This is a genomic window from Streptoverticillium reticulum (assembly GCF_047456005.1).
In the GTDB taxonomy this organism is placed as follows: Bacteria; Actinomycetota; Actinomycetes; order Streptomycetales; family Streptomycetaceae; genus Streptomyces; species Streptomyces reticulum.
In genome coordinates this window covers 1,142,145-1,254,522 of sequence record NZ_CP179755.1, presented here as the reverse complement: position 1 = coordinate 1,254,522, position 112,378 = coordinate 1,142,145, and the positions used below count along the sequence as shown (strand labels likewise).

The 112,378-nt window shown below is 71.9% G+C and carries 104 protein-coding genes, 1 tRNA gene, 4 pseudogenes, 1 CRISPR repeat array and 1 riboswitch (2 of these 111 only partly in view); of the genes and pseudogenes, 48 read left to right on the top strand and 61 right to left on the bottom strand.

What is annotated here, in order from left to right:
* From ACMATS_RS05700 to ACMATS_RS05690, 3 genes are all read right to left on the bottom strand, one after another.
* Positions 1-213, bottom strand: the 5' portion of a protein-coding gene (locus ACMATS_RS05700; RefSeq protein ID WP_390778512.1) for a family 2B encapsulin nanocompartment shell protein. Its footprint begins 1,197 nt before the window's first position; the window shows 213 of its 1,410 coding nt (coding positions 1-213); its start codon is at positions 211-213; its stop codon lies off the left edge, out of view.
* Between the two features lie 103 nt (positions 214-316).
* Positions 317-1,729, bottom strand: coding sequence for a family 2B encapsulin nanocompartment shell protein (locus ACMATS_RS05695; protein WP_390778513.1), 1,413 nt, complete (start codon positions 1,727-1,729; stop codon positions 317-319).
* A 155-nt stretch (positions 1,730-1,884) separates the two neighbouring features.
* On the bottom strand, positions 1,885-3,120 hold the full coding sequence (locus tag ACMATS_RS05690) for a phosphodiester glycosidase family protein (RefSeq protein ID WP_414167107.1): 1,236 nt from the start codon (positions 3,118-3,120) through the stop codon (positions 1,885-1,887).
* Between the two features lie 198 nt (positions 3,121-3,318).
* Here ACMATS_RS05690 and ACMATS_RS05685 point away from each other — a divergent pair, with 198 nt between their 5' ends.
* A complete protein-coding gene (locus tag ACMATS_RS05685) occupies positions 3,319-4,182 on the top strand; it encodes a phosphatidylinositol-specific phospholipase C/glycerophosphodiester phosphodiesterase family protein (protein ID WP_414167106.1) in 864 nt (287 codons plus the stop codon).
* Positions 4,183-4,372: 190 nt separating this feature from the next.
* Complete coding sequence (locus tag ACMATS_RS05680) at positions 4,373-4,768, top strand: hypothetical protein (RefSeq protein ID WP_414167105.1); 396 nt, start codon at positions 4,373-4,375, stop codon at positions 4,766-4,768.
* Between the two features lie 24 nt (positions 4,769-4,792).
* Here the strand turns inward: ACMATS_RS05680 and ACMATS_RS05675 are convergent, their stop codons facing one another.
* From ACMATS_RS05675 to ACMATS_RS05665, 3 genes are all read right to left on the bottom strand, one after another.
* Positions 4,793-5,662 (bottom strand): YceI family protein, encoded by an 870-nt coding sequence (locus ACMATS_RS05675; protein WP_414167104.1) that lies wholly within the window; start codon positions 5,660-5,662, stop codon positions 4,793-4,795.
* Between the two features lie 178 nt (positions 5,663-5,840).
* The gene (locus tag ACMATS_RS05670; protein WP_414167103.1) at positions 5,841-7,100 is read right to left on the bottom strand and encodes an SWF or SNF family helicase; all 1,260 of its coding nucleotides are present in this window, start codon (positions 7,098-7,100) and stop codon (positions 5,841-5,843) included.
* Complete coding sequence (locus ACMATS_RS05665; RefSeq protein WP_414167102.1) at positions 7,097-9,973, bottom strand: SNF2-related protein; 2,877 nt, start codon at positions 9,971-9,973, stop codon at positions 7,097-7,099. The genes ACMATS_RS05670 and ACMATS_RS05665 overlap by 4 nt, the downstream gene beginning before the upstream one ends.
* A gap of 213 nt (positions 9,974-10,186) precedes the next feature.
* Here ACMATS_RS05665 and ACMATS_RS05660 point away from each other — a divergent pair, with 213 nt between their 5' ends.
* Entirely contained in the window at positions 10,187-10,369 is a 183-nt protein-coding gene (locus ACMATS_RS05660) for a hypothetical protein (RefSeq protein ID WP_336413732.1), read from the top strand.
* Positions 10,370-10,409: 40 nt separating this feature from the next.
* Here the strand turns inward: ACMATS_RS05660 and ACMATS_RS05655 are convergent, their stop codons facing one another.
* The 3 genes from ACMATS_RS05655 to ACMATS_RS05645 are packed head-to-tail and all read right to left on the bottom strand — an operon-like array spanning position 10,410 to position 13,611.
* Positions 10,410-11,432, bottom strand: coding sequence for a TolB-like translocation protein (locus ACMATS_RS05655; RefSeq protein ID WP_414167101.1), 1,023 nt, complete (start codon positions 11,430-11,432; stop codon positions 10,410-10,412).
* Positions 11,429-12,712: an MFS transporter gene (locus ACMATS_RS05650; protein WP_414167100.1), complete on the bottom strand. Its 1,284-nt coding sequence runs from the start codon at positions 12,710-12,712 to the stop codon at positions 11,429-11,431. The genes ACMATS_RS05655 and ACMATS_RS05650 overlap by 4 nt, the downstream gene beginning before the upstream one ends.
* 2 nt (positions 12,713-12,714) lie before the next feature.
* Complete coding sequence (locus ACMATS_RS05645; protein ID WP_414167099.1) at positions 12,715-13,611, bottom strand: alkaline phosphatase family protein; 897 nt, start codon at positions 13,609-13,611, stop codon at positions 12,715-12,717.
* Between the two features lie 201 nt (positions 13,612-13,812).
* Here ACMATS_RS05645 and ACMATS_RS05640 point away from each other — a divergent pair, with 201 nt between their 5' ends.
* Positions 13,813-14,352 carry an MOSC domain-containing protein gene (locus ACMATS_RS05640; protein ID WP_414167098.1) on the top strand — a complete coding sequence of 180 codons (540 nt, stop codon included), beginning with the start codon at positions 13,813-13,815 and terminating at the stop codon, positions 14,350-14,352.
* A gap of 50 nt (positions 14,353-14,402) precedes the next feature.
* Here the strand turns inward: ACMATS_RS05640 and ACMATS_RS05635 are convergent, their stop codons facing one another.
* On the bottom strand, positions 14,403-14,705 hold the full coding sequence (locus tag ACMATS_RS05635; RefSeq protein WP_390778523.1) for a hypothetical protein: 303 nt from the start codon (positions 14,703-14,705) through the stop codon (positions 14,403-14,405).
* A gap of 247 nt (positions 14,706-14,952) precedes the next feature.
* Here ACMATS_RS05635 and ACMATS_RS05630 point away from each other — a divergent pair, with 247 nt between their 5' ends.
* Both ACMATS_RS05630 and ACMATS_RS05625 read left to right on the top strand, forming a co-directional pair.
* Positions 14,953-15,375: a roadblock/LC7 domain-containing protein gene (locus ACMATS_RS05630; protein ID WP_391149057.1), complete on the top strand. Its 423-nt coding sequence runs from the start codon at positions 14,953-14,955 to the stop codon at positions 15,373-15,375.
* 111 nt (positions 15,376-15,486) lie between these two features.
* A complete protein-coding gene (locus tag ACMATS_RS05625) occupies positions 15,487-16,398 on the top strand; it encodes a DUF6397 family protein (RefSeq protein ID WP_414167097.1) in 912 nt (303 codons plus the stop codon).
* Here ACMATS_RS05625 and ACMATS_RS05620 read toward each other — a convergent pair.
* Positions 16,376-18,889, bottom strand: a complete 2,514-nt coding sequence (locus tag ACMATS_RS05620) for a DEAD/DEAH box helicase (protein WP_390778526.1) — start codon at positions 18,887-18,889, stop codon at positions 16,376-16,378. The genes ACMATS_RS05625 and ACMATS_RS05620 overlap by 23 nt on opposite strands.
* 131 nt (positions 18,890-19,020) lie before the next feature.
* Between ACMATS_RS05620 and ACMATS_RS05615 the strand changes: the two genes are divergently transcribed.
* Positions 19,021-19,812, top strand: coding sequence for a metal-dependent hydrolase (locus ACMATS_RS05615; protein WP_414167096.1), 792 nt, complete (start codon positions 19,021-19,023; stop codon positions 19,810-19,812).
* A gap of 16 nt (positions 19,813-19,828) precedes the next feature.
* Here ACMATS_RS05615 and ACMATS_RS05610 read toward each other — a convergent pair whose 3' ends face one another.
* Positions 19,829-21,610 carry an ABC transporter ATP-binding protein gene (locus ACMATS_RS05610; RefSeq protein ID WP_414167095.1) on the bottom strand — a complete coding sequence of 594 codons (1,782 nt, stop codon included), beginning with the start codon at positions 21,608-21,610 and terminating at the stop codon, positions 19,829-19,831.
* Complete coding sequence (locus tag ACMATS_RS05605; RefSeq protein WP_414167094.1) at positions 21,607-23,424, bottom strand: ABC transporter transmembrane domain-containing protein; 1,818 nt, start codon at positions 23,422-23,424, stop codon at positions 21,607-21,609. Before ACMATS_RS05605 ends, ACMATS_RS05610 begins: the two co-directional genes overlap by 4 nt.
* Before the next feature lie 150 nt (positions 23,425-23,574).
* Between ACMATS_RS05605 and ACMATS_RS05600 the strand changes: the two genes are divergently transcribed.
* Positions 23,575-25,191 (top strand): peptide-N4-asparagine amidase, encoded by a 1,617-nt coding sequence (locus ACMATS_RS05600; RefSeq protein WP_414167093.1) that lies wholly within the window; start codon positions 23,575-23,577, stop codon positions 25,189-25,191.
* A 31-nt stretch (positions 25,192-25,222) separates the two neighbouring features.
* Here the strand turns inward: ACMATS_RS05600 and ACMATS_RS05595 are convergent, their stop codons facing one another.
* The 5 genes from ACMATS_RS05595 to ACMATS_RS05575 all read right to left on the bottom strand — a co-directional run bounded on the left by ACMATS_RS05595 (position 25,223) and on the right by ACMATS_RS05575 (position 32,601).
* On the bottom strand, positions 25,223-26,374 hold the full coding sequence (locus ACMATS_RS05595) for a CaiB/BaiF CoA transferase family protein (protein WP_414167092.1): 1,152 nt from the start codon (positions 26,372-26,374) through the stop codon (positions 25,223-25,225).
* Positions 26,375-26,459: 85 nt separating this feature from the next.
* Positions 26,460-29,588 (bottom strand): glycoside hydrolase family 2 TIM barrel-domain containing protein, encoded by a 3,129-nt coding sequence (locus ACMATS_RS05590; RefSeq protein WP_414167091.1) that lies wholly within the window; start codon positions 29,586-29,588, stop codon positions 26,460-26,462.
* 96 nt (positions 29,589-29,684) lie between these two features.
* Positions 29,685-30,374, bottom strand: a complete 690-nt coding sequence (locus ACMATS_RS05585) for a LutC/YkgG family protein (RefSeq protein ID WP_414167090.1) — start codon at positions 30,372-30,374, stop codon at positions 29,685-29,687.
* The gene (locus ACMATS_RS05580) at positions 30,371-31,840 is read right to left on the bottom strand and encodes a lactate utilization protein B (RefSeq protein WP_414167089.1); all 1,470 of its coding nucleotides are present in this window, start codon (positions 31,838-31,840) and stop codon (positions 30,371-30,373) included. Before ACMATS_RS05580 ends, ACMATS_RS05585 begins: the two co-directional genes overlap by 4 nt.
* Positions 31,837-32,601 carry a (Fe-S)-binding protein gene (locus ACMATS_RS05575; RefSeq protein ID WP_414167088.1) on the bottom strand — a complete coding sequence of 255 codons (765 nt, stop codon included), beginning with the start codon at positions 32,599-32,601 and terminating at the stop codon, positions 31,837-31,839. The genes ACMATS_RS05580 and ACMATS_RS05575 overlap by 4 nt, the downstream gene beginning before the upstream one ends.
* A 113-nt stretch (positions 32,602-32,714) precedes the next feature.
* On the opposite strand from ACMATS_RS05575, the gene ACMATS_RS05570 reads away from it, so the two are divergent.
* On the top strand, positions 32,715-33,137 hold the full coding sequence (locus ACMATS_RS05570; protein ID WP_414167087.1) for a YjbQ family protein: 423 nt from the start codon (positions 32,715-32,717) through the stop codon (positions 33,135-33,137).
* A gap of 19 nt (positions 33,138-33,156) precedes the next feature.
* Here ACMATS_RS05570 and ACMATS_RS05565 read toward each other — a convergent pair whose 3' ends face one another.
* From ACMATS_RS05565 to ACMATS_RS05555, 3 genes are all read right to left on the bottom strand, one after another.
* Positions 33,157-34,083 (bottom strand): D-alanyl-D-alanine carboxypeptidase family protein, encoded by a 927-nt coding sequence (locus ACMATS_RS05565; protein ID WP_414167086.1) that lies wholly within the window; start codon positions 34,081-34,083, stop codon positions 33,157-33,159.
* Between the two features lie 90 nt (positions 34,084-34,173).
* Positions 34,174-34,860 carry an HAD family hydrolase gene (locus ACMATS_RS05560; protein WP_414167085.1) on the bottom strand — a complete coding sequence of 229 codons (687 nt, stop codon included), beginning with the start codon at positions 34,858-34,860 and terminating at the stop codon, positions 34,174-34,176.
* A 48-nt stretch (positions 34,861-34,908) separates the two neighbouring features.
* The gene (locus ACMATS_RS05555) at positions 34,909-35,394 is read right to left on the bottom strand and encodes an Lrp/AsnC family transcriptional regulator (RefSeq protein ID WP_390778539.1); all 486 of its coding nucleotides are present in this window, start codon (positions 35,392-35,394) and stop codon (positions 34,909-34,911) included.
* A gap of 319 nt (positions 35,395-35,713) precedes the next feature.
* Between ACMATS_RS05555 and ACMATS_RS05550 the strand changes: the two genes are divergently transcribed.
* Positions 35,714-37,222, top strand: a complete 1,509-nt coding sequence (locus ACMATS_RS05550) for an FUSC family protein (RefSeq protein WP_414167084.1) — start codon at positions 35,714-35,716, stop codon at positions 37,220-37,222.
* Between the two features lie 39 nt (positions 37,223-37,261).
* Here the strand turns inward: ACMATS_RS05550 and ACMATS_RS05545 are convergent, their stop codons facing one another.
* On the bottom strand, positions 37,262-38,044 hold the full coding sequence (locus ACMATS_RS05545) for an AfsR/SARP family transcriptional regulator (RefSeq protein WP_414170660.1): 783 nt from the start codon (positions 38,042-38,044) through the stop codon (positions 37,262-37,264).
* Between the two features lie 189 nt (positions 38,045-38,233).
* On the opposite strand from ACMATS_RS05545, the gene ACMATS_RS05540 reads away from it, so the two are divergent.
* Positions 38,234-39,289 carry a lactonase family protein gene (locus ACMATS_RS05540; RefSeq protein WP_414167083.1) on the top strand — a complete coding sequence of 352 codons (1,056 nt, stop codon included), beginning with the start codon at positions 38,234-38,236 and terminating at the stop codon, positions 39,287-39,289.
* A gap of 114 nt (positions 39,290-39,403) precedes the next feature.
* On the opposite strand, the gene ACMATS_RS05535 is transcribed toward ACMATS_RS05540, so the two are convergent.
* The 4 genes from ACMATS_RS05535 to ACMATS_RS05520 all read right to left on the bottom strand — a co-directional run bounded on the left by ACMATS_RS05535 (position 39,404) and on the right by ACMATS_RS05520 (position 43,523).
* A complete protein-coding gene (locus tag ACMATS_RS05535; protein ID WP_390778563.1) occupies positions 39,404-40,360 on the bottom strand; it encodes a sirohydrochlorin chelatase in 957 nt (318 codons plus the stop codon).
* A gap of 138 nt (positions 40,361-40,498) precedes the next feature.
* Positions 40,499-41,539, bottom strand: coding sequence for an N-acetylglucosamine kinase (locus tag ACMATS_RS05530; RefSeq protein ID WP_414167082.1), 1,041 nt, complete (start codon positions 41,537-41,539; stop codon positions 40,499-40,501).
* A 15-nt stretch (positions 41,540-41,554) separates the two neighbouring features.
* Positions 41,555-42,232: a uracil-DNA glycosylase gene (locus tag ACMATS_RS05525; protein WP_390778565.1), complete on the bottom strand. Its 678-nt coding sequence runs from the start codon at positions 42,230-42,232 to the stop codon at positions 41,555-41,557.
* 196 nt (positions 42,233-42,428) lie between these two features.
* Positions 42,429-43,523 carry an NADH:flavin oxidoreductase/NADH oxidase gene (locus ACMATS_RS05520; RefSeq protein WP_414167081.1) on the bottom strand — a complete coding sequence of 365 codons (1,095 nt, stop codon included), beginning with the start codon at positions 43,521-43,523 and terminating at the stop codon, positions 42,429-42,431.
* Positions 43,524-43,683: 160 nt separating this feature from the next.
* Here ACMATS_RS05520 and ACMATS_RS05515 point away from each other — a divergent pair, with 160 nt between their 5' ends.
* Complete coding sequence (locus ACMATS_RS05515; RefSeq protein WP_390778567.1) at positions 43,684-44,034, top strand: ArsR/SmtB family transcription factor; 351 nt, start codon at positions 43,684-43,686, stop codon at positions 44,032-44,034.
* Positions 44,035-44,056: 22 nt separating this feature from the next.
* On the opposite strand, the gene ACMATS_RS05510 is transcribed toward ACMATS_RS05515, so the two are convergent.
* The 4 genes from ACMATS_RS05510 to ACMATS_RS05495 all read right to left on the bottom strand — a co-directional run bounded on the left by ACMATS_RS05510 (position 44,057) and on the right by ACMATS_RS05495 (position 47,292).
* On the bottom strand, positions 44,057-45,406 hold the full coding sequence (locus ACMATS_RS05510) for an FAD-dependent oxidoreductase (protein WP_414167080.1): 1,350 nt from the start codon (positions 45,404-45,406) through the stop codon (positions 44,057-44,059).
* A gap of 71 nt (positions 45,407-45,477) precedes the next feature.
* Positions 45,478-46,095: a TetR/AcrR family transcriptional regulator gene (locus ACMATS_RS05505; protein ID WP_391149120.1), complete on the bottom strand. Its 618-nt coding sequence runs from the start codon at positions 46,093-46,095 to the stop codon at positions 45,478-45,480.
* A 170-nt stretch (positions 46,096-46,265) separates the two neighbouring features.
* Positions 46,266-46,448 (bottom strand): hypothetical protein, encoded by a 183-nt coding sequence (locus ACMATS_RS05500; protein ID WP_390778570.1) that lies wholly within the window; start codon positions 46,446-46,448, stop codon positions 46,266-46,268.
* Positions 46,449-46,581: 133 nt separating this feature from the next.
* Positions 46,582-47,292, bottom strand: coding sequence for a TVP38/TMEM64 family protein (locus ACMATS_RS05495; RefSeq protein ID WP_391149123.1), 711 nt, complete (start codon positions 47,290-47,292; stop codon positions 46,582-46,584).
* 153 nt (positions 47,293-47,445) lie between these two features.
* Between ACMATS_RS05495 and ACMATS_RS05490 the strand changes: the two genes are divergently transcribed.
* A complete protein-coding gene (locus ACMATS_RS05490; RefSeq protein ID WP_414167079.1) occupies positions 47,446-47,664 on the top strand; it encodes a hypothetical protein in 219 nt (72 codons plus the stop codon).
* Between the two features lie 22 nt (positions 47,665-47,686).
* Complete coding sequence (locus ACMATS_RS05485) at positions 47,687-48,532, top strand: spermidine synthase (RefSeq protein ID WP_390778573.1); 846 nt, start codon at positions 47,687-47,689, stop codon at positions 48,530-48,532.
* Positions 48,533-48,585: 53 nt separating this feature from the next.
* Here ACMATS_RS05485 and ACMATS_RS05480 read toward each other — a convergent pair whose 3' ends face one another.
* On the bottom strand, positions 48,586-49,542 hold the full coding sequence (locus ACMATS_RS05480; protein WP_414167078.1) for a hypothetical protein: 957 nt from the start codon (positions 49,540-49,542) through the stop codon (positions 48,586-48,588).
* A gap of 84 nt (positions 49,543-49,626) precedes the next feature.
* Here ACMATS_RS05480 and ACMATS_RS05475 point away from each other — a divergent pair, with 84 nt between their 5' ends.
* The 4 genes from ACMATS_RS05475 (at position 49,627) to ACMATS_RS05460 (ending at position 52,403) form a co-directional block, all read left to right on the top strand.
* The gene (locus ACMATS_RS05475; RefSeq protein WP_390778575.1) at positions 49,627-50,100 is read left to right on the top strand and encodes a DUF4442 domain-containing protein; all 474 of its coding nucleotides are present in this window, start codon (positions 49,627-49,629) and stop codon (positions 50,098-50,100) included.
* Between the two features lie 119 nt (positions 50,101-50,219).
* On the top strand, positions 50,220-50,876 hold the full coding sequence (locus tag ACMATS_RS05470) for a DedA family protein (RefSeq protein WP_391149127.1): 657 nt from the start codon (positions 50,220-50,222) through the stop codon (positions 50,874-50,876).
* Between the two features lie 10 nt (positions 50,877-50,886).
* Entirely contained in the window at positions 50,887-51,417 is a 531-nt protein-coding gene (locus tag ACMATS_RS05465; RefSeq protein WP_391149130.1) for a gamma carbonic anhydrase family protein, read from the top strand.
* Positions 51,418-51,680: 263 nt separating this feature from the next.
* Positions 51,681-52,403, top strand: a complete 723-nt coding sequence (locus ACMATS_RS05460) for an acyltransferase (protein ID WP_390778578.1) — start codon at positions 51,681-51,683, stop codon at positions 52,401-52,403.
* 15 nt (positions 52,404-52,418) lie between these two features.
* Here the strand turns inward: ACMATS_RS05460 and ACMATS_RS05455 are convergent, their stop codons facing one another.
* Positions 52,419-53,285: an EamA family transporter gene (locus ACMATS_RS05455; RefSeq protein WP_390778579.1), complete on the bottom strand. Its 867-nt coding sequence runs from the start codon at positions 53,283-53,285 to the stop codon at positions 52,419-52,421.
* 103 nt (positions 53,286-53,388) lie between these two features.
* Between ACMATS_RS05455 and ACMATS_RS05450 the strand changes: the two genes are divergently transcribed.
* On the top strand, positions 53,389-53,967 hold the full coding sequence (locus ACMATS_RS05450; protein WP_390778580.1) for a helix-turn-helix domain-containing protein: 579 nt from the start codon (positions 53,389-53,391) through the stop codon (positions 53,965-53,967).
* Between the two features lie 19 nt (positions 53,968-53,986).
* A complete protein-coding gene (locus tag ACMATS_RS05445) occupies positions 53,987-54,541 on the top strand; it encodes a YbaK/EbsC family protein (RefSeq protein WP_391149134.1) in 555 nt (184 codons plus the stop codon).
* A gap of 6 nt (positions 54,542-54,547) precedes the next feature.
* Here ACMATS_RS05445 and ACMATS_RS05440 read toward each other — a convergent pair whose 3' ends face one another.
* A complete protein-coding gene (locus tag ACMATS_RS05440) occupies positions 54,548-54,955 on the bottom strand; it encodes a CoA-binding protein (protein WP_390778582.1) in 408 nt (135 codons plus the stop codon).
* 58 nt (positions 54,956-55,013) lie between these two features.
* On the opposite strand from ACMATS_RS05440, the gene ACMATS_RS05435 reads away from it, so the two are divergent.
* From ACMATS_RS05435 to ACMATS_RS05425, 3 genes are read left to right on the top strand one after another with little or no spacing between them, the layout of a single operon-like run.
* Positions 55,014-55,640, top strand: a complete 627-nt coding sequence (locus tag ACMATS_RS05435) for a YigZ family protein (RefSeq protein ID WP_414167077.1) — start codon at positions 55,014-55,016, stop codon at positions 55,638-55,640.
* Between the two features lie 60 nt (positions 55,641-55,700).
* Positions 55,701-56,867 (top strand): exonuclease SbcCD subunit D, encoded by a 1,167-nt coding sequence (locus ACMATS_RS05430; RefSeq protein ID WP_414167076.1) that lies wholly within the window; start codon positions 55,701-55,703, stop codon positions 56,865-56,867.
* Positions 56,864-59,941, top strand: a complete 3,078-nt coding sequence (locus ACMATS_RS05425; RefSeq protein ID WP_414167075.1) for an AAA family ATPase — start codon at positions 56,864-56,866, stop codon at positions 59,939-59,941. Before ACMATS_RS05430 ends, ACMATS_RS05425 begins: the two co-directional genes overlap by 4 nt.
* A gap of 105 nt (positions 59,942-60,046) precedes the next feature.
* On the opposite strand, the gene ACMATS_RS05420 is transcribed toward ACMATS_RS05425, so the two are convergent.
* From ACMATS_RS05420 to ACMATS_RS05405, 4 genes are all read right to left on the bottom strand, one after another.
* Positions 60,047-61,732, bottom strand: a complete 1,686-nt coding sequence (locus ACMATS_RS05420; protein WP_414167074.1) for a DUF885 domain-containing protein — start codon at positions 61,730-61,732, stop codon at positions 60,047-60,049.
* Between the two features lie 32 nt (positions 61,733-61,764).
* A complete protein-coding gene (locus ACMATS_RS05415) occupies positions 61,765-63,141 on the bottom strand; it encodes an N-acetyltransferase family protein (protein ID WP_414167073.1) in 1,377 nt (458 codons plus the stop codon).
* 110 nt (positions 63,142-63,251) lie between these two features.
* Positions 63,252-64,637, bottom strand: a complete 1,386-nt coding sequence (locus tag ACMATS_RS05410; protein ID WP_414167072.1) for a dihydrolipoyl dehydrogenase family protein — start codon at positions 64,635-64,637, stop codon at positions 63,252-63,254.
* 103 nt (positions 64,638-64,740) lie between these two features.
* Positions 64,741-65,571: an alpha/beta fold hydrolase gene (locus tag ACMATS_RS05405; protein WP_390778589.1), complete on the bottom strand. Its 831-nt coding sequence runs from the start codon at positions 65,569-65,571 to the stop codon at positions 64,741-64,743.
* Between the two features lie 127 nt (positions 65,572-65,698).
* Between ACMATS_RS05405 and sigJ the strand changes: the two genes are divergently transcribed.
* Together sigJ and ACMATS_RS05395 are read left to right on the top strand one after the other, a co-directional pair.
* Entirely contained in the window at positions 65,699-66,622 is a 924-nt protein-coding gene (sigJ, locus tag ACMATS_RS05400) for an RNA polymerase sigma-70 factor (RefSeq protein ID WP_390778590.1), read from the top strand.
* A 260-nt stretch (positions 66,623-66,882) separates the two neighbouring features.
* Positions 66,883-67,632 (top strand): GntR family transcriptional regulator, encoded by a 750-nt coding sequence (locus ACMATS_RS05395; RefSeq protein ID WP_390778591.1) that lies wholly within the window; start codon positions 66,883-66,885, stop codon positions 67,630-67,632.
* A 212-nt stretch (positions 67,633-67,844) separates the two neighbouring features.
* Here the strand turns inward: ACMATS_RS05395 and ACMATS_RS05390 are convergent, their stop codons facing one another.
* The 11 genes from ACMATS_RS05390 to bioB all read right to left on the bottom strand — a co-directional run bounded on the left by ACMATS_RS05390 (position 67,845) and on the right by bioB (position 79,595).
* A complete protein-coding gene (locus ACMATS_RS05390; protein WP_414167071.1) occupies positions 67,845-68,993 on the bottom strand; it encodes an ROK family transcriptional regulator in 1,149 nt (382 codons plus the stop codon).
* Between the two features lie 89 nt (positions 68,994-69,082).
* The gene (gene mug, locus ACMATS_RS05385; protein ID WP_336413652.1) at positions 69,083-69,622 is read right to left on the bottom strand and encodes a G/U mismatch-specific DNA glycosylase; all 540 of its coding nucleotides are present in this window, start codon (positions 69,620-69,622) and stop codon (positions 69,083-69,085) included.
* A 3-nt stretch (positions 69,623-69,625) separates the two neighbouring features.
* The gene (gene purB / locus ACMATS_RS05380; RefSeq protein WP_414167070.1) at positions 69,626-71,059 is read right to left on the bottom strand and encodes an adenylosuccinate lyase; all 1,434 of its coding nucleotides are present in this window, start codon (positions 71,057-71,059) and stop codon (positions 69,626-69,628) included.
* Between the two features lie 207 nt (positions 71,060-71,266).
* Positions 71,267-72,034 carry an SGNH/GDSL hydrolase family protein gene (locus tag ACMATS_RS05375; protein WP_414167069.1) on the bottom strand — a complete coding sequence of 256 codons (768 nt, stop codon included), beginning with the start codon at positions 72,032-72,034 and terminating at the stop codon, positions 71,267-71,269.
* Positions 72,035-72,069: 35 nt separating this feature from the next.
* Positions 72,070-73,083: a hemolysin family protein gene (locus ACMATS_RS05370; protein ID WP_414167068.1), complete on the bottom strand. Its 1,014-nt coding sequence runs from the start codon at positions 73,081-73,083 to the stop codon at positions 72,070-72,072.
* On the bottom strand, positions 73,080-74,405 hold the full coding sequence (locus ACMATS_RS05365; RefSeq protein WP_414167067.1) for a hemolysin family protein: 1,326 nt from the start codon (positions 74,403-74,405) through the stop codon (positions 73,080-73,082). Before ACMATS_RS05365 ends, ACMATS_RS05370 begins: the two co-directional genes overlap by 4 nt.
* Positions 74,406-74,533: 128 nt before the next feature.
* Positions 74,534-75,412, bottom strand: a complete 879-nt coding sequence (locus ACMATS_RS05360) for an LLM class F420-dependent oxidoreductase (RefSeq protein ID WP_414167066.1) — start codon at positions 75,410-75,412, stop codon at positions 74,534-74,536.
* A 100-nt stretch (positions 75,413-75,512) separates the two neighbouring features.
* On the bottom strand, positions 75,513-76,199 hold the full coding sequence (locus tag ACMATS_RS05355) for a class I SAM-dependent methyltransferase (protein WP_390778598.1): 687 nt from the start codon (positions 76,197-76,199) through the stop codon (positions 75,513-75,515).
* Positions 76,200-76,318: 119 nt separating this feature from the next.
* A complete protein-coding gene (gene bioD, locus ACMATS_RS05350; protein ID WP_414167065.1) occupies positions 76,319-77,029 on the bottom strand; it encodes a dethiobiotin synthase in 711 nt (236 codons plus the stop codon).
* 90 nt (positions 77,030-77,119) lie between these two features.
* The gene (locus ACMATS_RS05345; RefSeq protein WP_414167064.1) at positions 77,120-78,424 is read right to left on the bottom strand and encodes an adenosylmethionine--8-amino-7-oxononanoate transaminase; all 1,305 of its coding nucleotides are present in this window, start codon (positions 78,422-78,424) and stop codon (positions 77,120-77,122) included.
* The gene (gene bioB / locus ACMATS_RS05340) at positions 78,417-79,595 is read right to left on the bottom strand and encodes a biotin synthase BioB (RefSeq protein WP_390778601.1); all 1,179 of its coding nucleotides are present in this window, start codon (positions 79,593-79,595) and stop codon (positions 78,417-78,419) included. Before bioB ends, ACMATS_RS05345 begins: the two co-directional genes overlap by 8 nt.
* Before the next feature lie 157 nt (positions 79,596-79,752).
* Here bioB and ACMATS_RS05335 point away from each other — a divergent pair, with 157 nt between their 5' ends.
* Entirely contained in the window at positions 79,753-80,913 is a 1,161-nt protein-coding gene (locus ACMATS_RS05335) for an 8-amino-7-oxononanoate synthase (RefSeq protein WP_414167063.1), read from the top strand.
* Between the two features lie 15 nt (positions 80,914-80,928).
* Here ACMATS_RS05335 and ACMATS_RS05330 read toward each other — a convergent pair whose 3' ends face one another.
* Complete coding sequence (locus ACMATS_RS05330; protein ID WP_390778603.1) at positions 80,929-81,180, bottom strand: DUF397 domain-containing protein; 252 nt, start codon at positions 81,178-81,180, stop codon at positions 80,929-80,931.
* Between the two features lie 10 nt (positions 81,181-81,190).
* Positions 81,191-82,069, bottom strand: a complete 879-nt coding sequence (locus ACMATS_RS05325) for a helix-turn-helix domain-containing protein (protein WP_414167062.1) — start codon at positions 82,067-82,069, stop codon at positions 81,191-81,193.
* Between the two features lie 279 nt (positions 82,070-82,348).
* Here ACMATS_RS05325 and ACMATS_RS05320 point away from each other — a divergent pair, with 279 nt between their 5' ends.
* Positions 82,349-82,777 carry an ATP-binding protein gene (locus ACMATS_RS05320; RefSeq protein WP_390778605.1) on the top strand — a complete coding sequence of 143 codons (429 nt, stop codon included), beginning with the start codon at positions 82,349-82,351 and terminating at the stop codon, positions 82,775-82,777.
* 79 nt (positions 82,778-82,856) lie between these two features.
* Here the strand turns inward: ACMATS_RS05320 and ACMATS_RS05315 are convergent, their stop codons facing one another.
* The 4 genes from ACMATS_RS05315 to ACMATS_RS05300 form a co-directional block, all read right to left on the bottom strand.
* Complete coding sequence (locus ACMATS_RS05315; RefSeq protein ID WP_336413639.1) at positions 82,857-83,330, bottom strand: C40 family peptidase; 474 nt, start codon at positions 83,328-83,330, stop codon at positions 82,857-82,859.
* A 3-nt stretch (positions 83,331-83,333) separates the two neighbouring features.
* Positions 83,334-83,523, bottom strand: a riboswitch (cyclic di-AMP (ydaO/yuaA leader).
* 281 nt (positions 83,524-83,804) lie between these two features.
* The gene (locus ACMATS_RS05310; protein WP_390778606.1) at positions 83,805-84,116 is read right to left on the bottom strand and encodes a hypothetical protein; all 312 of its coding nucleotides are present in this window, start codon (positions 84,114-84,116) and stop codon (positions 83,805-83,807) included.
* Between the two features lie 5 nt (positions 84,117-84,121).
* Positions 84,122-84,760 (bottom strand): ATP-dependent Clp protease proteolytic subunit, encoded by a 639-nt coding sequence (locus tag ACMATS_RS05305; RefSeq protein ID WP_390778607.1) that lies wholly within the window; start codon positions 84,758-84,760, stop codon positions 84,122-84,124.
* A 99-nt stretch (positions 84,761-84,859) separates the two neighbouring features.
* Positions 84,860-85,066, bottom strand: a complete 207-nt coding sequence (locus ACMATS_RS05300; RefSeq protein WP_414167061.1) for a hypothetical protein — start codon at positions 85,064-85,066, stop codon at positions 84,860-84,862.
* A gap of 96 nt (positions 85,067-85,162) precedes the next feature.
* Between ACMATS_RS05300 and ACMATS_RS05295 the strand changes: the two genes are divergently transcribed.
* Together ACMATS_RS05295 and ACMATS_RS05290 are read left to right on the top strand one after the other, a co-directional pair.
* On the top strand, positions 85,163-85,411 hold the full coding sequence (locus tag ACMATS_RS05295; RefSeq protein ID WP_414167060.1) for a hypothetical protein: 249 nt from the start codon (positions 85,163-85,165) through the stop codon (positions 85,409-85,411).
* A 593-nt stretch (positions 85,412-86,004) separates the two neighbouring features.
* Positions 86,005-86,136, top strand: a pseudogene (locus ACMATS_RS05290) (coenzyme F420-0:L-glutamate ligase); the annotation flags it as partial.
* On the opposite strand, the gene ACMATS_RS05285 reads toward ACMATS_RS05290, so the two are convergent.
* The 5 genes and pseudogenes from ACMATS_RS05285 to ACMATS_RS05265 all read right to left on the bottom strand — a co-directional run.
* On the bottom strand, positions 86,111-86,452 hold the full coding sequence (locus tag ACMATS_RS05285) for a helix-turn-helix domain-containing protein (RefSeq protein ID WP_414167059.1): 342 nt from the start codon (positions 86,450-86,452) through the stop codon (positions 86,111-86,113). The pseudogene ACMATS_RS05290 and the gene ACMATS_RS05285 sit on opposite strands and share 26 nt — an antisense overlap.
* 54 nt (positions 86,453-86,506) lie before the next feature.
* A complete protein-coding gene (locus tag ACMATS_RS05280) occupies positions 86,507-88,294 on the bottom strand; it encodes an RICIN domain-containing protein (RefSeq protein WP_414167058.1) in 1,788 nt (595 codons plus the stop codon).
* A 397-nt stretch (positions 88,295-88,691) separates the two neighbouring features.
* Positions 88,692-88,765 (bottom strand) — tRNA-Met (locus tag ACMATS_RS05275).
* Between the two features lie 159 nt (positions 88,766-88,924).
* A pseudogene (locus ACMATS_RS05270) lies at positions 88,925-89,245 on the bottom strand (terminase, large subunit); the annotation flags it as partial.
* Between the two features lie 33 nt (positions 89,246-89,278).
* Positions 89,279-89,761 (bottom strand): annotated as a pseudogene (locus tag ACMATS_RS05265) (transposase); the annotation flags it as partial.
* A gap of 30 nt (positions 89,762-89,791) precedes the next feature.
* On the opposite strand from ACMATS_RS05265, the pseudogene ACMATS_RS05260 reads away from it, so the two are divergent.
* From ACMATS_RS05260 to ACMATS_RS05250, 3 genes and pseudogenes are all read left to right on the top strand, one after another.
* Positions 89,792-89,977, top strand: a pseudogene (locus ACMATS_RS05260) (transposase family protein); the annotation flags it as partial.
* 44 nt (positions 89,978-90,021) lie between these two features.
* Positions 90,022-90,384, top strand: coding sequence for a transposase (locus ACMATS_RS05255; protein WP_414167057.1), 363 nt, complete (start codon positions 90,022-90,024; stop codon positions 90,382-90,384).
* Entirely contained in the window at positions 90,381-90,506 is a 126-nt protein-coding gene (locus tag ACMATS_RS05250) for a hypothetical protein (protein WP_414167056.1), read from the top strand. The genes ACMATS_RS05255 and ACMATS_RS05250 overlap by 4 nt, the downstream gene beginning before the upstream one ends.
* A 528-nt stretch (positions 90,507-91,034) precedes the next feature.
* Here ACMATS_RS05250 and ACMATS_RS05245 read toward each other — a convergent pair.
* Together ACMATS_RS05245 and ACMATS_RS05240 are read right to left on the bottom strand one after the other, a co-directional pair.
* Positions 91,035-91,232, bottom strand: a complete 198-nt coding sequence (locus tag ACMATS_RS05245; protein WP_414167055.1) for a hypothetical protein — start codon at positions 91,230-91,232, stop codon at positions 91,035-91,037.
* A 498-nt stretch (positions 91,233-91,730) separates the two neighbouring features.
* Positions 91,731-92,309 carry a Uma2 family endonuclease gene (locus tag ACMATS_RS05240; protein ID WP_414167054.1) on the bottom strand — a complete coding sequence of 193 codons (579 nt, stop codon included), beginning with the start codon at positions 92,307-92,309 and terminating at the stop codon, positions 91,731-91,733.
* 644 nt (positions 92,310-92,953) lie between these two features.
* On the opposite strand from ACMATS_RS05240, the gene ACMATS_RS05235 reads away from it, so the two are divergent.
* The 16 genes from ACMATS_RS05235 to cas7e all read left to right on the top strand — a co-directional run.
* Complete coding sequence (locus ACMATS_RS05235) at positions 92,954-93,268, top strand: type II toxin-antitoxin system Phd/YefM family antitoxin (RefSeq protein ID WP_390778608.1); 315 nt, start codon at positions 92,954-92,956, stop codon at positions 93,266-93,268.
* A gap of 127 nt (positions 93,269-93,395) precedes the next feature.
* Complete coding sequence (locus tag ACMATS_RS05230; RefSeq protein ID WP_414167053.1) at positions 93,396-93,698, top strand: urease subunit gamma; 303 nt, start codon at positions 93,396-93,398, stop codon at positions 93,696-93,698.
* A gap of 14 nt (positions 93,699-93,712) precedes the next feature.
* A complete protein-coding gene (locus tag ACMATS_RS05225) occupies positions 93,713-94,024 on the top strand; it encodes an urease subunit beta (RefSeq protein ID WP_414167052.1) in 312 nt (103 codons plus the stop codon).
* Between the two features lie 16 nt (positions 94,025-94,040).
* Positions 94,041-95,762 carry an urease subunit alpha gene (locus ACMATS_RS05220; RefSeq protein ID WP_414170659.1) on the top strand — a complete coding sequence of 574 codons (1,722 nt, stop codon included), beginning with the start codon at positions 94,041-94,043 and terminating at the stop codon, positions 95,760-95,762.
* On the top strand, positions 95,762-96,496 hold the full coding sequence (locus ACMATS_RS05215) for an urease accessory protein UreF (protein WP_414167051.1): 735 nt from the start codon (positions 95,762-95,764) through the stop codon (positions 96,494-96,496). The genes ACMATS_RS05220 and ACMATS_RS05215 overlap by 1 nt, the downstream gene beginning before the upstream one ends.
* Before the next feature lie 20 nt (positions 96,497-96,516).
* A complete protein-coding gene (ureG, locus tag ACMATS_RS05210; protein ID WP_390778612.1) occupies positions 96,517-97,209 on the top strand; it encodes an urease accessory protein UreG in 693 nt (230 codons plus the stop codon).
* Positions 97,206-98,000, top strand: coding sequence for an urease accessory protein UreD (locus tag ACMATS_RS05205; RefSeq protein ID WP_414167050.1), 795 nt, complete (start codon positions 97,206-97,208; stop codon positions 97,998-98,000). The genes ureG and ACMATS_RS05205 overlap by 4 nt, the downstream gene beginning before the upstream one ends.
* 176 nt (positions 98,001-98,176) lie before the next feature.
* Positions 98,177-99,778, top strand: a complete 1,602-nt coding sequence (locus tag ACMATS_RS05200) for an alpha/beta hydrolase (RefSeq protein WP_390778614.1) — start codon at positions 98,177-98,179, stop codon at positions 99,776-99,778.
* 1,231 nt (positions 99,779-101,009) lie between these two features.
* On the top strand, positions 101,010-102,860 hold the full coding sequence (locus ACMATS_RS05195) for an RICIN domain-containing protein (protein ID WP_414167049.1): 1,851 nt from the start codon (positions 101,010-101,012) through the stop codon (positions 102,858-102,860).
* Positions 102,861-102,999: 139 nt separating this feature from the next.
* Positions 103,000-103,524 (top strand): hypothetical protein, encoded by a 525-nt coding sequence (locus tag ACMATS_RS05190; protein WP_414167048.1) that lies wholly within the window; start codon positions 103,000-103,002, stop codon positions 103,522-103,524.
* Between the two features lie 135 nt (positions 103,525-103,659).
* On the top strand, positions 103,660-105,270 hold the full coding sequence (locus ACMATS_RS05185; protein ID WP_414167047.1) for a restriction endonuclease fold toxin-2 domain-containing protein: 1,611 nt from the start codon (positions 103,660-103,662) through the stop codon (positions 105,268-105,270).
* A gap of 14 nt (positions 105,271-105,284) precedes the next feature.
* Complete coding sequence (locus ACMATS_RS05180; RefSeq protein WP_414167046.1) at positions 105,285-105,743, top strand: hypothetical protein; 459 nt, start codon at positions 105,285-105,287, stop codon at positions 105,741-105,743.
* Between the two features lie 65 nt (positions 105,744-105,808).
* A CRISPR array of direct repeats spans positions 105,809-106,137; the repeat unit is 24 nt; unit sequence CACCTCCGCCTGCGCGGAGCTCAC.
* Positions 106,138-106,353: 216 nt separating this feature from the next.
* Positions 106,354-109,194 (top strand): CRISPR-associated helicase Cas3', encoded by a 2,841-nt coding sequence (gene cas3 / locus ACMATS_RS05175; protein WP_414167045.1) that lies wholly within the window; start codon positions 106,354-106,356, stop codon positions 109,192-109,194.
* A 200-nt stretch (positions 109,195-109,394) separates the two neighbouring features.
* Positions 109,395-110,915 carry a type I-E CRISPR-associated protein Cse1/CasA gene (casA, locus tag ACMATS_RS05170; protein ID WP_414167044.1) on the top strand — a complete coding sequence of 507 codons (1,521 nt, stop codon included), beginning with the start codon at positions 109,395-109,397 and terminating at the stop codon, positions 110,913-110,915.
* A gap of 86 nt (positions 110,916-111,001) precedes the next feature.
* On the top strand, positions 111,002-111,742 hold the full coding sequence (gene casB / locus ACMATS_RS05165; RefSeq protein ID WP_414167043.1) for a type I-E CRISPR-associated protein Cse2/CasB: 741 nt from the start codon (positions 111,002-111,004) through the stop codon (positions 111,740-111,742).
* Positions 111,743-111,799: 57 nt separating this feature from the next.
* Positions 111,800-112,378, top strand: the beginning of a protein-coding gene (gene cas7e / locus ACMATS_RS05160; RefSeq protein WP_414167042.1) for a type I-E CRISPR-associated protein Cas7/Cse4/CasC. Its footprint extends 600 nt past the window's final position; the window shows 579 of its 1,179 coding nt (coding positions 1-579); its start codon is at positions 111,800-111,802; its stop codon lies off the right edge, out of view.

Sequence of the window (112,378 nt, the reverse complement as noted above, 5' to 3'; positions counted from 1 at the left end):
GACGGTGTAGGTGAGGCGCCGGTTGACACGGTAGGTACCGGCCGAGACCTGCACCCAGGGCAGCACACGGAGCAGCCACCGGGAGGAGATCCCCTGCATCTGGGGAACGGACTTGGTGGTCGTCGCGAGCTGGCGTGCCGCTGTCGTGCCCAGGCTCAGCTGCGGCCGGTCCGCCGCCTGCTCGGTGGGCTCGGGCTCCACTGACGTGGTCATGAGTGGTGATCACCTAACTGTGCGATGCGTGGGGTGACGTGACATGACGTACGGGGCGTACGGCAGTGCGGGGTGGCACTGTGTGTGCGGTCTGCGTCCGGGCTCAGTGCCCGATTTCCACGTTCTCGAGAATTCCGAGGGCGTCGGGGACCAGGACGGCGGCGGAATAGTAGGCGCTCACCAGATAGGACATGATGGCCTGTTCGCTGATTCCCATGAATCGCACGGAGAGGCTCGGCTGGTATTCGTCGGGAATTCCCGTCCGGTGCAGGCCGATCACGCCCTGGGACTGCTCCCCGGTCCGCATCAGCAGAATGGAGCTGACGCCTTCCTCGGTGACCGGGATCTTGTTGCACGGGAAGATGGGAACCCCTCGCCACGCGGGCACCGCGTGCCCGTTGACGTCGACGCTGTCCGGATAGACACCGGCCCGGTTGAACTCGCGGGCCATGGCTGCGATCGCGCGCGGGTGGGCCAGCAGGAACGCGGGGTCCTTCCAGACCGTAGCCAGCAGCTCGTCGAGGTCGTCGGGGGTGGGCGGTCCGCTGCGGGTGTGGATGCGCTGCCTGAGGTCGGCGTTGTGGAGGAGGCCGAACTCGCGGTTGTTGACCATCTCGTGTTCCTGGCGTTCGCGCAGGGCCTCGATGGTGAGCCGGAGTTGCTGTTCCAGCTGGTTCATGGGCTCGTTGTAGAGGTCGGCGACGCGGGTGTGGACCCGCAGCACCGTCTGCGCCACGCTCAGCCCGTACTCGCGGGGAGCGCGTTCGTAGTCCGCGAAGACCCCGGGCAGCGCGGGCTCGCCGACATGGCCGGACGCGACGTCGATGGCCGACTCGCCGTGCTCGTTCCGCGGGCGCGAGGCGGCTTCGCGGAACGCCGCGATGTGGGCGCGCAGTTCGGGCGAGCGCTCCGTCAGCTCGCGGAACTCCTGGATCGGCAGGGCCAGGACGGTGCAGGCCGTGACGGCCTTCACGGTGAAGTCCCAGGTGCCGGCCTCCGGGGCGGCGAGCGCCTGGTCGCCGAAGTAGTCGCCGTCGGCGAGCACGCCGAGCGCGGCCGGATCCCCGTACCGGCCCTCGCGTGCCTTGCTGAGCTTGCCGTGCGCCACCAGCACCACCTGGTCGGCCGGCTGCCCGGACTCGACCAGCACCTCGCCGGGCCGGAACTCCCGCTGTGCGAACCGGCCCGCCAGCTCCTCCAGCACGCCCGCCTCGGAGAAGCCGCGCAGCAGCGGCAGTTCGCCCAGCTCCGCCGGGATGACGCTCACGTCGGCTCCGGTGGAGACGAACTCCACACGCCCGTCGCCCAGTGTGTGCGTCAGCCGTCGGTTGACCCGGTACGTGCCGCCGGAGACCTGCGCCCAGGGCAGCAGCCGCAGCAGCCACCGCGAGGTGATCCCCTGCATCTGCGGCACGGACTTGGTCGTGGTCGCCAGATTCCGGGCCGCCTCGGTGCCGAGGCTCAGCCTGCCCGGAGGATTTCCGGCGTCGGTGCCGGACTCCACAGACGTCGTCATATTCGAATGCCCACCCATTCGTCGCGTTCATCGCGTTCGTCGCGGAATTGCGCATCACGGAGCCGCGAAGGAATTCGCGCTCGCCGCCCCTTCCGAAGCTAGCAGCGCACTTGTATGGGTGCAGTCACTCAAAAGGATGGGATTGACGGAGGATGTCAAGGTCGTACAAAAATCCCTACGCCATTGGCCACCGGCCGTTCGATGCCACCCGACGGATGGTTGCGCACGGTGGCGTGCGCGCCGTGCGTGCGCGTCACGAGCGTGCTCGAGCCGCCCCCGTCCAGGTTGAAGGCGTCCGTGGCCCCCAGCTTCCGCATGGCGCGGGCCAGTTCGGCGACGGTGAGCCCGGAGCGGTAGTCGGCGGAGCCGTCCAGCGCCAGCAGGTACAGGCGCCGTCCCCGGTCCGCCAGGCCCGCGGCCGTGCGCACGGTGGAGGTCTCGTTGTCCAGGCCGGACAGGAGCCGGCCGGCGCGCAGGATCGGGAAGCCGCCCAGCGCGCACCGGAACGGACCGTACCGGCGCGGCTGGAGCCACTCGTCGACGCGCACGCGCTCGCCGCGCGCCAGCTTCCGCAGCGCTCGCGCCCCGCCCTCGCGCCCCACCAGCACCACCGAGCCGGACGCGATCGCCCCGTGCCCCGGCCTCCGGGCCGCCGAGGCCACCCGGCCGCCCTTCACGGTCAGTTCCCAGGTCTCGGAACTGCACGGCGCGCCGCGGTCGGTGTCCGTGCCGCACGTCGCCCGGAGCCGTGAGGCCCGGCCCCAGGCGGGGGTGTAGACCCCGATGCCGTCCACCGGCAGGGCGTACTGGTTGAAGCCGCTCAGCGCGAGCGAGCCGTCGCCGGTCCGCACCGCGCCCCGCAGTCGGAGCCGGTCCATGCGGCCCACACGGTCCGTGCCCACGCCGAAGACGTCCTCCGTGGTCACGCCGGACGGCATCGCCGGGCCGAAGCGCTGGCCGTCCGGCACCGCGGCCTTGAGGTCGGCCCCGCCCGCGACGGCGGGACCCACCGGGGCGCCCGTCGCCTCCACGCCGGGGTGCTGCGCCTCCGCGATGTTGAAGAAGTCCCCGTTGACCGCGCCCACCGCGCCCCGGCGGTCGGCCAGTTCGGAGATCCGTCCCCGCGCCCCGACCACGCCCGGGTACAGCAGGTCCACCGACACCCGCTGCTCGCGCAGGTCGGCCGTCAGCAGATGCCCGAACGCCGCCCCGTGCGAGCCTTTCAGCGAGAACTCCCGGTAACTCACGCCCGGCCCGAGCGTGGTGCGGTCGCCGAGGCGCAGCCCGGCGCTCTCCTCCGTGCCGGCCCAGGCCGTACCGCCGCCGATCAGCGAGACCCAAGCCGTCAGTACCGTCAGTGCCGCGCGTACGCGGCGTCCACGTCTGCTCACTGTCTCCCCAGAGGTCCCGTCAACTCTGCCATGGCACAGGCGACTTCACCATGCCCCGAAAGAACGACAGGGAACGGGCCGCTGACGGCCTCGGCAACTCTCGGAACGGTCCCTGTCCCTCGGCCCCGCGGGCCCGGATACTCACTGACGTCGGTATGCGCAGCCCGCGGATATCCGCCCGCCGGACAGGGAGGCACCATGGCCCTTCGCACGCGCCGAGCAGCCCTCGTCGTCCTCGGAGCCGCCGTCGCGGGCTCGTTCGCGGCTCCCGCCTCCGCCGACGCCCGGCAGGAGGACCCCGCCGGGCGCGGCAGGCCCCCGCTGCTCCACGCGCACGCGCACAACGACTACGAGCACCCGCACCCGCTCACCGGCGCGCTCTCGCACGGCTTCAACAGCGTCGAGGCGGACATCTGGCTGGTGGACGGCGCGCTCCTCGTCGCGCACGACACCTCCGAGCTGGATCCCGCCCGCACGCTGGAAGCGCTCTACCTGGACCCGCTGCTGCGCCGGGTGAGAGCCAACGGCGGCCGGGTCTACCGGGGTTACGACCTCACCCTGCAACTGCTCATCGACATCAAGACGCCCGGTGGTCCCACCTACCGGGAGCTGTCCCGGCACCTGCTCCGCTACCGGTCGATGCTCAGCTCCTGCACCGACGGCCGGGTCCGCCGGGGCGCGGTGACCGCCGTCGTCTCCGGCGACCGCGGCGCGCGGGCCCCGATGGAGGCGGAACGCGTGCGCCACGCCTTCTACGACGCCAGGCTGAGCGACCTCGGCAGCGGCGTGCCCGCATCCTTCGCCCCGCTCGTCAGCGACAACTGGGGGCAGTTCTTCACCTGGCAGGGCACGGGCCCGATGCCCGAGCGGGAGCGTGCCGAACTCCGGCGGATCGTCACCACGGCCCACGCGGCCCGGCAGCAGGTGAGGTTCTGGGCCACCCCCGACCGGCCGGGCCCCGCCCGCGACGCCCTCTGGCACGAGCTGCTCGCCGCCGGCACCGACTATCTCAACACGGACGACCTGGCAGGCCTGGAGGCGTTCCTCCGCGCAGCGCACTGAGCAGTACCGCGACATCCGGTGCGCCCTCCTCGTCCGTCCCGGGCAGGATGAATCGTACTGTTAAAAGATCATCCTTCGGGGAGCGCCACGCAGGATCCCGTTTCGACGGAATGTCATGCTCCGTGGCGGAACGTGTGGCAGTACCGTCACCGGACGGTGACGGGGCGCCGGGCAAGAGGACGCTGGACCCATGGCCACTCCTCCCGACCCTTCCTACGGTCCGCCGCACCACCGCCACCCGCCCCCGGGGCCGCCTCCCGGCGGTTTCGGTCCCGCCGGGTCGTCCTGGCAGCCGGACCCGCCGCCGGGCGGCGGGCGGCGCATCGCGCTGATGGCCGCGGTCCTCGTGGCGCTCGCGGCGATCGGGGTGGGAGCGGTGTTCGCGCTGGCCGGCAAGGACGGCGGCAAGACCGGTACCGGGGACCGGCCCTCGGGCACGGGTCCGGCGTCCTCCTCCGCACCGGGTTCCGCTTCCCCGTCGTTCGTGCTGCCGTCGCAGTGGCCGAGCGGTCTTCCCACCTCGCTGCCGTCGGGCTTCCCGACGAGCCTGCCGACCGATCTGCCGACTCAGCTGTTCGGGTCCTGAGGGCTGCGGTCCTCCGTCACGCCCTCACTCCGCCGGTACGGCCTGGACGTCGAGTTCGACTCTGATGGTCGCGCCGATCATCGCGATGCCGCGGGAGAGCATGGAGCGCCAGTCGAGGGTGAAGTCCTCGCGGTGCAGCTCGGTCGAGGCCGAGCATGCGACCCGGGTCTCGCCCATGATGCCGGTGCCGATGCCGAGGTACCGGCTGTCGAGGGTGACGTTGCGGCTGACGCCGTGCAGGTTGAGGACGCCCTGTACGGACCAGCGGGAGCCTCCGCGGTGCACGAAGCGCTCGCTGGTGAACTGCATGTACGGGTGGTTGACGACGTCCAGGAAGTCCCGGGAGCGCAGGTGCTCGTCGCGCTGGGCGACCCCGGTGTCGATGCTGGCGGTCTCGACGACGACGTCGAGCCGGGAGTTCTCGATGCGGTCGGCGATCCAGAGGGTGCCCTCGAAACGGTTGAACCGGCCGTGCACCTCGGCCAGTCCGATGTGCCGGGTGACGAACCGTACGGCCGTGTGGTCCGGATCGATGCGCCAGGGGCCCGGTGCGGGAGTGGCGGGCAGGGGGGCCGGTTCCATGGCCACCGGGTCGAGAGCGGCGCGCGCCCCTTCCGTCGCCCGGACGGAGCGGCGCACGGGCTGGAACCCCTCGGCGGTCACCGCGATGCTGTAGTCGCCGGGTGCGACCGTTGCGGCGAACCTGCCGTGCGGGTCGGTCTGTCCGTGCACGACCTCCTGGCCGTTCGGGTCCCGGACGGCGACCTCGGCTCTGTGCATCGGCAGTTGCACCGGATCGAGGACGAGGCAGTCGAGTGCCCCCGCGCCGGGCGGAATCGGGGCGGTCTCCCGGGAAGGGGAACTCCGGTGACGGCGCAGCAGCGCGAGAACCATCCCAAAGGGCCTTTCTGTGATCAGAAGGTGTTCAGGGCAACTATCTCCACATTCTGTCACTAGCGGGATGAAAATGCTTCATCACCTCAGAAAGCCTACTCTTTGGTGATTCCGGCCTTCGATTCGGGTGTCGGGCGGCAGGCCGTCGCGGGCCACGGCCCGCGACGGCCTGCCGGCGTCAACCCTCCGCGAGCGTGCCCGCGAGCACCGCCGCCGGATCCCGGCCGCCCGGCCCGGCCGGCTCCCAGAGGCTGCCCTCCCTGCGGTACGGCCACCAGCGGCCGTCCCGTCCGTAGCGGAGCTGAACGTCTGTGCCCGCGGCCGTCCAGCGATTGCCGGCGCCGTGCAGCCGGGGCGGCTGTCCGTCCCCCTCCCAGGCGGCCGCCAGCCTGTCGTGGGCCTGCGCGAGGACACCCGGCTCCGGCGTCCACTCCTCCTCGAGCACGCTCAGCGCCGCCGGTCCACCGAACCTCCAGGCGCGTACCGACCGTTCCAGCCCGGCGTGTTCACCACCGCAGACCGCCGCCAGCCGGTCGGTCACGACGCCGGGCGCGCCGTTCGCGGCGAGGCGCACGGCGTCCTCCCGGACCGTGAGCGGAGCCGGCACGGGCGTCCGATCGTGACCGGGGGACAGCGCTTCGGCCAGCAACAGCCGGGCCCGGCGGGCGGCGTCCGCCGCGAGGAACTCCAGGGCGGCGACGTCCAGTCCGGGAGGTGCAGGGCGGTCGCCCGAGAGCGCAGGCGCACGTCCTGATGCGTCCACCAGTGGCGGGGGCGCGGGCAGCGTTGCCGTGCGCCTGTGCCGCGCGAACACCTCCCGCGCAGGAACTCCCGCAGGCACCTTCGCCGCGGGGCCGGCGGTGCGCGCCGCGCTGCGCGCCTGCAGCTCGTCCAGCACCTCGCGTTCGCCGTGCCCGCGCAACAGGAGCAGGACGAAGGGGTCCTGGTCGAGCAGCCGTGCCACCTGGTGGCACAGCGCAGCAGTGTGCGCGCAGTGGTCCCACGCCCCGCAGGTGCACTCCGGTTCCAGATCGCCGATCCCCGGCAGCAGGTCCACGCCTGCCGCGGCTGCGTCCTCGGCCAAGTGCGGCGGCAGGTCCCGGTCCAGCAGCGCGGCCAGATGCTCTGCGCGGCCGGCGACGAGATCCATGAAGCGGTCCCAGTCGTCCTGCGCGAGCTGCTGCACCATCACGTCCGCCCGGTACGGCGAACCGTCGCGGTCGCGCACGAGCGCGGTGACGCGCCCCGGCCGCACGGACACCGCACCCACGGCACCGGCCCGGGCGTGCCGACGGCCCGCCCTGACCTGTTCGCCGTCCAGGGCCGTGTCCTCCAGCGCCTGCAGCCAGGCGCGGCCCCACCGGCTCGTTGCGAACGCCCCTCCGCGCACGGGCGGAAGGGCCTCGAAGGTGCGCCCGGTATCGAGGTCGTGCGTCATCGTCCCGTCCCCCTCAGTTCCACCAGTTCCGTCAGTTCGGCGTCGGTCAGCTCGGTCAGGGCCGCCTCGCCGGTGCCCAGCACCGCGTCCGCCAGGGCCTGTTTGCGGGTGAGCAGCTCCGCGATCCGGTCCTCGATCGTCCCCTCGGCGATCAGGCGGTGCACCTGGACGGGGCGGGTCTGGCCGATGCGGTGGGCGCGGTCGGTGGCCTGGGCCTCGACGGCCGGGTTCCACCAGCGGTCGACGTGCACGACATGTTCGGCACGCGTCAGGTTCAGCCCTGTCCCCGCGGCCTTCAACGACAGCAGGAAGACCGGGACATCGCCGTCCTGGAAGCGGCGCACCATCTCCTCCCGCTGCGCCACGGGCGTACCGCCGTGCAGCAGTTGCGTGGGAACACCGCGAGCAGCCAGGTGACGTTCCAGGAGCCGCGCCATCTGAACGTACTGGGTGAACACGAGCACGCTCGCACCCTCGGCCAGGATGGTGTCCAGCAGCTCGTCCAGCAGCTCGACTTTGCCCGAACGCCCGGAAATCCGCGCGCCGTTCCCCTCCTTCAGGTACTGCGCCGGGTGGTTGCAGATCTGCTTCAGGCCCGTGAGGAGCTTCACGATCAGTCCGCGCCGCTGGAGGCCGTCCGCCTCCGCCACCTCGGCGAGCAGCTCCCGTACCACGGCCTCGTAGAGCCCCGCCTGTTCCGCCGTGAGGGCGACCGCCCGGTCCGTCTCGGTCTTCGGCGGCAGTTCGGGCGCGATGCCCGGGTCGGACTTGCGGCGGCGCAGCAGGAAGGGCCGGACCAGTGCGGCAAGGCGCTCGGCCACGGCCGGGTCGGTGCCGGACTCGACGGCCTGTGCGTAACGCCGTCGGAACGTGCCGAGCGGGCCGAGGAGTCCGGGCGTCGTCCAGTCGAGAATGGCCCACAGTTCGGTCAGATTGTTCTCCACCGGAGTGCCGGACAACGCGACGCGTGCCCCTGCGCCGATGGAGCGCAGCCGGCGGGCGGTGGAGGAGTGCGGGTTCTTCACGTGCTGTGCCTCGTCCGCGACGACCATGCCCCAGCCGGTCTCCGCGAGCCGTTGCGCGTCCAGCCGCATGGTGCCGTAGGTGGTGAGGACGAACTCCCCGTCCGCCAGGCCTTCCAGGGAGCGGGACGTGCCGTGGAAGCGGCGGACCGGGGTGCCGGGGGCGAAACGTTCGATCTCCCGTTGCCAGTTGCCCATGAGCGAGGCGGGACAGACGACCAGAGTGGGGCCCTTGCCCTCCGGCAGGGCCTGCCGGTGCAGGTGAAGTGCGATCAGGGTGATGGTCTTGCCGAGACCCATGTCGTCGGCCAGGCAGCAGCCGAGCCCGAGTGACGTCATCCGGTTCAGCCAGTCCAGGCCGCGCAGTTGGTAGTCGCGCAGCGTGGCGGCCAGAGCGGCGGGCTGGGTGACGGGGCCGTGCCCGGCTTCGGGGTCGGCGATGCGGTCGCGCAGTGCGGCCAGCCAGCCGGTGGCCCGGACTTCGACGGTCTCCTCGCCCTCGGCATCGTCCCCTGCGACGACGCGCCCGGTGAGGGCGGCGCCGAGGGCCTCGACCGGTGTGACTTTGCGGTCCTGGTGCGCGAGAGCGCGGCGTACGACTTCCGGGTCCACGAGCACCCACTGGTCACGCAACCGGACGGCAGGGCGGCGCGCTTCGGCGAGCCGGCCGAGTTCGTCGCGGGTCAGTTCCTGGTCGCCAAGTGCGAAGCGCCAGCCGAAGGCGAGCAGTGCATCGGCGGAGAAGAGAGGCGGTGCGGACGGCCGTTCGTCCGGCTGCCCGCTGCTGTCGTCAGGCGGGCCGACGACCGCGCGTGCGGTCAGCTTGCGGACGAGCTCCTTCGGCCAGTGCACCTCGACGCCTGCGGCGTCCAGGGCGGCGGAGGCGGGGCCGAGCAGTTCGCCGAGTTCCTCGTCGGCGAGCTCGACGGAGTCCGGGACCTCGGAGGAGAGCAGGGGCGAGAGCGCAGGCCAGGCGTGGACGGCGCGCCGCAGGGCGAGCAGCGCGTTCGTCCGGGCGCCGCGGCCGAGCGAGCCCGTGACGGGAGACGTGCCGGACCACACCTCGGCGGCATCCGCGACGAGTGCAGGGTCGGCGAGGCTGTGCACCTGGAGCACGGCCTGGAAGCGCGGTGGGCGGCTGCCGCTGTCGGCCTCGGCCGTTCCGAGGACGTCGATGCGCAGCGAGAGCCGCACCCCTGCGTCGTGCCCGGCCGCGACCTCGGCCGCCCAGGCGCGGTGCTCGGGCACGTGCTGGGGTTCCCGGGCGGCGAAGGCGGGTCCGGCGGCCGCGAGGGAGGCGGCGGGGGAGCGGGGCAGGCCGTCGGCCACAGCGTCCAGGAAGGAGTGCACGAGCGCTTCCGGGGCGGGCAGCAGCAGGGGACCGCCGCCGGGCAGCGGCACGGCGTGCGCGGCGGGCGGCATGGCGGCGGCCAGTTCGCGGATGCGCCGCAGGTCGTCTGCGGAGAGCGGCCCGGCCCGCCAGGCGTCGTGGTCGGAGGCGCTCAGGCCGGGCAACAGTCGGCCACGGGCGGCCAGTTGCAGCGCGAGCACCGCAGCGGCTCCCCAGAAGGCGGCGGCCTCGTCCGCCTGCGCGGCCCGGGCGCGCGTCAGTACGGGCAGTGCGTCCCGCACAGGCAGCACGGTGGCACGTACGGTCGCGGTGGTGACGTCCGGCCCGTCGGCGACGGCGACCGTCAGTTCTTCGGCGGCTTCCGGTGCCGTGGGCGGTTCGCCGCCCGGCAGCCAGAAGGCGACCCGCCCGGTGCGGGCGGGGTCTCCGGGAAGGAAGACCGCTGAGCAGCGGACGAGCCGGGAGATGTCGGAGGGTGATGCGGCAGGGAGCGGGCTCACGGAGCGACGTACTCCTCAAATTTGACTAGCAGGCTTGGCAGCGCCCGAGAGTACAGGAAGGCCGCCGTCGGTGACGGTCTCCCGGGTGTGAACCACGCCACAGGGCAGACGTACGCTGGCACTGGACTCGACGGGGCATACGGCGAGGAACCGGGCGTGGCCGCCGCGCGTTCTGACGGACAGAGCGGCAGTTGTCGCGAAGGAGGCACGGACATGAGCAACAGGGCCAAGGTCGCCGTCGGTGGCGTGGCGGTGGGAGTGATCCTGCTGTGGCTGCTGCCGTTCTGGATGGCGGTGCTGGTGATGGTCGGCGTGCCGGCCGCCGCGTATCTCCTGCTGGACCCCTCGCAGCGCAAGAGGCTGCGCCGGGTGTCCCGCAAGGAGCTGGGGCGTTAGGGCGTGTCCTGGAGATGCCGGGGAAACGCCCGGACGGCGGTCACGCCCGGCCGGTGAAGGCCGGTGCGAGCGCTGCGGGCAGCGCCCGGCGGGAGCGGCCCGAACCGTCCGCCGGTACGGTCCACAGATCGGAGCCGTAATTGCCGGGCAGGGAATAGAGCAGCGTGTGGTCGTCCTGCCAGACGGCCTGGTCGTCGACGTTCCGCTGTTCGGCGGTGGCGGTCTCGTGCATGGTGCGCAGATCCAGGACGTACAGCCGCCAGGGCGCATCGGAGGATGCGCCCTGGACGCGCTTCTTGTAGGCCACGCGCGTCCCGTCGGGTGACAGGGAAGGGCACTCCACGTTCGTGTGCAGGGTGCGCAGCGTGCGGGTGCGGCGGTCCCCGCTCACCAGGTACGTGCGGCCGACGGTGGCGACGGTGGCGTAGAAGCGGTCGTCGTCGGCGAACGTGACGCCCCAGACGTTGAGGTCCGGTGCCTTGTGCGGGCGGTCGTCCACCAGGAGGCGGTAGTCCTCCAGGTTGCGGTCCAGCGTGCCGGTGCGCAGGTCGAGGACCGAGGTGCGGGTGGAAAAGGCGGTGCCCGCGTAGGAGTCGCCGCTGACGAAGACGGTCCAGGCCACCGCACGCCCGTCGGGAGCCACCCGCGCCCGGGTGGGGATGCCCGCCAGGTCGTAGTGGTGCAGCTCGTGCAGCCGTGCGTCGAGCACGACTGCACGGTAGGCGTCGCGCAGCTTGCCGTGCACGGCCTGGAGGCAGATGCCGGTTCCCGACGCCGTGTGGAATCGCAGGCACTTGACGCCGGAGGCGGTGCGCGGTCCGTCGGGTCTGCCGGCGGGCACCGAGACGATCTCGTCGCGGTGCGGCCCCCAGGCCATGTTGCGGAAGACCTCGCGTCCGGGCGTGTCCAGGCCGACCTGACCGGTGTGCACCGGAGGGCCGCCCGCCTGCGTACGGTCCTTCTCCGCGGCCCGGCCGGCGGCGTGCAGGGTGGCGCCTATGGCGACGCCGCCCAGGAGCAACACGGCGGCGAACAGGATGACAAGGCGCTTCGTGCGGTTCAACGGGCGGACTCCGGCGGGGTGTCGGGGGACGGGGTGCGCAGCAGCAGTGCGCTCACGGCGGCCGAGACGGCGAGCCCTGCGGAGGCTGCTCCCAGGGCGGTGCGGTCGCCCCAGGCCGTCCATGCCGCTCCGAAGGCGATGGAGCACACGAAGCGGGCGGCGGCCTGACCGGTCTGCACCACGGCCAGCCCGCTGCCGCGGACCGCCTCCGGTACGGCGTCGGCGGTCGCCGCGGCGAGCACGCCGTCGGTGGCCGCGTAGAAGCTGCCGTGCAACGCGAGCACCGGACAGACGAGAGCGACCGAACCGCCGACCGGCGCGACGAGGACCCCGTATGCCGCCAACAGCGCGAGATGGCCGCAGAGGAACAGCCGCCTCCGGCCGAAACGGTCGGCGATCGCGCCGAACGGCACGGCCAGCAGGAGGAATGCTCCTGCCGTGCCCAACGGCAGCAGCGGGAACCAGGACTCGGACAGGTCCAGTCGGCGCTGCAGGGTCAGATAGAGGAACGAATCGCTGACCGTGGTCAGACCCAGCAGCACGGCGCAGCACGTCAGCCGGCGCACCTCGGGCCGTCGCAACAGCTCGCGCAGCGACACCGGTTCGGCTGTCGTGCGCCGGGCAGGGGGCGTGGTACCGGTGCGTCCGGGGACGAACAGCAGCAGTACCAGGACGCCCAGTGCCGCCACGCAGCCGCTGACGGTGAAGACGGCGTCGTAGCCCTCCGCCGCGGCCCGGAGCACGAGGAAGGCGAGCAGCGGACCAAGGAGCGCGCCGGCCGTGTCCATGGCGCGGTGCACACCGAACGCCCGCCCACGCCCGGCGGGTTCGCTCGCCATCGAGATCATGGCGTCGCGCGGTGCGGTGCGCAGGCCCTTCCCCGTGCGGTCTGCGGCGAGGACCGCTCCGATCAGCGGCACGCCGTGCGCGACGAGCAACAGGGGCTTGCAGAGGGCGGAAAGGCCGTAGCCGATGACCGCCACGGTCTTGTGGCCGCCCTCCCGGCGGTCGGAGAGGCGTCCGCCCGCGAAGCGGACGAGTGCGCTGACTCCGTTGTAGACGCCGTCCAACAGGCCGAAGCCGAGGGGAGAAAGGCCCAGTCCGGCGACGAGGTAGAGCGGCAGGACGGCGGTGACCATCTCGGAGGAGACGTCGGTGATCAGGCTGACGGTGCCGAGGGCGAGCACCGTGCCGGGCACGACGACGGCCCGCCGGACGGGGCCCGTGCCCCGTCCGGCGGTGCCCGCTGCAGGAGTGGTGCGGCTGTCCGCGAGGTACACGGTCAGCTGTTCCAGATGCCGGCGATGTCCTTGGCGCCGGCGGAGCTTCCGGCGTACGGCAGGCCGTACATGCTCTCCAGCGTGTGCAGCACGTCGTAGTGGTTGTACGTGTCGTCGGCCGACGATCCCGCCTTGACGGGCTGCCCGTAGAGGACCGTGGGGATGCGGTTGCCGCTGAGCCGGTTGTCCTCGTCGAAGGTGAGAAGGAGCAGGCTGTTGTGGCTCTGGGCCCAGTCGGCGTAGCTCTTGAGGTTGTTCTTGAGCCAGGTGTCACCGGTGGCCACGGAGCAGTCGTGCATGTCGCTGCACAGGTTCGGTATGACGAAGGAGACCGCCGGCAGAGTGCTGTAGTCGCCGGGGAACTTGTCGAAGGTGTGCGCGCTGCTGGTGGGCACGTTGCCGAAGCCGAACCAGGGGTTGTGCTTCTGGGCGTACTTGCCGCTGCGGCAGGTGGTGGAACCCTCCGACGGAAGGGACTCGTTGTAGCTCGCCCAGGTCTTTCCCGCATCGAGCAGCTCCGAGGCGAGGTTGGGCGCCTGGAGGGCCCCGGGGTCGACGCAGCTGTCGTCGGTGATGCCCTGGGTGTCCCCGGAGAACAGCGCGTAGTAGTTCGGCTGGCTCGGGTGGGTCTCGGCGTACGAGGCGGTCAGGTTGGCGCCCCCGGAGGCCAGTGCGTTGATGTACGGGGCGCCGGAGCTGCCGAGGACCTGGTCGTAGGCGTGGTTCTCGAAGACGACCACCACCACGTGGTCCGGGGTGGGCAGGGCCGCGGCGGCGGAGGAGTCGGCGGCCCACAGGCCGAGGGAGGTGGCGGCGAGCCCGAACGCCGCGGCCAGGGCGCCGAGTCGGCGTCGGCGGAGGGGGCGCGGGCTCTGCGGATGTCTGGCGTCGGCGGGCACGAGGTCCTCCGTACTGGGGGAATCGGTGGGGGTGTGCGGGTGCGGTGGCAGCGTAGGGCCGCCGGTAGTGGCATGTACACGACCTGGAAGTGACGGGTTCGGGAACACGGGCCGAGCGCAGCGCGACGAACGCGCTGTCGGTGCGGGGAGTTAGGGTCGAAGGGTCGGTGTCGCAGGCGACCGAGGGGAGGCCGGGCCGTTATGGGCAAGGTGACGGCGGTGTGCAGCAGCGGTGAGCACGAGTTCAGCAAGCCGGTGCGGGACCGGATCAGACTGCTGGAAGGGCTGGGAGTCGAGGGCGATGCGCACTTGGGGGTGACGGTGCAGCACCGCTCGCGCGTTGCACAGGACCCGGCGCAGCCCAACCTCCGTCAGGTGCACCTCATTCAGCAGGAACTGTTCGACGAGGTGGCCGCGGCAGGTTTCACGGTCGGGCCCGGTCAGCTGGGGGAGAACGTCACCACCCGCGGGATCGACCTGCTGGGTCTTCCCCACGGCGCCCGCCTGCGGCTGGGTTCGCAGGCGGTCGTCGAGATCACCGGCCTGCGCAACCCGTGCCTGCAGATCGAGGGGTTCCGCCGGGGCCTGCTCAAGGAGGTCGTGGGGCGCGCGGAGGACGGTTCCGTCGTGCGCAAGGCCGGTGTAATGGGCGTCGTCCTGGCGGGCGGCGAGGTCCGCCCCGGGGATCCCGTGCAGGTGGAGCTGCCCGACGGGCCGCAGCTTCCCCTGGAGCGCGTCTAGGCCGACGGCGGCCCGGTGCGCCCTGTGGCGGGAGCGCAGCGGGCCGGCCGTCATGCGGCGGGCAGACCGAGCAGGGAGCGCGCCACGGTCAGCGGCGCCTCGTCCTGCTCGCGGGCGAGGGCTATGACCGCACGGCAGGCCAGCTCGTTGACCCCGAACGTGAGGGCCTCGGGCGAGACCCACCGCGCCGCCTCCGCGCTGCGCTCGCCGTCGTTCTCGGCGCACGCCGCCACGTACAGGGCCGCCGCCTCGAACAGATTGCGCTGCGGGGCCGCGGAGGGCCGTGGGGCCCGGACCGACGGCTGCCCGGATTCCCCAAGACGCTTGCGGAATTTGTGGAGCACAGTGATCACCTGCCCCGTGAAGCAAAGCCTGCGGTTGTTCAAGTGTTCCCGGAGTCCGGCGAATTGAACCGCCGGGAAACCCGGTGCCGACCGTGCGGTGAAAACCGGGGTTGTCGTGGCGTGTCCGCATTCCGTTCCGGTCGGCGAACAGGTGCGTACCGAAGGGCCCGGCGGGTTGCCGGGAGGGCTCGGGTGAGCAAGGCTTGCACGGCAGTTGCGGGGGAATCGGGGAACTGCGGGGACGGGGAGGCGGGGTATGACCGAGGGCAAGGAACTCGAGGGGCTGCTGGACGACCTGGCCCAGCGCGTCGAGTCGATACGGTACGCGCTGGTGTTGTCCAACGACGGCCTGGTGACGGGGGCGAGCGCGGGCCTGGAGCGGGAGGACGCCGAGCACCTGGCCGCGGTCGCCTCGGGGCTGCAGAGCCTCGCCAGAGGGGCAGGCAGGCAGTTCCGGGCGGGACGCGTACGTCAGACGGTGATCGAATTCGACGAGGGGGTCCTGTTCGTGACCGCCGCGGGCGAGGGCAGCTGTCTCTGTGTCCTGGGCGGCGCCGAGACCGACATCGGCCGGGTCGCGTACGAGATGACGCTCCTCGTCCATCGCATCGGCGAGCACCCGGGCGGCGCCGCGCGACAGCAGAACCCCCCGGGCCGACGGGCCCGCGAAGGCCGCTGACCTCGTACTCCGCGGCGGGACACCGGAGTTATCCACAGGCCTGGGCCGATGTCGTCACCCTGCGCTATCGTCGTGACTGTCGGTAGTCGATCGATGGCGGGGGAGGATGTCATGACGGTACGTCAGGAGCAGGGGGTCCCGTTCGCGCGGGCGGCCCGGGAGCTGGGGCTCACACCCCGGGACTTCGAACTGGCCGTGCAGCTGGGGGAGGTGCGGACCCTCGTGTGCGGTCCCGGCGGGCGGCGCCGGGTGCCGCAGGAGGAGATCGAGCGCCATCGGGCCGCCGGGGGCTTCCCCGAGGCCCTGCGTTCCCGGCTGTGGGTGGTCGGCACCGCCGAGGGCGCCGAGCTGATGGGCATCAGCCCCTCCCGCTTCGGACGCCTCGCCCGCGGCGGCCACTTCGCGCCGGTGAGGTTCTATGTGAACCGGTACCGGGCCGTGGTCTGGCACTATCTCGCCTCGGACCTCGCGGAGTTCGCCGACCGCCGTCCCGAACTGCTCACCGGCCGCAGCCCCTTCCCGCTGCGCGCGGCGCCGGAGGAGCGCACGGACCGGCGTCCGCGCAGCTGGCGGGCCCGCCGCGTCGAGCAGCTCACCGGCCGGGCCGAGGACGCCTGGCAGCGCGCGGCCGCCCTCGCGGCCGTGCTCGATCCGGTCCAGCTGGCCGATGCGGTGCCGGATCCGGACGAGCGCGCCCACCTGCGTCTGCTGCGCCCCGTCCTCGTCTCCGCCCGCCCGGTGGCCCCGGCCGCCCGTGAAGTGATCGATGCGCTGGTGGTGGCGGAGGATCCGGACGAGATCGAGTGGTACCGGCACTGCCTTTGGGCCGCTCTGCAGGAGGCCCGGGCGGACCGGTGCCCGCCGCGCAGGGAGGAGAGCCCGCCCCGGATCGTCCCGGACACCCTGGTACCGGACACTCCGCCGGTGACGCCGGAGCCCGCCCGGCCGCACGGACTGCGCCGACTGCTGTCGTGGCGGGGCGCCCGGCGGGCCGAAGCGGCTACAGCTGGCCGACGTTCATGACCCGCACCACGGCGCGGCCCTCCTCGTCGGAGGCGGCGAGGTCCACCTCGGCGGAGATGCCCCAGTCGTGGTCGCCGTTCGGGTCGGCGAAGGTCTGCCGGACCCGCCACAGCCCGTCCTCCGGACGCTCCTCGATGCTGAGCAGCTTGGGACCGCGGGCGTCGGGGCCGGTCCCCAGCTCCTCGTACTCGTCCCAGTAGGCGTCCATCGCCTCGCCCCAGCGGTCCTCGTCCCAGCCCGCGTCGGCATCCATCTCACCGAGCTCGGCGACCTTGTCGAGAGCGGCCAGCTCGACCCGGCGGAACATCGCGTTGCGCACCAGCACCCGGAAGGCGCGGGCGTTGGCCGTGACCGGCTTGACCTGGTCGGCGCGGTCCTGCGCCTCCTCCGCCGACTCCTCCTCGGGGTTGGCCAGTTGCTCCCATTCGTCCAGCAGGCTCGAGTCGACCTGGCGGACCATCTCGCCCAGCCAGGCGATCAGATCCTCGAAGTCGTCGGACTTCAGGTCGTCCGGCACGGTGTGGTCCAGAGCCTTGTAGGCGCTCGCCAGGTACCGCAGCACGATGCCCTCGGTCCGCGCAAGATCGTAGAAGGAGGTGAACTCCGTGAACGTCATGGCCCGCTCGTACATGTCGCGGATGACGGACTTCGGGGACAGCGGGTGATCGCCGACCCAGGGGTGGCTCTTGCGGTAGACGTCGTAGGCGTGGGACAGCAACTCCTCCAGCGGCTTGGGGTAGCTGATGTCGGCGAGGCGCTCCATGCGCTCCTCGTACTCGATGCCTTCGGCCTTCATCGCCGCGACGGCCTCGCCACGCGCCTTGTTCTGCTGTGCCACCAGGATCTGCCGCGGGTCGTCCAGCGTCGACTCCACGACCGAGACCATGTCGAGGGCGTAGGAGGGCGACTCCGGGTCGAGGAGTTCGAAGGAGGCCAGGGCGAATGTCGACAGCGGCTGGTTGAGCGCGAAGTCCGACTGCAGGTCCACGGTCAGCCGCACGATGCGGCCCTCGGCGTCCGGCTCGTCGAGCCGCTCGACCACACCGCCGTCCAGCAGCGAGCGGTAGATCGCGATCGCCCGGCGGATGTGCCGCAGCTGGTTCCTGCGGGGCTCGTGGTTGTCCTCCAGCATCCGGCGCATCGCCTCGAAGGCGTTGCCCGGACGCGCGATGACCGCCAGGAGCATCGCGTGGGTGACCCGGAAGCGGGAGGTGAGCTGCTCCGGCTCGGAGGCGATGAGCTTCTCGAAGGTGTTCTCGGTCCAGTTGACGAAGCCCTCGGGAGCCTTCTTGCGGACCACCTTGCGGCGCTTCTTGGGGTCGTCGCCGGCCTTGGCGAGCGCCTTCTCGTTCTCGACGACGTGGTCGGGCGCCTGGGCCACGACAAAGCCGGCCGTGTCGAAGCCGGCCCGGCCGGCCCGGCCTGCGATCTGATGGAACTCCCGGGCGCGCAGCGTGCGCACCCGCTGGCCGTCGTACTTGGTCAGCGCGGTGAACAGCACCGTGCGGATCGGCACGTTGACGCCGACGCCGAGGGTGTCCGTACCGCAGATGACCTTGAGCAGCCCGGCCTGTGCCAGCCGTTCCACCAGCCGCCGGTACTTCGGCAGCATCCCCGCGTGGTGCACGCCGATGCCGTGCCGCACGAAGCGCGAGAGGTTCCTGCCGAACTTGGTGGTGAACCGGAAGTTGCCGATGAGCTTGGCGATCTCGTCCTTCTCCTCGCGCGAGCACATGTTGATGCTCATGAGCGCCTGCGCCCGCTCGACGGCGGCGGCCTGGGTGAAGTGGACGATGTAGACGGGGGCCTGCTGCGTCTGCAGGAGCTCGGTCAGCGTCTCGGTGAGCGGCGTCGCGCGGTACTCGTACGACAGCGGGACGGGCCGGGTCGCGGAGCGTACGACCGAGGTGGGCCGGCCGGTGCGCCGGGTGAGGTCCTCCTCGAAGCGGGAGACGTCACCGAGGGTGGCGGACATCAGGACGAACTGCGCCTGCGGAAGCTCCAGGATCGGGATCTGCCACGCCCAGCCCCGGTCCGGCTCCGCATAGAAGTGGAACTCGTCCATCACGACCTGGCCGATGTCGGCGTCCTTGCCGTCCCGCAGGGCGATGGAGGCGAGGACCTCGGCCGTGCAGCAGATGACCGGCGCATCGGCATTGACCGAGGCGTCGCCGGTGAGCATCCCGACGTTCTCCGTGCCGAAGATCTTGCACAGGTCGAAGAACTTCTCCGACACCAGCGCCTTGATGGGCGCCGTGTAGAAGGTGACCTGGTCGTTGGCGAGCGCCGTGAAGTGCGCACCGGCGGCCACCAGGCTCTTGCCGGAGCCGGTCGGCGTGGAAAGGATCACGTTGGCCCCGGAGACCACCTCGATCAGCGCCTCCTCCTGAGCGGGGTAGAGCGTGATGCCCCGCTCCTCGGCCCAGGTCGAGAACGCTTCGAAAAGGGCGTCGGGGTCGGCATGGCTCGGCATCTGATCGATAAGGGTCACGTCTCCATACTGCCTGGTCCGGGGCCGGATCAGGGAACCGGGCGGTGGTGGGCGACCTGCGGGCGGTTACGCTGAGTACCCGATCCGGCGTCAGAAAGAGGACTCCGGGCAGCAAAGGGGTGGAATCGAGCATGATGGGACCGGCGCACTCGTTGTCCGGAGCGGCCGCCTGGCTGGGGGCGGGTGCCGCCGCCGCGGCGGCGGGCCACGCGATGCCCTGGCCGGTGCTCGTCGTCGGGGCGCTGATCTGTGCCGGGGCGGCGCTCGCCCCGGACCTCGACCACAAGTCGGCGACCATATCGCGGGCGTTCGGTCCGATATCGCGGAACCTGTGCGAGATCATCGACCGCCTCTCCCACGCCGTCTACAAGGCGACCCGGATGAAGGGCGACCCCCGGCGCAACGGGGGCCACCGCACTCTCACCCACACCGCGCTGTGGGCCCTGCTGATCGGCGCCGGCGCCTCCGCGCTGGCCGTGACCGGCGGACGCTGGGCCGTGCTCGGCATCCTCTTCGTCCACGTGGTGCTCGCGGTCGAGGGCCTGCTGTGGCGGGTGGCCAGGATGTCCAGCGACATCCTGGTCTGGCTCCTGGGCGCGGCGGGCGCCTGGATCCTCGCCGAGGTGCTCAACCGCCCGGGCAACGGATCCGACTGGCTGTTCTCCGGGTCCGGCGAGGAGTACATGTGGCTCGGCCTGCCCATCGTCCTCGGCGCCCTGGTGCACGACATCGGCGACGCGCTCACCGTCTCCGGCTGCCCGATCCTGTGGCCCCTGCCCATCGGCCGCAAGCGCTGGTACCCGGTCGGCCCGCCGAAGGCCATGCGCTTCCGCGCCGGCAGCTGGGTGGAGCTGAAGGTGCTCATGCCCTCCTTCATGCTGCTCGGCGCCCTCGGCGGGCTCGGGGCACTGGAGATCGTCTGACCGGCGGTACCGCCTGCTACCGGTGCCAGGACCGCCACAGCGCCGCGTACGGGCCGTCCGCCGCGACCAGTTCGTCGTGACTGCCCATCTCGCTGATCCGCCCCTCCTCCGCCACCACGATCACGTCCGCGTCGTGGGCGGTGTGCAGCCGGTGCGCGATGGCCACGACCGTGCGGCCCTCCAGCACCTTCGCCAGCGAGCGCTCCAGATGCCGGGCCGCGCGCGGGTCGAGCAGCGAGGTCGCCTCGTCCAGCACCAGCGTGTGCGGATCGGCGAGCACCAGCCGGGCCAGCGCGATCTGCTGGGCCTGTGCCGGGGTCAGCGCCAGGCCGCCCGAACCGACCTCGGTGTCCAGCCCGGCCTCCAGGCCGCGGGCCCAGCCCTCGGCGTCCACCGCGCCGAGAGCCACCCACAGCTCGCCGTCCCCCGCGTCCGTACGGGCGAGCAGCAGGTTGTCGCGCAACGAGCCCACGAAGACGTGGTGCTCCTGGTTGACCAGCGCCACATGGCGGCGCACCCGCTCGGCCGGCATCCGCGCCAGCTCCGCGCCCCCGAGCGTCACCGCACCGGCCCGCGGCGCGTACACCCCGGCCAGCAGCCGGCCCAGCGTCGACTTGCCCGCGCCCGACGGGCCGACGAGCGCCACCCGGGTGCCCGGACTGACGTCCAGGGACACCCCGTGGAGCACATCGCCGCCGGGCAGGTAGCCGAAGCGCACCTCTTCCGCCCGCACCTCGCGCCCGGCCGGGTCCGCGCGCTCGTCCACGGCACCGGACTCGATCTCATGGATGCCCACCAGCCGGGCCAGCGAGACCTGGGCGATCTGGAGCTCGTCGTACCAGCGCAGGATCAGCCCCACGGGCTCGGTGAGCATCTGCGCGAAGAGCGCACCGGTCGTCAGCTCGCCCACCGAGATCCAGCCCTGCAGCACGAAGACGCCCCCGAGCACCAGGACCGCACCGAGCAGCAGGACGTGCGTCACATTGATCACGGGATAGAGGACCGAACGGAGCCACAGCGTGTAGCGCTCCCACTGCGTCCATTCGCGGATCCGGCGGTCGGAGAGGGACACACGGCGCTCGCCCAGCCGGTGCGCCTCGACGGTCCGCCCGGCGTCCACGGTCTCCGTCAGCGACGCCGCGACGGCGGCGTACCCCGCCGCTTCGGAGCGGTAGGCACTCGGTGCCCGGCGGAAGTACCAGCGCCCGCCGATCACCACGACCGGGATCGCCACCAGCACGCTCAGCGCCAGGGGCGGAGCCGTGAGCGTCAGAGCACCCAGCAGCAGCCCTGCCCAGACGAAGCCGATGGCCAGTTGCGGAACGGCCTCGCGCATGGCGTTGGCCAGCCGGTCGATGTCCGTGGTGATGCGCGACAACAGGTCGCCCGTCCCGGCCCGTTCCAGCACGCCGGGCGGCAGGGCCACCGACCGCACGAGAAAGTCCTCGCGCAGGTCGGCGAGCATCTGCTCGCCGAGCACCGCACCGCGCAGTCGCACCGCGCGGACGAAAACCGTCTGAACGGCCAGGGCGACCGCAAACAGCGAAACCGTACGGCCCAGATGAAGGTCCTGTGCACCGGACGACAAGTCCTCGACGAGCCTGCCCAGCAGCCACGGTCCGACCATCGAGGCGATCACGGAGACCGCATTCGCGCCGACCAGCAGGGCGAAGTCTCTGCGGTGCCTGCGCAGCAGACGCCTCACATAGCTCCGCACCGTCGACGGCCTGCCGACCGGCAGGGTCGTCGCCGACTCCGGGGCCGCCGGGTCGTAGGCCGGTGGTGCCACGCCGATCATGCCGACTCCTCGATCTGCTCGCCCGTCGCGGGTGTCCTCGACTCCACGAGCTCCCTGTCCGATTCCTCATCCGTCTGCCGGGTGACGACCGCGTGGTACACCGGGTCGCAGCGCAACAGTTCACTGTGGGCGCCCACCGCCGCCACCCGGCCGTCATGGACGAAGACCACACGGTCCGCACGGTCGAGCAGCAGGGGGCTGGAGGTGAACACCACCGTCGTACGACCGTGGCGCAGCCTGCGCACCCCCTCGGCGACCCGCGCCTCGGTGTGCGAGTCGACCGCCGACGTCGGCTCGTCCAGCACCAGCACCTCGGGATCGGTCACCAACGACCGTGCCAGGGCCAGCCGCTGGCGCTGCCCGCCGGACAGCGAGCGGCCGCGTTCGGTGATCCGCGCACCCATCGGGTCGGCCGTGTCCGCGCCGGACGCGCGGGCCAGGGAGTCCAGCGCGTCTCCGCACTCGGCCGCCTCCAGTGCGGCTCCCGCCGGCACCGCGCCGGAGCAGGGCACGTCCAGCAGCTCCGCCAGCGTCCCGGACAGCAGGACGGGGTCCTTGTCCTGGACGAGCACTGCGGTGCGCGCCGCATCCAGCGGCACACTGTCCAGCGCCACACCGCCCAGCAGCACCGACGGCACTCCCGCCCCGGCTTCCGCGGCATGCCCGCCCAGCCGATCGGCGAGCAGGCCCGCGGCATCCGGATCGCCGCACACCACGGCCGTCATCTCCCCTGCAGGGGCGAGCAGTCCGGTCACCGGGTCGTACAAGTCGCCCGTCAGAGCGGCCTCGTGCCCCTCAGCCTGCTCCGCAGGGGACGCAGAGCGGTGCAGGGCCAGCACCCGGGCCGCGCGCTGCGCCGAGGGCCGGGAGAAGGAGTACGCCATGGCGATCTCCTCGAACTGCCGGAGCGGGAACAGCAGGAACGTGACCATGCCGTACACCGTCACCAGCTCGCCGACACCGATCCGGCCGTCCCGGGCCAGGCTGACCCCGTACCAGACCACGGCGATCAGCAGCAGCCCCGGCAGGAGCACCTGCACCGCAGCGATCAGCGCCCACATGCGGGCGCTGCGCACGGCCGCCCTGCGCACGTCCTGCGACGCACGACGGTAGCGGGAGAGGAACAGCTCCTCACCGCCGATGCCTCGCAGCACCCGCAGGCCGGCCACGGTGTCCGACGCCAGCTCCGTGGCCCGTCCGGCCTTGTCGCGCTGCGCGTCGGCACGCCGCGTCGCAGGCGGCAGCAGAGGCAGCACCGCCAGTGCCAGGACGGGCACGCCCAGGGCGACCACGGCCCCCAGGGCGGGCTGGTAGACCACCAGGGCCACACACACCGCCACCGTGGTGAACGCCGCGGAGGCGAAGCGCGACAGGGCTTCCACGAACCAGCCGATCTTCTCGACGTCGCCCGTGGACACGGCCACGACCTCGCCCGCCGCGACGCGACGGGTCAGCGTGGCGCCCAACTCCGCCGTCTTGCGGGCCAGAAGCTGCTGTATCCGCGCCGCAGCGGTGATCCAGTTGGTGACGGCCACCCGGTGCAGCATCGTGTCACCCAGAGTGGTGAGCGCGCCGAAGAGCGCCATCAGGCCGCCCGCGAGCGCCAGTCGGGCACCGGAGCGGTCCACGACGGCCTGCACGGCCAGGCCCACGGCCAACGGGAAGAGGGCGACGGACGACATGTGCAGGACGCCCCACAGCAGGGCTTTCACCTGGCCGCCCAGCTGGTTCCGGCCCAGCCAGAGCAGCAGGCGCGGGCCCGATCGGACGTCCGGTCGGCCGGGATCGGCATACGGAAGATCGCGAATGTGCATGGCAACCCGGATTCGGCAGGGGAGTGGGAGGGAGCCGTGCAAGGCTCGCGTCACCGGGATGGCGAATTCAACTGGTTTTTCCGCACGCACTGCGGATCAGGCCAACGGGGCACTGGTGCACGGCAGTACGAAGCGCTTCACTCCTGCCCCATGAGACGAATACTGCTCACTCTGTGCGCCGCTGCTGCGGGCCTGGTGCTGGGCGCGGGCCCGGCCGCGGCCGCAGAGCCGCCCACCGAGTTCGGCACCCACTGGCACGACCCGGTCACCGCGGCCCCGCCCGTGTCCGTCCCGGACACCCCCTCCTGCCAAGTGACCGTCGCCGACACCGAGTTCCGTGACTACACGCCCTACAAGGGCACCTACACACCGCCCGCCAAGTGCGGCCACCGCTGGAACAAGGTCGTCCTGAGGCTCGAAGGATCCGTGGCCGGGCGGCAGTACGACCGGCTCGGCTACCTGCACATCGGCGGTGTGGAGGTCCTGCGCGCCTCGACCCCCGAACCCTCGCCCCAGGGCATCACCTGGAAGGCGGAGAAGGACGTCACACGGTACGCCGCCACGCTGCGCGAACAGCAGCCCGTCGAGATGCTCATCGGCAACACCGTGGACGGGACCTACACCGGCGTCATCAAGGTCAAGGCGACCTTGACCTTCTTCACGGCACAGGGCCGGGCGAAGGAGGCGGACACCCCCGACAAGGTCCTCACGCTGCAGGACGCCCGCACCGACGGCGCGGTGTACGAGGGGCAGCTCACCACGCCGCGCAACAGCGAGCGCATCGTGGCCGAGGTGTACGCCACCGGATCGGGCGGCGGCTGCGAGGAGTTCTGGTACCTGGCGGTGCCGGACACCGCGCCGTACTCGTGCAGGACCAAGGACGGCCCGTACCGCGAGGTGCAGGTCACGGTCGACGGCAAGCTCGCGGGAATCGCGGCACCGTTCCCGACCGTGTGGACGGGCGGATGGTCCAACCCCTTCCTGTGGTACGTGATTCCGGGTCCGCGCGCCTTCGACGTGCGCCCGGTGGAGTACGACCTCACCCCGTTCGCCGGACAGCTGAACGACGGACGTCCCCACCGGATCGCCGTGTCGGTCACCGGCGTGCCCGCCGGACAGAGCGGCTGGAGCACCCCCACCAACATCCTGGTCTGGCAGGACGCGAAGGCCGCGCACGTGACCGGCGCACTGCTCACGAGCCGGGCGGGTGACCCCGTCAACACGACGTCCTACGAGCCGGGCGACGAACGCCGGTTGACAGCAGAGGGCGGACACTCGCTCACGGTCGCGGGATACCTCGACACCTCGCACGGACGGGTCACCACGACCGTCACCCGCAGGCTCACCGCAAGCTCCGCACACCGCTGGAACGCGGACGAATCGACGGACGCGCTGCAGGCACGCTGGAACGACGACGAGACGGTGACCGTCCACGGCCACGGTCCTGCGACAGTCACCAGCAACCGGCGCACCTACACCATGGACGGCGCGACGACCGTGGACAGCGGCAACCGGCTCCGCACGACGATGACCATGGGCGACCGCGCGGACACCGCCACCCTGCGGGGCGGACGGCGCACCGACTGGTCACGGCTGGACGACACCTACACGGGCGACGCCGCGTACAACCAGAACGTGCCCCGTGAACAGCGGCATGCCACAGGCGTCTCGCGCGAGCGCTACCGCCTTCTCGGACCGGGTGCCTGCTACGACCGGACCCTGGCCACGGCCCAGGGAGAGCTGACGGAGGACAGCAACGGCTGCTGAGCCGTGCTCCCGGGCGGAGTTCGCCGCGGCCTCACGGCTCCGGCGTCCCGGCGAACTCCGCGCGGATCGCAGCCGTGTGCTCGCCGAGCGCCGGCACCGGCCCCATCACCGCTTCCCGCCCGGCGACCTGGACGGGCGGCAGCAGGCCGCGCAGCGGACCGGCAGGCGAACCGAAGTCGCGCCACCGGTCGCGCGCCGCCAGCTGCGGATGGTCGGCCAGTTCGGCGACCGTCCGCAGCCGGGCGTTGGCGATCCCCGCCCGGTCGAGCAGGGCGACGACGCCGTCCGCCGTGTGCGCGGCGAAACATTCCTCCACGAGTGCCGTCAGTTCCCCGTCGTGCGCGTGACGCAACGGGTTGTCGGCGAAGCGAGGGTCGCGGACCAACGCCGGTCGGCGCAGCACCTGTTCACACAGGGCGCCCCACTCCCGGTCGCTCTGCACACTGAGAAAGACCTGTGCTCCGTCCCCGCACCGGTAATGGCCGTAGGGGGAGATGGAGGGATGTCGGGCGGCACTGCGCGTGATGGGCGTGCCGCCGTACTCCTGGGTGAAATACGGATGGCCCATCCACTCCGCGAGCGCATCGAGGAGGGAGACGGCGAGCGCTGATCCCCGTCCGGTGCGCTCGCGTTCGTAGAGGGCCGTCAGGATGCCCGAGTAGGCGTACACCGCTCCCGCGATGTCGGCCACGGAAATGCCGGACCGGGCGGGCGAGTCCGCGGTGCCGGTGATCGAGACCAGCCCCGCTTCGCACTGGACCAGCAGGTCGTAGGCCTTCTTGTCGCGGTACGGGCCGTCCGGGCCGTAGCCGGAGACGTCGCAGGTGATCAGCCGCGGGTGCCGTGCGCGCAGCCTCTCGCTGTCGAGCCCGAGCCGGTCGGCCGCGCCCGGGGCCAGGTTCTGTATGAACACGTCGGCACGGGCGAGGAGACGGTCGAGCAGCGCGCGGTCGGTCGGCTCCTTGAGGTCCAGGACGACGCTCTCCTTGCCGCGGTTGACCCACACGAAGTAGGCGGAGAGGCCCTTCACGCTGGAGTCGTACTCACGGGCGAAGTCGCCGCGCCCCGGACGCTCGATCTTGATGACGCGTGCGCCGAGGTCGGCGAGCTGGCGGGTCGCGAAGGGCGCTGCCACGGCCTGTTCGAGAGCGACGACCGTGATGCCGTGCAGGGGCGGTTCCAACGGGGCTCCTCCCGGTCGGCCATCAGTCTGCACGATCATATGACCGGGCCTGTGGACAACTCGGCACACGGCGAAGGCGTTTCTCCTACGGTGAAGGTCGGGAAGCGGCCGGCCGGGTGGGCCGCAGGAGGTAGGCGTAGCTGTAGTCACGGTCGGCGTGCAGCAGGTAGGCCTCCAACGGCGGTGCCCCCCACGAGTCGTTGCCGCCCACGCCCGTCTGGCGGTGGTTGACACCCAGGACGGTCCCGTCCCCGCGTTTCAGCTCGTGGGGATGGCGTGGGCCCTCGAGATCGAAGGGAGACCAGGGCAGTGCACTGATCTCCAGCAATCGACGGGTGTCGCCGCGCGCGGCGGCGGAGTCGGCCAGGATGCACAGTCCCGAGCCGTCCCGCGCCGTGAGCGAGGCACTGCGCACATCGACGGCGTTGCCCGCCTGCTGCGGGCGCGCGTACGGCATGAGGGAGGAGTCCGTGGTGTCCAGGGAAAGACGATGGCGGCCGACGAAGGCGCTGGTCCGCCGGTCCTGATAGTTCTCGTGCGGTCCGCACCCGTACCAGCCGAGGTCCGTGAGATCTCCCGGAACCGTCAGCAGCGCGCCCACCAGCGGAAGATCGGGGAGGCCGGCTCCGGGCGCGAGGGTGTGCTGCACGTGCAGATCACCGTCGCCGTGCACGGTGAAGACGGTGCTCCAGCGGGAGACCGCCGGAGCAGTGGGCAGGTCGGCCATGACGGTGATCACCACTTCGGCGGGTGAGGAGCGGTCGACCTCGATCCCCGTCACGGTCCGCCGGGCACCGGCGTCCCGCCAGGTGCGCGAGGTGATCTGGGCGCCGCGGCCGATGTCGTTGTCGGTCGGGCCGCGCCAGAAGTTGGGGACGGGCCCGTCCGTCAGCAGAGTCCGGTCATGACAACGGAAGGTGGTGAACGAGCCGGTGAGGACGTCCAGTACGAGTTCGAGAGGGGACCCGGTGACGGTGACGGCATGCGCGGTCCGGGCGACCCGGAGCGCGGGCCTGCGCGAGGCACGGCACTCCGGGGGCGGAGCACCGTGCCAGGGGAGCGCGAGCTGTTCGGCGGCGACGACATGACCCGCCTCGGCCCATCGCGTGCCCTCGCGCAGCACGCAGCACACGTTCAGCCAGTATTCGGCGCCCGGTTCCGGCTTCTCCGGTGGTTCCAGCGGCAGGGTCACGGTCACGGTCCGTCCGGGTGGGGCCTCCGGTGCGGGGGCGGTTCCCCGCTGCACGGGGGCGCCGTCGCAGGTGACCTCCCACCGGAGGTCGTAGGCCTCCAGCCCGGTGAACAGCTGCCGGTTGGCGACCCTCACCGTGCCCGCTCCCACGCCCGTGGCCGGCGCCGCAGCGGTGAACTGCACCGGCTGGTACACCTTCTTGACCTCGTGGAGCGCAGGATGAGGGGTGCGGTCCGCGGCCACGAGACCGTTGCAGCAGAAGTTGCCGTCGGAGAGGGAGCCGTCGCCCCAGTCCCCGCCGTAGGAGAGGTAGGTGCGGCCGGGGTCGCCCGGCACCGGGAGGCGCACGGCCTGGTCGGCGAAGTCCCAGATGAAGCCGCCGTGCAGCGTGGGATGGGCCTCGATGACGTCCCAGTACTCCCGGAGGTTTCCGGTGCTGTTGCCCATCGAGTGCGCGTACTCGCACAGGATGTACGGCTTGGGGTTGCCGGACAACCCGTAGGCGGCCACCTCTGCCGGCCCGGCGTACATCTGCGATTCGACGTCGGCGACGGCGTTCATGCCCTCGTAGTGCACCGGCCGGGAGGGATCGCGGCGGTGCACCCAGTCGGCCATGGTCCGGAAGACACCACCCTGGCCTGCTTCGTTGCCCAGCGACCACATCACCACGCTGGGATGGTTCTTGTCGCGCTCGACCAGGCTGCGCACGCGGTCGAGGCAGGCGGCCGTCCACTCGGGCAGGTCCGCAGGCAGGCTGTCTCGCACCTCGTGCGTCTCCAGGTTGGCCTCGTCGATCACATAGAGGCCGTATTCGTCGCACAGCTCAAGCCAGCGCGGGTGGTTGGGGTAGTGGGAGGTGCGGACGGCGTTGATGTTGTGCTGCTTCATGATGCGGATGTCCTCGACCATCCGCTGCTCGGTGACCGCTTGCCCGCGGTCGGGGTCGGTCTCGTGCCGGTTGACGCCCCGGAAGACCAGAGGCCGGCCGTTGACGGTCAGTTCTCCCGGGCCGCAGCGGACGGTGCGGAAGCCGACTCGTGTGCGCTGCACATCGACGATGTGCCCCTGAGAATCGGCCAGTTCGAACGTGAGGAGGTACAGGGCGGGATCCTCGGCCGACCACAGGGCGGGCCGGGTCACCCGGGCGCCGAGCTCCACGGTCGCCTCTGCCGAGCCGTCGAAGCGGACCGTGCCGGTGAGGGCGAGCACCGGGGTGCCCCCTGCGTCGTGAAGGATCGCCTGCATCCGGTGGGGGCCGGGCCGGAGGTCCTGGCGGGAGCGCACGGTCGCGGTCACGGTCAGCTCGGCGTTCTGGCAGTCGGCGTCCAACTCCGTGCACACGAACAGGTCGTGGACGTGGACCGGGGATACCGCATAGAGGTACACGTCGCGGAAGATGCCGGACAGGTCGATCAGGTCCTGGTCCTCGAGCCAGCTCCCGCTGGACCAGCGGTAGACCTCCACGGCGAGGGTGTTGAGGGGCTCGTCCGCTCCCGTGCGCACATAAGGGGTGAGGTCGAACTCGGCGGGCGCATAGCTGTCCTCGCTGTAGCCCACAAGCCGGCCGTTGACCCACACGCAGAACGCGGACTTGACCCCTTGGAAGGAGAGGAGGACGTGCCGTCCCGCCCAGGCGTGGGGGACGGTGAAGGTATGGCGATAGGAGCCGACCGGATTGAAGCCGGTGGGCACCTGCGGAGGGTCGGGCTGCTCGTATCCGCTCCAGGGATAGCGGACGTTGAAGTAGACCGGCTCCGGGTACCCCTGCAGTTCCCAGTTGCCGGGCACGGTGATCCGGTCCCAGCCGGAGTCGTCGAAGCCGTCGGTGAAGAAGTCCGCGGGCCGCTCGTCGGGGTTCCGGGACCAGGCGAAGCGCCAGTCGCCGTTGAGCGAACGGTAGTAGGGGGAGGCCTCCGGCCGGTCGCCGAGGGCGGAGCCGAGGTCTGCGAACGGGACGAGAGGGGTACGGGCAGGCTCCCGGTTCACCTGGAAGATCTCGGGAGCGGAGAGCCACTCGCACATGGGCAGACTCCGGGGCGCACGAGAGGAAACAGGAGGCACCAGGGTCGAACAGAACCGATAAAGGTCACAACCCCCACGCGGATACGGACTCACGCGTCACGGCTTGTTCACCGCGTGTTGTTCACCGCGTGGACGGTCCTCGTGCACGAGGACCACGTCCAGCGCGCGCGGGCCGTGCACGCCCTCCACCCGGTCGAGCTCGATGTCGCTGGTCGCGGAGGGGCCCGAGATCCAGGTCAGGGGGCGTGCGGGGGTCAGGCGCCCGAGGGCCTGCGGTACCGAGTCCACGATCTGGTCGGCCGTTCTCACCACGCACACGTGATGGTCGGGGACGAGCGTGAGGCGACGGCGCCCCTGGCCGGGGCCGGCGTCGAGGACCACGGTTCCGGTCTCGGCGATCGCCAGGGCGCACCCGGTGACCACGCTGTCCACGGCATCCAGCTCCCGTGCCGTGAGACCGGCGGAGTCGGGCACCTGTTCCACGGCCGCCTGTGCGAGCCACTCGGCGGGCAGCCCGGCCGGGACGGCCACACGCCGTGTTCCGTGCCGGCCGAGCAACTCCGCGAGCAGCGCGGGCAGCCCGGCCGCGTCCACGCGGTGCACGACGGCACGGTAGTCGGTGAGGTTCTCCGCGAGCAGGTCCACGGACTCGGCGGGGGTGCGCGTCCCATGGGTGCGCAGGTAGTCGCGCGGGACGGGGTGGTCCTGCGGGCGCTCGTGGGCCGGTACGTCGGCGAGGGCCCGGCGCACCCGGGCCAGGATCCGGTCCCTGCTGGTGCCGCTCATGCCGTGCCTCCGCAGGTGCGCGACCACCAGTCGCGGAACGGTTCCGCGGGCAGCGGGGGCAGTTCGCGGGTGTCGGACCAGGCACGGCCTGGTCCCGGCAGCCGCCCCGGGTGGAGTTGGCGGGTGCGGGCCGCGAGGCGCTGGGCGCGGCGCAGTGCCCCGGGGTGGTCGAACGTCCAGCCGGCGGCGTGCATCATCGCGCGCTCGGCGAGGTGCCTCTTCGCCGGCTTGACGACGGTCCGGACGCCACGCGTCGTGACCTCGCCGCCCTGGACGACGCGTTCGCGCAGGTGCACCAGCACTTCGGGGATGTCGATGGCGACCGGGCACACGTCGTAGCAGGCGCCGCACAGGGAGGAGGCGAAGGGGAGGGACTCCTCCAGAGGGGAGGCGAGGCCGCGGAGTTGAGGGGTGAGGACGGCGCCGATGGGGCCCGGGTAGGGGGAGCCGTAGGCGTGGCCGCCTGCGCGCTCGTACACGGGGCAGACGTTGAGACAGGCCGAGCAGCGGATGCACCGCAGCACCTGCCTGCCGGTCCGGTCGGCGAGGGCGTCGGTGCGGCCGTTGTCGAGCAGGACCAGATGGAAGGAGTCCGGGCCGTCGCCGTCGGTGGTGCCCGTCCACATCGAGGTGTACGGGTTCATGCGCTCGGCGGTGGCGGAGCGGGGCAGGAGCTGGAGGTAGATCTCCAGGTCCTGCCAGGTGGGGACGGTCTTCTCGATGCCGACGACGGAGATGAGGGTCTCCGGCAGGGTGAGGCACATCCGCCCGTTGCCCTCGGACTCGACGACGACGAGGGTGCCGGTCTCGGCGACCATGAAGTTGGCGCCGGAGACGGCGACCTTGGCGCGGAGGAACTTCTCGCGCAGGTGCAGCCGGGCAGCCTCGGCGAGGTCCGCGGGCCGGTCGGTCAGCCCGGCCGGTGCCGGGCGGCCCCAGTCGGTCATCCGGGTGCGGAAGATGTCACGGATCTCGCCGCGGCTGCGGTGGATCGCAGGGACGAGGATGTGGGAGGGGAGGTCGTCACCGAGTTGCACGATGAGTTCGGCGAGGTCGGTCTCGTACGCCCGGATGCCGGCCTGTTCCAGTGCGGAGTTGAGGCCGGTCTCCTGCGTGGCCATGGACTTGACCTTGACGACCTCGGTCTCGCCGGTGGCCCGGACGAGGTCGGTGACGATGCGGTTCGCCTCGTCGGCGTCGGCTGCCCAGTGGACGGTGCCGCCGGCCCGGGTGACGCTCTCCTCCAGCTGGAGGAGGTAGCGGTCGAGGTGGCGCAGGGTCCGGTCCTTGACGGCGGCTCCGGCCGCGCGCAGCCGGTCCCAGTCGTCCAGTTCGGCGACGGCGGCCGCCCGTTTGGCGCGGATGGTGTGGGTGGCGCGGCGGAGGTTGGCCCGCAGGGCGTCGTCGCCGGTGGAGACCGCGGCGGCCTCCGGGAAGGCGGGCATGCCCAGGTAGGTGCGGCTCACAGGAGGTTTCCGTCCGTGGAGGCCAGGATCTCCGCGATGTGCACGGGGCGCACGGGGGAGCCCTGGCGGGCGAGGATGCCGCCGATGTGCATCAGGCAGGAGTTGTCGGCGGTGCACAGCACCTGCGCGGCCGTCCCCGCCACGGCGCGGGCCTTGTCCGTGCCCATCGCGGCGGACACGGCCGGGTTCTTGACGGCGAAGGTGCCGCCGAACCCGCAGCACTCCTCCGCGCCCGGCAGCTCCCGCAGTTCGAGGCCCTCGACCGCCTCCAGCAGCCGGCGGGGGCGGTCGCCGAGGCCCAGGACACGCAGTCCGTGACAGGTGGGGTGATAGGTGACGGTGTGGGGGAAGCGGGCGCCGACGTCGGTCACTCCCAGGACGTCGACCAGGAACTCGGTCAGCTCGTGGGTCTTGGGCACCACGGCCGCCGCCGCCTCGGCCAGCGCCTCGGCCCGGCCGGGCGGGCGCTCCTCGGCCGTGGCACGAGCGGCGATCCGGGGGTAGTTGTCGCGGACCATGGCGGCGCAGGAGCCGGAGGGCGTCACGATGACGTCGTGGTTGCGGAAGGCCCGGGCGAGGCCGAGCACGAGGGACTCGGTGCGGTGCCGGTAGCCCGTGTTGTAAAGGGGTTGCCCGCAGCAGGTCTGGGCCATGGGGAAGTCGACCCGGACACCGAGCCGTTCCAGCAGCGTGACCACCGCGCGCCCGGTGCGGGGGAAGAGAGTGTCGTTGACGCAGGTGACGAACAGTCCCACGCGCATGGCAGCCCCGGCACCTCCATGATCGTCCGTCGCTTCATACTGCCGCAGCCGACGCGGTCTGTGAAGCACCCCTCCCGCCCGGCGTACCCCGGGGCGGAAGGAACAATGGCCCCATGACCGACACATTCCGCACCCACGTCCTGGACGTCACCACCGGCCGTTCCGAGACCGTGTACGACCTGACGGGCGACTGCGAGGCCTTCCTGCGCGAGGCGGCGGCCGGCCGGGACGGGCTGCTCAACGTCTTCGTGCCGCACGCGACGGCGGGCGTCGCCGTCCTGGAGACGGGCGCAGGCAGCGACGACGACCTGCTCGCAGCCCTGCACGACCTGCTCCCCGCCGACGACCGCTGGCGCCACCGGCACGGCAGCCCGGGCCACGGCCGCGACCACGTACTGCCCGCACTGGTACCGCCCCACGCGACGCTGCCGGTCGTCGGCGGCCGACTGGCGCTGGGGACCTGGCAGTCCGTGTGCCTGGTGGACACCAACCGGGACAACCCGGACCGCCAGGTGCGACTGTCCTTCCTCGGCTGAGAGCGCCGGGGCCGGCTCGTCAGTCCTTCTGCGCCGACGGCGGCAGCTGGCGCAGCTTCACCGGAGTCTTCGTGCCGAAGGCCCAGTTCAGCATCTTCACCGCATCCGGGTAGCGGTTGACGGGGTCGTTGAGGATGACGCCCACGACCGTGCGCTTGCCGCGCTGGGCGGCGAAGACCAGGCAGGGGCCGGCGGCGGTGCCGGTTCCCGTCTTGATGCCGATGGCGCCCCTGTAGGACCCGAGCAGCTTGTTCGTGTTGTCCCAGTAGTAGGTGCGGTTGACGTTCGCCGCCTTCTGCTGGGTGGTGGTCGTCCTGACCACCGTGCCGAACGTGGCGCTCGTCAGCGCGTGCCGGGCGAGCTTCGCGGAGTCGCGGGCGGTGGTGTAGTTGTTCCCGGCCTGCGATATGCCGTCGAACGAGTCGTACTTGGTGTTCTTCATGCCCAGGTCGGCGGCCTTCCGGTTCATCTTCGCGATGAACGAGGCCGTCCTGGCCGCCTCGGTGCCGCCGGTGCCGAAGGTGTCGGCGAGGGCGTTCGCGGCGTCGCAGCCGGACGGGAGGAGGAGGGCGTACATCATCTGACGGACGGTCAGTTTGTCGCCCGTGCGCAGGTCCGCCGTGCTCGCCCCGGTGCGCTCCACGTAGTCGCGGTAGGACTGCTTGACGGTGATCTGCCGGTTCAGGTCGAGGCCGGGGCTGTCCAGGACGGTCATCGCGGTCATGACCTTGGTGGTGCTGGCCATCTGCCGCCTGGTGTCGGCGTCCTTGCCCCACAGCTCCCGATCGGTGCCGCCGTCGAGCAGGAACGCGCCCTTGGCGGCTATGCCCGACTGGCCGCTCTGCGCTTCCGCGGCCGTCGCCGGGAGGGCCACCGCTGCGGCCACGGCCGAGGCGACTGCGGCAACAGTCCACCGGCGGGCCGGTCTTCTCCCAGTTCGCTCCATGTGGCTACCTTTTCCTCGCGTGTTGGGATGAGTGAGATGGGTGAGCAGATAATCGCACCCACCGTCGCGCGAGGAGAACCCAGGACCGCCTCAGTCGCCTGCGGCCACCCATGCGTAGGCCTGCTCTGCGTCGAACTCCTCCTGCCCGCCTGCGAATACCAGCCCTGCGGTGGTGAATCCCGCGTCCTGCGGCATCCCGGCGGCGTAGGGCACGGCGATGCAGCGCATTCCGGCCCGGTGCGCCGCCTCCGCGCCCGGTGCGGCGTCCTCCACCACGATGCACCTTCCGGGCGCGACCCCCAGCCGGCGCGCGGCCTCCAGGAAGACGTCCGGTTCGGGCTTGCCGTGCGGCACTTCCTCCGCGGAGACGGCGACGGGGAAGAAGACGGACAGCCCGGTGGCGGACAGCACTGCCCCGATCGTCCTGAGCGAGGAGCCGGACGCCACCGCGAGCGGGATCCCCGCCGCGTGCAGCCGCTCCACGAACTTGCGCATTTCGGGGAACACTTCGGTCCCGGCCGCGGCCAGTTCCCGGTAGAAGCGGTTCTGCAGGGCGAGCAACTCGGCGGCGGGCGCCTCGATGCGGTACGCGCTCCGCAGCGTCTCCAGTGTTTCGAGGGTGCCGATGCCGATGAAACGGCAGTGGTCCTCCCAGGTGAAGTCGTGCACGCCGTAGTGGGCGAGCGTTCTCCGCCCTGCCGCGTAGTAGTTCGGCTCGCTGTCCACGAGCGTTCCGTCGAGATCGAAAATGACCGCAAGCCTTTGGGACGTGACCATGCGCCCAGGATGCCAAGCCGGGAGGCCGCGCCCGCGGAACCCCCCGGCTCAGGAAGTCTTCTGCGCCGCCGCCCGCCCCACGGCCTCCACCAGGGGCACCATCCGGTACGGCACCCGCTCGCGCAGCACCATCTCGGTTCGCGTGCGCACCACGCCCGGCAGCCGGACCATCAGCTGGATCACGTCCTCCAGGTGGGCCGCATCGCGCGCGACCACGCGCGTCATCACATCGCCGCCGCCGGTGATCGAGAACGCCTCGATGATCTCCGGGATTCCGGCCAGGGCATCGGCCACCGTGTCCAGATGGCCCTGGGTGACCTCGATGTGGACGAAGGACAGCACGGGATGGCCCAGCGCGGCAGGGGACAGCCGGGGGCCGGTCCCCGTGATCACCCCGTCGCGCTCCAGACGGTCGAGCCGCGCCTGCAGGGTGCCGCGCGCGATGCCGAGCACGCGCGCGTACTCGCGCACACTCGTCCGGGGCTGCTCCAGCAGCAGCTTCAGGATCCTGGCGTCCAGCGCGTCAACGGCCACGGGCGGGCCTCCTTCTGGTCGGCGGTCCAGCGCCGCGACTGTACCAATGGCCCAGCCATCCGGCGCCTCCCGGCACCCGATGGCTACAGGATCATCCCACCGCCATGGGTCCGGGGCCGGGGATCCACCGCCTCAGCCCCGCACTGGTCGGCCACTGGCCTCGTACCGGCCCGCATCCCGGCCGGAATACTGGGCCAATGGCACAGAATATTTCGCATCTCTTGAGCCAACAGGAGGTCGGATGTTGTGATGGAGATGTCGATGGCGCTGCGGGTCTCCGCGGCGCCTTTTTCATGCCGGTATGCAGGGAGCGAAATCTGTGCTGAAGCGGGCGTTCGTGGCTCCGGACCCGGGGAGGCTGCGGCTGCGGAGTGCTGCCCGGGCCGTCCTCGGTGTCGGTCTGGCGGTGTCGGTCTGCGGTCTGGCCGGCCATTCCCTCGTCGCGGCCGTCATCGGCGGGCTCGCCGCGCTCCTCGCGCTCTTCACGGTCACCGACACGACCGTCCGCGGACAGGCGGTCACCACCGCCCTGCTGCCCGCAGTCGGCTTCCCCGTGCTCGCCCTGGCGACGATGCTGCACGGCCAGCCCCTGGCACGGGACGCGGCTTTCCTCGCCGTCATGGGAACGGGCGTCTACGCCCGGCGCTGGGGACCGCGCGGCCATGCGCTCGGGGTGTTCGCGTTCATGACCTTCTTCGCGACACAGTTCCTGCACGCCGTGCCCGCGCAGCTGCCCGAGCTCTGCACGGCCGTCACCTGCTCCCTCCTGATCTCCTCGACCGTCCGCTTCGGCCTGTGGTGCTACGAGCGCCGGCTGCCGCCCGCCGCCGCGCCCGCCCCGCCCGGCGGATCCGGGCTCGCCCGCACGACCACCCGCCAGGCGGTCCAGGCCGCGCTCGGTGGCGCGTTCGCCCTCATGGCCGGGCAGCTGCTGTCCGACCAGCGCTGGTACTGGGCCGTCGGCGCCACGTGGTGGATCTTCGTGAACACCGCCTCCCGCGGCGAGACCCTCGTACGGGGCTTCCGGCGGATCCTCGGCACCGTGCTCGGCATCGCCGCCGGAGGCCTCGTCGCCATCCCGCTGCACGGAGCGCCGGTGCCCTCGGCGGTCCTCATCGCCGTGTGCGTCTTCGGGATCTTCTACTCCGCCCCCGTCTCCTACACGTGGATGATGTTCGCGGTGACGCTGATGGCCGGACTGCTCTACGGGCTCCTCGGCGTCCTGAACCCCGCCCTGCTCGTCCTCCGGCTGACCGAGACCGGGGCCGGGGCGCTCGGCGCCGCCCTGGCCGTGCTGCTCGTCCTGCCCGTGACCACGCACGCCACCACCGACGCCTGGATCCGGCGCGCGCTGCACTGCGTGCACGCCTGCGCCGCCGAGGCCGCGGCGCGCCTCGCCGGCTCCACCATCGCGGACCCGGCGGCCCGGGTCGCCGAACTGGAGCTGCTGCTCGGCCGGGTACGGCTCTCGCTCGCACCTCTGGTCCACCCCTTCAGCCCGCTGCGCGCCCGCAAGGAGAAGGCGCGGCGCGTACTCGCCCTCCTCGACGACTGCGCCCGCGAGGTCCGGGGTCTGGCGGCCGTCGCTGCGGACCCGGTGGCCTCGCACGACGAGCGCCTCACCGCTGCCTGCCTGCGTGTGGAGGCAGCCGTGGAGGCGCTGACCACGCCGGGGACGGAGCGCGGCACGGCTGCTGCGGCGGCAGTTGCGGAACGCGCGGAGGCGGCGCCCGCCGCGCTCGTCCACCTGCACGGCCTGGAGAGGGCCCTCCAGGAACTGGCCGCGCCCCTGCACAGCACCCGGCCCTCGCCTCTGGTCGGAGCCTGACACGCGCCGGGGCCGGGAGGCGGTCCCGGCCCTCCGGCCCTACGCGCCCACAGCCGCGGCCTCACGGAACGACAGGGACGCCGCGGGCTCCGGCGCAGGGAAGTCCCGAGAGAGACCGGCGCCGCCCCGGGCCACCGGCCTCGGACCCGACGGCCCCCGGCGTGCCGGGCCGTCCAGGCCGTCGCCACCGGTGCCGGAGAGGATGAGCCGCTGCATGTGCTGAAGGGCCGGAGAGGGGTCGAGCCCGAGTTCGTCCCGGAGGATCGTCCGGAGCTCCTGATACGCGCGCAGGGCGTCCGCCCGGCGGTCGCACCGGTACAGGGCGGTGATGAGCTGGCCGTGCAGCCACTCGTCCATGGGGTGCCGGGCGACGAGGCTCCTGAGCTCCGCGGCCACGGAGCGGTGCCGGCCCAGTTGCATGTCGGCGCCGATCCGCTGCTGCAGGGCCCGCATGTACACCTCCGCGAGGTGCTGGACATGCCGGGAGAGGACGGGCCCGCACGTGACGTCGGCGAGGACGTCCCCGTCCCACGTCTGCAGCGTGTGGGACAGGAGGCGCGACCCTTCCGTGAGGTCCCCCGCCTTCAGCAGTGCCTCTCCCTGCCGGGTGAGCCGCTGGAAGACCTCGGCGTCGACCTGTTCCGGCGCGGCGTGCAGCACATAGCCGGTGGACCAGGTGCCGATCAGGTCCGGCGGGACGGCGCCTCCGGTCGCCTGCCCGAGCATCTTCCGGAGGTGGTAGACGTGGGTGCGCACGGTCGACAGCGCGGTCTTCGGCGGCTGCCTTCCCCACAGTTCGTCGACCAGAGACCCGTGGGACAGTGCCGGCTCTTCACCGCGCTCGCGGAACGCTACGGCCGCGATCTCGGGGGGCAGCTGCCCCCCGACGCGCCGGACCGGGTGGCTGTCGCGGTCCGCCCGACGAGCGTCGCGTATCAGTGACGCTCAGGCTGTCGGCGCCTCCGTGTAGCGTCGGTGACCACGGGGACCGACGCGGGGAGGGACGGCGCAATGGCCGACAACGGACGGTGCGGACAGCGGGCGTACATCGGCTCGTTCACCGAGGCGGGCGGCCACGGCATCACCGTTGCCGAAGTCGACCCCGATTCGGGGGCGTTGACGCCCGTGCACACCACCGATGCCGTCGCGAACCCGTCGTTCCTGGCGCTGTCCCCCCGCGGTGACGTGCTCTATGCCGTGAGCGAGACCGACGAGGGCACCGTCGCGGCGTTCTCCCTGGCCGACCCGGCCGGACCCCGGCTCCTCGGACCGGCCGTGCCCGTGGGCGGCGCCGGGCCCACCCACCTCGCCGTCGCCGGCGGGCAGCTGTTCACGGCCAACTACGGCTCGGGCAGCGTCAGTGCGCTGCCCCTCCGCCCGGACGGTTCCCTCGCGGCTCCCGCGGCCGTGCTGCCGCACAAGGGCGGCGGGCCGGTGGCCGAGCGGCAGGAGGGGCCGCATGCCCACGCCGTCGTGCCCGACCCTTCCGGTGCCTGGCTGCTCGCCGCGGACCTCGGCACGGACGCGGTGTACGTCTACGCGCTCGACCCCACGACCGGCGTCCCCACCCCGCACCGGGAGGCCGCGCTGCGCCCGGGGAGCGGGCCCCGGCAGCTGGTCTTCCACCCGCGCGGCCGGCGGGTCTACGTGGTCGGCGAGCTCGACTCGACGGTGACCGTGTGCCGGTGGGACGCGGCCGCAGGGGTGCTCTCGGCGGACGGTTCCGGAGCCGCCGCGGCGCCCCCGGGCGTCAGCGCGCCCAACTACCCCTCGACCGCCGTCGTCTCGCAGGACGGCCGGTTCCTGTGGGTGGCCAACCGCGGCCACGACAGCATCGCCGTCTTCGCGCTCGACCCGGACGGCGGTACGCCCGCGCTGCACGCCACCGTGGGCTGCGGCGGCCACTGGCCCCGCCACCTGGCCGCACATCCCGGCGGCCGGCTGCTGTACGCCGCCAACGAGCGCTCCGGCGACGTCAGCTGGTTCATCGTGGACCCGGACACGGGCATACCCGTGCAGGCGGGAGCGGTCGCGACACCGGCCGCCTCGTGCGTGGTCTTCGCCTGAGCACCGGCTGACGTGACCGGCCGACGCGCGGCCGTTCTCCGGACGGTCCGGGAAACGGCCCGAGGCCTCCCCTCGGCGGGGAGGCCTCGGATGGGCGGTGGTCGCCTGCGGTGGTCAGCGGAGCGGCATGCCGCCCGGTCCCGCGGCCGACGGCATCGAGATGCCCAGCACCTCCGTGTACTTGGCCAGGGCGAGCCTGCCGATCGCGGGGTACGCGCCCAGGGCCTCGGCGGTGGCGCAGCCGGCCTCCTTGGCCGCCATGGCCGGCAGCGCCTCGTCGGCCTCGGGGCCGATCAGGCAGGGCGCCAGCGCGAGGTTCCGGGAGCCGGAGGCGCGCAGCTGGTCGGCGGCCCGGGCCACGGCGCCGTCCTCGTCCAGCGCGGCGGCCAGCACGGGCACCGCGAGGCGCGCGGAGAGCAGCATGCCGGTGATGCCCGCGGCCTGCGCCGCCTCCTCGCCGCCGATCGTCGCGAGGACGATGCCGTCCGCGGCGGTGGTGACGGTGAAGAGCCGGGCCCGGTCGGCGCGCGCCAGACCGGCCTCGGAGAGCCGCACGTGCAGGGCCTCGGCGAGCAGCGGGTGCGGGCCGAGGGCGTCGGTGAGCTCGCAGGCGGCGCCGCTGCTCATGACCGCCTGGCGTATCCGGCGCAGCACCGCGCTGTCCGGCCCCGCGAGCAGCGGGATCACCACGGCGTCGGGCGCCTGCGCCCAGGCGTCGGCGACGGGCTCGCCGGCCTCCGCCGCGGCCGCCTGCTGGGCGCGTGCGGTGCGCTGGGCGGCGGCGTGGCCGAGGACGGAGTCCAGGGCCGGGTAGCCCGGCTCGTCGGCCACGGCCGCGTGGTCCACGTAGCCGATGCGGGCGTCGAGCCCGGGGAGCTCCGACCGGGCGATGCTGAGGATCTCCTCGGCGAGGCGGCGCATGGCGGTGTCGGGCGTCCCGGGCACGGCGAGCACCAGCGGGGGCGCACCTGTCGGAGCGGCCACGGGCTCGGGCCGCCGGTGCCGCCCGGGCTGGCGGGGGCGGGGCATTCGTACTGGCAGGCCGGACGTGGGCCCTGTGGGGGAGCTCATGCGCCCGCATGTTAGCCGTTCATCGGACTCGGTCGTTCGGGCGGGGGTAACTGAACAGGGTCGTGCAAGGTATGTCTGGATTCAATCGCCACTCAATCCCCGCTCGATCGCCGGTTCATCCGGTGCACACGGATGCGTTCAGCAAACGACGTGGAGTAGCGACCCATCGGCAGGCAGTAACAGAGTGTCCGTCAGCAGCGCGGCTGCCACGCACAATGCACCGTCGAGCGGGCCGCCCGCGGCGGTCGTCAGCCGGGCGCCGGGCAGTTGCTCGTGCAATTCCCGGCGTACCGGGGCGAGCAGTGGTTCACCGATGCCGAACAGCCCGCCGGTGAGCGCCACTTCGCACACCGCGGGCTCCACCGCGGGCTCCGTCGCGGGATGTTCCGGCACGCGGGGACAGACCGCCGCGGCGGCCTCGGCGATGTGCCGTGCGGCGGACCGCAGGATGCCCGCGGAGACCTCGTCGGCCGCGGCGCACCGGGCGACTTCGGGGGCGAAGGAGGCGAGCACGGCCGGACGGTCGGCGCGCGGATAGAGTTTCCCGGGCAGCCCTGCTGCCGGCCCGAAGACGGCTTCGAGCCGTTCCAGCAGCGCGGCCGAACCGCCCGCGCGTCCGTCGTGTGCGCGCAGCGCCGCCTCCAGCCCGGCGCGCCCGATCCAGGCGCCGCTCCCGCAGTCGCCCAGCAGGTGCCCCCACCCGTCGGCGCGCCGCCAGCCGCCTTCGGGGGACAGGTCGGTGCCGAGCGCCACGATGCCGGTGCCCGCGGCGACCACGGCGCCCGGACGCTGCCCCAGCGCCCCGGCGTAGGCGGTCACGGCATCGGAGGCAAGGGCGAGGCGGCGCATGCCCAGTGCCTCCCGCAGCGCGCCGGGAAGGACGGCGCGGAGGTCGTCCCCGAGCGTCGACATCCCGGAGGCGCCCACGCACACGGCCCCGCAGCGCTCGGCTTCCGCCGCCCGCAGCAGTTCACGGGCAGCGGGCAGCACCCGGTCGAGCAGGCTGCGTGCGTCGATGCCCCTGGCGCCGGTGACGGCGGGCTCCGGAGACGCGCGGATCCAGGGGGCCCCGGCCGGGGCCGGGCCGCCCCCGTCGGCGGAGGCCAGGGCGACGCGGACGCCCGAGCCGCCCGAGTCGACCCCGAGGACGAGGTTCTGCTGCGCTGCGGAGCTGCTCATGACAGATGTTCTGCCCTAGGGGAGCTGCCAGTTCACCGGAGCCGCGCCCTGGCCCGTCAGGAGGTCGTTCACGCGGCTGAACGGCCGGGAGCCGAAGAAGCCGCGGTCGGCGGACATGGGGGAGGGGTGCGCGGACTCGACGCAGGGCACGCCGCCCAGCAGCGGGCGCAGGTTGCGGGCGTCGCGCCCCCACAGCACGGCCACCATCGGCCTGCCCCGGGAGACGAGCGCCCGGATCGCCTGCTCGGTGACCTCTTCCCAGCCCTTGCCGCGGTGTGCGGCGGGCTTGCGCGGGGCGGTGGTCAGCGCCCTGTTGAGCAGCAGCACGCCCTGCTGCGTCCACGGCGTGAGGTCGCCGTTGGACGGGCGGGGGAGGCCCAGGTCCGCGTTGAGCTCGCGGAATATGTTCTCCAGGCTGCCCGGCAGGGGCCGGACGTCCGGGGCGACGGAGAAGCTCAGCCCCACGGCGTGGCCGGGCGTGGGATACGGGTCCTGGCCGACGATCAGGACCCGCACCTCGTCGAACGGCTGCTGGAACGCGCGCAGGACGTTCGCGCCCGACGGCAGATAGGTGCGTCCCGCCGCGATCTCGGCGCGCAGAAAGTCGCCCATCGCGGCGACCCGCCCGGCCACCGGCTCAAGTGCCTTGGCCCAGCCCGGTTCGACGATCTCGTTCAACGGCCGTGCAGCCACAGCTGCTGCCCCTCCCTGCCCGCGTGGATCTGAACAATTGCGCATTCCTGCGCAGAGCTCAGGATCGTACGCGAGCGGGAGGCGCGGCTCATATCGTCCGCAGCGGGATCCGGGCGCGGCGGCGGGCCGACACGCCCGGCTGATTCATTCGAAAGGGTGATCAGGAGGGTGGTGGGAAGGGTGGTGGGAAGGGTGGTCAGTGGGCCCTGGCGTACTGGTCGGGTGCGCGCAGGTCACCGCCGAGCGCCCCGGCGGCCCGCTGTGCCCAGAACGGGTCGCGCAGCAGCTCGCGGCCCAGGAGCACCGCGTCGGCCGCGCCCCCGGCGACGATCTTCTCGGCCTGCTGCGGGTCGGTGATCAGCCCGGCCACGGCGACCGGCATCCCGGTCTCGTCCTTCACCCGCTGTGCGAACGGCACCTGGTAGCCCGGGCCGACGGGAATGCGCGCGGCGGGGGCGAGGCCGCCGGTGGAGACGTCGAGGAGGTCCACGCCGTGGGCGCGCAGCTCACGGGCGAAACGCACGGTGTCGTCGCCGGTCCAGCCCTCGCGGTCGTCCTCGGGGTTCTCCGTGAGCCAGTCGGTCGCGGAGATGCGGAAGAACACCGGCAGTTCGTCGGGCCACACCGCGCGGACGGCGTCCACGACCTCCAGCGCGAAGCGCGTGCGGTTCTCGAAGGAGCCGCCGTACGCGTCGGTGCGGTGGTTGCTGTGCGGCGAGAGGAACTCGTTGATGAGGTAGCCGTGGGCGCCGTGCACCTCGACGACCTCGAACCCGGCGGCCAGGGCGCGCTGCGCCGCGGCGGCGAACTGCCCCACGATCTCCTTGATCTGATCAACCGTCAGCTCGTCGGGCACGGGGTGGTCGTCCTGGAACGGCAGCGGGCTGGGGGCGACCGGGGTCCACCCCTCCTCCGGTCCCACGGGTTCGCCGCCGCGCCAGGGGGCATCGGTGGCCGCCTTGCGTCCGGCGTGCGCTATCTGGATGCCGGGGACGGTGCCCTGCCGCTTCAGGAACGCCGTGATGCGCCGCAGCGCCTCGGTCTGGGTGTCGTTCCACAGGCCCAGGTCCCCGGGGCTGATCCGGCCCTCGGGGCTGACGGCGGTGGCCTCGACGAGGATCAGGCCGGTGCCGCCGGTGGCGCGCGCGGCGTAGTGGGCGAAGTGCCAGTCGTGCGCCACGCCCGCGCCGGGGCCGGTCGGTTCGGCCGAGTACTGGCACATCGGCGCCATCCAGGCGCGGTGGGGGAAGGTCAGCGACCGGAGGGTCAGGGGCTGGAACAGTGCGCTCACGGGCAGGCTCCGTTTCGGGTCTCGCCTGCGGGGCAGGCGGGCTTCGTCCTGGCTCGTACGATAACCATCGTAGTACGGCAGGTGTCAAACTACGAGGGCTCTCGTACAATGAAGCCTCGGAACCCCCGGCATCCGCCGTCGCACCTCGAGGAGAGCAGCCGTGCAGAACCCGACCAGCCGCCCCCTCGAGCACCCCGACCGCGACACGATCCGGCTGGAGGGCGTGCTGCACGCCCTGTCCGACCCGCTGCGCCTGGGGATCGTGCGCGCACTGGCCGCGGGCGACTGCGAGCAGTCCTGTTCGGTGTTCGACCTGCCGGTCAGCAAGTCCACCACCACGCACCACTTCCGCGTGCTCCGGGAGAACGGGGTGATCCGGCAGATCTACCGGGGCACCGCGAAGATGAACTCCCTGCGCCGGGACGACCTGGACGCGCTCTTCCCCGGCCTCCTCGACAGCGTCCTCACCGCCGCCGCCCGGCAGGCGGGCCGGCTCGCCGCATTCGGCTGACGCACCGTCACCGGCGGTCGGGTCAGCGGCCGTTCCGTGCCGCGGCGAGCAGGCCGGCCCAGTCCGGGATCTTCACCGTCCCGCGGCCCAGCCGCTGCCCGAGCGCCGCCTCCGCCGCCTCGATCCCCAGCCAGCCCGGCCACTCCACCGGCTCCTGCCCCGCAGCCCGCAGCGCCGCCTGCGCATCGCCCGACGGCCGGCGGGCCAGCAGCGCCTCGGCGTCGGCCAGCAGGGACGCGACCGTCTCCTTGGCGCAGGGCCGGTTGGTGCCGATCACTCCCGTCGGACCGCGCTTGATCCAGCCCGCGACGTACTCGCCCGGCGCGGGCGCCCCGTCCCGCAGCACCCGGCCTTGCACGTGCGGCACCGTCCCGTTCCGCGCGTCGAAGGGCAGGCCCGGGACCGGCACCCCCCGGTATCCCACGGACCGGAGCACGAGCTGCGCCCCGATCTCCTCGAAGCGCCCGGTCCCCGCGACGCCGCCGTGCCCGTCCGGCTCGGTCCGCTCGAAGCGCACCGCCTCCACCGCGCCGTCCCCGAGCAGGGCGACGGGACGCAGGAAGAACCGCAGCCGGATCCGGCGCTCGTGCTCCTGCTCCGGCTGCCCGGCCCAGCCCCGGAGGACCTCCACGTTGCGCCGGACCGCCGACGGCAGCGCGGACGGATCGGCCCACGCCGGGTCCAGCGCCGCCTCCTCGCCGCGCACGAGGGCCTGCACCCCCGTCAGCCCGCCCAGCTCGCGCAGCTCCTTGGTGGTGAACTTCGCCTGCGCGGGACCGCGCCGGCCCACCACGTGGACGTCCGCCACCCTGCTCTCGGCCAGGGCCGCCAGCGCCGCGTCCGGCACGTCCGTGGGCCGCAGCTCGTCGGCGCCGCGCGCCAGCAGCCGGGCCACGTCCACGGCCACGTTCCCGACGCCGATCACCACGGCCGACCGGGCGCCCAGGACGAACCCGCCGGGCGCGGCGTCCGGATGCGCGCTGTACCAGGAGACGAACTCCGTGGCCGAGAAGCTCCCCGGCAGGTCCTCGCCGGGGATCCCCAGCCGGCGGTCGGCCGCCGCGCCCACGCAGTAGACCACCGCGTGGTAGAGCTCCAGCAGCCGCCGCGGCGCCAGCGCCCCGGGCTCCTCGCCCACCCGCACGTTGCCCAGGAACGTGACGCCGGGGTGCTCCAGGGCCGTCCGGAGCGTGTTCTGCAGCGACTTGATCTTCTCGTGGTCGGGCGCGACCCCGTAGCGCACCAGCCCGTACGGGCACGGCAGCCGGTCCAGCACGTCCACGGTCACCCCGGGGACGGACTGCTGCTGCACCAGGGCCTGGGCGGTGAAGACACCGCTGGGCCCCGAACCGACGACTGCGACGCGAAGCACGGAAGGTCTCCTTCCAGCAGGTGCGTCCAGGATCCCACCGGGAGCGGGATCACGTCAGGGGCACACCGGCCTCAGCCGCCCACGGCGTGCGGCTTCTCCCCGGGGGGAGCGCCGAGCTCCCAGGCGAGCCCGTACCGCTGGAACAGCTCGGCCCGCAGCAGCTCCGCGGGCATCGGCGCCCCCGGCAGCAGCACCCCCACCACCGCTCCCATCAGCAGGGCGCGCAGGATCCGGTAGTCGGACTCCGGGTCCGCGGAGCCGTACCCCGCCACGGTCTCGCGCAGCAGGGACGCCAGCCGCTGCTGCTCCGGGCACTGGATGAACCCCTCGGCCTGGAGGAGACCCGCCATATGGGTGCGCATCAGCAGCGGCCGCTCCCGGGCGAGCCCCAGGATCACGTCGATGGCCCGGGCCAGCAGCTCGCGCCCGTCCTCGGTGCGCGGCTCGCGCTCCAGTCCGGCCGACAGCTCCCGGTGCATCAGCCGGTGCACCGCGGACTGCAGCAACTGCCGCTTGCCCGGGAAGTAGTACGAGACCAGGCCGCGCGCCGCACCGGCCCGGTCGGCGATGTCCGCCAGCGTCGTCGCCTCGTAGCCGCGCTCGGCGACCAGCTCGACGGTCGCCTGCAAGAGCCGGTCGCGAGAACGGCGGCGCAACTCCTCGTTGACCGCTGCGCTCCGCGGGGACATGCGAATAACTCCTGCGTTGACTGGCTCCGGGCCAATATACTCAGCGGATGACCGGTTGTCCTTGCCGGGGGCGGGGAAGGACCGGAAGGGCTGTCGGTTTCGGGTGGCGCGGGGGACCACCCGAAACCGGTGGCCCCGTCTCTGCTCGTGCCGTTGTTTCCGGCGACGTCTCAGCACGCCGCCCGGCAGCGCTGCCGCCGCTGCTCCGCGGCATGCCACTCGGCCAGCAACTCCTCGTAGACCTTGCGCTCGGCCCTGGTCAGGGCACGGCCTCCGCGCGCCGTGAGGAAGGCGCGGATCGAGCGGTTGATCTCCTCGGGGGACCGCTGGGCGGGGGTCGGAGTGGGCGGCATGAGCTCAGGCTACGAGCGGGAGGCGGCGGAAGGCGGTCGCTGCGGCCGACTTCGCGGAATGCTCATCAAATGGTCATGAAGCCGGAACGGGCCCGGGATCCGGACGTTCCGATTCCGGAGGTGGCCCCGGGAATCACGGCGCGACGGCGCCCTTGGCCGGCCTCCTGCGCCAGGCCACCGCGACCGCCGCCAGGCCCGTCACCGCGAGGAAGGCCATGGCGGCCAGGAAGGCCGGTGAGGTGGGTGCCGCCGCATGGCTGCCCGCGACGACATAGGCGGCGGTCGTCGGGATGCTGCCGGCGGCGGTCGCCAGGAGGAAGGGCAGCCAGCCCATCCGGGACACCGACGCGCAGTAGTTCGCGGCGGCGAACGGGACCCCGGGAAGGAGCCGCAGGACCAGCATCGAACGGAAGCCGTGCAGGCTCAGCTGCCGGTCCGCCGCCGTCAGCCAGCGGCCGCGCAGCAGGGGGCGCAGGGCGTCCTGGCCCAGCAGGCGCCCCAGGCCGAAGGACACGGCGGAGCCCAGCACGGTGCCCGCCACCGCGGCGGCGGTGCCGGCCGGTCCGCCGAAGAGGGCGCCCGCGGCGATGTTGAGCACCGGGCGCGGCACGAACGCCGCGGTGCACAGCCCGTACCCGGCCGCGAACAGCACGACCGCCGGGCCGCCGCCGGACATCCGCTCCGGCCACCCCTCGGTGAGCAGCCGCTCGGGGCGGCACGCGAGCACGGTCGCCACGGCGGCCGAGAGCAGGACGGCGAGCAGCCCGAGGCGGAACCACGGGGACAGCAGCGCACGGGTGCAGCGCTCGGCGGGGCCGGGGGACGGCGCGGCGGGATCGGACATCGAAGGAGCGTAACCGACACCCGTGCAGGGGCGGACCGAAGTCGGTGAACGGCATGCACCCGCACCCGGTGCCCGGTATAAGCCGCTGCGTACAAGCATCTCCCCCGCTGATATCCACGTGCCCCCGCGCGGGCACCGGCCTACAGTGCAGACATGGAAGAGCGGTGGGGAGGAGCGCTCGAAAGGGCCGACCAGATGGCGCTGTTCGTCGCGGCGGAGCGCCGGGCGAGGCTTGCGCTGCGGCAGGGACATCTGGAGAAGGTGCTCACCTCTCAACAGCTCAAGGCCGTCGTCCGGCACATGGTGCAGACGTGGCTGGACGGTTTCGCGGCCGGCGCGGCGGCGCACCGGGGCGGGGGCGAGCAGCCCTGACGTCCTGACGGACAATGGGGGAGTGGACGAACCGATACCCGTGACCCGCGATGTGGACTGGGGCACCGCCAAGCTGATGCCCGACGTGGACCGGGCGCGGGCCTGGCTGCTGACCGTGAACGGGGCGCCCCAGTCGTACGTCGACCTGGACGACCCCGCGCACCTCGAGTTCGAGTACGCGCAGCGCATCGCGCACGTCCTGGACACGGCGGCCGAGCCGGGCCTGCCGCTCGACGTGCTGCACCTGGGCGGCGGTGCCCTCACCCTGCCCCGCTACGCCGCCGCCACCCGCCCGGGCTCCCGGCAGCGGGTCGTCGAGGCCGACCGCGGGCTGATCGCCCTGGTCGGCGAGCACCTTCCGCTGCCGGACGGGGCCGGGATCGAGGTGCTCGCGGCGGACGCCCGCGAGGCCCTGGAGGCCTCGCCCGGCGCGTCCGCGGACGTCGTCGTCGCGGATGTCTTCGGCGGGTCGCGGGTGCCCGCGCACCTCACCTCGGTCGAGTACGCGCACGCCGCCGCGCGCGTCCTGCGTCCGGAGGGCCGCTACGTGGCCAACCTCGCCGACGGTGCGCCGTTCACCTTCCTGCGGGGCCAAGTGGCCACCTTCGCGGCCGTCTTCGCGCACGTGTGCCTGATCGCGGAGGCCCCGATGCTGCGCGGGCGCCGCTTCGGCAACGCCGTTCTCGTCGCGTCGCACGCCGAACTGCCGCTGGCCGCCCTGGCCCGCCGGGCCGCGGCCGACGCCTTCCCCGCGCGGGTCGAACACGGCGCCGCGCTGGCCCGGTTCGCCGCCGGGGCGGCGGCCGTGCACGACGCGGAGGCGGTGCAGTCGCCCGAACCGCCGGGCGGCTCGTTCAGCGTGGGCTGAGACGGCCCCGGCGGTCGGGCGTGCGGTCCGGGCGTGCGGTCAGGAAGATGCGGTCAGGAGGACTTGAGCGGGCGGAGCGTGCTCATGATCTTCTTGACGGTGTCGTCGGAGACCTCGCCGTCGATCCCGGTGTCGGCGTAGAGCACCCACGTCGCGAGGTCGCCGTTGGTGTCCTTGTAGGTCACCGTGAAGGTCTTGCCGTCCGTCATGCACTTGTCGGTCTTCTTCACGTCGGTCACCTTGGCCGAGGCCGTGGAGCCGGTGATGCCGTGATCGTTCTTGAAGGGCGTGGCCTTGGCGGTCTCCAGGTGGCCCGACTGCTTGCGGTCGAACGCGGCGATCGCCCAGTTGCCGGCCTCGGTCTCGGCGGCGTCCTCCATGCTCTTGGCGCCCTGAGCGCCCTTGGTGCCGGCGCCGCCCCGCGAGTCGTTCTTCGCGCACTGGTCGGGCTTGTAGTACGCGGTCCCGCTCATCGTGACCAGCGGCTGGCCCTTGTCGTCGGCGAAGCTGGTGGACATGTCCGGCGGGTTGACCGTCCAGTCCGGGGGGATGTCGAAGGCGTCGTGCCGCTTGCTGTTGACGACGATCTTCCACCCGTCGATCACCGGCTTGATCTCACCGCCGGCCCGCGGGTTGTCCTCGGGGGCGCTCGGGGCGCCGGTGCTCTGGTTCTGCGTCTGCGCCGACGCCGGGGCGGAGGGGGCGGAGTCGTTCTTCGCCGCGTCCTCCTTCTTCTCGTCGTCGCCCAGGAGGACCAGGCCCGTCACCGCGGCCGCCGCGACCACGGCCAGGGCCGCCGAGATCGCGATCCACGTGGTGCGCTTGCCGCTGTTCTTCTGCGGCGGCTGCGGTCCGGGTGCGGCCGGAGCCGTCCACTGCCCGGCGGGCGGCTGCTGGTACGGATTCGGCTGCTGGTACGGATTGGGTTGCTGCGGGTAACCCGGCTGCTGGTACGGGTTGGGTCCCTGCGGGTTCTGCTCGCCCCCGGGCGGCTGCTGTCCTGGCCACATGGCCGATAACCATAGAGGGCGGCATCCACGGCCGTGATCGATGGGCCTTCCCCACGATTGCTACCGGCTGGTAACTTGCCCTTCATGTCAGAGACCCTGCCCTCGATCGGCGACATGCTCACGGCCACCGTGCCCATGGCCCGCACCCTCAACCTCGTCTTCGAGGAGACCACCCCGGAGCGCGCCGTCGTCCGGCTGCCCGACCAGCCCGACTACCACAACCACGTCGGGGGGCCGCACGCCGGCGCGATGTTCACCCTCGCCGAGTCCGCCAGCGGCGCCATCGTCCTCGCGGCCTTCGGCGACCAGCTCTCGCGGGCCGTGCCGCTGGCCGTGCGTGCCGAGATCGGCTACAAGAAGCTCGCCATGGGCCCGGTCACCGCGACCGCCGAACTCGGCCGCCCGGCCGCCGAGGTCGTCGCCGAGCTGGACGCGGGGCAGCGCCCGGAGTTCCCGGTCCGGATCTCGATCACCCGCGAGGACGGTGCCGAGACGGGCGAGATGACCGTGGTCTGGACGCTCCGCCCGAACGCTCCGGAGAAGGCCCCGGAGAAGTAGGCCTCTCCTCCCGTCAACCAACGGGCTCCTGGAAGAGTCTTTACCTCCAGTAGGCTTCCCGGCGTACGTCCGCTCGGCGCACGCCGGGAAGCAGTTCGTCAACCGGGGAGGAACCGGCGTTGCACATCCAGGAGTGGCTCGAATCCGTACCGGCGATCGCCGTCTACCTCCTGGTGGGCGGGGTCATCGGGCTGGAGAGCCTGGGCATCCCGCTCCCCGGTGAGATCGTCCTCGTCAGTGCCACGCTGCTGGCCGCCTCCCAGGACCACATCAACCCGTACGTCCTGGGCGCCTGCGCCGTCGCCGGTGCCATCATCGGCGACTCCATCGGTTACCTGATCGGCCGCAAGGGCGGCAAGCCGCTGCTCGACTGGCTCGGCCGGAAGTTCCCCAAGCACTTCGGCCCGCACCACGTGGCCACGGCCGAGAAGGCCTTCACGAAGTGGGGCATGTGGGCCGTCTTCGTCGGCCGCTTCATCGCGCTGCTGCGCATCTTCGCCGGCCCGCTGGCGGGCGTGCTGAAGATGCCGTACTGGAAGTTCCTCATCGCCAACGTGCTCGGCGGCATCGCCTGGGCTGGCGGCACGGTCGCGCTCATCTACACCGTGGGCAAGGTCGCCGAGCAGTGGATCGGCAGGTTCTCCTGGATCGGCCTGGTGATCGCCGTCCTCTTCGGCGCCGGCTCGTTCGTCGTCATGCGGATCAAGGCCAAGAAGGCCGCCAAGGCCGCCGAGCAGGAGCCCGCCGAGGCCGCGTCCGTCGCGGCCGTCGACTGAGGAGGCGGCAGTGGCCGAGCGTGCGTTGACCCTGGGCATCGGCGGCAAGGAGCCGGACGTCGATCCGGCGGCCTTCGCCGCGCCCACCTCCGTCCTCGTCGGCGACGTGACGCTCGCCGCGGGCGCCAGCGTCTGGTACCACGCGGTGCTGCGCGCCGACTGCGGGCCCATCGTGATCGGCGCCGACAGCAACGTCCAGGACAACTGCACCGTGCACGGTGACCCGGGCTTCCCGGTCCATGTCGGCGAGCGCGTGACCGTCGGCCACAACGCGGTGCTGCACGGCTGCACCGTGGAGGACGACGTCCTCGTGGGCATGGGCGCGACCGTCCTCAACGGCGCCAGGATCGGCGCCGGTTCGCTCGTCGCCGCCCAGGCACTGGTCCCCCAGGGCATGGACGTCCCGCCCGGCTCCCTGGTCGCCGGGGTGCCCGCCAAGGTCCGGCGCGCGCTGACGGCGGAGGAGCGCGAGCACATCGGGCTCAACGCCACGGGATACCTGGAGCTCGCCAAGGCCCACCGCGAGGCCGTCGAGGACTAGGGCGTGTCCGATGGGTCAGCACAGGCCCCGCGGCGCCCGGCACGGCACCTCGCTGCGTTGTCGCATCACCCGAGTGCGCCCAGTACGCGGGTAATGCTCCGCCTTGCGATGCACCGCACCTGGGGGTACCCCCAGCGGTAGCTGGGGGAGCCGCGGGGCCCGCACTGACCCATCGGACACGCCCTGAGGCCCGCCCCCGCGTGGGGTGAAGATCACAGGACGGTCCGCGGCCCGGCCCCGGCCCCGCTGAGTACGGTGAGCGGGTGCCCAAGAACAAGAACGCGTTCTCGTCCGGCGCCGTCGGGGCCCTGGGGGCCTGGCGGCGCCGGGCCGTTTCCCGTGCGGTCCACCGGGGCTGGCGCTGGATCCAGCAGGCCGGTTCGGTGACCGCCGAGCGGCCGGGGCCGTACCGCTTCCGCCGCATCGGCACCGGGACCCGGCTCGCCTTCCCGCTCGGCACGGTCTTCGGGGAGGGCTGGATCGAGCTGGGCGACCACTGCATCGTCGGGGAACAGGTCACCCTCACCGCGGGCATGGTGCCGGGGCTCGACCTCGGCCCGGACCCGGTGCTGCGGCTGGGCAACGGCGTCGTGCTCGGCCGGGGCAGCCATGTGATCGCCTCGCAGCCGGTCACCTTCGGCAACGACGTCTTCTGCGGGCCGTACGTCTACGTCACCAGCGACAACCACTCCTACGAGGACCCCGAGCAGCCCATCGGGCGGCAGTGGCCGAGGAGTTCGCCCGTCTCCATAGGCTCGGGCAGCTGGCTGGGGGCCGGTGCCGTGATCCTGCCGGGGGCACGGCTCGGACGGAACGTCGTGGTGGCGGCGGGGGCGGTGGTGCGCGGCGAGGTGCCGGACCACTCCGTGGTGGCGGGGGTGCCGGCGAAGGTGGTGCGGCGCTGGGATGCGGTGCGCGGCTGGGAGCCGCCCCTGCCGGTGGCGGGGCCGCCGACTCTTGCGGAACTGGGGGAGGGCGCGGGGTAGTTGCGCCCCGGCGGGTCACCCCGTCGCCAGCAGTACCGTTCCCACCAGCGCCAGCCCCGCCCCCGCCGCCTGCAGCGTCTGCATGCGTTCGCGCAGGACGCCGCGCGCCGCCAGGGCCGTGACCACGGGGTAGAGGGACGCCAGCACGGCCGCCACCGTCACGGGGCCGCTGTGGGCGGCGAGGTTGTACGTGCCGTTGGCCGCCACGTCCGCGAGGCCGATGAAGGCGAGCGCCGGCAGCGAGGAGCGGATCACGCTCCAGCCGCCTGCGGGCAGCGCGGGAGCGCCGCGGCGGGAGGAGACCAGGAGGACGGTCCCGCCGACCGCCACGTTGCACACGCGCTGGACGAACAGGGCGAGGAACAGGCCGGTCAGGGTGGTCGACGCCTCGGCGATCAGCGCCATGACCGAGCCGAACCCGAACGCGGCCACCAGCGTGAGCGCCAGGGTCTGCCGCTGCACGGGCGCCCCGCCCAGCCCCGGGCCGCTGGCCAGGACGACGCCGACGATCGCGACCGCGATGCCCGCGAACTGCAGCAGCCCGGGCCGCTCGCCGAGCACGAGGCCGACGCCGACCGGCACCGCCACGCCGCCGAGCGCGCCCAGCGGGGAGACGACGCCCATCGGGCCGAGGGCCAGCGCCCGGTAGAAGCAGAGCAGGGCCGCCGTGCCCACGACGCCCGCGGCCGCGGCGCACCACAGCCGGGGGCTCGCCTCGGACCAGGCGCCGGTGGCGATCACGATCGTGCCGAGGGCGCCCACGGCCAGCAGCTGGGAGACGAGCACCACGGTGAGAGCCGGCATCCGCCGGGTGAGGAGTCCGCCGCCGAAGTCGGCCAGGCCCCACATGAGGGCGGTGGCCAGGGCGAAGACAGGGGTCATGGAACGCCTCGCAGTACAGTGTGGTGGACGGTCGTGTGCACCACGCTGTAGTGCAAGTGATTGAACTATTTAATCAAATAAATTGGACGGAACGGACCGGACCGTGACGGACCTCGACAAGCTCACGCAGTCGCTCGCCCGCAATCTCAAGCGCTGGCGCAGCGAGCGCCGCCTCACCCTCGACGCCCTGGCGGCGCGCTCCGGGGTCAGCCGCGGCATGATCATCCAGATCGAGCAGGCCCGGACGAACCCCAGCGTCGGCACCACGGTCAAGCTCGCCGACGCCCTGGGCGTCAGCATCACCACCCTGCTCGAGCACGAGCAGGAGGGGCGGGTGCGGATCGTGCCGCCGCAGGAGGCCACGCGCATGTGGTCCAGCGAGGCCGGCAGCCGGCACACGCTGCTGGTGGGCACCCAGGTCCGCGGCCCGATGGAGCTGTGGGACTGGCACATCGCGCCGGGCGACGCCAGCACCTCGGACCCCCACCCTCCCGGCACGGTGGAACTGCTGCGCGTCACGGCCGGCGAACTCACCCTCGTCGTGGAGGACGAGGAGTTCCGCCTGCCCGCCGGCACCGCGGCGGCCTTCGAGTCCGACGTCCCGCACGGCTACCGCAACCACGGCGAGCAGCCGGTGGAGCTCACCATGGCCGTGGCCATCCCGCCCGTGGGCGGCTGTTGAGGCTGTTAGCGTGGCGCGCATGCGCACGCCGATGGAAGCCTTCGAGGACGTCCGGCCCGCCGTGGAGCGCCTGGACCTGCTGGTCCGGCCGGTGGCCGACGCCCTGCGCGGCTGGACCGGCCCGGTCCCCGTCGAGGAGCTGCTGTACGTGGACACCCAGCCCGAGCGCGCCGACACGGCCGTGCTCGCGGAGAGCTACGGGCCGTGGCTGCTGGACCTCTCCGCCAACTGCGTCGTCGTCGCGGCCAAACGCGGCGGCGAGGTCACCCTCGCCGCCTGCATGGTCCTCGGCCACACCCGGGCCGATGTCAACGGCCTCGTCCGCCGCCATCTCGGCGCCCGCAAGGCCTCGTTCGCGCCCATGGACACCGTGCTCGACGCGACCGGCATGGAGTACGGGGGCATCACCCCCGTCGGACTGCCCGCAGGATGGCCGGTTCTGGTCGATCAGGCCGTGGCGGACAGCCCGCACGTCCTCGTCGGCAGCGGCAGCCGCCGCGGCAAGCTCATCGTGCCGGGCAAGGCCCTCGCGGAGCTGCCCGGTGCGACGGTCCTCGCCGGACTCGGCGGCTGAACGGGCTCAGCGCAGGCGGGGGATCTCGATCGCCGGGCAGCGGTCCATCACCATCAGCAGGCCCGCCGCGCGCGTCCGTTCGTACGCGTCCTCGTCGATCACCCCCAGCTGGAACCACACCGCCTTCGCGCCGATCGCCACGGCCTCGTCCGCGACGGCGCCCGCCAGCCCGGAGTTGACGAAGACGTCGACCACGTCGACGTCGAAGGGGATCTCGCTCAGCGAGGCGTACCCCTTCTCCCCGTGCACCGTCTCGGCCTTCGGGTGCACCGGCACGACGCGCTTGCCGTGCTGCTGCAGCACCTCCGCGACGCGGAACGCCGCGCGCTGCTCGTTGGAGGACAGACCGACCACGGCCCAGGTGTCGCCCGTGCCTTCGATGATCTTGCGGATGATCCCCGCCTCTGCGTACATGATCGGCTCAACGGCGGCCGCTGCCGGACCATTCCCGCATCCGGCATAGGCTGGCGGGATGGCCGACGAATACCGGACAGTCGCGCGCGAGGGCGTGCACGAGATCGAGATCAGCAAGTCGCGCTTCATCTGTGCGCTCGCGCCCGCCGCGACCGAGGAGGAGGCGCAGGCGTTCGTCGCCCGCATCCGCAAGGAGCACCCCACCGCCCGGCACCACTGCTGGGCCTACGTCCTCGGTGCCGACGGCTCCGTGCAGAAGGCGAGCGACGACGGCGAGCCCGGCGGCACCGCGGGGGTGCCGATGCTGCAGATGCTCGTGCGGCGCGAGATGCGGTACGTCGTCGCCGTCGTCACCCGCTACTTCGGCGGCGTCAAGCTCGGCGCGGGCGGGCTGATCCGCGCCTACGGCGGGGTCGTCGGCGAGGCCCTCGACACCCTCGAAACGGTCACCCGCCGCCGCTACCGGCTGGCCTCCGTCACCGTCGACCACCAGCGGGCCGGAAAGCTGGAGAACGAACTGCGGGCCACGGGACGGGCGGTGCGCGAGGTGATCTACGGGGCCGGAGTGCGCATCGAGATCGGGCTGCCCGAGGCGGACGTGGAGACCTTCCGCGCCTGGCTCGCGGACGCCACCGCGGGCACCGCGGAATTCGAGCTCGGCGGCGAGGCGTACGGGGACGTCTGAGACACTGGTGCACTCGGTATAGCGGAGGGAACGGAGCGGCATGCGGGGCGGAGCCCACCGGTGAGAATCCTGCACACCTCGGACTGGCACCTGGGCCGGTCCTTCCACCGCATCGGCCTGCTGGACGCCCAGCGGGAGTTCATCGACCACCTCGTGCGCACCGCCCGTGACGAACGGGCCGACGTCGTGCTCGTCGCCGGGGACGTCTACGACCGCGCCGTGCCGCCGCTCGCCGCCGTCGAGCTGTTCGACGAGGCCCTGCACCGGCTCGCGGACCTCGGCGTGCCCACCGTCATGATCTCCGGGAACCACGACTCGGCCCGCCGGCTCGGCGTCGGCGCCGGGCTCATCGAACGCGCCGGGATCCACCTGCGCACCGACCCCGCCGGGTGCGGCACCCCCGTCGTCCTCGCCGACGCCCACGGCGACGTCGCCTTCTACGGGCTGCCCTACCTCGAACCCGCCCTCGTCCGGGACGCACTGGGCGCCGACAAGGCCGGGCATGCCGCCGTGCTCGGCGCCGCCATGGACCGGGTGCGCACCGACCTGGTCGGCCGGCCGGCCGGGACCCGGTCCGTCGTGCTCGCGCACGCCTTCGTCGCCGGGGGCGCGCCCAGCGACAGCGAGCGGGACATCACGGTCGGCGGCGTCGCCGCCGTGGCCCCCGAGGTCTTCGACGGCGTCGACTACGTGGCGCTCGGCCACCTCCACGGTTGCCAGACCCTCACCGAGCGCGTGCGCTACTCCGGTTCGCCGCTCGCCTACTCCTTCTCCGAGACCGCCCACCGCAAGACCATGTGGCTGATCGACCTCGACGCCTCCGGCACCGTCACCGGCACCCGCGTCGACTGCCCCGTGCCGCGCCCGCTGGCCCGGATCCGCGGCCGCCTCGACGAGCTGCTCGCCGATCCGGCGCTCGCGGTGCACGAGGACGCCTGGGTCGAGGCCACCCTCACCGACCCCGTGCGCCCCCAGGAGCCCATGGCCCGCCTCGCGCGCCGCTTCCCCCACGTCCTCAGCCTCGTCCTCGACCCCGAGGACGCCCCCGAGGACTCGCTCGCCTCCTACGCGCAACGGCTCCGCGGCCGCAGCGACCAGGAGATCGCGGAGGACTTCGTGGCCCACGTGCGCGGAGGACTGGGACCCGACGACGCCGAGCGGACCGTGCTCACCGCCGCGCTCGACTCCGTACGGCTGGACGAGACCCTCGAAGAGGCCGCCCGATGAGGCTGCACCGGCTCACCGTCACCGCCTTCGGGCCGTTCGGCGGCACCCAGCACGTCGACTTCGACGCACTGTCGGCCGCCGGGCTGTTCCTGCTGCACGGCCCCACCGGCGCGGGCAAGACCTCCGTCCTCGACGCGGTCTGCTACGCCCTCTACGGCAGCGTGCCCGGCGCCCGCCAGAGCAGCGGGCCGAGTCTGCGCAGCGACCACGCCGCCGCGGACCTGCCCACCGAGGTGGCGCTCGAACTCACCGTCGGCGGACGACGGCTGGAGATCACCCGGCGGCCCGAGCAGCTGCGCCCCAAGAAGAAGGGCACCGGCTCCACCCGGGAGAAGGCCTACAGCGCGCTGCGCGAGCACCGCGACGGCGCCTGGCACGGCCTCAGCCGCTCGCACCAGGAGATCGGTGAGGAGATCACCCAGCTCCTCGGCATGAGCCGCGAACAGTTCTGCCAGGTCGTGCTGTTGCCGCAGGGCGACTTCGCCCGCTTCCTGCGGGCCGAGGACGCCGCCCGCAGCCGGCTGCTGGGCAGGCTCTTCGACACGGGCCGCTTCGCCGCGGTGGAGAACCACCTGGCGGAACAGCGCCGCGCGGCGGAGGCGGGGGTCCGCGCGGGGGACGAGCAACTGCTCGCGCTGGCCCACCGGATGCGGCAGGCCGCGGCGGACCCGTCCCTGCCGGAGGTCGGCACACCGGAGCCGTCCCGGGCGGAGACCTCCCGCACCCGTGCCGCCGTCCCGGCCCCCCGTGCCGCCGAGGCGCCCCTCGGCGCCGGGGAACCCGGGCTCGTCGACGCCATTCTCGAGTGGGCGGCGCTCGCGCGGGCGCACGCCCGCGAGGGGCGTGACATCGCCGCGCTCGCCCTCCGCGCCGCCGAGCAGGACCACCGTGCCGCGCACGGGCGCGCCGAGGAGGCCCGTGAACTGGCGCGTCTGCAGCGCCGGTACGAGGGGGCCCGGCAGCGGGCCGCCGTGCTCGCGGAGCAGCGCGGGGAACTGGAGCCGGTGCGTGGGCGGCTGGCGGCGGCGCGGGCCGCCGAGGCGGTCGCGCCCGCGCTGGAGCTGCGCGACGAGGCCGGCCGGGCCCACCGCGCCGCCGCCGCGGCCGAGTCGGCGGCCCGCCACCGGCTGCCCGAGGGGCACCGGGACGCGGGCGGCGAGCAACTCGCCGCCCTGGAACGCAGGTTCCGCGAGGAGCTCGGATCGCTCGCCGCCGCCCGCCGCGCCGAGCAGCGGGCCGCGGCCGTCACCGCGGAGGCCGCCCGGCTGGACCGCGAGGCGCGGGCCGACGAGGAGGCCGTCGCCGAGGCCGGAGCCTGGCTCGCCGACTGGGACGGCCGGCGGCACGCCCTCCGGCAGCGGGCCGACGCGGCCCAGGAGGCGGCCGCGCGGGCCGAGCAGCTCGGCAGCCGCACCGGTCCCGCCCGCGAACGGCTCGCCGCCGCCCGGCGCCGGGACGCGCTCACGGGCGAGGCCGACGGGGCCGAGGCCCGGCTGCTGCGCGCCCGTGAGCAGGCCGCCGCCGCCCGCGAGCACTGGCTGGAGCTCAAGGACCGCCGCCTGCGCGGCATCGCCGCCGAACTGGCCGCCGGACTGGAACCCGGCGCCCCGTGCGCCGTGTGCGGCGCCACGGAACACCCCGCCCCCGCCCGTGCGACGGCCGAGCACCCGGACCGGGCGGCCGAGGAGGCCGCGCTGGACGCCTCCCAGCAGGCCGACGCACTCCGCGACGAGGCGGCACGGCAGCTGCAGACGCTGCGCGAGGCCCTCGCCGCCGCGACCGCCACCGCGGGCGCGGTCCCCACCGCCGAACTGGCCGCGGAAGCCGCCGCGTTGGAACGCGCCCTCGCGGAGACGCGGGCCGCCGCCGCGGACCTGCACCCCGCACGGGAGGCACTGGCCGGCGCCGAGCACGAATACGAGCGGCGCCACCGCGAGCAGCAGGACGCCCAGCTGCGCATCGCCGCCCGCACCTCCCACCGCGAGGACCTGGACCGTGAACTCCGCTCCCTGGAAGAGGAGTTGACGCAGGCGCGCGGAGGCGAGGAGACCGTGGAACGCCGTGCGGCGCTGCTGGAACGGCAGTCGGCCCGCCTCGCCGAGGCGGCCGAGGCCGTGCGCGGCGCGGAGGCCGCCGCGGGCCGCCTCAAGGAGGCCGACGACCGGCTCGCCGACGCCGCCTACCGCGCCGGGTTCGACACCCCCGGCCAGGCGGCCGGCGCCCTGCTGGAGGCCACCGCGCAGCAGCGGCTGCAGGAGCGCCTCGACCGCTGGCACAGCGAGGAGGCCGCCGTCGCGGCCGAGTTGGCCGATGCGGGCCTGGCGGCCGCCGCCGCGCAGCCGCCCGCCGACCCCGATAGCGCCCAGGCCGCCGCCGACGCGGCGACCCGCAGGCTGCAGGAGGCCGCCGCCCGGGACGCCACCGCCCGGACCCGCTGCGCGGAACTGGACCGGCTCTCCCACCGGGCCGCGGCGGACGCCGTGCGGCTCGCCCCGCTGCGCGAGGAGCACCACCGCGTCGCGGGCCTCGCCGCGCTCGCCGCGGGCACCTCCGCGCGCAACGAGCGCAAGATGCGCCTGGAGTCCTACGTCCTGGCCGCCCGCCTCGAACAGGTCGCGGCCGCCGCGACCGTACGCCTGCACCGCATGTCGGGCGGCCGCTACACGCTCGTGCACTCCGACGCCCGGGCCGGCGGCCGCGGCCGCTCGGGACTGGGCCTGCACGTCGTCGACGCCTGGACGGGCCGCGCCCGCGACACCGCGACCCTCTCGGGCGGCGAGACCTTCTTCGCCTCGCTCGCCCTCGCGCTCGGCCTCGCCGACGTCGTCACCGAGGAGGCGGGCGGCACCCGCCTGGACACTTTGTTCATCGACGAGGGCTTCGGCACCCTGGACGAACAGACCCTGGACGAGGTGCTGGACGTGCTGGACTCGCTGCGCGAACGGGACCGCACGGTCGGCATTGTCAGCCACGTTGCCGACCTGCGGCAGCGCATCCCCGCGCAACTGCAGGTCGTCAAGGGCCGGTCGGGCTCGGCCGTGCGGCACCGGGCCGCCGGCGCCGAGGCCCCGTAGGGGGCGCGGGCGCGTCGTGGCTGGTCGCGCCTGCGCGGCGGAGCCGCATGATGTAACAGCCCCGCGCCCCTTACGGGGCGCCTCCTACGGGGCCGGGGCGCCCCGTCACAGCACCGACAGCTCCGCCACCAGGTCGTCCAGCCCCAGCGAGCCCTGTGACAGTGCCGCCATGTGCCAGGCCTTGAGGTCGAACGCGGCGCCCCGGGCCGTGCGGGCCGCCTCCCGGCCCGCGAGCCAGGCGCGTTCGCCCAGCTTGTAGCCGATGGCCTGGGCGGGCATGCCCTGGTAGCGGACCAGCTCGCTGTCGACGAAGGCGGCCGGGCGGCCACTGTGCAGGCCGAAGAACTCCCGTGCCAGCTGCGGCGTCCAGCGCTCGCCCGGGTGGAAGGGGGAGTGGCCGGGGATCTCCAGCTCCAGATGCATGCCGATGTCGACGATGACCCGCGTGGAGCGCATCATCTGGGCGTCCAGATAGCCCAGCCGGCGCTCGGGGTCGGTGAGGAAGCCCAGTTCGTCCATGAGCCGCTCCGCATACAGCGCCCAGCCCTCGCAGTTGGCGCTCACCCAGCCCACCGTGGCCTGGTAGCGGGAGAGGCTCTCGGCCATGTGCACCCACTGCGCCAGCTGCAGGTGGTGGCCGGGGACGCCCTCGTGGTACCAGGTGGAGACCAGGTCGTACACGGGGAAGCGGGTGTCGCCCATGGTGGGCAGCCAGGTGCGGCCCGGCCGGGAGAAGTCCTCCGACGGCTGGCTGTAGTACGGGGCCGCCGCACCGCCCGGCGGGGCGATGCGCGACTCCACGCGCCGTACCCGCTCGGCCAGTTCGAAGTGGGTGCCGTCGACTGCGTCGATCGCCTCGTCCATCAGCTCCTGGAGCCAGACGCGCACCTCCTCGACGCCCTCGATGTGCCGCCCGTGGACGTCGAGATGGGCCAGCGCCTCCCACGGGGTCCGCGCGCCCGGCAGGATCTTCGCCGCTTCGGTGCGCATCTCGCCGAGGAGCCGGTGGTATTCGGACCAGCCGTACGCGTACGCCTCGTCCAGGTCGAGGTCGGTGCCGTTCCAGTAACGCGACCAGCGGGCGTAGCGCTCGCGGCCCACGACGTCCGGGGCGCCCTCGACGGCCGGGGCGTAGACGTCGCGCAGCCAGCCGCGCAGGGTGGCCAGGCCGTCCGTGGCGGTGGCGGCGGCCTTGTCCAGCTCGGAGCGCAGCCGCTCCGGGCCCGCGGCGGTGAAGTCGCCGAACCAGCCGTTCCCCGTGCCGATCCACTCGTCCAACTGCCCGAGCACGGTGGACACCTGGCGCGGGCCGCCCGGCAGCCCGCGGCGGATCCCCTCGGCGAGCGAGGCCCGGTAGCCCTCCAGCGCGGCCGGCACGGCCTGCAGCCGCGCGGCGACCGCCGCCCAGTCGTCGGCGGTGTCGGTGGGCATCATGGTGAAGACCTCGCGCACCGAGTGCAGGGGCGAGTGGATGTTGCTGACGGCGCGCAGCGGCTCCCCGGCCTCGTGCACGGCGAGTTCGGCGGTCAGCCGCTCGCGCAGCAGCCGGGCGCAGCGCCGCTCGACGCCGCTGTCCGCCCCGGGCTGGGCCTCGGCCCCGGTGAGGCTCTTGAGCGTCGTGCGGGCCAGATCGGCCAGTTCCCGCTGCCCGTCGGGCGAGAAGTCGGGGAGCCGCCGGGCGGACTCCGACGTTCCGAGCATGGTGCCGGTGATGGGGTCGAGGGCGACGGTCGCGTCGACGTGGGCGTCGGCGACCTGGCGGGGCAGCTGGCTACTCGTGGTCTTCGGCATGCGTACATCCTCGTACGCGAAGTGCGTCCGTGTCAGGGGGATTTGCGCTGGGCGGGCTCCCGTGCGGGCACGCCCGCGGCCTTGCGGGCGGACGCGAGCCGGGCCGTGACGACGACGGTGCCCTCCTCGATCTGGTAGTCCAGCGGCAGGCCGAGGGCCCGCATCGCCGCGACCATGCCGGTGTTGGACGCGGTGGTGACGGCGTAGACGCGGGCACAGCCGGCCTCCGTGGCCAGGGCCACCAGCCGGCCCAGCAGTTCGCCGCCGACGCCGCGCCGCTGCCACGTGTCCTCGACGAGCAGGGCGACCTCGGTCTCGTCGCCGTCCCACAGGAGGTGTCCCAGGGCGACGAGTCGGCCGGACGGGGTGTACGCGGCCAGGGTGCGCCCGAAGCGCGGGCCGAGCAGGTGCCGCAGGTAGCGGTCGGCGTCGTCGACCGGGCCGTGGTAGCGGCGGGCGAGCGTGGCGGGGGAGCAGCGCTCGTGCATCGCGCGTGCGGCGGCGAGGTCGCCCAGGCCGGCCCGGCGGACGGTGATCTCGTGGCCCTCGGGCAGGGTCAGCACGTCGCTGCGGGCCGGCATCCGCGATCCGAGCCGGGTGTCGAGCTCGACCAGGGCCCGGGCGCGGGCGAACTCGGTGGGCGTGAACGGCAGGTGCGGTCGCTCGATGGTGATCGTCCCGCCGGCCGGGTCCCGCAGCCGCATCACGGTGCCCTCCCACGTCCCCTCCTCCGGCACCGGGTCGGCCTCCGCGGGCCGCAGCGGTACCGAGCGGATGGTGCAGCGGCCCAGCAGCTGCCGCAGGGCGAGCGGCAGTTCGGCCGGGTCGAGCGCGGTGCGGGTGGCGAGGCCGAGCACCCGGGTGGGGGCGTCCACCAGGTCGTGGGCGTCCGCCCGCTCCAGCCAGGTGTGCTCGCCGCCGCCGTCGGCGGCCGCCCGGGTCAGGTCCGCGGGCGCGAGCACGGCGGGGGCGCGCAGCAGGAGTTCGTCGACGGTGCCCTCGGCGAGGGGGTGGGTCTGCAGGGCCAGGATGTCGACCCGGTGCCCGGCCAGCGCCAGGCACAGCGCGGCCAGGCTGCCGGGCTCGTCGCGCACGGTCGTCCGCATCCGCCACAGCGCGCTGTCGCCCGCCTCGGCGGGTGCGGGGCGGGCGGCGGGCGGTGGCGGGGCGCTCGTACCGTCGCCCGGCGGGGCGTGGCCGCGGCGGCGGGACCACCAGACGTGGAGGCCGGCCGTGGCCAGCAGGGCGGCCGCCGAGCCGACCAGCAGGGCCGGGCCGTCGGGGCCGTGGACGACCGTGTCGGCGACGGAGTCGGCGGCGGCGACCGCCGTGAACAGGGCCGCGATCTCGGCGAGGTCGCGGCGCCAGTGGTGGCGGGGGCGGTGCTTCGCGGGAGTCTCGTCGGTCATGACCTCCACCCTGGACGAGCGGTGTTGCGTGATCACGAACGCTCTGTGTCCGACGGGTAAAGGGACGCGCCCTCGTGCATCTGCCCACGAAGCATGATTTCTCGTGGAATTTACGCCGGATCCGTTTTGGACCACAGGTCCCTCAGCGCGTCCTCCACGCCCCGGTGGAAGGTCGGGTACGCGAAGATCATGTGCCGCAGGGTCTCCACCGGCACCTCGGCCTGGACCGCCACCGCCAGACCGTACAGCACCTCGCCGCCCGTCGGGCCCATCGTCGTCGCCCCGACGAGCACGCCCCGGCCGCTGTCCTCGACCAGCTTGACCAGCCCTTCGTTGCCTGCCTTGTGGATCCAGCCGCGCGCCGACTCCGGCACGCGCGAACAGCCCGTGCGCACCGGCAGCCCCTTCTCGCGGGCCTGCCGCTCGGTCAGGCCCACCGCCCCGATCTCCGGGTCGGTGAAGGTCACCCGGGGCAGCGCCCGGTAGTCTGCGTCGGGGCCCGGGTCGCCGAGCACGCTGCGGACGGCGATCTCGGCCTCGTACATCGCGACGTGCGTGAACGCCCCGTGCCCGGTCACGTCGCCGACGCCCCACAGGCCCGGTGCGGCCAGCATCCGCCCGTCGGTCTTCAGCGAGCGGGCGGAGGGGTCGAGGCCCACCGTCTCCAGGCCCAGGGCGGAGAGGTCCGCCTTGCGGCCCGTGGCGACGAGCAGTTGATCGCCCGTCAGCTCCTCGCCGTTCTCCAGCGTCAGGGTGAAGGCCTCGCCGTCGTGCCGCACGGCCGCCACCCGTGCGCCGGTCCGCGGCGACACGTCCTCGGCGGCCAGGGCCTGGGCCAGCAGCTCGCCCGCCTCCGGCTCCTCGGCGGGGACGAGCGTGTCCATGGCCTCCACGACGGTGACGGCGGTGCCGAACCGGTGGTAGACCTGGGCCAGTTCCACGCCGACCGCGCCGCCGCCCAGCACCAGCAGCGAGGCGGGCGGCTCCTTCGCGGCGATCGCGTCCCGGTTGGTCCAGTACGGCACGTCCGCCAGGCCCGGCACCGGCGGGATCTGCGGGCGGGAGCCGGTGGCCAGCACCACGCCGATGCGCGCCTCGAAGCTGCCGCCCTCCGGGCCGTCCACCTCGACCCGCCCCGGCCCGGCCAGCCTGCCGCGCCCGCGGACGAGCACGCCGCCCTTTCCGGTGAAGCGGTCCGCCGCGACCCGGTCGTTCCAGTCGTCCGTCGCCTCGTCCCGGATCCTGGCCGCCACCGGCGCCCAGTCCGCGGCGACCTGCGCGGAGCCGGCCATGCCGGGCACCCGCCGCGCCTCGGCCAGCAGGTTCCCGGCGCGGATCATCATCTTGCTGGGAATGCAGGCCCAGTAGGGGCACTCGCCGCCGACGAGCTCCGCCTCCACGCCCACGACGCTCAGGCCGGACTCGGCCAGCCGTCCCGCCACGTGCTCGCCGCCCGGACCCATGCCGATGACGACGACGTCCACCTGTTCGGCCACTGCACCGCACCTCTCCCACGGGAGTCGACTGGGGGTGTCCAGCCTTGCACCGGCGGGCGGCGGCGTCACTGTGCGACGCGCGCCCGGCGCCCGCGCCCCGCGGTCAGCGCGAGGTGTCGAGGACGACGCGGGCGACCAGCGCCGGGTCGTCGTTCATGGGGCAGTGCCCGCAGCCGGGCAGTCGGACCAGCCGGGCCGCGGGAATCACCTTCTTGGCCCGCACCCCCTGCCGCCGCAGGAGGACCCGGTCGCGCGTGCCCCAGGCGATGGTGACCGGGACGTCCGGGACGTCGTGGGCGTACAGCAACGACTGCCCGGCGGCGAGCGTGGCCTCGAAACCGGTCGCCTCGCGCATCGCCCGGGTCTCGGCGGCCACGGCATCCGGCGAACGGCGCCCGGGGCGGGCGTAGATGGCGCTCGTCATGGCCGCCCGGCCGGCGGCGGTACGGGACAGCCGGGCGACCGCGCCCGGCGGCAGCGTCAGGGCCCCGCGCCGCATCGCCTGCAGCACCGTGAAGGCGTAGCGGCGCTCGCCCTCGGTCCAGAAGCCGGCGGGGGAGAGCGCGGTGACGGACCGCACGAGCTTCTCGTGCCCGAGCTCCAGGGCGATCAGTCCGCCGAGGGAGTTGCCCGCGACGTGCGGCCGGTCCACGCCCAGCGCCTCGAAGAGGGCGCGCAGCACGGGGACCACGCCCCGCAGGTCGTAGGAGAGGCCCTCCGGCAGGGCGGGGGAGCGGCCGAAGCCCGGCAGGTCCACGGCGATGACGTCGCGCTCGGCGGCGAGGAGCCCCACCACCGGGTCCCAGGCCTGGAGATGGTGGCCGATGCCGTGCAGCAGCACCAGCGGATCGCCGCTGCCGAGCCGTTCGTGCACCACCTGCACGGTCCGCCGCCCGGAGGGGGTGGCGACGGGGAAGGAGATCGTCTCGGCCATGGAGCAGCTCCTCTGTCTTCCGCAATGTGTGTGAGACAGGATGTCAGCAACGGTTACCGCGGGGTAGACCCCGGAGTGGCCGGTGCGCCTGCGATGAGAGGCGGCTCATTGCGGCTCATGGCGGCTCATGTGGACAACGGCCCCCCGGTTCGGGTGGGATGGGCCGGTGAACGACCGTGACGCCGCACTCGACGCCTTCGAGGAACACCGCTCCACCCTGACCGGGGTGGCCTACCGCATGCTGGGTCGCTTCGCGGACGCGGAGGACGTCGTGCAGGAGGCCTGGCTGCGTTGGTCCCGCGAGGACCGCGACGAGGTCCGCGAACCCCGCGCCTACCTGGTGCGGATCACCACCCGGCTGGCCCTCGACCGGCTGCGCCAGGTGCAGTCCCGGCGCGAGGCCTACGTCGGGCCCTGGCTCCCCGAGCCCGTCACCACCGACTTCGCCGTCGCCGTCCCGGACACCGCCGAGCGGGCCGTGCTCGCCGACTCCGTCTCGCTCGCCCTCCTCGTCGTCCTGGAGTCCCTCTCGCCGCTGGAGCGCGCGGTGTTCGTGCTGCGCGAGGCGTTCGGCTTCCCCTTCCCGGAGATCGCCTCCGCCCTCGACCGCTCGGAGGCGGCGGTGCGCCAACTCGCCACCCGCGCACGCCGGCACGTCGACGAGCGCAGGCCGCGCTTCGACGTCGACCCGGTGCAGCAGCGCGACCTGACCGAGCGGTTCCTCGCCGCGGCCACCGGCGGCAGCCTGGAGGACCTGCTGGCCCTGCTCGCGCCCGACGTCCGGCTCGTCAGCGACGCGGGCGGCAAGGCCAAGGCCGCGCTGCGCGTCATCGAGAGCGCGGACAAGGTGGGCCGCTTCCTCGTCGCCGTCTCGAACATCCAGGACCCCGGGCTGGAGCTGCGCTTCGAGGAGGTCAACGGCGTTCCGTCGATGGTGCTGCTGTCGCAGGGCCGGCCGGACACCGTCTTCAGCCTCGGCGTCACCGACGGGCGGATCGCGGCGGTCTACATCATGCGCAACCCGGACAAGCTCACCGGGGTGCGGTCATAACCGCTGCGCCCTTGTCTGCTGCATAGCGGACATATCCCCCTGGGCTGCCCGGAGTTGCGGCGGCCCGCCCCGGCTTCTGCTGCATGCCCCTGCCGCCTCGGTGACCACCGTGGCCTGGTGCGTGGGCTGTTGCGCCGTGCCGCCCTCCGCCGTACCCCTGCGCATTGGTCTTGACCAAGTCCGCGCACCGCCCTATGGTCGCAGGCATACTGCAACAACCTTTAATAAAGAAGCGCGCAAAACCCTTTGCGGAGGACAGGGTGGGGACCACGCAGCTGGAATCGGTGCCGGAGCCCAAGTACTGGCACCTGAAGACCGTCCTCAGCGACGCACTCGACTCCGAGTTCGCCGTGGGGGAGATCCTGCCCAACGAGCGCGATCTCGCCGCCCGGTTCGGCGTCGCCCGGGCCACGCTCCGGCAGGCGCTCGAGCAACTGGAGCTGGAGGGAAGGCTCCAGCGCCGCCGCGGCGTCGGCACCACCGTCGCCCCGCCCCGCATGGGCGTGGCCGTCGGTGACGCCGGGCACGTCTGGCCCGGCACCGCCGCCGACTCCTGGCAGGCCGTGGACGGCACCGAGGCCGCCCCGCCCGCGGCCGTCGCCCGCCTCCTCGGCACCGGCGCCGAGGAGACCGTGCACACGGTGCGCCGCATCCGCAGGACGCACGGCCAGACCGTCGCCGCCGAGCTGCTGTACGTCCCGGCGGCGAGCGTCCCGGGTCTCGCCGCCATCGACGCGCCCGGCGGAGCGGCCCGCGCCCGCGCCGTGCTGCGCGAGCTCCAGCGGATCCAACTCGAGGGCCAGGAACGTTCAGTGGAGCTGGGCTCGGCCCGCGCGGACGACGCCAAGCAGCTCGACCGGCTCCCCGGCTCGCCCGTCCTCGTCGTCACCACCCGCTACGCCGCGGGCGGTGCCACCGCGGCGGTGGCTGTCGCCACTTACCGTGCGGACACGTGCCGGCTCACCTTCGGTGGCTCGGGCGGGTCGGACGTGCAACTGCTTGCCGGCTGAGGCCGGTTCGCCCCGTAAGGGGCGCGGGGAACTGCGCGATCAGCCACGACGCACCCGCAGTCGACGTTCCCGGGGCTTCGCCCCGGACCCTCTGGGGTAGTGCGTCGGCTGCGGGCCCGTCAGTGGCTGGTCGCGCCTGCGCGGCGGAGCCGCATGATGTAACAGCCCCGCGCCCCTTTACGGGGCGCCCCTTTACGGGGCGTTGCCCCCGACTACGGGGCGCTGCCCCCGACCGCGAAGAGCTGTTCCTCCACGTGGTCGAGGGCCAGCCGCAGGGCGCCCGTCGCCACCGCGGCCTCGCCGAGCAGTGACTGCGCCACCTGCGGCGGGCGCAGGCAGTAGCGGGCCAGCTCCCTGCGGAGCGGTTCCAGCACCCCGTCCGGGCCGGCCGCCCAGCCGCCGACCACCACGAGCTCCGGGTCCAGGGCCAGCACCAGGGCCGCCACGTCGTGCACCAGGCGCCGCAGATAGCGCTCCACCGCGGCCCGCGCGCGCTCGTCGCCCTCGTCCGCCAGCGCGAACACCCGGGCCACCTGGGCCTCGTCGAGTGGATGCAGCGGCTCCCCGGTGGGGGACAGCACCTCCTCCGGAGTGGCCTCGCGGCCCAGCAGGTGCAGGGCGCCGATCTCCCCGGCCGCGCCGCCGAAGCCCCGGTGCAGCCGCCCGCCGATCAGCGAACCCGCCCCCGGGCTCAGCCCGGCGAGCACGAAGACGACGTCGTCCGATCCGGTCGCCGCGCCCTTCCAATGCTCCGCCACGGCCGCGGCGTTGGCGTCGTTCTCCACCAGCACCGGGCACCGGAACGAGCGCTGCAGCCGCTCCCCGAGGGGCAGTCCGGTCCAGCCCGGCAGCGCCGTGCCCAGCCGGACGGTCCCGTCCGCCTCCACGATGCCGGGGCTGGCCACACCCACGGCCCGCAGTGAACCGCACGGCACGCCGGACCGCTCCAGCAGCCCCTCGACAGCGACCCGCACCTGCTCCAGACGCTCGTCCGCGGGAGCGGCCGCGGAGACGTCGACCGAAGCCGACCCCACGACCCGCCCGCCCAGGTCCGCGAGCAGCGCGGCGATCCGGTGCGCCCCGATCTCGATGCCCAGCAGGTGCCCGGCCTCGACCCGGAACCGGAAGCGCCGCGCGGGCCGTCCCTGCCGGCGCGCCGCGCCCTCCTCGACGGGCGCCTCCGCCACCAGACCCGTCGTGATCAGGCCCTCGACCACACCCTCCACGGTCGGCCGGGACAGGCCCGTCACCTTGACCAGGTCGGTGAGCGTGGGGGACGCGGCGGCACGCAGTGCGTGCAGCACCACGGCCGAATTGATCCGCCGCAGCAGAGACGGATCCCCGCCGGTGAGCCGCCCCAACGTGCCGCCTCCTCGCTTTGCGTGCGCTTTGCCTGCTGCCGGATCGTAGCCGGTGCGCGTCCGGGCGGCGAGCGTCCGGACGCGCCGGTTCAGTCGGTCCCGGCCGCCGCGCGCAGCCGGCCGAACTCCTCGGCCATCGTCGCGAGCGTCCAATGCGCGTTGAGACCGCTGGGGTTGGGCAGCGCCCAGATCCGGGTGTCCCCGATCGTCCGCTCCTGCGGGCCTATGGCGGCGCGCTTGTCGCCGAAGGCCGTGCGGTAGGCGGTCACCCCGGCCACGGCCAGCCAACGCGGCTGCAGCCGGGCCACCTTCTCCCTCAGCAGCCGCCCGCCCTCGCGGAACTCCTCGGCGCTCAGCTCGTCGGCCTTCGCGGTCGCCCGCGCCACCACATTGGTGATGCCGAGCCCGTACGTGAGCAACTCCTCCTGCTCCGACGGGTCGAGTCGGCGCGGGGTGAAGCCCGACGCGTGCAGGACGGGCCAGAACCGATTGCCCGGGCGGGCGAAGTGATGGCCCGTGGCGGCCGTCATCAGGCCCGGGTTGATGCCGCAGAACAGGACGCGCAGACCGCCCGCGACGACGTCGGGGACGAGACGGTCGCGGGCGGCTTCGAGCTCTTCGGGAGTCATGCGTTACAGGATGGCGCCCGGCGTGTAGGCGGCCGCCTCCGGGTGCTGCTTGGCGATCTCCTCGATGCGGGAGACGACCGAGGCGGCCTGGTCGGCCGCGGCACCGGTGAACGACAGCTTGTCGGCCATCAGCGCGTCCAGCGCGGCACGGTCGAGCGGGATGCGCTCGTCCGCGGCCAGCTTGTCGAGCAGCTCGTTGCGCTCGGCACCCTGCTCGCGCATGGCCAGCGCGGACGCCACCGCGTGCTCCTTGATGGCCTCGTGCGCGACCTCGCGGCCGACACCCGCGCGCACCGCGCCCATCAGCACCTTGGTGGTGGCGAGGAAGGGCAGGTAGCGGTCCAGCTCACGGGCGACGACGGCCGGGAAGGCGCCGAACTCGTCGAGCACGGTGAGGAACGTCTCCAGCAGGCCGTCCAGCGCGAAGAACGCGTCGGGCAGTGCGACGCGGCGCACCACGGAGCAGGAGACGTCGCCCTCGTTCCACTGGTCGCCCGCCAGCTCGCCGGTCATCGACGCGTAGCCGCGCAGGATCACCATCAGGCCGTTGACGCGCTCGCAGGAGCGGGTGTTCATCTTGTGCGGCATCGCCGAGGAGCCGACCTGGCCCGGCTTGAAGCCCTCGGTCACCAGCTCGTGCCCGGCCATCAGCCGGATCGTCTTCGCCAGCGAGGACGGCGCGGCCGCGAGCTGCACCAGCGCGGTCACCACGTCGTAGTCGAGGGAGCGCGGGTAGACCTGGCCGACGGAGGTGAAGGCCCGGCCGAAGCCGAGGTGCTGCGCAATGCGCTCCTCCAGCTGCGCGAGCTTGGCGGCGTCGCCGCCGAGCAGGTCGAGCATGTCCTGGGCGGTGCCGACCGGGCCCTTGATGCCGCGCAGCGGGTAGCGGGCGAGCAGCTCCTCGGTGCGCCCGAAGGCGACCAGCAGCTCGTCGGCGGCGGTGGCGAAGCGCTTGCCGAGGGTGGTGGCCTGGGCGGCCACGTTGTGCGAGCGGCCCGCCATGACCAGCTCGGCGTGCTCGGCCGCCAGCTTCCCGAGCCGTGCCAGCACGGCGACGGTGCGGTTACGGACGTGCTCCAGGGACAGCCGGATCTGCAGCTGCTCCACGTTCTCGGTGAGGTCGCGGGAGGTCATGCCCTTGTGCACGTGCTCGTGGCCGGCGAGGGCGTTGAACTCCTCGATGCGGGCCTTCACATCGTGCCGGGTGACCTTCTCGCGCTCGGCGATCGAGGCCAGGTCGACCTGCTCCAGGACCCGCTCGTAGTCGGCGAGGGCCGTGTCCGGCACCTCGACCCCCAGGTCCTTCTGGGCGCGGAGCACGGCGAGCCACAGCTTCCGCTCCAGCGTCACCTTGTACTCGGGGGACCACAGGACGGCGAGCTCCGCGGAGGCGTAGCGGCCGGCCAGAACGTTGGGGATGCGAGGCTTTGCAGTCACGTGACCAGATTCTACTGGCGGTTCACGCAGGTCGGAGCACCGGTGCCGGTTGTGCGTTGCTACGAGGCCGTCCGTTGCCCGCGGACCGTGCGTGGTTGCTCGCGCAGTTCCCCGCGCCCCTTCGGGGCGCGGTCAGCGGACGCCTCACCAGGGGCGCCCCGAACGGGCGCGGGGAACTGCGCGACCAGCCACGGACACGTCGCACTTTTACACGTACGGCAGAAGTTCCGGCCGCTTCGGCGGCCGCCCGTCCCCGGAGGAGCGGCCCGACAACCGCCGCCCGATCCACGGCAGCAGGTGCTCCCGCGCAAAGCGGGCGTCCGACGCCCGCCGCGCGGCCCAGCCGGCGCGGGCAGCGGAGGGAAGCGGCTCCCGCCAGTCGAAGGCAGGCGCATGCCCCAGCGCCTGCCACACGGCCTCGGCCACCCGCCGGTGCCCCTCCGCGTTCAGGTGCAGGCGATCCTCGGCCCACAGCCGGGGGTCGCCCAGTACCTCGGCCCCGAAGAGGTCCACGACCAGGGCGCCGTGCCGCTCGGCCAGCCCGTCGACGAAGTCGAAGAGCTGTTCCATCCGGGGCCGGAACCGTTCCATCACGGGCCCCTGCCGCCCCGGGCTGCGCATCAGCACCAGCTGCCGGCAGCTCGGCGCCAGCCGGGCCGCGGCCTCCTCCAGCCGGGCGCAGACCAGGTCCACGTCGCACGAGGGCCGCAGGACGTCGTTGAGCCCGCCGACCAGCGTGACCAGGTCGGCGCCCATCGCGGCGGCCGACGCCGCCTGCTCGTCCACGATCTGGCCGATCAGCTTCCCGCGCACCGCCAGGTTCGCGTACCGGAACCCGGGGGCGCGCTCGGCCAGCCGGGCCGCGAGCAGATCGGCCCAGCCGCGGTACGAGCCGTCCGGCAGTCCGTCGGACATGCCCTCGGTGAAGGAGTCGCCGACCGCGACAAAGCTGGTGTAGGTGGCATTCGTCTGCATGACCCGGCGATCCTACGCCTGCGCGCGGCGCCGGTTCACGGCTGCCGGCCCACCAGTTCGCGCAGCACGTCCTCGAGCGTGACCAGCCCCGTCAGCCGGCTGTCCTCGCCGATGACCGCCGCGAGGTGGGCGCCCGTGCCGCTCATCGCGGTGATCACGTCGTCGAGCGGGGTGTCCGAGCGGACCCGGGCGATCGGACGCATCTGCTCCGGCAGGAAGGGTTCGTCGCGCGGCTCGGCGTCCAGGGCGTCCTTCACATGGAGGTAGCCGAGGATCCGGTCCTGCTCGTCGACCACCGGGAAGCGGGAGAAGCCGGTGGCCGCGGAGAGCCGCTCCAGCCCCTCGGGGGTGATGCCCTGCCGTGCCGAGACGACCTTCGCCAGTTCCATCACCACGTCCTCGACCGGGCGCTTGCCCAGCTCCAGGGCGTCCCGCAGCCGTTCGGTGGCGCGGGCGTCGAGCAGGCCCGCCTCGCTGGAGTCGGCGACGATCCGGGCGAGCTGGTCGTCCGAGAAGGTGGCCGCCACCTCGTCCCTGGGCTCGACCCGCAGCAGCTTCAGGGCGCCGTTCGCGAGTTCGTTGACGGTGAAGACCACCGGGCGCAGGGCGCGCGCGAGCGTCACCAGCGGCGGGCCGAGCAGCAGGGCGGTGCGCACGGGTTCGGCGAGGGCGACGTTCTTGGGCACCATCTCGCCGAACAGCATGTGCAGATACGTGGCGACGGCCAGCGCGATGACGAACGACACCGGGTGGATCAGCGCCTGCGGCATGCCGACCGCGTCGAAGAGGGGGTGCAGCACGGTGGCGATGGCCGGTTCGGCGACCACGCCGAGCACCAGCGTGCACAGGGTGATGCCGAGCTGTGCCGCGGCGAGCAGGGCCGAGATGTGCCGCAGTCCCCACAGCACGCTGCGGGCCCGCCGGTCGTCGTCCTCGGCGAGCGGTTCGATCTGGCCGCGGCGCACCGAGATCATCGCGAACTCGGCGCCGACGAAGAAGGCGTTGACGGCCAGGGTCGCCAGCCCGATGAGCAACTGCACGAAGGTCATCGGTCCGCCTCCCCGGGCAGCGGCGCGGTCAGGCGCACCCGGGCGGCACGCCGCCCGGAGGCGTCGGTGACGTCGATGCGCCAGCCCGCGACGCGGATCACGTCGCCCTCGGCCGGGATGCGGCCGAGCTCGGTGGCGACCAGGCCCGCGACGGTCTCGTACGGGCCCTCCGGCACGCGCAGCCCGATCTCCTCCAGCTGGTCGTCGGTGCGGACGGCGCCGTCCGCGTCGTAGACCCTGCGGCCCTCGGCGTCCCGGCCGGTCGGGGCCAGGTCGGGGCGCTCGTGGGGGTCGTGCTCGTCGCGGACCTCGCCGACGACCTCCTCGATGATGTCCTCCAGGGTGACCACGCCGGCCGTGCCGCCGTACTCGTCGATGACGACGGCCATGCTGCGCTTGGCGGAGAGCCGGTCCAGCAGCCGGTCCACCGTGAGCGACTCCGGCACCAGCAGGGGCTCGCGGAGCAGCTCGGCGACGGGGTGGTGCGGGCGCCGGTCGGCGGGCACGGCCAGGACGTCCTTGATGTGGGCGGTGCCGACGACGGTGTCCAGACCGCCCCGGTGGACGGGGAAGCGGGAGAGGCCGGTCGCGCGCGTGGCGTTGGCGACGTCCTCGGCGGTGGCCCGTACGTCGAGGGCGACGACCTGGACGCGCGGGGTCATCACGTTCTCCGCGGTCAGGTCGGCCAGGTTCAGGGTGCGGACGAAGAGCTCCGCGGTGTCCTTCTCCAGCGCGCCTTCCCGGGCCGAGTGCCGGGCGAGCGCGACGAGCTCCTGGGGGCCGCGCGCGGAGGCCAGCTCCTCGGCGGGCTCCAGGCCCATCCGGTGCAGGAAGCGGTTGGCGGTGTTGTTCAGGTGCCGGATCAGCGGGCGGAAGGCGGTGCTGAACGCGCGCTGCGGGCCCGCGACCTTCTTCGCCACCGGCAGCGGGCGGGCGATCGCCCAGTTCTTGGGCACGAGCTCGCCGACGACCATCAGCACCACGGTGGACAGCACGGTGCCCAGGATCAGGGCCGTGGAGGAGGCCACGACGGGAGGCAGCCCGAGGGCCCTGACGGGGCCGGTGAGCAGGGTGGCGATGGACGGCTTGGCGAGCATGCCGATGACCAGGCCGGTGACGGTGATGCCGAGCTGGGCCCCGGAGAGCTGGAAGGTCAGGCTGCGCACGGCCTCGATCGCGCTCTGCGCCCCGCGCTCGCCGTTCTCGGCGGCCCGCTCCAGCTCGGCGCGCTCGACGGTGGTGAGGGAGAACTCCGCCGCGACGAACACCGCGCAGGCGAGCGTCAGCAGCAGGGCGAGCACCAGAAGGAGCACTTCGGTCATCGGTTCACCTCCGTCCCATGATCGCCCATGGGCGGACGCTCACAACCTTTCACGGGGACAACCCTTCGCGGTGACGAAGAAGAACGGATGTCCCCATGGTAAAGGATCGGCAAAGTCCCTTCGGTGGGTCAGCTCCCCTGCAGCTCCTCGATCACCGGGGCGAAGGCCTCCAGGTACGGCTCCAGGATCGTGAAGTAGGAGAAGCCATAGTGCTTGCGGTGGGCCCGGAGGCTGTCGGCGATCTCCTTGACCGAGCCGGTCAGCAGGGAGGGGTGGTCCAGGAAGTCCTCGACGCCGAGCTCCTCGCGGTAGCCCATCAGCTCGCGGGCCTTGACGCGCGGGTCGCCGCCGACCGCCACGATCTGGACGAGGAAGTTGAGCTCGGCGGGCTCGGCCCGGTCGCCCTCGAAGGCCCGGAAGGCCGCGACGCTCTCCGCCAGGCCGGCGGGGGCGAGGGGCCGCGGCTGCCCGTCGGGGCCGGTGCCCCCGCCGGTGAACGCCATGATGTCGGCGTGCTGCGCGGCGATCCGCAGCACCCGCTTGCCGTTGCCCCCGGCCAGCAGCGGGACGCGCGGCTGGACGGCCGCCGGCCCGTGCTCGGGGTCGCCGAGCAGCCGGCGCACCTCGGTGAGGGTGCGCTCCAGGTGGTCGACCCGCTCGCGGGGCGAGCCGAACGGCAGCCCGGCGCTGTCGTGTTCGGCCTGCACATAGCCCGCGCCGAGCCCCAACTCCAGCCTGCCGTCGGTGAGCAGGTCGGTCGAGGCCACCTCGCGGGCCAGGAGCGCGGGGTTCCAGAAGCCGGCGTTGAGGACGAACGTGCCCACCCGCGGCCGCTCGGTGGCCTCGGCCGCGGCGACGAGCGCGGGGAACGGGGCGGGCATGCCGAGGTGGTCCGGCACGAGAACGACGTCGTAGCCGAGGGCCTCGGCCTTGCGGCACTTCTCGCGCCACGCGGCGCGGGTGCCGATGTCGAGCATGTTGACACCGAAACGGAACGGGCGCGTCATGAACTCCCCCTGAGTGCTTGGCCCTCCGGCGTACCGGAGGGCGCCTCCGATCTTGGGGGAGAATACCTCAGCGGCTCCTCGTGTCGATCATGGCCCGGGCTCAGCGCCGCAGTTCGGGCTCCGCGGGTCGCACGGCCGTGCCGAGGAAGCAGGGCGAGGACGGTGTGGGCACCCGGGTCTGCGGCACCTTCAGACGGCGGTAACTCCCCAGTTCGAAGCCCGCTTCGGTGAGCGCCGCCAGCGGGTCGCGGGAGGTGTGGCAGCCGCCGAACAGCAGCGGCCAGACGGTGTGGTCCAGCGCCCGCTGCACGGAGGCCAGCGCCGGGCCCTCGGCCAGGCCGTGCTCGAAGAACCGCAGTTGACCGCCAGGCCGCAGCACCCGGCGCAGCTCCGCCAGCGACCGCCGCACGTCCCGCACCGAGCACAGCACCAGGGAGACCACCGCCGCGTCGAACGCCTCGCTCTTGACCGGCAGTGCCTCCGCCGCCCCCGGCACCACGTCCACCGGCACTCCGGCCCGGACCGCCGCCTCGGCCGCCATCAGCCGCAGCCGGCGCTCCGGTTCGATCGCCACCACCTCCGAGACCGACCCGGGATAGTGGGCGAAGTTGAGCCCGTTCCCGGCTCCGATCTCGATCACCCGGCCCGAGAGCCCCGCCAGCAGCTCGTCCCGGTGCGCACCGATTCCGGCCCGTTCATCCATGATCGGGCTGAACTTTCCGTAGAACCGTGCGAAGACGGGGTGATGCACGGCGTCGTGCGGCGTTCTGGTGCTGCGGAGCGGCATGGCACAACCCCTTCCCGGGGGAACGACAGCTACCGCGATTGTTCCCCCGTGCGGCACCCTCGGCACCGTCGGCGCGCCGCAATGTCCCGTGCTGCCGGGGCAGTTGTGCAGGAAGGGGCTTACGAGGCGCCGGTGAACACGGCCGCGTCCCAGGTGCCGTACAGCTCCGGGGCCAGCCAGCCCGGTGCCGCCGCCCGGAACTCCTCCGGGGTCAGCCCGCCCGCCCCCTCGGGGACGGCGCCGGCCAGCGGGGCGTCCGCCACCACGGGGAAGTCCACGACGTTGCAGCGCACGGCCAGCCCGGGCTCGGCGGGCCAGCTGCCGATCACGACGCCCGCGCAGCGCAGGCCCCTCGCCCGCAGCGCCTCCGCGGTGAGCTGGGTGACGTTCAGCGTGCCGAGGCCCGCCTGGGCCACCACCAGCACGGGCGCGTCCAGCAGCTTCGCCGCGTCCGCGAGCGTGCTGCCCGCGTCGTCGAGGTGCACCAGCAGTCCGCCCGCGCCCTCGACCAGGACCAGGTCGTGGTCCTTCGCGAGCTCCTCCGCCGCCTGCGCGATCTCCGCCGGCCGTACCGGTTCCCGGCCCGAGCGGCGGGCCGCCGTGTTGGGCGCCAACGGCTCCGGGAACCGGGCCAGTTCGACGCCCGTCACCGCTCCCGCCAGCCGCTCGACCTCCGCGACGTCCCCGGGCTCGCCCGGGGCGACGCCGGTCTGCGCGGGCTTGAGCACGGCGACGGTACGGGCTTGCGCCCGGGCTGCGGCGGCGATGGCGGCGGTTGTCACCGTCTTGCCGATTTCGGTGCCCGTTCCCGAGACGATCAGAACCGACATCGGATGTCTCCTTTCCTCGACCCGCGCCCCAAAGGGGCACGGGGAACTGCGCGACCAGCCACGGCCGGCCCGCAGTCGACGTACTGCGGTTCAGCCCTCCCGCGCGACAGCGCACACCGCTGCGCAGATCCGCGCCACATCGTCGTCACCGCTGACATACGGCGGCATCGTGTAGACCAGATCCCGGAACGGCCGCAGCCACACGCCCTCGTGCACCGCGGCACGGGTGGCCGCCGCCATGTCCACCTGGTGGTCGAGCTGGACGACGCCGATGGCCCCGAGCACCCGGACGTCCCGGACCCCGGGCAGCCCGGCCGCCTCCGCGAGCCCGTCCTGCAGCCCGGTCTCGATGCGCTTGACCTCCGTCCGCCAGTCCTGCTGCAGCAGCAGGTCCAGGGACGCGTTGGCGACCGCCGCCGCGAGCGGATTGGCCATGAACGTCGGGCCGTGCGCCAGCACCGGCACCTCGCCCTGCGAGATGCCGTCGGCCACCCGCGGGGTGCACAGCGTCGCCGCCATCGACAGATAGCCGCCGGTCAACGCCTTGCCGACGCACATCGCATCGGGGGTGACCCCCGCGTGCCGCGCCGCGAACAGGGCGCCGGTGCGCCCGAATCCGGTGGCGATCTCGTCGAACACCAACAGGACGTCGTACTCGTCGCACAGGTCGCGCAGCACCTGCAGATACGCGGGGGAGTGGAAGCGCATCCCGCCCGCGCCCTGCACCACGGGCTCCACGATCACCGCGGCCAGCTCATGGGCGTGACGCTCCATCAGCTCCCGCAGGTGTGCCGTGTACGCCGGGTCGGCCCCGGCGTCGAACCCGGCCGGCGGCGCGTCCGCGAACACCTGCCGCGGCAGCGCCCCCGACCACAGCTCGTGCATCCCGCCGTCCGGGTCGCACACGGCCATCGGCTGCCAGGTGTCCCCGTGGTACCCGCCGCGCCAGGTCATCAGGCGCCGTTTGGCGGGCCGCCCGACGGAACGCCAGTACTGCAGGCACATCTTGACGGCGACCTCGACCGCCACCGAGCCGGAGTCGGAGAGGAAGACGTGCTCGAGCCCTTCCGGCGCGATCTCCACCAGCCGGGCGGCCAACCGCACGGCGGGCTCGTGGGTGAGCCCGCCGAACATCACATGGCTCATCCGCCCCAACTGCGCCTGGACGGCCTCGTTGAGCACCGGGTGGTTGTAGCCGTGCACGGCGGCCCACCACGACGACATCCCGTCGACCAGCTCGTCCGCGCCGTGCACCGGCTGCGCCAGCCGCAGCCGGACGCCGGACGCCGACTCCACGATCAGCGGCTCCTGCCGGCCCGGCATCGGGCCGTAGGGGTGCCAGACGTGCTGCCGGTCGAGGGCCAGCAGCCGCTCGGGAGCGAGGGGCTCAGGCATTGGGCGGCAGGTCCGTCCCCGCGCCCCGGCGGCGCACGGCGACCAGGTCGGTGCGGGCCTCGTCGGGCTCGGCCTGTGCCGCGGGTGCGGCCTGCGCCTGTGCCGCCGGCTCCGTGTCCCCGTCCCCGCACGGACCGCAGCTCCCGCCGCCGCAGCCCGCGGCGTCGGAGCGGTGGGCGGGCAGGGTGGTGGTGTCCATGTCCTCCACCTCGAAGCCCGCGTCCGCGATCATCGCCAGGTCGGCCCTGCCCTCCTGGCCCTCGCTGGTCAGGTAGTCGCCCAGGAAGATCGAGTTGGCCAGGTGCAGGGCCAGCGGCTGCAGCGAGCGCAGGTGGATCTCCCGGCCGCCCGCCAGGCGCACCTCCACGTCCGGGTGCACGAACCGCACCATCGCCAGGATGCGCAGCGCGCGCTGCGGGGTGAGGTTCCACTCCTTGGCCAGCGGCGTCCCCTCGAAGGGGATGAGGAAGTTGACCGGTACGGAGTCGACGTTCAGCTCGCGTAGCGAGAAGACCACGTCGACGAGGTCCTCGTCGGTCTCGCCCATGCCGGAGATCAGCCCGGAGCAGGCCGACATGCCCGCTTCCTGCGTCTTGCGCACGGTGTCGACGCGGTCGGCGTAGGTGTGCGTCGTGGTGATGTCGGCGTACGTCGCCTCGGAGGTGTTGAGGTTGTTGCTGTAGGCGTACACGCCGGCGTCGCGCAGCCGCTCCGCCTGGCCCTCGGAGAGCAGGCCGAGGCAGGCGCACACCTCGACGCCCTCGTTCTGCTCCTTGATCGCCTCGATGGTCTTCGAGACCCGGTCGATGTCCCGGTCCGTCGGCCCGCGGCCGCTGGCGACCAGGCACACGCGCTTGGCGCCGCCGGCCACCCCCGCGGCCGCCGCCTTCGAGGCGTCCTCGGGCTTCAGCCAGGTGTACTTGAGGATCCCGGTCTCGGAGCCGAGCCGCTGGGAGCAGTACGAGCAGTCCTCGGGGCAGAGCCCGGACTTGAGGTTGACGAGGTAGTTGAGCTTCACCCGCCGCCCGAACCACTTCCGGCGCACCCTGCCCGCCGCCGCCACCACATCGAGCAGTTCGTCGTCGGAGGTCGCCAGCACGGCGAGGGCCTCTTCGCGGGTCGGCAGCTCGCGCCGCAACCCCTTCTCCACCAGCGTGTTCAGCAGGTCCATGGCGGAGATCCTTGCTCACGCCACCCGTTCCGGCCAAGGAGAGATCGCACAAGACGGGCCGATTCACGTGTGTGTATCACCACATCCCGCGACAGGCCCCCCGGCGACTACCTTGCGGTGCAAACCCACTTCGGCACCGAGGACGCAGAGGACGCACATGCACCGAGCAGACCGGGACCCGTTCGACTGGATCGACGCCCAGCACGAGCGGCTGCGGGCCGCGGGGCTGGTACGGACCCTGCGGCCCCGGCAGGCCGGTGCGTCCCCCACCGACCTCGCGGGCAACGACTACCTGGGCCTGTCCCGGCACCCAGAGGTCACCGGGGCGGCGGCGGAGGCGGCCCGGGTGTGGGGCGCGGGCGCCACCGGCTCCCGGCTGGTGTCCGGCAGCACCGGGCTGCACGCCCGGCTGGAGGAGGACCTGGCGGAGTTCTGCGGCTTCGAGGCGGCGCTGGTCTTCTCCTCCGGCTACGCCGCGAACCTGGCCGCCGTCACCGCGCTGTCCGGGCCCGTCGGCAGCGGCACGCTGCTGGTCTCGGACGAGGGCAACCACGCCTCGCTCATCGACGGCTGCCGGCTGGCGCGCGCGGAGAAGGCGGTCGTCCCGCACGCCGATCCCGAGGCGGTCCGCAAGACCCTTGCCGCGCACGGCGGGAGGGCCCTCGCCGTCACGGATTCCGTCTTCTCGGTGGACGGTGACGCCGCCCCGCTGCCCGCCCTCGCGGACGTCTGCCGGGAGGCCGGTGCCGCCCTGCTCGTCGACGACGCGCACGGGCTCGGCGTCCTGGGCGAGGGCGGCCGGGGCGCGGTGCACGCGGCGGGGCTCGCGGGCGCGCCGGACGTCGTCACCACGGTCACCCTGTCGAAGTCGCTGGGCAGCCAGGGCGGTGCGGTGCTCGGCCCGGCCCGGGTCATCGCCCACCTCGTCAGCACCGCGCGCACCTTCATCTTCGACACCGGTCTCGCCCCCGCGGCGGCCGGCGCCGCGCTGGCCGCCCTCGGGGTGCTGCGCCGGGAGCCGGAGCGCGCGCACCGGGTCCGGGCCGTGGCCCGGGAGATCCACCGGCAGGTGACGGAGGCCGGGCTCGGGGCGGTGCGGCCGGACGCGGCGGTGGTCTCGGTGCAGGCCCCGTCGCCGGAGACGGCGGTGCAGTGGGCGGCGGACTGCCGGGAGGCCGGGCTCGCGGTTGGGTGCTTCCGGCCGCCGTCCGTGCCCGACGGCATCTCGCGGCTGCGGCTGACCGCCCGGGCGGACCTGTCGGACGCGGAGGTCGCCCTGGCGGCCGGAACGGTCGTACGGACCGCTCCGGCGGTCTGAATCCCTTGGCAGCGGTCAGAGTTCGAGGAGAGCCCCGCCGTTCAGGCCCGAGACGAAGCGGGTCCAGGCGGCGGGGGTGAACAGCAGGGCGGGGCCCCTCGTGCGCTGCGCATCGCGCACGGCGAGGAACCCCGGCCCGATCGTGGCCGTTTCGACGCAGTTGTTCATTCCGGTGCTGTAGCTGCTGCGGTGCCAATCCGAAAGGTGTGCAGGGCAACGTGCTGAATGTGGCGCATGAGAGGGAGCGATCCGCGGCATTGCGGACATGTTGAACTCCTCACCCGCCGACGCCGTTCCCGGCGATCCCGGCGATGAAATCCAACGAGTTCTCGTGCGAGAGGGCGTGCGCCCGGAGCGTGGTGAAGGCGGAGCCGTACGCCCGGAGGTCTTCTTTCCGCTCCAGATAGAGGCTACTCGTCAAGTGGTCCAGAACAACCACGTCCAGATCGGCAATGCGTGGGAATGAGAAGATAACGAAAGGCCCGGTGATGCCGATATGGTTGGTCCGGGAGAACGGCAGCACATGCAGCCGCACATGCGGCAGCGAACCCGTGCGCAGCAACTGCCGCAACTGCTCCGCCATGACCTCCGGTCCGCCGACCTCGTGCCGCAGCACCGCCTCGTCGAGCACCGCGCACAACTCCAGCGGCCGCTCCCCGCGCAGCACCGACTGCCGCGCCAGCCGCACCTGCACCAGCTCCGCCACGCGCTGCTCCGGGGGATCGCCGAGCGCCGCCCGGGTCACGGCCCGTGCGTAGGCCGCGGTCTGCAGCAGTCCCGGCACCACCGTGGTCTCCAGGGTGCGCGCCCCGGAGGCCTCCGACTCCAGGCTGATGAAGTCGAGATAGGCGGCCGGCAGCCGGTCGCGGTAGGCGTACCACCAGCCGCGCCGGGCCCCGGCCGCATCCGTGGACCCCGCACCGCACAGCGCCCCCAGCAGCGCCCGCAGTTCGGGGTCCGAGACGCGGTAGGCGTCCAGCAGCCGGGCCACGTCCGACGGCTTCACGCCACTGCTGCCCGTCTCGATCCGGCTCACCTTCGACTGGTGCCAGCCGACCGCTCCCGCGGCCTCCCGGCTGGTCATCCCGGTCAGTTCGCGCTGGCGGCGCAGCTCGGCACCGAGCTTGCGGCGGCGCACCGCGGGTCCGTAACGCATCAGCCCATCCCTCCCCGCGCCCGGCCGTGGTGAGACCTTCACGCCACGGTCACTGCGCGCTTCGTTCACATGCCGGAGTCACGGGACCAGTGTGGTTCCAAATCCGGTCTCCCGTAGCAGAGTTCACCGCTTCGAGCGACAGATATATGCATATCCCGGTGGATCGCTCCCATCCCGGCCGTTATCAGTGGCAGGCTGTCGCGCAGAGCCGCCGGTTCCGTTCCCGACTTCCCTGCACAATGCGGTCGGAGTCCGTCCCGGCGGGAAAGGGACAGCGCCATGGCAGACCACCAGGAAGCAACCGTCACTCTGCCGAGCGCCCCGGCCTCGGTCGCCACGGCCCGTCGCTATGTCGCGGACGTGCTCGCGGAATGGGGCCTCCCGGACGGCTCCGACGCCGCCTACGCGGTACGGCTGATCGTCTCCGAGCTCGTCACCAACGCCGTGCAGCACACCCGGGGCCAGTCGCCCACCTTCACGGTGGAGGTCCGGCTGGAGCGGGAGGAGCAGCTGCGCATCGGCGTCACGGACAGTCACCCGCGCCACCCCCGGCGGCTGCCCGTGGCCGTTCAGCAGGACAACGGCCGGGGCATGGTCATCGTCCGCGCCCTCACCCTGGAGCGCGGCGGCGGGCTCTCCGTCACCCCCACCCCCGACGGGGGCAAGACGGTGTGGATCCGCCTGCCGTGGACGGCTTCCGCCGCCTGATCCGTGTGATCGCGTGATCCGTGCGTCCGGGGCGCGCCCGCGGTGCGCGCCCCGGAGTGCCGTCGTTCCCCGTCGCTTCTCAGTCGTCGACGCGTCCGTACCAGACGTTCCTGGTCCAGATGTGTTCGAGGCGGACCACCGAGCCGGTGTGGGGGGCGTGCAGGATCCTGCCGCCCCCGACGTAGATGCCCACGTGGTAGACGTAGCCGCCGTGGTGGAAGAAGACCAGGTCCCCGGGTTCACGAACCGAAGCGGGGATGTGCTCCGTGCGGTTGTACTGGTCCTCTGCGGTGCGCGGCAGCTGTTTGCCGGCGTGTTTGAAGGAGTAGAGGGTCAGCCCCGAGCAGTCGAAGCGGTATGGTCCCGTCGCGCCCCACTGATAGGGGGCGCCGGCCTTGGACTCGGCGATCTGCAGCGCCCGGTCGGAGATGGTCGAGGCGTCGGCCTTGTTGACGCCGCCAGGCAGGAACATCGTGGCTCCGACTGCGGCGAGGGTCAGGGCCGATGCGGTTTTACCCCTCGACAGCCTTGAAGGACGTTTGTGAGCGCCCATGCCAAACCCTTCGTCAGCCGCCTGTGAAGGATGACCTGTCGGGTTCGGGCAGGCGAAGAATGCCCGGCCGCCTGGGCGGCTTCACCCCAAGGGACGGTCCCGCCGTCCCGTCGTGCTCGGGTCCTCCATCCCTGCCGGTGCACTCGTGTCGACCGGTCGCCCGGGCGGCGGCAGGGTTCGGCGTCCGCCCGGACCGCCCCGCCGTGGTGGCGGGGTCTTGTCGTCGGAGGGATCTTGACGCAGAGGTGACGGCCACGCCGAGCGGAAACCGTGCTATGTGAGCCTCGTCACCTCTGGGCAATTCCGGTGGACGCAGGGCGGTTTGACCATGGCGGAAAATCCGTGCTGAGACCGTCACCTGCGGCGCGATTCCGCCCGCGAGCGCGACGTGCGCGCGGTGATCGGAATGATCACCGCCGCCCGTCTACGGTTCCCTACGCCGTCGGCGGGAAATGGGGTCCTGAAGGTTTTCGCTCATCCGCTCGCCCCCGAGGGCGGCAACATCACTTTCTGTGCCCGGCGTTCACCGTCGAGGACCCGCAACGCCCGCGCCAGCGTGCCCGAATGCACCTCGCGTTCGCCCCGTTCGTACATCAGGACGAGGGCGTCCCGCAGTCCGGTGGCCGCGACCACGAGCGTCTGCGCGGCTCGTAGCCCGCCGTACGTGTGGCGCGTGCGCGATGGGTTGATCCGGCCGAGGAGATCCAGTACTTCCAGATAACGGTCCACGACTTCGCCCTCGGCCCGGGTGAGCGCGGGCAGCGGCGGCAGTTCCGGCGGCCACATCCGCCTCACCTGGCCCCGGGCTGCGCGGACTGCCGGCCGCGGTTCACGACGACGTGGTCGGCCAGGCCGTAGGCCACGGCGCCCGCGGCGTCGAAGACGGTCGTGCGGTCGATGTCCCGCCGGATCCGCTCCTCGCCCTGCCCGGTGTGCAGCGCCAGCATCCCCACGAGGCTGTCGCGGTGGCGCTGCACCTCCTCGGCGTGGAGGGCCAGGTCGGAGGGCTGTCCCTGGACGGGCTCGGGGAGTTCGGGCTCCTGGACGACGAACCGGGCGTGCGGCAGCGCCAGCCGCAGCCCCGGGGTGCCGGCCGCGCACAGCACGGCCGCGACCGGGCCGGCCTGGCCGAGGCAGACGGTCTCGATGTCGCAGCCGATGAAGCGCATCGTGTCGTAGACGGCGCACATGGCGGGGAAGGAGCCGCCGGGCGAGTTGACGTACAGGGAGATGCCGCGCTCGGGCGCCGCGTGTTCGAGGTGCGTGAGCTGTGCGATCACGTCGTTGGCCGCCGTGTCGTCGACCGGCGTGCCGAGCATGACGATCCGCTCGGAGAGCAGCTTGGAGTAGGGGTCGAGCGTCCGCGTGCCGTCGCTCGTCCGCTCGGTGAACTCCGGCAGGACATAACGGGCTGTAGTAGGTCGATGCATGGCATGCCTCCCAGGGGCCGGGCCAGGTGGGCCCTCGCGTCTGTAAAAAATGTACAGGACGTACACCTCGTTAGAATGGGGACGGGTTCTGGTGATCTACTAAAAGTCCCAGGTCAGAGGCCGTTTTTGCTGTTCGCCGAGGGTGGACGTCTCACAAATTTCTCTACGAACTTGCGTTTGGATCACCGGGCGGCAGAGGAAGGCGCCTGCGATGTGACGTCCGGCCGGGTAGATGGTTGCGGCCTTCTCGTAGCGGGTGGCGATGCATCGCCCCTGCTCGATGACCGGGTCCACGAGGGTCTGCATGACCGAACTTGGACATTCATTCGCTCGTGGCCATGGGCAGTGTCGTGTGTGGCCTCAGGCCATAGATGACATGCGCTGCTGCTCGGCCTTGTCACAGTGCTGGGGCAGATCGTCTGGATGCGCCTCGCCCGGGGAGAGGTGGCCTGGGCGCAGGTGGCCCTCCTCGTCGGCGTGACCGCGGCACTCGGCACCGTCTTCGCGCTCAACTTCACGATCGGTCACCTGCGGGCCGCACGCAGGCAGGTCGAGAGGCTGACCGCGCACCGGGAACGGGAACGGGTCGCCCGGGACATGGGCCCCAATAGAAACAGAACAGAGAACCGGCGCAGCTGTCAAAACTTTTGACGGACTGTGGGCAGGGCTGCCACGGTGTGCGGGTGAGCGATGACCCGACGATCGGATTCCTGAAGGCAGACGCGGCGCGGTTCTGTGCTGGCCGGGATGACCTGGCTCCGGCGATTCGGCTGCACGGCCCGTGAGAATGCGAGCTGCAACCCTGAGGCGGGCTGATCATTCAGGCCGCCTGGATCGGGGGAGGGGATCGCACCTGCAAGGGGCACGGATCGGGAAGGCGTGCCACGATGCGATTTCACAGACCCGGTTCGGATGAGTGCCGGATGCTGGCGCAGACTCCGGTGCCCCGTGGTCGAGGTTGAGCCGTGGCGGGAGGGCGAGGCCCGCGTGGTCAACGTCATCGGTGCTGATGGGGTGTCGCGCCCGGCCGTCGTACGAAGGATGGAGTTCTGAACGACGGAAGGCTCGGGCCATCATCGCCGGAGCGCAAATCGCACCCACCACCGGCGCCCAGCTTGATACTGGCTCCCACCATGTCTACTCCAAAGCGATAGGAGACCAGCGTTGAGCGGCTGGGACATGACGCTCCGGGCCCTGCCCGGCATCCCCACATCACGCCCGGCGACGACCTGGGCGCCCTCATTGTGAAGGTCGCCGCCGACGGCCACGACCTCGCCGACGGCGACGTCCTGGTGGTCGCCCAGAAGATCGTGTCCAAGGCAGAGGACCGCGTCGTCCGCCTCGATGCCGTCAATCCCACCAACCGGGCCCGGCACCTGGCCGACCGCACCGGACGTGATCCGCGCCTGTGTCAGCTTTACCTCGACGAATCAGCTTCGCCGGCCTGCCTGGCCGCGGGGCATCGGGCAGCGCCGCGATCCCGCCCTTCTCGAAGCGGTGGATCGCGGCGCGGACCGTGACCGGGTTGCACCCCAGCAAGCCGGCGACGTCGGCGATGGTCCGGCCGTGGCCGAGAAGGCGGATGCACTCGGCGGGCTGCCGGGCATAGCGGGTCAGGTCGCGACGGGCCAACAGCACGTGCAGGTCATGGCGTTGACCTTCGGTCAGTGCGACACGCAGCACCTTCGGCATGGCGTCCCTCCCACAGGACGCCATGCCCCACACGATCAGCCTCACCGGCTCCGCTCAGCTGAGGAAGGTCCAGAGCTGGTTGGTCTGGCCGTTGTCCAGGTAGACGCCGACCCAGCGGCCGTCGCCGGTCAGGTTGCCCAGCACGTCCAGATCCCAGTGGGAATAGGCGTTCATCAGGTGCACGGAGCCGTTGGGCCCGGGTACAAGCTGCCAGTTCTGTGTGGGCTGTCCCGCGCAGTCGTACTGGTCGACCCAGTCACCCGCGGACGCGCTGGTGCCGTTGTGGACGTCCAGGCACTTGCCGGACTCCTCGTTGATGGCGGTGAAGGTGCCAGGGCCGCTGGCATCGAGGTGCCAGTGCTGGTTGGCGCCGCCGTTGGCGGTGTAGGTGACCACGTGGGCGACGTTGTCCCGGGAAGCGCCCTCGACATCGAGCAGCCGCTTGCCGTTGCTGACGCTGGCGATGGTGGACGACTGCCGGTTCGCCAGTTCCCACTCCTGGTTGGTCAGGCGGTTGCAGTCGTAGATGCCGACCGCCGTGCCGTCGCCGGTGGCTCCGCCGAGGACGTCCAGGCAGCTGCTGGAGTGGTAGCCGTTCACGAGCATCCCGGTGGCCGAGTCGTCCGGCGACGGCTTGAAGATCCACTCCTGGGTCGCCTGGCCCGCGCAGGTGTACTCGTCGACCGTGTCCCGGCTCTGCGCGGTGCCGTTGTGGACGTCGAGGCACTTGCCGGTCTGCTCGTTGACCACCGCGAAAGCCGGCAGGTTGAACAGGGGCACCAGACGCCACGTCTGCTCAGGACCCGCCGCGGGCACCGCCGCCCGCCCACCGGTACGGCTGGAGGCGCGGTAGGTGATCAGGTCCGTCTGGTCGGTGGTGGAGCCGCCCGGGACCGCGAGGCGGCGTTCGTCGTTGCTGACGCTGCGCAGCTCGACCGCCCCGGCCGCGGCCCGCAGCGGAAGCGGCAGCAGGCCCACCGGGGCGTGGTCACTGCTCATCGCGTTCAGCCGCTGCCCCTCGTACAGCGCGCCCACGGCCAGCGGCCGTCCGGTGAACATGTAGTCCGCCTCTGACGGGTGGTCGCTGTAGAAGCCGACGGTGGGCTGACCGCTGCGGTACTGCACGGCTCCGGCAGGTGCTGCGACCGGCCGCACATCGGGATCCCGGTTCCAGTCACCCATGGCCAGCCAGTCAGCGCCGGGCGCCGCGGCCTGGATGGCCTGGAGCGTGGACTCCGCGTTGTTCGGCTGCCCGCCCCGGGAGTCGGCGTGCGCGGTCCAGAACGTCGCGTTGCCGTACCGCACCCCGAACGTCGGGCGCGCCCCGGCGGTCGGGGCGTACACGATCTGCTGGGTTCGCCAGCGGGTGACGATGCCCAGGTTGACCCGGTTGCCGCCGAAGTCCGTCTGCAGGTAGTAGATGTAGGCGATGTCCGGGGCGTGCTGGGTGCCCCGGTTCCACCGGTAGACCTCCACGTTCTGTGGGCCACCGGTGGCGATCGTTTGGATGTGCGTTCCCGGCACCACCTGCCCGGGGCCGGCCTCCTGGACCGCGATCATGTTGTAGCCCTGGCCCAGGAGCTGCGGCAGGTCCTCGGTCCACTTGTTGGTGTTGCCGCCGGTGCCGGCGCCCTGCATGTTGTAGGTGGCGGCCTGGACGTCTTCCAGCGTGTTCGGCGGCGGGGGCGCCGCACTCGCCGACGTGGCCGCCGCGAGCGCCAGCCCGACGATCGCAAGGGCCATCGCCACGGCGCCCGCTACGAGCCGGGCCAGCCCGGCCCGTGACCAGGCCCGCCCACCGTCCTTCCCTCCGCCCTGTCTCCGGTCAATGGATAACCGCATCCCGTCCTCCGTTCGCCAGAGCCGCCACACCGCGGCCGACAGGGACACAGAATCGCCCCGCCTGCCGCGCGTTGCACCGGCGACGAGGGTGCCGGTAAGAACCCCGTAATAGATCCCGCCGGCTCATTCCGCGCCTGAACGGAACCGGTGAAGTGCGCCGCCAGTCCTTCCCGGCCCGACCTGGCCGAGGACTCGTGCACGAGAAGGATCAGCAAGCGACTTCGCCGTAACCGCTTAGCAAGCGCCCGGCCCGTCTTCTCAGGCCGGGCTGGGCCGGTACCGCAGATACCCGGCTGACCGTGCAGCGCGGCAACTCCGGCTCCAGGAAGGCCACTACGCCCGTGACCGGACCCGGATGCAGTGAAGGCCCGGCATCTGCCGGGCCTTCACGTGAGAGTAGCGGGGACAGGATTTGAACCTGCGACCTCTGGGTTATGAGCCCAGCGAGCTACCGAGCTGCTCCACCCCGCGTCGGTACGCTGAACAGTACGGCATCGACACGACGGGCGCGAACCAGTTTCCCGACGAGGTGGTGGGCGTGACCCGGACGTCGTAGCCCGGATGCGGAAGGCCGACGAGGATGCCGCGAAGCGCCGGGCCGAAGGCGCAGGGTGCACGCCTCCTTCGCGGTCATCGCCGTCCGGACAACCGGCCATCGTGGTACGAGGTGGACCCGACCGCGCTGTGTATCGGGTCCGCGAGCTGCGTCAGCGCGTGGACGGCGGCATCCATGCGGTCCGGGCTGTCCATGCCGGCGACCCATCGGACCATCTGTTGCTCGAGGGCCGGCCACTGCCGGACGTGATGCACGCGCCCCTGCTCGTACAGCTGGGCGATCGGCTCCGCGCGCAGGCGTTTGCCCTGTTTCGCGGTGACCGAGAGGACCCCGGGCATCAGCATGCCCTCGGTGTGGCCCTCCCGTTGGAGTTCCTGCCATGCCTGCTGCACCACCTGGCGCGACATGTCTCCGCCGAAGTTGGACGCGATGACGACCAGGAGCAGGCCGAGGCCGTCGGTCACGATGTGCCGCTTACGCCCGGGCACCTTCTTCCCGCCGTCGTAGCCCCGTGAGGAGGCCGGCACCGTCGCGGCGGCCCGCACCGACTGCGCGTCAATGATCCCCGCCGTGGGCTCTGCCTCACGGCCTTCGCGCTCACGGACCCGTCCGCGCAGCCGGTCGTGGAATTCGGCGATCAGCCCGTGCTCGCGCCAGCGGCGGAAGAAGGCGTAGACCCGGCCCCAATCAGGGAAGTCCGCAGGCATCGCCTGCCAGGCGATCCCGCCCGCGACCAGGTAGCGGATCGCGTCCAGCAGCTGGCGGTGGCAATAGCCCTCGGGCTGTCCGCCCCGCCCCTGAAGCCAGGCCGGCACCGGCAGCAACGGTCGGATGGCCGCCCACTCCGCGTCCGTCATGTCCGACGGATACCGGCGCATCCGTTCGGGATGATCGGCCGCGTTGCCGTACACGTGCGCGAGGCAATTACACGACTGTGCAGGCGAGTTGTCCCCGACCACTACCAGCGGTTCAACCGGGTCCACGCGCGACTCCGGGCGCCGGGCGAACGTGCCTTCGCCCGGCTGAAGTCCTGGCGCATCCTCCGCCGGACCCGATGCTCCACCAACCGCATCAGCCGCATCGTCCAGGCCGTCCACACCCTGCTGACCTGCAGCTATTCAGGATGAAAGAAGCTCACTGAGGCGACCCCGGCGGTGTGGACACTCTGACAATGGATCTTGTGGATCCGAGGAAGGGCATCCTGGCGGGACGAAGGTCTCCGTATCCGGCGGAGTTCAGGAATGACGCGGTGGCGCTGTACCGGGCCGTGGGAGGGAAGCGCACGTATGCCGCGGTGGCGGCGGATGTCGGGGTGACCGGCGAGATGCTGCGCAGTTGGGTGCGCCAGGCCGACGAGCACGATGGCCGCGCGAGCAGCCACACCGCAGAGGCGGTAGCAGAGAGCCGGGACGAAGAACTGGCGCGGCTGCGGGCGGAGAACGGCCGACTGCGCAAGGCCGAGAAGGAGTGGGAACTCGAGCGGGAGATCCTGCGCCGGGCAGCCCAGTATTTCGCGAAGGAGATGAGGGCATGACCCGCCGCTGGGGCTTCATCTCCGACCATCGCGCCGACTTCGGCGTGCAGCGGATATGCCGGGTCCTTGAGGTCTCGCGCTCGGGCTTCTACCGGTGGCTCGCCGGCGCGAAGGCCCGCTGAAGCATGCGCCGGGCCAGCTCCGGCTTGGTCGCCACCGCGGCCGCCCGCTCGGGCGGAATGCCCTGCTCGACGCCTCCGGAATAGCGCACGGACGGAATAAGCCCCCTCCGCCAGTAGAACGCCCCGTCTTCGTCTGCCCAGTGCTGATGCGGCGGCCGTCGAGGGTGACGGTGATCTGCTCGGTGGTCGGCTCGGTGACCGGGCCGCCGTCGCAGCGCAGCGCCGTGGTGGTGGCTTCGGGAAACCACCGGGCCCCGGGAAACCGCCCGGACACGGACTGCCTCTCCGCGGTTCACCATTTCAAGGGGCGCTCGGGCGTCCTGGACGATTTGCGACGACGCGTCCAGCACATCACCTCCGGGACCTGGCAGGAGCGCACGCCCGCCGTCCGCGAGGAAGCGAACCGCCTGCTGGAGCACATCGCCGAGCACGCCGGCGTGATCAACGCCAGCGATACCCGCTTTGCGTTCCGACGGGTGAGCCTCGACCACCTGCCGTCGGGCTGGGCCGAGGAAGTCCGCGGCATTTTCACAGCCTGGCGGCCGTACGCTCACACCGGCAACCACTGGCGACACCGAGCACGCGCGCCGCGGAAAGGAAGATCACGTGCCACTCGCCGTTTTCCTGGCCGGTCTGACCGGCTCCGAGAACACTATCGTCGCCCAGGCTCTGGTCGGCCGCGGCTTCACCCGGCTGTCCGTGGACGAGGAGGTATTCCGCATCCACGGGCGGTACGGCGTGGACTACCCGGAGAACACGTACTTCGAGCGGGAGCGGCCCGTGGTGGAGGCAATCGGCAACGGGTCGCCAAGGAGATCGAGGCGGGCAACGACGTCGTTCTGGACCATGGCCTGTGGCGCCGCGCCGAACGCGACACCTGGCGGCAGACCGCCGTGGAGGCCGGTGCGCGCCCCTGTAACGCCAGATCCTCGGGTGCGGACAGGTCGGCGGGCTCTCTACCGCCGTGGCCGGCGAGCAGCGGTGCCGCCTTCGACCCGTGCACCAGGATCGCCGTGACCGGGACGGCCCCAGCCCATCGACGCCTCGTGAGGCGCCGCCCCAGCCTGTCATGCCGCCTGCACCCAAGCGACGACAGCATCGTCGAGGGAGTTTCGAGCCCTTCGGTAAGCGTTCACACGGCCCTCGTGAACTGACTTCCGCGGGTTGGGCTCCGACGCCGTCCGCCCTGTTCACGTGGCGGGTGAGGTGCTGGACGCTGGCGTGTCAGCGCACCCAGTCCTTCAACGCTTCGGTGTCCAGGGAGAACCCGACGGGTGCGGGCAGTGTGATGGTCTTGCCGAAGGGGCGTCGGGTGAGTTGTGCGTACGCGTGGCCGTCCGGTTCGCTGTAGACAAGGGTTTCGCAGGCCTCCCGGTCGGTGAGGAGGTAGATCGGGACGCCCGTCTGCGCGTACGCGCCGGGCTTCTCCTCCCGGTCGCGTTTGTCGGTGTCGGTGTCGTACGACGTGACCTCGACGACCATCAGCACCTGGTCGGGGTCGGCCCACTTGCCTTGGCCCGCGAAGGAGCCCTTCACCGCGAGGGTCCCGTCGAGCTTGGCGTGGCCCTTGCAGCAGGTCTCGATCTTCAGGCCGCGTTCGGGGTAAAGCCACAGGTCGGGGCGGTGCTGCATACAGCGTTCCATGAGCCACCGGATGATCTCGTCGTGGTCGCCGTCCGGCACCGCTTTGACCCCCAGCTTTCCGTGGATGAATTCCATCCGGACGCCTTCACGCTCAGCGGCGGCAGCGATGCGCTCGAACTCCTCGGCCAGCATCTGCGGCCGGTTCTCCATGACCGTCACCACACACCTCCCGGCCTCAGCCTAGGGCGACCGGCGGCAGCACGGCGGGCTACCGTACGGGCCCACAGGCGCTGCCTCTGCTCCCACTGAGAGAGTTTGCGTCAGCGTTTGCGCAAACTGGGCGAGTATGAGACTTCGGCTCTGTGCTGAAGCGGTTTCCCATTTGCGCTGTTGGTCTTCGACCGCGGGTCCGGGCCGGAGCCCCGCTTGCTCAGCAGGGCGCAGCTGCCGTCCAGGACCTCGCGGTGGCCGACCGGGACGGCCGCAGATGGCCGCGTCCGTGCTGTCGAGGGACACTGAGACCCCGTCGACGCCGAGCTGCCGGATGATGCCGGGCCGGGTGAGCGGCACGTCGTTGGTCGCGGCGACGACCTCGCACCAGCATCCCACGGGCTTACGGCGCCCCCGCAGCTGCCACCTGCTCGGCGATGTGGGGCTGGCGGAGATCCGCTCAGCCCCCGGTGCGTCGACGGGCAGGCAACTATCTGGCCGGAGCTCCGTGCGGGGCTGGTAGAGCCGTCCCACCCGTCTCACACATCTCTCACACACGAGAGCGCACGGGAGCGCGAGAGAGCCTCTGACCTGGATATCCGCTGTCGCCACGGACCACGGCGGACCAGGTGGACATTGCCTAGGCTAGGGCCATGGCCTACGAGATTCCTGTGACGCAAGCCCGAGCCGAGCTGGCGGAGCTGATCAACCGCGTCGTCTACGGCGGGGAGCGGGTGGTCGTCACGCGCCACGGGAAGCCGCTCGTCGCCCTGGTGTCCGCCGCCGACCTGGAACGGCTCGAGGAGAGCGAGCGCCCCGCGGAGGACGCCGCCGGGGCCGCCGCCGAGGAGCAGGTGATCAGCACCGTCTCCACCGTCCGGCCGCTGCCGTCCGCCACGGGCGAACGAGGCCGCTTCGGCATCGCCGCCGAGCACCGCGACCCGGGCCGCGGCGGCCCCCGGAGCTGACCTCCGGGAGCCTCGTCCACGACCTGGCAAAGCGCCAGTTAACGCAGTGGAAAAGCTTGCGCCCTAATCTGCAATTCCCGGTTCCCCGGGGAAGGGCCCCAGGTCACCGCTGTGTTGAGGTGGATACATGCAACTGAGCCCGCACGAGCAGGAACGCCTGCTCCTCCACGTGGCCGCGGACGTCGCCGAGAAACGCAGGGCACGCGGGGTGCTCCTGAACCACCCCGAGGCAGTGGCGCTCATCACGGCCCACATCCTCGAAGGCGCCCGCGACGGGCGCACGGTCGCCGAACTCATGTCCTCCGGGCGCAAGGTGGTCACCCGCGACGAGGTCATGGACGGCATACCCGAGATGATCCCCGACGTCCAGGTCGAGGCCACCTTCCCGGACGGGACGAAGCTCGTCACCGTCCACGAGCCCATCGCGTGAGTGGGGGACGTGCCGTGATACCCGGAGAAATCCTCTACGCCGAAGGCCCGGTGCGGCTCAACGAGGGCCTGCACCGCACCCGGCTGACCGTGCTCAACACCGCCGACCGGCCCGTCCAGGTCGGCTCCCACTACCACTTCGCCGAGGCCAACCCGGGCCTGGCGTTCGACCGTGCCGCCGCCCGCGGCAAGCGGCTGGACATCGCCGCCGGCACGGCCGTGCGCTTCGAGCCCGGCATCCCCGTCGAGGTCGGCCTCGTCCCCATCGGCGGCAAGCGCATCGTGGCCGGCCTGCGCGGCGAGTGCGGGGGACCACTCGATGACTGAACTGTCCGACCCCGCCCTGCCGGAGCTCCCGCGCTCCGCCTACGCCGCGCTCTACGGGCCCACCACCGGCGACCGGATCCGGCTCGCCGACACCGACCTGTTCGTCGAGATCGAGGAGGACCGCTCCGGCGGTCCCGGCCACGCCGGGGACGAGACGGTCTTCGGCGGCGGCAAGGTCGTCCGCGAGTCCATGGGCCAGTCCCGCACCACCCGCGCCGAGGGCGCCCCCGACACCGTGATCACGGGCGCGGTCGTCCTCGACCACTGGGGCATCGTCAAGGCCGACGTCGGCATCCGCGACGGGCGGATCACCGGCATCGGCAAGGCCGGCAACCCCGACACCATGGACGGCGTCCACCCCGACCTCGTCATCGGCCCCGAGACCGAGATCATCGCCGGCAACGGCAGGATCCTGACGGCCGGAGCCGTCGACGCCCACGTCCACTTCATCTGCCCGCAGGCCGCCGAGGAAGCGCTCGCCTCCGGCGTCACCACCCTCGTCGGCGGCGGCACCGGCCCGGCCGAGGGCAGCAAGGCCACCACCGTCACCCCCGGCTCCTGGCACCTTGCCCGGATGTTCGATGCGCTGGAGGCCTACCCCGTCAACATCGGCCTGCTCGGCAAGGGCAACACCGTCTCCTACGACGCGATGCGCGCCCAACTGCGCGGCGGCGCCGTCGGATTCAAGATCCACGAGGACTGGGGGGCCACCCCGGCCGTCATCGACGCCTGCCTGCACGTGTGCGAGGAGAGCGGCGCCCAGCTCGCCATCCACACCGACACGCTCAACGAGGCCGGCTTCGTCGGCGACACCCTCGCCGCCATCGCGGGCCGCTCCATCCACGCGTACCACACCGAGGGTGCGGGCGGCGGGCACGCGCCCGACATCATCACGGTCGTCTCCGAGGCCAACGTCCTGCCCAGCTCCACCAACCCCACCCGGCCGCACACCGTCAACACCGTCGAGGAGCACCTCGACATGCTGATGGTCTGCCACCACCTCAACCCCGCCGTGCCGGAGGACCTCGCCTTCGCCGAGTCCCGCATCCGCCCCGGCACGATCGCCGCCGAGGACGTGCTGCACGACCTCGGCGCCATCTCGATCATCTCCTCCGACTCCCAGGCCATGGGCCGCATCGGCGAGGTCGTGCTGCGCACGTGGCAGACCGCCCACGTGATGAAGCGGCGGCGCGGGGCGCTGCCGGGGGACGGCCCGGCGGACAATCTGCGTGCGCGGCGCTATGTCGCCAAATACACCATCAACCCGGCGGTGGCCCAGGGCCTCGACCATGAGATCGGCTCCGTGGAGGCGGGCAAGCTCGCCGATCTGGTGCTGTGGGAACCGGCGTTCTTCGGCGTCCGCCCGCAGCTGGTCGTCAAGGGCGGCCAGATCGCGTACGCGCAGATGGGCGACGCGAACGCCTCCATCCCCACACCGCAGCCGATCCTGCCCCGCCCGATGTTCGGCGCCATGGGCCGCGCCGCGGCCGCCAACTCCCTGAACTTCGTCACCCAGTGGGCCCTGGACGACGGATTGCCGGAGCGACTGGGACTGGGGAAGCGGTTCGTGCCGATCCGGAGCACGCGGGGCCTGACGAAGGCGGACATGCGCAACAACGATGCGCGGCCGCGGGTGGAGGTGGATCCGGACACGTTCACGGTCACGATCGACGGGGATCCGGTGGATCCGCAACCGGCAGCGGAACTGCCGATGGCGCAAAGGTACTTCCTGTTCTGATGAACGAGTCGGACGTTGCGCCCCGTCAGGGGCGCGGGGAACTGCGCGACCAGCCACAGACGGCCCGCGCTGCGCTACTGATCCTGGCCGACGGCCGCTTCCCGGCAGGTGGCCACGCCCACTCCGGCGGAGCCGAAGCCGCCGTCAAGGCAGGCCGGTTGACGGACGCACCGTCACTGGAGGCCTTCTGCCGCGGCCGCCTGTGGACCGCAGGTCTCACGGCCGCGGGGCTTGCCGCCGCCGCGGCCGCCGGCCTCGACCCCCTCGCCCTCGACGAAGCCGCCGACGCCCGCACCCCCTCGGCCGCCCTGCGCGCAGCAGCCCGCCGGCTGGGGCGCCAGATGATGCGGGCCGCCCGGGCCGCCTGGCCCTGCGACGCCCTGGACGCCCTCGCAGCGGCCCGGCCGCGCGGCGTCCACCAGCCCGTCGTGCTCGGCGCAGCCGCCCGCGCCGCCGGGCTCGGGCCGTCGGACGCGGCGTACGCCGCCGGGTACGAGGCGATGAACGGCCCGGCCACCGCGGTCGTACGACTGCTCGGCCTCGACCCCTTCGAGGCCACCGCCGTCCTGGCCCGGCTCGCGCCCGAGCTCGACGAGGTCGCAACCCGGGCCGTCGAGGCCGCCGTCCGGGCCGGGTACGAGGGCATCGACGTCCTCCCCGCGGGCTCCGCCCCGCTGCTCGACATCACCGCGGAACAGCACGCGGCCTGGCCCGTACGCCTCTTCGCCTCGTAGACCACCCCTCGGAGAAAAACGTGCACCTCGACCACTCAGACGGCACCTACCCCCACCGCCACACGTACAGCGCAGCGACCCCGCTGCGCCCCGACGGCACGCGCCGCGCTCTGCGGATCGGGCTCGGCGGGCCCGTCGGCTCCGGCAAGACCGCGACCGTCGCCGCGCTGTGCCGGGCCCTGCGCGACGAGTTGTCCATAGCCGTCGTCACCAACGACATCTACACGCGCGAGGACGCCGAGTTCCTGCTGCGCGAAGCCGTGTTGCCGCCCGAGCGCATCACCGCCGTCGAGACCGGCGCCTGCCCGCACACCGCCATCCGCGACGACATCTCCGCCAACCTCGAAGCCGTCGAGGAACTGGAGGACACCGTCGGCCCCCTGGACCTGGTCCTGGTCGAGTCCGGCGGCGACAACCTCACCGCCACCTTCTCCAAGGGACTCGTCGACGCGCAGATCTTCGTCATCGACGTCGCCGGGGGCGACGACATCCCCCGCAAGGGCGGTCCCGGTGTCACCACCGCCGACCTGCTCGTGATCAACAAAACCGACCTCGCCCCCTACGTCGGCTCGGACCTGGAGGTCATGGCCCGCGACGCCAAGGCCCAACGCGGCCACCTGCCCGTCGCGTTCACCGCGCTCACCACGGAGGACGGCATCGCTCCGGTACGGGACTGGGTGCGCGCCAGGCTCGCCGCCTGGACGGCCGCGTGAGCGCGACGCTCACGGCGGGGCTCACCGCGGGCGTCGTGGCCGCGGCCCGGATCGTCGCCGCACCGGACGGCCGCGGCGGCACCGCCCTGCCGGTCCTCGCCGGGCAGGGCCCGTTCGCCCTGCGGCGCACGGGCGTGCGCGGGCCCCAGGCGCAGGTGGCGCTCGTCGGTGCCATGAGCGCCCCGCTCGGCGGCGACCGGCTGACCCTGACCGCGGAGGTCGAGGACGGGGCCGCGCTGCGCTTCTCCACGACGGCCGCGACGATCGCCCTGCCGGGCCGCACGGGCGCCCCGGCCACGTACGACACCTCCCTCCGCGTCGGCGACGGCGCCGCCCTGCACTGGCTCCCCGAACCGCTGATCTCCGCGCGCGGCAGCGATCTGCGGACGGCCACGAGAGTCGAACTCGCCCCCGGCGCCCGCCTGGTGCTGCGCGAGGAACAGGTCCTCGGCCGCACGGGCGAGCCGCCGGGCAGGCTCGTCTCCCGGCTGACGGTACGCCGCGCCGGACGGCCGCTCTTCGACCAGGAGCTCGCCTACGGACCCGGCGTGCCGGGCTGGGACGGCGCCGCGGTGCTGGGCGGGCACCGGGCCGTGGGCCAACTCCTGCTCGTCGACCCCGCCTTCGAACACCACCCCGCCCAGCCCCGCACCCTCGGGACGACGGCGGTACTCACTCCCCTCGCCGGCCCCGCAGCAGCCGTCACCGCAGTCGCACCCGACGCCCTCACCCTGCGAAAACTCCTGGATTCGCTGCTCTCGGACATCAATCGAGCACTACAGGCGATTTGAGGGATTCGCGGCGAACAGCACCTCATGTGGCATCTCTTGCGACGTCATCTTTACGGATTAGTAAAGAACGCTCGCACACCCTGTCGTTTGTGGCAGGGGAAGCGAAAGGATCCCCCTGACCTTCGTGATCAACGCCGCAGTCGACCGAGCGGCGTAGCCAGCAGGGGGAGTCCCACGTGAGACGTCAAGCGATATTCGGTGCGGCCGGCACCGTGGTGACCGGCGCGCTCGTCGCCGGTTTCCTGGCCGCACCCGCGGCCAGCGCCGACAGCCGGGTGCCGGGCGGGGCCGCCGAGGCCCGCGGCGCGCGGATCGCCGCCGAGCGCGCGGCCGAGGCCGGCATCAAGTGGCAGGACTGCCCTGCCGACTGGGGCCTGGAGAAGCCCATCGAGTGCGGTTTCGTCACCGTGCCCGTCGACTACGCCAAGCCCAACGGCCGCACCATCAAGATTGCCGTGGACCGGGCCCGTGCCACCGGCACCGCGAGCGAGCACCAGGGCTCCCTCGTCTACAACCCGGGCGGCCCCGGCGGCTCGGGCATGAAGTTCCCGCGCCGCATCACGGCCAAGAGCCCCCTGTGGGCCAAGACCGCCAAGGCCTACGACTTCGTCGGCTTCGACCCGCGCGGTGTGGGCCACTCCGCCCCCATCTCCTGCGTCGACCCGCAGCAGTGGGTCAAGGCCCCCAAGCCCGACCCGGTGCCGGGCAGCGAGGCCGACAAGCGCGCCCAGCGCAAGCTCGCCAAGGAGTACGCGGACGGCTGCTACGAGCGCAGCGGGGACCTCCTGCCGTACCTCACCACGCCGAACACCGTCCGCGACATCGACGTCGTCCGGGCCGCCCTCGGCGAGAAGAAGCTCAACTACCTGGGCGTCTCCTACGGCACGTACATCGGCGCCGTCTACGGCACCCTCTTCCCGTCGCACGTCCGCCGCCTCATAGTCGACAGCGTCGTCAACCCGGCGCAGGACAACATCTGGTACCAGGCCAACCTGGAGCAGGACGTCGCCTTCGAGGGCCGCTTCAAGGACTGGGAGACCTGGGTCGCCAAGCACGACTCCGTCTTCCACATCGGCGACACGGCGGAGAAGGTCCAGCAGCAGTGGCTGAAGCTGCGGGCCACCGCCAAGAAGAACCCCATCGGCGGGGTCGTCGGCCCGGCCGAGCTGATCAACTACTTCCAGAGCGCGGCGTACTACGACTCCTCGTGGGTCCCGGTCGCCCAGAACTGGCAGAAGTACCGTGCGGGTGACGAGAAGGCCCTCGTCGCGGCGGCCGGTCCCGACCTCGCCAACACCGCGGGCAACATCGCCTCGGAGAACAGCAACGCCGTCTACACGGCCGTCGAGTGCGCCGACGCCAAGTGGCCCACCAGCTGGACCAAGTGGGACCGGGACAACACCCGCGTCGACCGCAAGGCTCCGTTCATGACCTGGTCCAACGCCTGGATGAACCTGCCCTGCGCCACGTGGAAGACCCCGCAGCAGAACCCGGTCGAGGTCGGCACGCACAAGGGCCTGCCCAAGACCCTCATCGTCCAGTCCACCCGTGACGCCGCCACGCCGTACGCCGGCGCGGTCGAGCTCCACAAGCGCTTCCGCGGCTCGGAGCTGATCACGGAGCAGGGCGCGGGTTCGCACGGCGTGACGGGCCTGGTCAACCCCTGCATCAACGACCGCGTCGACGCCTACCTGCTCACGGGCAAGACGGATGGCAAGGACGTGACGTGCACCCCGCACGCCACGCCGGAGCCGCCGAAGGCGGCTGCTGCGCAGTAGTCAGCGTCTTTACGTACAGGTCGGTGCCCTGGTCAAGAGTGGCCAGGGCACCGACCTTTCGGCTGTGCGGGCCTCGATCGGGTGCCGAGAGCAGCGGGGCATGGTGACCCTGCGGGTCACCTCCGCCTGCGCGGAGCTCACGCGCTCGTACTTGGTGTCGTTGGACGACAACTTGCCCCCGTTCTTCCCGGCCTTTCCCGGTCTACTCCGAGAATCTCCCATTTACGCAGGTCAGAGGAGGTTCACTCCGGCCGGCCTTCCTTACCTTTCCCAAGCCTTCCCGGTCCTTCCGGCCACACCGTGGCCACACCCAGGCCCCACCAGGGGAGCCCCCGGAAACCGTCGCCTCACCTCAGGGACGACGGCACCTGCCAAAGCGACGGTGCAGGTTGCGGTGGTGAGCATGGGAGGCAACAAGGAAGCGGGCTCCATTTCACGGTGCAGCGCCCTCTTCGCAGACTCGAACGCGGGCCGATAGCCGCCCTCTTGGATAGCTTCACGCCGTCGCGTCTGCATGAAATGTTCGGGGATCAGCGTCTCCAGGCTCATGGCACCGCAGCTCAGGCGGCAGCATCTCTCCAGCTATCATTTTCGGCCATTGTTTGTCTCAGCCCGAGGAAGGCAGTGGGGCGATTGGCTAGCTTGAGTTCCCAATGGGAGCAATCGCCCTATCAGATCGGATTCAGATCGATTGGTCGATCTTTCGGGCGACGCTCGGCGCTTCAGCGTTCCAGGCAGTCGGCAGCACGCGGCCGTCCACGATCTCGTAGCCCGGGGAAAGGAGCTCCGTAGCGTTGCCCGGTAGCTGGGCCTGGCTCGTAAGACCGTCCACCCCCTCGCCCACGCTCGCGGCCCCGACGAACTGTTGGTCGGGCAGTGGACCGCTACGCGCTCGACTTCGGCCTCGATGTCTTCGATCGCTACGTCGTCGGCCTGGCGGCTCCACGAATCCTGGAGGAGCGCGTCATCCACGGCCAGTCGTGATCGCGGATTTGGTGACCCTGCGCGGCTCAGGGTGGGCTCGGGGGCCTGTCTTGCCGCTTTCGGAGTCGCCCGTGGGATGCACGGTAGAGGGGTGGCCTTGCACGGGCTCAAAGGACACTTGTGCGCCGATTGTGCGCACCTTTCAGACACGCAAGACGATCTTGCGGGCGTTCGCACTCCTTTTCGACTGTGATGTGCCGCTGGTAGGTGCAGCGCCTACCGGTGATCACTGGAGGGGGGATCTCTCGTGCGTCCGAGAGTCAAGATCCGAAGTCGGATTATTGCCTTGCTCGCGTCTGCGGCCACCACAGGGCTTGTTCCGCTGGTCATGCCGACCGTCGCTCATGCTGCAGTCGAGCAGTCTGTCGAGACCTACTTTGTGCGCGGTAACCCGGCCGCGCCGACGCTCGCTCAGCTGCAAAGCCGCTTTGCCGCCCACCGATCGGCTGGCCTGGCCCAAGAAGATGACCAGACCCAGGTTCCCTTGGAGACTGTGGGGCCGGCCGCTTCGTGGGCACCGAAGACCTCAAGGCCTGCTGTCACGCCACGAGCAGGCGACCGCCAACAGCCAGCCCTGGCCGCTGGGGTGTCGTATCCGGAACCGGCACGCAGCATGACTTTGAAAGAGTGCCAGGATCACATGGGCCCGAGCGACGTCATGTACATCAAGTCACGCTTCGCGGTCTGTACTTCGCTCCAGGCGGACCAGGTATGGATTCAGAACGGGACGCCCGTCGGCATGAGCACGCTCACGTTGTTCCTACGCGGAACGGTGCCGAAAGAGTCGGACCGCACGATGTACTTCGACTACGACATCACCAATTTCCGCAAGGACGGAAAGACTGGGACGGCGGCCCTCACCTATACCATCGAGCCGAAGTTCCCGATGGTGTCGCCGGCGAAGGCGCAGGTGCAGAGCGGTGGCCCATTGCCGCTCACTCTGACCTGGGATGAGTTGTCGACTCGACGGCCCACGGCACACTTTGAGCACACCGCGCGGGTGGCTCCCGGCCATGGGTCGGGGTCTGGCGCTGCGGACGCGGTCTTCGCCGCCTACCAGCCGGTCGTGACGTCTCACGTTCCTCCCGGCTGGCAGGGAACGGGCTCGTCGGGCAGTCCGTTCATGATGGCTCCCCGGTGGGATGCGGCAAAGTATCTCCGGAACTCGACCGGGCAGGGAAACCCGGACAACCGTGGATCAGCAGCGTTCAGTGTTGTGACACCCTTGAAGTACAGCAAGGCCGATGGTGCTCCGGAACAGGGTGTTGCGCTCCACATCGAGAAGGCGTTCACTGACCCGAACCACACGGTGCCGCCCACTCCGGAAGGCAAAAAGATCCCGGGTCAGGTCCCTGGCTCGCCGCTGCATCGGCTCCTTACCGATAACCCGCAGTACGACCGGAATCGAGTCCTTGCGGTCCAAAACTGCAAGAGATACTGGAGTGACGGCTACACAGACGGTGGCACCAAGGACTGTGATGAGTTCCCCTTCGCATCCACCTACGAGGGTGCAGCGCAGTCTGAGTACGACGCCCACGCCCCTAAGGGCAACTTCTCGGTCCTGCCAGTGCCCAAAACGCAGAACCGGGACGCTGGCACCATACTCAAGGCCTTTTACATGAACAATCGCATCATCGAGGGCCTTGATGACGGCTTCACCGTCAACGTCACCGGCGAAGTCATTGAACATGGCGGCCTGTTGGTCAACAGCAGCAAGAAGTGCCTGGAGATCGAGAACTCCAGCGAGGACAACGGCGCTCGGGCGCAGCAGTGGGACTGCAACGGCCAGCCTGGGGCGGACTGGTTGGTGCAGCCCACCGACGACGGCCAGTACGTGAACATCGTGAACGCGAACAGTGGCAAGTGCCTCGAAATCGTCAACTCGCGCACGGACAACGGGGCGCTTGCACAGCAATACGACTGCGTAGGCATCGCGACACAGAAGTGGCAGATGCAGGGCAACCCGGGCAATCGCATCATCCGTAACGTGAACAGCGGAAAGGTACTGGAAGTGGAAAACTCAAGCGCCGAGAACGGTGCACGCGTTCAACAATGGGACAACAGTGGACAGCCTGGCGCGGTATGGACCCAGGGCTGATGGCAAAGCGTTCATGACACTGCTGTTGCTGTGACGGTGCTGCGCGCTGTCGTGTAGAAGGTGTGGGTGTCGCTCGTGGGCGGCACCCACACTTGCCCATGGGTGTTGGGATGGAACTACGGCCTGTTGAAGGAGCGCCATGGCTACCTTGCTGAGTGAGCAAGACTTCGACGTTCGTGTGACCTACTATCAATTCAGCGTTCAGGAGTCACATGACACTCTGATTCCATCCCCATATCCGGATGGTGCTGAATCTGGTACGTTCCTGAAGCCATATCCCATGCGCTTGGACTTCGGTAGCGCCGGCCATACTCACACAGCCTCCGCCGTGGTTCAGATCTGGAACACGGAGCCGGATCCCGACAGCCGGCAGAGCTGGGATGAGACGGCCGAAAGCCAGATTGAGACCGTGAGTGGAGAACTCGGGATCTGGAGTATGGAACGCGCGGACGAAACGATCAAATTGGGCAGTGCAGGCCGGTGGCGGGTTCGCGTCTCATCAGGCAACCGGACCGAGGTGGCACGGGTGACCCGGGAGGTCGGCGTCGCCTACGGAGTTGAGCGGTGGCTGCTGCAGTTCTGGCCGGAAGCGAACCGTGACCCTAACTCTGCTGAGGCTGCGGCCAGTCAGCGTCTCAACGACGGCCCCGGTCACACGCCTTGAGCCGGGGATGGAGCGCAACGGACTGTACTGGGACCTGAACATCATCGCACCTGAGGTCTGATCGTGTGCCCCTCCCCGAAGTCCCGGTCCTGTCTGAGATAGAACAGATCACGTGCCGACTGGGAGGGGTTTACGTTGGACCGGCTACACCTCGTTGCCTCGGGGATGATCAAGGCGTCCATGGGCATGGTGGACGTCGTCATGCCGGGGGCCCGGGACACGGCGATCGGTCTGGGGGCGGAGCTGTCCCAGCAGTCGGGGATGGCTGGTGACGACGATGCCGGTCACGCGTTCCGGAAGGTCTACAAGCCGGCCGCCGCGACCACGCTGGACCAGATCGGGTTCAGCGCCTACGTCTTCGGCGGCACGGGCAGGGCACTCATGAAGACGGCGCGCGAATTCATGGTCGTCGAAAGCAAGATTGCTGCGGCCTTCGCTGGCCATCAAGTGGACCTCACCGACGGCATGGGTGACCCCGGCGAGGAGTGCGGCCAGGCCTTCCTGGGGCTGGGGCAGCACCTGCCCGAGGTTGTTGGAGGCACGGCGTGGTACGACCAGTACGCGCCGGGTGGCGGCAGCCGGTACCGGGGCAGCCCGGAGAAAGTCCGCGCGGTTGCGAGATCTTGGCGCCATGCAGGCCGGTTGCTGGAACGATTCTTCGGTGACGCGCAGACCTACGCCCGGACAGCGAACGACGCGCACTCCGGTGAGGCTGCCATGGCTTTCGACGCCTACTTCAAGCGCACCATCGGCTTCGGTGACCCGCCGGGCCGGGCGCAGGAGGACGAGCCGCTCGTGGCAAACCTCGTAGCTGCCTGCAACCAGCTCGCGAAGGCGTGCGACAAGTACGCGGACCACATCGAGCGCGCCCTGATAGAGATCAGCAACCACAAGGCCGACTTCTTCCGCATCGACAACCTCCTCGACTCCCCGATGCTCGGCGGGAACGGCGACGACGGGGGCCTGCACCTCGCCGTGGCCGGCGACCCGTACATTCACCAGCTCGGCGACGTCGCACATGCCGTCGACGCATCCCAAGCCCGCGTCACCCTGCCGGGCGCCGGCGGGGGCTGGCACGCGCCGATGCTGCCGCTCGCCCCGCTAGCGCCCTTACCTCTGGTCCTGGCCTCGTATGCGTTGCCGATGGCCAGCCCGCACAACTCGGCGATACCTTCCCGGGACCCGATACCGCCGGACCCTCGAACGAACCCTCAGCTGCTCAGCTCTTCCGAGGAGGCGCAGTTCCGTCTCTGGACGAACTCGCTCAACGCTGGCGGCTTCGCGGGCGGTGGGGACCAGAACAGCCCGGAGAACGCCTACCAGCTGCGTGTTTCGGGCTATCCCGAGCGGGAGCTGCCGCTGCCACCGGAGTTCACGGGCAGGAGCGGGAAGGGCTTGATGGCCGACGGTCTGCGGCCCGCCGATGGCTACGCAGTTGAGGCCAAGTACGTTCACAAGCCCGATTGCGAGAAGCCCACCACGTTCCGCAACCTTGACAAGGTCGACAAGACGCTGGGCACGCCACCGAAGCTGGACGCGCGCGGCAAGCCGAAGTTCGACCCGTTCCGGGACGCCATGTACGTGGGCGACGAGAAGGAACTGGTGCGCTACAAGGCGGCCATGGAGAACCCGGACAACCAGCTCCGCGGCATGGAGATCGTGACAAACGACAAGTCCGCCACCGCCTACTGGCAGAGCATGATGCTGATGACTGGCGTCAAAGGAACAGCCCGGTACGTACCGTGAGGAATTGCTGCAGTATGACCAACGACAATCCCATCAGGACCCGCTTCGTCTTCGCTCCGCCCGTGGACGACGCTACCGCCTGGAATCTGTCCCTCGACAGGTTCGCCGAGGCTCTGGAGCAGGGGTTCCCGGGGGCGTGGACGAAGCACGAGGGCCCTCTTGGCCCACGGCCGTCGGACACCTTGTCCTTCGAGGTCGAAATCGCTGAAAGCGTGTGGATCGAAGGACTGACGACGACGCCGTTCGATGGCATGGGCTCGGTGATGGTGGAGAACGCCTCCGCGTCAGAGGCTGCGGTGTTCGCTGCCTGGCTGCGCGACTCCTTCGCTCCCTCGCCGGAGCTGGTCCATTTCTCCAGCGAGTTCGCGATGAACCGCGGCGACGAATCCGTGTGGCGTATCCCTGCCGCTGGAGGGACGGAGGCCATCGCTGAGGAGTTGCAGCGGCACATTGACACTGCCGGGCAGCTGTAATTCCAGGACATTGCAAAGCGTGGGCAGAGGCGGCCGGGCACCGTTCCCGCGGAAGGGCTCGCGTTCAGCTCCGCCTGCGCGGAGCGGACTCGTGCACACCCAGCAGGACCGCGTTCTTGATCGGGACACCTCCGCCTGCGCGGAGCTCACCTCGGATCAAGCACCGCGTACCCCGAGGCCTGCGGTTCACCTCCGCCTGCGCGGAGCTCACGGTCGTCATGCTGCTGCCTTTCCGATCGATTTCGGTTCACCTCCGCCTGCGCGGAGCTCACGGAGAAGACGCTGTGGCGGATGCTCTACGAGACGGTTCACCTCCGCCTGCGCGGAGCTCACCAGGTTCGTCCCGACCGACCGCCGGATCATCGGGGTTCACCTCCGCCTGCGCGGAGCTCACTCTTCGCGACCTGCGACGTTAGGAGCAGTTTGCATGTTCTTGACGATTGGCATCATACGTCTCCTCCTTCTGGACCCTGTGGAGGGCACCCGTGTACCTGTCTCGTTGATCTTCGTTGAAGGCGGCAGGGCAACCTGATGGTAGGTGGCGTTGTCAGTGCCGGGTGATACCCCTGGCGGTGTCCTCAGGGTGTGGGCTGTGCGGGAGGTTTGGCTGATGGGTGATTGTGTCGACTCGCGGTTATGGGGGAAAGCGAGAGGGCTGACCGAGTCCTATCCGGTGGTCTGTCACCTGGTGGATACGGCTGCGGTTGCTGGCGCGTTGTGGGACCAGGTGCTGACAGTCCCGGCGCGGGAGCGGCTGGCTGGGCAGTTAGGGATGTCCTCGGAGGCGAGCCGACGGCTGCTGTGTCTCTGGGCGGGATTGCACGACCTTGGCAAGATCACTCCAGCCTTCCAAGCGCAGCTCCCGGCTGCCTACCAGCAGGTCATGAAGGACCCGGCTTACAGCCACCGAGCGGGTGTGGAGCGGGAGGCGCTGCGCCATGACACTGCGGGGCATTGGGCGTTGCCCGGACTGTTCGCGGACTGGGGGTATCCGGTGTCGCGTTCGGTGGGGCGCTCGGCGCACCACCAGGTGGCGCAGATGCTGGCCGGCCATCACGGGTGCTTTCCCCGGGCACTCAGGTCTGGGGAGTTGAAGAACCCTGAGGGGTGGATGCCGGGGCTGGGTGGCAGGGGGTGGGCTGCGCAGCGGGTTGCTCACGCGGTGGCGTTGCGTCGTTTGACGGGCGGTGTGGAGGTTCCTGCTGGGCTGTTGCCGGCTCAGGCTGCGGTGCAGTTGCTGGGGTTGATCGTGGTGGCTGACTGGCTGGCCAGCCAGGAGCACGTCATCGAACGGCGTCTGCCGGGCCGGGCATGGCGGGCGGATGATGCTGGTCTGGATGCTCATTGGGAGCTTGCAGTTGCCGAGGCCGGCGGGGTCGTGGCGGATGCGGGTCTGGGGGTGGCGCGTTTCCCGGTGAGGTCGTTTACGGGGCAGTTCGGCTTCTCTCCGAACCCACTGCAGGCTTCACTGGAAGGTGAGTTGCCCGGTCTGGTGGACGGTCCGGGGTTGTTGCTGGTGACGGCGCCGACGGGGGATGGCAAGACGGAGGCTGGTCTGCACGCCGCGGGGCTTATGGCGCGGGCTGCGGGTTCGGCGGGGTTGTTTTTCGCGTTGCCGACCATGGCGACGGCGGATGCGATGCATCTGCGGGTGGAGAAGTTCGCTCGAGAGAACGTGGAGGGTGAGCGGTCGCTGGCGTTGCTGCACAGCATGGCCTGGCTCAGCGAGTCCTACAGTGCGGCCGCGGATGCCGGGGAGTCGTCGCCGCGCGATGTGGTGGCTGATGACAGCTCACGTCGCGCAGCGGGTCGGTGGTTGCGCGGCACGAAGCGGGGGCTGCTGGCTCCGTTGGCTACGGGCACGGTGGATCAGGCGCTGACCGGTGTGCTGCCGGTGCGCTACAACGTGTTGCGGCTGCTGGGGCTGTCGAACAAGGTCGTGGTGGTGGACGAGGCGCATGCCTACGGTCCGTGGATGCACAGTCTGCTGGTGCGTTTGCTGGAGTGGCTTGGGGTGATGGGTGCGCCGGTGGTGTTGCTGTCGGCCACGCTCACCGGCAGTGCGGCCTCGTCGTTGGTGGAGGCTTATCGGCGTGGCTGTGGCTTCCGGGAGCCGTCGTCGGTGCGGCCGGTGTATCCGGGGTGGCTGTTTGTCAGCGGAGCGAGCGGTGAGGTGTCGGCACCGCGGGCAGTGGCCAGTGGCCGGCCGCGCACCCTGCACGTCCGGCCTGTCCCCGTAACGTGGGACAGGCCCGGGCACGTGGTCAGTGAGAGGGCGCCGGGTGGGGAGAGCCGCAGTGCCGCTTTGGTGCGGCTGCTCACTCCGGTGGTGCGTCAGCAGGGCTGTGTTCTGGTGTGCTGCACGACGGTGGCCGAGGCGCAGGAGACCTACCGTTTTCTCCAGCGGTCTTTTCCTGAACTGGCGTCTGTGCCGGGCGGGTTGCGTCTGTTGCATGCGCGGTATCCGGGTGACCGGCGGGCTGCGATCACGCAGGAATGTGAGCTGGCCTTTGGCAAGCCGGGCGATGCGGGGCAGCGGCCGCCGGTGTCGGTCCTGGTCGCCACGCAAGTGGTCGAGCAGTCGCTGGACTTGGATTTCGATCTGGTGATCAGTGACCTGGCGCCGCTCGCGCAGCTGCTTCAGCGCGCGGGACGCTGCATGCGGCACGACCGTAGCGGCCTTGCGCCCGGGGACGGCGGCCGGCCGGAGTGGGTGGGGGATGATCCCCGGCTGGTGGTCTTGGAGCCCGTGGACAGGAACGGCGTGGTGTGCCCTCCGCGGGCGTGGCAGTCGGTTTACGACACGGCGTTGCTGCGCCGGACCAGTCATCTCCTGCATGAGTGCGCGCAGGAGGGTATTGCTGTTCCGGGTGATGTGCAGCGGCTCGTCGACGCGGTGTATGCCGAGGACTTCGGTGAGCGTCTGGACGATGCCGCCCGGGCCGAGTTGCAGCGTCTGGATGCGGAGCATGTAGGTGCGGTGCTGGCGGAGCAGTCGCTTGCCGAGATGGTGAAGGTGAAGTCCCCCATCGGGATGGTGGATCTTTCCGGGCTGAGCAATGACGGCGGGCAGCTGGTGGATGAGGCGCTGGTGACCACACGCCTGGGTGCCGATTCGGTGCGCGCGGTGTGCGTGTACGTCCAGCCGGGTGACACGGTCACCCTGGACCCGGAAGGAGAACTCGCGGTGCCCGGGGCCGGCGGGGGCCGGTTGTCGGGTGCGGATGTGCGGGCGGTGATGCGCAGGAGTGTGCCCTTGCGCGGCGACTGGCTTGCGCAGCGGGGCACGGAGCAGGATCCCTGGCCAGGATGGGCGGCCCGTCCCGTGCTCGCAGACTTGGCGATTTTGCGCATGACGCGCGCTTGTGGTCCGACAGGCGACGTGAACTGGTCATGCAGGGTCGGAGACCGGACAATCTCGATCTCCGATGTGGGAATCAGCCTATTGTAAGGCGACACCCGCCCCAGTCTTCCTAGGATGTGGGACACCCTTCTGCGCGCTGCAGCACGCAGAAGGGCTCCCGACCCCCGCCTCCGCAGGGAACTGACGGACCGTCGGTGGGAACACCCCCGCACCAGTCGGCTCACCCCCGCCCTCGCGGGGTCCTCGTTGAGCCTACCCATCATTCTTCTTCATGCCGTGAGGCGCCTGTGTCTGCTCCAGAGCTCTACGATCTTCGTGTTGAGCCCGTCCTGCCGGTCCGCTGGGCTGGCCATGCCCCTGTCGGCAACCGTCCCGAGGCGGTCGGGCTGCGGGATCTGTTTCTGCGCGCCCACGAAATCAGCGCGCTGGCCGTCCCGTTACCCCCGGCGCTGTCCGCGCTCTACCGCATCCTGTACGCCCTGACCGCACGGATCACCGGCCTGGACAGGCCCGATGACTGGCACGAGGACCGCTTCACCATCCTCGACGCGGGCTGCTTCAGCCCCGAAAGCGTCTGCGCCTACTTCGACACCCCGGACCGTGCACAGCGTTTTCGCCTCTACGATCCGCAGTACCCGTTTCTGCAGGACCCACGGCTGACCACCGAGTGCGACAAACCGGCCGGTGTGAACAAGCTGGTGACCACCCGCCCGTCCGGGTCGAACCACGCCTGGTTCGAGCACACGGCCGATGCCCGGCCGGAACGGGTCGACTCGGCCGAAGCGTTCTTGCACCTGTTGGTGTGGCGCTACTACGGGCCGTCCGGCCGCTGTTCGGCCCGCACGGTCCGAGGCCTGAAGGAAGCGAACTCAACAGCCGGCCCGCTGCGCACCGCGCTCTCCTACCACCCCGTAGGCGAGACCCTGTTCGAGACGCTCCTCGCGGGACTGGCCGAGCCCGACACGGCGCGGCAGTACGGGCCGGGCGAGGACCTGTGTCCGTGGGAACGCCCTGATCTGCCCGATCCTTTGTCCATCAAGGGCACAGTGACCGGGCCGTTGTCGGGTCTGACAGCTCGGACTCAGCATGCGGTACTGCTCGTCCCGGATGCATCAGGGGCATCGGTTCGTGATGCTTTCATCACGTGGGCCTATCGGGAGAGGATCCCCCGCGATGACGACTACCTGATCTGGCAGGTCAGCCAGGCCGGCAACCCCTATGCCCGCTACGCGGATTCGCAGCGTGCGCTGTGGAGGGATCTGGACGCGCTGCTCCTCAGCGAGCCTCCCGGCCTGCAGATCAGCCGACCGCGGGTCTTCCGCACGGCGGTGGACGTCTCGGAGAACCTGCGCGTGCAGGCACTGGGCATCCACCAGGAGGGCCAGGCCAAGGACACCCAGCTGGTGTCGTCCTCCACTCCGCCCGTGCTGGGCCTGGCCCAGGAACGGGACATCGAACGAGCGTGCCTGGTCGGACAGTTGCGGGTCCATGGCGAGCAGGCAGGCGCGCGCTTGCTGCGGGCGACGAAGCAGGCGTGGGCGTCGTTCAGTAACGCCCGCAAGGCCGAGGACTGCGCTTGGTCTGCGCAGGCCGCTGCCCGCTACTGGCCGGCTGCGGAGGCGGAGTTCTGGAAGCGCCTGGAAGAGCGGCACTTCGACGGGTCGGCACGCGCGTTCCGGATGATCGCCGAGCACGTCTATGACCACGTCACCGAAACGGCGGCGGGCAGCATGCGCGGCGCCAGGGCCCGGGAGAGTGCACGGATCGAGTTGTACGGCGGACGCCGCAAGCCACAACCGACCCGGTGAAGACGGCACTGACACGTGACGGAGAAGTAATGGCTGACACCACAACACCACCTGAAGCCCCCACCCCTGTACCCCAACCGAGCCCCTTGCCCTGGCTGTTGGAGGCGCGCACTTTCGTCCAGGCGATCACGCGGATCAGTGCGCAGGACACGGGGACGCGTGCGGCCCTGCGCAGCGGTCTGGGCAAGCAGCTGGACGAGGTACCGCGCATGCACCGGATCGTCGCCCCTCTGCTTCCCGCTCGGGTCCTCGGGGACGATGAGGCCCAGCGCGCCTTCTACGCCGTGGCCGCTCTGCTGGCCACACACACCACCCGCGGCTCAACTGTCCAGCCGGACAAGGAGTCCAGCGCGGTCCACGCTTCCACTCCAGCCGACGAGGACACCAACCACCGCGCGGCTGAGGCAGCGCCGGCAACTGTTGATGGCGATGCGGCGCAGGAGCAGTCGGTGCAGGCTGCGGCCGCTGCTCGGCGCCGCTACGCGTACGGCGAGAGCCTGGGGCTGGCCTTCGCGGCCGCAGTAGCCCGAGGTACACGGGAGGGGATCCGCGAAAGCGCGGCCGAGACCCGCTTGAACCTGCTGACCCGGCAGAGCACCGCGGGTCTGCACCGCCATCTGCCCGCCGCCGTGCGGCAGTTGTGCGACAAGAAATGCCCGCCGGACTGGGCGCGTCTGCTGGTCGACCTGCGCACCTGGCCACAAGACCGTAAACGCCTCTCGCGCCGATGGCTGCAGGACTTCTACCGCGCCCGGCATCGGGACGATCTCGCCGCGGCCCGCACGGCAGACACCACCGGCACCACCGAAGACGACGGCGGGGCCTGACCCTCGCAGCCCTGCACGTCCCTCCTTCCTTCTCACATGCCACAGGAGATACCGGCCATGACGACGTCCTCTGCCAGCCCCGCAGCCGCGCCTCGCAGCCGCTTCATCGACCTGCACGTCCTGCAGAGCGTCCCCTACTCCAACCTCAACCGCGACGACACCAACTCCGTCAAGACCGTCCAGTACGGCGACCGTGAACGCACCCGGGTCAGCAGCCAGTGCTGGAAGCGCGCCGTACGCCGCTACTTCCAGCGCACCGTCGGCGAGGAAGCACTGCGTACTCGCAGGATCGGCGAGGCCGTCACCAAGCTCCTGCACGACGAGCGCCAGTGGCCCGCGGATCTGGCCCGCCGGGCCGGACAGCACATCGCCGCCGGCAGCAGCATCAAGGCCGACCCGCCGTCGAAGGACGACCCGGCCTGGAGCACCAACGCCATGGTCTACGTCCCCGCCACAGCAGTTGGTGAACTGGCCGACATCGCCCAGGCACATCGCGAGGCGCTGGAAGGTAGCAAGGACATGAAGAAGGGCGGCAAGAGCGTCCTGCCGCAAGAGGAGATCGATGCGGTGCTGCGCTCGCGCAACGGAGTCATCAATCTCTTCGGCCGGATGCTCGCCGAGATCGACGAGGCCGGA

Excerpts from the sequence above, each read along its gene's own strand:
- ACMATS_RS05695 (WP_390778513.1), bottom strand. The coding sequence starts at position 1,729 with ATGACGACGTCTGTGGAGTCCGGCACCGACGCCGGAAATCCTCCGGGC.
- ACMATS_RS05685 (WP_414167106.1), top strand. The coding sequence starts at position 3,319 with ATGGCCCTTCGCACGCGCCGAGCAGCCCTCGTCGTCCTCGGAGCCGCC.
- ACMATS_RS05680 (WP_414167105.1), top strand. The coding sequence starts at position 4,373 with ATGGCCACTCCTCCCGACCCTTCCTACGGTCCGCCGCACCACCGCCAC.
- ACMATS_RS05675 (WP_414167104.1), bottom strand. The coding sequence starts at position 5,662 with ATGGTTCTCGCGCTGCTGCGCCGTCACCGGAGTTCCCCTTCCCGGGAG.
- ACMATS_RS05670 (WP_414167103.1), bottom strand. The coding sequence starts at position 7,100 with ATGACGCACGACCTCGATACCGGGCGCACCTTCGAGGCCCTTCCGCCC.
- ACMATS_RS05660 (WP_336413732.1), top strand. The coding sequence starts at position 10,187 with ATGAGCAACAGGGCCAAGGTCGCCGTCGGTGGCGTGGCGGTGGGAGTG.
- ACMATS_RS05640 (WP_414167098.1), top strand. The coding sequence starts at position 13,813 with ATGGGCAAGGTGACGGCGGTGTGCAGCAGCGGTGAGCACGAGTTCAGC.
- ACMATS_RS05630 (WP_391149057.1), top strand. The coding sequence starts at position 14,953 with ATGACCGAGGGCAAGGAACTCGAGGGGCTGCTGGACGACCTGGCCCAG.
- ACMATS_RS05625 (WP_414167097.1), top strand. The coding sequence starts at position 15,487 with ATGACGGTACGTCAGGAGCAGGGGGTCCCGTTCGCGCGGGCGGCCCGG.
- ACMATS_RS05615 (WP_414167096.1), top strand. The coding sequence starts at position 19,021 with ATGATGGGACCGGCGCACTCGTTGTCCGGAGCGGCCGCCTGGCTGGGG.
- ACMATS_RS05610 (WP_414167095.1), bottom strand. The coding sequence starts at position 21,610 with ATGATCGGCGTGGCACCACCGGCCTACGACCCGGCGGCCCCGGAGTCG.
- ACMATS_RS05605 (WP_414167094.1), bottom strand. The coding sequence starts at position 23,424 with ATGCACATTCGCGATCTTCCGTATGCCGATCCCGGCCGACCGGACGTC.
- ACMATS_RS05600 (WP_414167093.1), top strand. The coding sequence starts at position 23,575 with ATGAGACGAATACTGCTCACTCTGTGCGCCGCTGCTGCGGGCCTGGTG.
- ACMATS_RS05590 (WP_414167091.1), bottom strand. The coding sequence starts at position 29,588 with ATGTGCGAGTGGCTCTCCGCTCCCGAGATCTTCCAGGTGAACCGGGAG.
- ACMATS_RS05585 (WP_414167090.1), bottom strand. The coding sequence starts at position 30,374 with ATGAGCGGCACCAGCAGGGACCGGATCCTGGCCCGGGTGCGCCGGGCC.
- ACMATS_RS05575 (WP_414167088.1), bottom strand. The coding sequence starts at position 32,601 with ATGCGCGTGGGACTGTTCGTCACCTGCGTCAACGACACTCTCTTCCCC.
- ACMATS_RS05570 (WP_414167087.1), top strand. The coding sequence starts at position 32,715 with ATGACCGACACATTCCGCACCCACGTCCTGGACGTCACCACCGGCCGT.
- ACMATS_RS05565 (WP_414167086.1), bottom strand. The coding sequence starts at position 34,083 with ATGGAGCGAACTGGGAGAAGACCGGCCCGCCGGTGGACTGTTGCCGCA.
- ACMATS_RS05560 (WP_414167085.1), bottom strand. The coding sequence starts at position 34,860 with ATGGTCACGTCCCAAAGGCTTGCGGTCATTTTCGATCTCGACGGAACG.
- ACMATS_RS05540 (WP_414167083.1), top strand. The coding sequence starts at position 38,234 with ATGGCCGACAACGGACGGTGCGGACAGCGGGCGTACATCGGCTCGTTC.
- ACMATS_RS05535 (WP_390778563.1), bottom strand. The coding sequence starts at position 40,360 with ATGAGCTCCCCCACAGGGCCCACGTCCGGCCTGCCAGTACGAATGCCC.
- ACMATS_RS05530 (WP_414167082.1), bottom strand. The coding sequence starts at position 41,539 with ATGAGCAGCTCCGCAGCGCAGCAGAACCTCGTCCTCGGGGTCGACTCG.
- ACMATS_RS05505 (WP_391149120.1), bottom strand. The coding sequence starts at position 46,095 with ATGTCCCCGCGGAGCGCAGCGGTCAACGAGGAGTTGCGCCGCCGTTCT.
- ACMATS_RS05500 (WP_390778570.1), bottom strand. The coding sequence starts at position 46,448 with ATGCCGCCCACTCCGACCCCCGCCCAGCGGTCCCCCGAGGAGATCAAC.
- ACMATS_RS05495 (WP_391149123.1), bottom strand. The coding sequence starts at position 47,292 with ATGTCCGATCCCGCCGCGCCGTCCCCCGGCCCCGCCGAGCGCTGCACC.
- ACMATS_RS05490 (WP_414167079.1), top strand. The coding sequence starts at position 47,446 with ATGGAAGAGCGGTGGGGAGGAGCGCTCGAAAGGGCCGACCAGATGGCG.
- ACMATS_RS05480 (WP_414167078.1), bottom strand. The coding sequence starts at position 49,542 with ATGTGGCCAGGACAGCAGCCGCCCGGGGGCGAGCAGAACCCGCAGGGA.
- ACMATS_RS05475 (WP_390778575.1), top strand. The coding sequence starts at position 49,627 with ATGTCAGAGACCCTGCCCTCGATCGGCGACATGCTCACGGCCACCGTG.
- ACMATS_RS05455 (WP_390778579.1), bottom strand. The coding sequence starts at position 53,285 with ATGACCCCTGTCTTCGCCCTGGCCACCGCCCTCATGTGGGGCCTGGCC.
- ACMATS_RS05445 (WP_391149134.1), top strand. The coding sequence starts at position 53,987 with ATGCGCACGCCGATGGAAGCCTTCGAGGACGTCCGGCCCGCCGTGGAG.
- ACMATS_RS05440 (WP_390778582.1), bottom strand. The coding sequence starts at position 54,955 with ATGTACGCAGAGGCGGGGATCATCCGCAAGATCATCGAAGGCACGGGC.
- ACMATS_RS05435 (WP_414167077.1), top strand. The coding sequence starts at position 55,014 with ATGGCCGACGAATACCGGACAGTCGCGCGCGAGGGCGTGCACGAGATC.
- ACMATS_RS05425 (WP_414167075.1), top strand. The coding sequence starts at position 56,864 with ATGAGGCTGCACCGGCTCACCGTCACCGCCTTCGGGCCGTTCGGCGGC.
- ACMATS_RS05420 (WP_414167074.1), bottom strand. The coding sequence starts at position 61,732 with ATGCCGAAGACCACGAGTAGCCAGCTGCCCCGCCAGGTCGCCGACGCC.
- ACMATS_RS05415 (WP_414167073.1), bottom strand. The coding sequence starts at position 63,141 with ATGACCGACGAGACTCCCGCGAAGCACCGCCCCCGCCACCACTGGCGC.
- ACMATS_RS05405 (WP_390778589.1), bottom strand. The coding sequence starts at position 65,571 with ATGGCCGAGACGATCTCCTTCCCCGTCGCCACCCCCTCCGGGCGGCGG.
- sigJ (WP_390778590.1), top strand. The coding sequence starts at position 65,699 with ATGTGGACAACGGCCCCCCGGTTCGGGTGGGATGGGCCGGTGAACGAC.
- mug (WP_336413652.1), bottom strand. The coding sequence starts at position 69,622 with ATGACTCCCGAAGAGCTCGAAGCCGCCCGCGACCGTCTCGTCCCCGAC.
- ACMATS_RS05375 (WP_414167069.1), bottom strand. The coding sequence starts at position 72,034 with ATGCAGACGAATGCCACCTACACCAGCTTTGTCGCGGTCGGCGACTCC.
- ACMATS_RS05370 (WP_414167068.1), bottom strand. The coding sequence starts at position 73,083 with ATGACCTTCGTGCAGTTGCTCATCGGGCTGGCGACCCTGGCCGTCAAC.
- ACMATS_RS05365 (WP_414167067.1), bottom strand. The coding sequence starts at position 74,405 with ATGACCGAAGTGCTCCTTCTGGTGCTCGCCCTGCTGCTGACGCTCGCC.
- ACMATS_RS05360 (WP_414167066.1), bottom strand. The coding sequence starts at position 75,412 with ATGACGCGCCCGTTCCGTTTCGGTGTCAACATGCTCGACATCGGCACC.
- ACMATS_RS05355 (WP_390778598.1), bottom strand. The coding sequence starts at position 76,199 with ATGCCGCTCCGCAGCACCAGAACGCCGCACGACGCCGTGCATCACCCC.
- bioD (WP_414167065.1), bottom strand. The coding sequence starts at position 77,029 with ATGTCGGTTCTGATCGTCTCGGGAACGGGCACCGAAATCGGCAAGACG.
- ACMATS_RS05345 (WP_414167064.1), bottom strand. The coding sequence starts at position 78,424 with ATGCCTGAGCCCCTCGCTCCCGAGCGGCTGCTGGCCCTCGACCGGCAG.
- bioB (WP_390778601.1), bottom strand. The coding sequence starts at position 79,595 with ATGGACCTGCTGAACACGCTGGTGGAGAAGGGGTTGCGGCGCGAGCTG.
- ACMATS_RS05335 (WP_414167063.1), top strand. The coding sequence starts at position 79,753 with ATGCACCGAGCAGACCGGGACCCGTTCGACTGGATCGACGCCCAGCAC.
- ACMATS_RS05330 (WP_390778603.1), bottom strand. The coding sequence starts at position 81,180 with ATGTCCGCAATGCCGCGGATCGCTCCCTCTCATGCGCCACATTCAGCA.
- ACMATS_RS05325 (WP_414167062.1), bottom strand. The coding sequence starts at position 82,069 with ATGCGTTACGGACCCGCGGTGCGCCGCCGCAAGCTCGGTGCCGAGCTG.
- ACMATS_RS05320 (WP_390778605.1), top strand. The coding sequence starts at position 82,349 with ATGGCAGACCACCAGGAAGCAACCGTCACTCTGCCGAGCGCCCCGGCC.
- ACMATS_RS05315 (WP_336413639.1), bottom strand. The coding sequence starts at position 83,330 with ATGGGCGCTCACAAACGTCCTTCAAGGCTGTCGAGGGGTAAAACCGCA.
- ACMATS_RS05310 (WP_390778606.1), bottom strand. The coding sequence starts at position 84,116 with ATGTGGCCGCCGGAACTGCCGCCGCTGCCCGCGCTCACCCGGGCCGAG.
- ACMATS_RS05305 (WP_390778607.1), bottom strand. The coding sequence starts at position 84,760 with ATGCATCGACCTACTACAGCCCGTTATGTCCTGCCGGAGTTCACCGAG.
- ACMATS_RS05300 (WP_414167061.1), bottom strand. The coding sequence starts at position 85,066 with ATGCAGACCCTCGTGGACCCGGTCATCGAGCAGGGGCGATGCATCGCC.
- ACMATS_RS05285 (WP_414167059.1), bottom strand. The coding sequence starts at position 86,452 with ATGCCGAAGGTGCTGCGTGTCGCACTGACCGAAGGTCAACGCCATGAC.
- ACMATS_RS05280 (WP_414167058.1), bottom strand. The coding sequence starts at position 88,294 with ATGCGGTTATCCATTGACCGGAGACAGGGCGGAGGGAAGGACGGTGGG.
- ACMATS_RS05255 (WP_414167057.1), top strand. The coding sequence starts at position 90,022 with ATGGATCTTGTGGATCCGAGGAAGGGCATCCTGGCGGGACGAAGGTCT.
- ACMATS_RS05250 (WP_414167056.1), top strand. The coding sequence starts at position 90,381 with ATGACCCGCCGCTGGGGCTTCATCTCCGACCATCGCGCCGACTTCGGC.
- ACMATS_RS05235 (WP_390778608.1), top strand. The coding sequence starts at position 92,954 with ATGGCCTACGAGATTCCTGTGACGCAAGCCCGAGCCGAGCTGGCGGAG.
- ACMATS_RS05230 (WP_414167053.1), top strand. The coding sequence starts at position 93,396 with ATGCAACTGAGCCCGCACGAGCAGGAACGCCTGCTCCTCCACGTGGCC.
- ACMATS_RS05215 (WP_414167051.1), top strand. The coding sequence starts at position 95,762 with ATGAACGAGTCGGACGTTGCGCCCCGTCAGGGGCGCGGGGAACTGCGC.
- ACMATS_RS05190 (WP_414167048.1), top strand. The coding sequence starts at position 103,000 with ATGGCTACCTTGCTGAGTGAGCAAGACTTCGACGTTCGTGTGACCTAC.
- ACMATS_RS05180 (WP_414167046.1), top strand. The coding sequence starts at position 105,285 with ATGACCAACGACAATCCCATCAGGACCCGCTTCGTCTTCGCTCCGCCC.
- cas3 (WP_414167045.1), top strand. The coding sequence starts at position 106,354 with ATGGGTGATTGTGTCGACTCGCGGTTATGGGGGAAAGCGAGAGGGCTG.